General features: G+C 72.4%; 99 protein-coding genes, 4 pseudogenes and 1 riboswitch. Of the genes and pseudogenes, 44 read left to right on the forward strand and 59 right to left on the reverse strand.

The window, feature by feature from the left end:
• The 3 genes from AZE13_RS26705 to AZE13_RS26715 all read left to right on the forward strand — a co-directional run.
• On the forward strand, nt 1-436 hold a 436-nt coding region (locus tag AZE13_RS26705), incomplete at its 5' end, for an ABC transporter substrate-binding protein (RefSeq protein WP_147264731.1).
• Complete coding sequence (locus AZE13_RS26710; RefSeq protein WP_066937262.1) at nt 436-1,512, forward strand: FecCD family ABC transporter permease; 1,077 nt, start codon at nt 436-438, stop codon at nt 1,510-1,512. The genes AZE13_RS26705 and AZE13_RS26710, both read left to right, overlap by 1 nt.
• Nucleotides 1,509-2,300 (forward strand): ABC transporter ATP-binding protein, encoded by a 792-nt coding sequence (locus AZE13_RS26715; protein ID WP_066937265.1) that lies wholly within the window; start codon nt 1,509-1,511, stop codon nt 2,298-2,300. The genes AZE13_RS26710 and AZE13_RS26715 overlap by 4 nt, the downstream gene beginning before the upstream one ends.
• 42 nt (nt 2,301-2,342) lie before the next feature.
• Here the strand turns inward: AZE13_RS26715 and AZE13_RS26720 are convergent, their stop codons facing one another.
• Nucleotides 2,343-3,296, reverse strand: coding sequence for an isocyanide synthase family protein (locus tag AZE13_RS26720; protein WP_258528010.1), 954 nt, complete (start codon nt 3,294-3,296; stop codon nt 2,343-2,345).
• Nucleotides 3,290-4,573: a cytochrome P450 family protein gene (locus AZE13_RS26725; protein WP_066937268.1), complete on the reverse strand. Its 1,284-nt coding sequence runs from the start codon at nt 4,571-4,573 to the stop codon at nt 3,290-3,292. Before AZE13_RS26725 ends, AZE13_RS26720 begins: the two co-directional genes overlap by 7 nt.
• 335 nt (nt 4,574-4,908) lie before the next feature.
• Between AZE13_RS26725 and AZE13_RS35855 the strand changes: the two genes are divergently transcribed.
• From AZE13_RS35855 to AZE13_RS26740, 3 genes are all read left to right on the forward strand, one after another.
• Nucleotides 4,909-5,262 carry a hypothetical protein gene (locus AZE13_RS35855; protein WP_066937271.1) on the forward strand — a complete coding sequence of 118 codons (354 nt, stop codon included), beginning with the start codon at nt 4,909-4,911 and terminating at the stop codon, nt 5,260-5,262.
• Between the two features lie 83 nt (nt 5,263-5,345).
• Complete coding sequence (locus AZE13_RS26735) at nt 5,346-7,721, forward strand: heavy metal translocating P-type ATPase (RefSeq protein WP_258528017.1); 2,376 nt, start codon at nt 5,346-5,348, stop codon at nt 7,719-7,721.
• Entirely contained in the window at nt 7,718-8,188 is a 471-nt protein-coding gene (locus AZE13_RS26740) for a copper chaperone PCu(A)C (protein ID WP_066937274.1), read from the forward strand. The genes AZE13_RS26735 and AZE13_RS26740 overlap by 4 nt, the downstream gene beginning before the upstream one ends.
• 82 nt (nt 8,189-8,270) lie before the next feature.
• On the opposite strand, the gene AZE13_RS26745 is transcribed toward AZE13_RS26740, so the two are convergent.
• Nucleotides 8,271-8,852: a sigma-70 family RNA polymerase sigma factor gene (locus AZE13_RS26745; RefSeq protein WP_066937276.1), complete on the reverse strand. Its 582-nt coding sequence runs from the start codon at nt 8,850-8,852 to the stop codon at nt 8,271-8,273.
• Between the two features lie 49 nt (nt 8,853-8,901).
• On the opposite strand from AZE13_RS26745, the gene AZE13_RS26750 reads away from it, so the two are divergent.
• Nucleotides 8,902-9,213 carry a zf-HC2 domain-containing protein gene (locus AZE13_RS26750; RefSeq protein ID WP_066937279.1) on the forward strand — a complete coding sequence of 104 codons (312 nt, stop codon included), beginning with the start codon at nt 8,902-8,904 and terminating at the stop codon, nt 9,211-9,213.
• Nucleotides 9,214-9,443: 230 nt separating this feature from the next.
• Here the strand turns inward: AZE13_RS26750 and AZE13_RS26755 are convergent, their stop codons facing one another.
• Nucleotides 9,444-10,187: a PE-PGRS family protein gene (locus tag AZE13_RS26755; RefSeq protein WP_066937500.1), complete on the reverse strand. Its 744-nt coding sequence runs from the start codon at nt 10,185-10,187 to the stop codon at nt 9,444-9,446.
• A 203-nt stretch (nt 10,188-10,390) separates the two neighbouring features.
• On the opposite strand from AZE13_RS26755, the gene AZE13_RS26760 reads away from it, so the two are divergent.
• Both AZE13_RS26760 and AZE13_RS26765 read left to right on the forward strand, forming a co-directional pair.
• Complete coding sequence (locus tag AZE13_RS26760; RefSeq protein ID WP_066937281.1) at nt 10,391-12,529, forward strand: SpoIIE family protein phosphatase; 2,139 nt, start codon at nt 10,391-10,393, stop codon at nt 12,527-12,529.
• A 54-nt stretch (nt 12,530-12,583) separates the two neighbouring features.
• Nucleotides 12,584-13,882, forward strand: a complete 1,299-nt coding sequence (locus tag AZE13_RS26765) for a glycosyltransferase (protein WP_066937284.1) — start codon at nt 12,584-12,586, stop codon at nt 13,880-13,882.
• Here the strand turns inward: AZE13_RS26765 and AZE13_RS26770 are convergent.
• The gene (locus AZE13_RS26770; RefSeq protein ID WP_066937288.1) at nt 13,875-14,798 is read right to left on the reverse strand and encodes an LLM class flavin-dependent oxidoreductase; all 924 of its coding nucleotides are present in this window, start codon (nt 14,796-14,798) and stop codon (nt 13,875-13,877) included. The genes AZE13_RS26765 and AZE13_RS26770 overlap by 8 nt on opposite strands.
• Nucleotides 14,799-14,915: 117 nt before the next feature.
• Here AZE13_RS26770 and AZE13_RS26775 point away from each other — a divergent pair, with 117 nt between their 5' ends.
• Nucleotides 14,916-15,320, forward strand: coding sequence for a MerR family transcriptional regulator (locus AZE13_RS26775; RefSeq protein ID WP_066937291.1), 405 nt, complete (start codon nt 14,916-14,918; stop codon nt 15,318-15,320).
• On the opposite strand, the gene AZE13_RS26780 is transcribed toward AZE13_RS26775, so the two are convergent.
• Entirely contained in the window at nt 15,311-16,351 is a 1,041-nt protein-coding gene (locus tag AZE13_RS26780; protein ID WP_079124395.1) for a GlxA family transcriptional regulator, read from the reverse strand. The genes AZE13_RS26775 and AZE13_RS26780 overlap by 10 nt on opposite strands.
• Nucleotides 16,352-16,421: 70 nt before the next feature.
• Here AZE13_RS26780 and AZE13_RS26785 point away from each other — a divergent pair, with 70 nt between their 5' ends.
• Nucleotides 16,422-17,387, forward strand: a complete 966-nt coding sequence (locus tag AZE13_RS26785; RefSeq protein ID WP_066937294.1) for an NADP-dependent oxidoreductase — start codon at nt 16,422-16,424, stop codon at nt 17,385-17,387.
• A gap of 19 nt (nt 17,388-17,406) precedes the next feature.
• Here AZE13_RS26785 and xylB read toward each other — a convergent pair whose 3' ends face one another.
• From xylB to AZE13_RS26800, 3 genes are all read right to left on the reverse strand, one after another.
• Entirely contained in the window at nt 17,407-18,810 is a 1,404-nt protein-coding gene (gene xylB, locus AZE13_RS26790) for a xylulokinase (RefSeq protein ID WP_066937297.1), read from the reverse strand.
• Nucleotides 18,811-18,899: 89 nt separating this feature from the next.
• Complete coding sequence (locus AZE13_RS26795; RefSeq protein ID WP_066937302.1) at nt 18,900-19,898, reverse strand: zinc-dependent alcohol dehydrogenase family protein; 999 nt, start codon at nt 19,896-19,898, stop codon at nt 18,900-18,902.
• Nucleotides 19,899-19,985: 87 nt separating this feature from the next.
• The gene (locus AZE13_RS26800; RefSeq protein WP_066937303.1) at nt 19,986-20,792 is read right to left on the reverse strand and encodes a DeoR/GlpR family DNA-binding transcription regulator; all 807 of its coding nucleotides are present in this window, start codon (nt 20,790-20,792) and stop codon (nt 19,986-19,988) included.
• A 161-nt stretch (nt 20,793-20,953) separates the two neighbouring features.
• Between AZE13_RS26800 and AZE13_RS26805 the strand changes: the two genes are divergently transcribed.
• Together AZE13_RS26805 and AZE13_RS26810 are read left to right on the forward strand one after the other, a co-directional pair.
• Entirely contained in the window at nt 20,954-22,276 is a 1,323-nt protein-coding gene (locus AZE13_RS26805) for an MFS transporter (protein WP_066937306.1), read from the forward strand.
• A gap of 239 nt (nt 22,277-22,515) precedes the next feature.
• A complete protein-coding gene (locus AZE13_RS26810) occupies nt 22,516-22,944 on the forward strand; it encodes a MarR family winged helix-turn-helix transcriptional regulator (protein ID WP_066937309.1) in 429 nt (142 codons plus the stop codon).
• Between the two features lie 10 nt (nt 22,945-22,954).
• Here AZE13_RS26810 and AZE13_RS26815 read toward each other — a convergent pair whose 3' ends face one another.
• The 3 genes from AZE13_RS26815 to AZE13_RS26825 form a co-directional block, all read right to left on the reverse strand.
• Nucleotides 22,955-23,155, reverse strand: a complete 201-nt coding sequence (locus AZE13_RS26815) for a DUF1918 domain-containing protein (RefSeq protein WP_066937312.1) — start codon at nt 23,153-23,155, stop codon at nt 22,955-22,957.
• Nucleotides 23,156-23,340: 185 nt separating this feature from the next.
• On the reverse strand, nt 23,341-24,567 hold the full coding sequence (locus AZE13_RS26820) for an ABC transporter substrate-binding protein (protein ID WP_066937313.1): 1,227 nt from the start codon (nt 24,565-24,567) through the stop codon (nt 23,341-23,343).
• A gap of 224 nt (nt 24,568-24,791) precedes the next feature.
• Nucleotides 24,792-25,217 (reverse strand): ATP-binding protein, encoded by a 426-nt coding sequence (locus tag AZE13_RS26825; protein ID WP_066937315.1) that lies wholly within the window; start codon nt 25,215-25,217, stop codon nt 24,792-24,794.
• 295 nt (nt 25,218-25,512) lie between these two features.
• On the opposite strand from AZE13_RS26825, the gene AZE13_RS26830 reads away from it, so the two are divergent.
• A complete protein-coding gene (locus AZE13_RS26830) occupies nt 25,513-26,166 on the forward strand; it encodes a response regulator (protein WP_220127604.1) in 654 nt (217 codons plus the stop codon).
• Between the two features lie 100 nt (nt 26,167-26,266).
• On the opposite strand, the gene AZE13_RS26835 is transcribed toward AZE13_RS26830, so the two are convergent.
• The 4 genes from AZE13_RS26835 to AZE13_RS26850 form a co-directional block, all read right to left on the reverse strand.
• A complete protein-coding gene (locus AZE13_RS26835) occupies nt 26,267-27,466 on the reverse strand; it encodes a sensor histidine kinase (protein WP_147264728.1) in 1,200 nt (399 codons plus the stop codon).
• 100 nt (nt 27,467-27,566) lie between these two features.
• Entirely contained in the window at nt 27,567-27,971 is a 405-nt protein-coding gene (locus tag AZE13_RS26840) for a thiol-disulfide oxidoreductase DCC family protein (RefSeq protein ID WP_066937317.1), read from the reverse strand.
• A gap of 99 nt (nt 27,972-28,070) precedes the next feature.
• Nucleotides 28,071-28,289: a ferredoxin gene (locus AZE13_RS26845; RefSeq protein WP_066937320.1), complete on the reverse strand. Its 219-nt coding sequence runs from the start codon at nt 28,287-28,289 to the stop codon at nt 28,071-28,073.
• Between the two features lie 6 nt (nt 28,290-28,295).
• Nucleotides 28,296-29,486, reverse strand: a complete 1,191-nt coding sequence (locus AZE13_RS26850; RefSeq protein ID WP_066937323.1) for a cytochrome P450 — start codon at nt 29,484-29,486, stop codon at nt 28,296-28,298.
• Nucleotides 29,487-29,604: 118 nt separating this feature from the next.
• On the opposite strand from AZE13_RS26850, the gene AZE13_RS26855 reads away from it, so the two are divergent.
• The 3 genes from AZE13_RS26855 (at nt 29,605) to dacB (ending at nt 32,926) form a co-directional block, all read left to right on the forward strand.
• Nucleotides 29,605-30,279 (forward strand): TetR/AcrR family transcriptional regulator, encoded by a 675-nt coding sequence (locus AZE13_RS26855; protein WP_066937327.1) that lies wholly within the window; start codon nt 29,605-29,607, stop codon nt 30,277-30,279.
• A gap of 238 nt (nt 30,280-30,517) precedes the next feature.
• Entirely contained in the window at nt 30,518-30,958 is a 441-nt protein-coding gene (locus AZE13_RS26860) for a hypothetical protein (protein WP_066937331.1), read from the forward strand.
• 300 nt (nt 30,959-31,258) lie between these two features.
• Complete coding sequence (gene dacB, locus AZE13_RS26865) at nt 31,259-32,926, forward strand: D-alanyl-D-alanine carboxypeptidase/D-alanyl-D-alanine-endopeptidase (RefSeq protein ID WP_079124397.1); 1,668 nt, start codon at nt 31,259-31,261, stop codon at nt 32,924-32,926.
• 14 nt (nt 32,927-32,940) lie between these two features.
• Here dacB and AZE13_RS26870 read toward each other — a convergent pair whose 3' ends face one another.
• Nucleotides 32,941-33,357, reverse strand: coding sequence for a PPOX class F420-dependent oxidoreductase (locus AZE13_RS26870; protein ID WP_066937509.1), 417 nt, complete (start codon nt 33,355-33,357; stop codon nt 32,941-32,943).
• A 177-nt stretch (nt 33,358-33,534) separates the two neighbouring features.
• Between AZE13_RS26870 and AZE13_RS26875 the strand changes: the two genes are divergently transcribed.
• Nucleotides 33,535-34,407 (forward strand): SDR family oxidoreductase, encoded by an 873-nt coding sequence (locus tag AZE13_RS26875; protein WP_079124398.1) that lies wholly within the window; start codon nt 33,535-33,537, stop codon nt 34,405-34,407.
• 117 nt (nt 34,408-34,524) lie between these two features.
• Here the strand turns inward: AZE13_RS26875 and AZE13_RS26880 are convergent, their stop codons facing one another.
• Nucleotides 34,525-34,848, reverse strand: a complete 324-nt coding sequence (locus tag AZE13_RS26880; protein WP_066937336.1) for a hypothetical protein — start codon at nt 34,846-34,848, stop codon at nt 34,525-34,527.
• Nucleotides 34,849-35,002: 154 nt separating this feature from the next.
• On the opposite strand from AZE13_RS26880, the gene AZE13_RS37125 reads away from it, so the two are divergent.
• The 5 genes from AZE13_RS37125 (at nt 35,003) to AZE13_RS26905 (ending at nt 41,301) form a co-directional block, all read left to right on the forward strand.
• Nucleotides 35,003-36,262 (forward strand): hypothetical protein, encoded by a 1,260-nt coding sequence (locus tag AZE13_RS37125; RefSeq protein ID WP_181690454.1) that lies wholly within the window; start codon nt 35,003-35,005, stop codon nt 36,260-36,262.
• Nucleotides 36,263-36,286: 24 nt separating this feature from the next.
• Nucleotides 36,287-36,375, forward strand: a riboswitch (ZMP/ZTP riboswitch).
• Nucleotides 36,376-36,396: 21 nt separating this feature from the next.
• Complete coding sequence (locus tag AZE13_RS26890) at nt 36,397-37,251, forward strand: bifunctional 5,10-methylenetetrahydrofolate dehydrogenase/5,10-methenyltetrahydrofolate cyclohydrolase (RefSeq protein ID WP_066937513.1); 855 nt, start codon at nt 36,397-36,399, stop codon at nt 37,249-37,251.
• 90 nt (nt 37,252-37,341) lie between these two features.
• Nucleotides 37,342-38,187 (forward strand): SDR family NAD(P)-dependent oxidoreductase, encoded by an 846-nt coding sequence (locus tag AZE13_RS26895; protein ID WP_066937343.1) that lies wholly within the window; start codon nt 37,342-37,344, stop codon nt 38,185-38,187.
• 402 nt (nt 38,188-38,589) lie between these two features.
• Entirely contained in the window at nt 38,590-40,446 is a 1,857-nt protein-coding gene (locus AZE13_RS26900) for a thiol-activated cytolysin family protein (RefSeq protein WP_079124399.1), read from the forward strand.
• 84 nt (nt 40,447-40,530) lie between these two features.
• Complete coding sequence (locus AZE13_RS26905; RefSeq protein ID WP_147264729.1) at nt 40,531-41,301, forward strand: hypothetical protein; 771 nt, start codon at nt 40,531-40,533, stop codon at nt 41,299-41,301.
• A 58-nt stretch (nt 41,302-41,359) separates the two neighbouring features.
• Here the strand turns inward: AZE13_RS26905 and crcB are convergent, their stop codons facing one another.
• The 6 genes and pseudogenes from crcB to AZE13_RS26935 all read right to left on the reverse strand — a co-directional run bounded on the left by crcB (nt 41,360) and on the right by AZE13_RS26935 (nt 47,402).
• Complete coding sequence (gene crcB / locus AZE13_RS26910) at nt 41,360-41,737, reverse strand: fluoride efflux transporter CrcB (protein WP_066937350.1); 378 nt, start codon at nt 41,735-41,737, stop codon at nt 41,360-41,362.
• 104 nt (nt 41,738-41,841) lie between these two features.
• A pseudogene (locus tag AZE13_RS26915) lies at nt 41,842-42,180 on the reverse strand (DUF190 domain-containing protein); the annotation flags it as partial.
• Between the two features lie 164 nt (nt 42,181-42,344).
• Entirely contained in the window at nt 42,345-43,502 is a 1,158-nt protein-coding gene (locus tag AZE13_RS39100; protein ID WP_066937353.1) for a TerD family protein, read from the reverse strand.
• Between the two features lie 182 nt (nt 43,503-43,684).
• Entirely contained in the window at nt 43,685-46,396 is a 2,712-nt protein-coding gene (mgtA, locus tag AZE13_RS26925) for a magnesium-translocating P-type ATPase (RefSeq protein ID WP_079124401.1), read from the reverse strand.
• Nucleotides 46,397-46,448: 52 nt separating this feature from the next.
• Nucleotides 46,449-46,832, reverse strand: coding sequence for an ArsR/SmtB family transcription factor (locus AZE13_RS26930; RefSeq protein ID WP_079124402.1), 384 nt, complete (start codon nt 46,830-46,832; stop codon nt 46,449-46,451).
• A 72-nt stretch (nt 46,833-46,904) separates the two neighbouring features.
• Nucleotides 46,905-47,402 carry a VanZ family protein gene (locus tag AZE13_RS26935; protein WP_066937359.1) on the reverse strand — a complete coding sequence of 166 codons (498 nt, stop codon included), beginning with the start codon at nt 47,400-47,402 and terminating at the stop codon, nt 46,905-46,907.
• A gap of 186 nt (nt 47,403-47,588) precedes the next feature.
• Here AZE13_RS26935 and rpmB point away from each other — a divergent pair, with 186 nt between their 5' ends.
• The 3 genes from rpmB to AZE13_RS26950 all read left to right on the forward strand — a co-directional run bounded on the left by rpmB (nt 47,589) and on the right by AZE13_RS26950 (nt 48,557).
• Complete coding sequence (gene rpmB / locus AZE13_RS26940; RefSeq protein WP_066937362.1) at nt 47,589-47,825, forward strand: 50S ribosomal protein L28; 237 nt, start codon at nt 47,589-47,591, stop codon at nt 47,823-47,825.
• Nucleotides 47,825-48,130, forward strand: coding sequence for a 30S ribosomal protein S14 (gene rpsN / locus AZE13_RS26945; RefSeq protein ID WP_066937365.1), 306 nt, complete (start codon nt 47,825-47,827; stop codon nt 48,128-48,130). Before rpmB ends, rpsN begins: the two co-directional genes overlap by 1 nt.
• 238 nt (nt 48,131-48,368) lie before the next feature.
• On the forward strand, nt 48,369-48,557 hold the full coding sequence (locus tag AZE13_RS26950; RefSeq protein WP_066937368.1) for a hypothetical protein: 189 nt from the start codon (nt 48,369-48,371) through the stop codon (nt 48,555-48,557).
• 102 nt (nt 48,558-48,659) lie between these two features.
• Here AZE13_RS26950 and AZE13_RS26955 read toward each other — a convergent pair whose 3' ends face one another.
• The 3 genes from AZE13_RS26955 to AZE13_RS26965 form a co-directional block, all read right to left on the reverse strand.
• On the reverse strand, nt 48,660-49,829 hold the full coding sequence (locus AZE13_RS26955; RefSeq protein WP_066937371.1) for a GTP-binding protein: 1,170 nt from the start codon (nt 49,827-49,829) through the stop codon (nt 48,660-48,662).
• A 6-nt stretch (nt 49,830-49,835) separates the two neighbouring features.
• A complete protein-coding gene (gene rpmF, locus AZE13_RS26960) occupies nt 49,836-50,006 on the reverse strand; it encodes a 50S ribosomal protein L32 (RefSeq protein ID WP_066937374.1) in 171 nt (56 codons plus the stop codon).
• A 102-nt stretch (nt 50,007-50,108) separates the two neighbouring features.
• Nucleotides 50,109-50,429: a bifunctional 3-phenylpropionate/cinnamic acid dioxygenase ferredoxin subunit gene (locus AZE13_RS26965; RefSeq protein ID WP_066937376.1), complete on the reverse strand. Its 321-nt coding sequence runs from the start codon at nt 50,427-50,429 to the stop codon at nt 50,109-50,111.
• A 255-nt stretch (nt 50,430-50,684) separates the two neighbouring features.
• Between AZE13_RS26965 and AZE13_RS26970 the strand changes: the two genes are divergently transcribed.
• From AZE13_RS26970 to AZE13_RS26985, 4 genes are all read left to right on the forward strand, one after another.
• Nucleotides 50,685-51,428: an IclR family transcriptional regulator gene (locus AZE13_RS26970; RefSeq protein ID WP_066937518.1), complete on the forward strand. Its 744-nt coding sequence runs from the start codon at nt 50,685-50,687 to the stop codon at nt 51,426-51,428.
• Nucleotides 51,429-51,582: 154 nt separating this feature from the next.
• The gene (locus AZE13_RS26975) at nt 51,583-54,012 is read left to right on the forward strand and encodes an FAD-dependent oxidoreductase (protein WP_066937378.1); all 2,430 of its coding nucleotides are present in this window, start codon (nt 51,583-51,585) and stop codon (nt 54,010-54,012) included.
• 37 nt (nt 54,013-54,049) lie between these two features.
• Complete coding sequence (solA, locus tag AZE13_RS26980) at nt 54,050-55,204, forward strand: N-methyl-L-tryptophan oxidase (RefSeq protein ID WP_066937380.1); 1,155 nt, start codon at nt 54,050-54,052, stop codon at nt 55,202-55,204.
• Nucleotides 55,205-55,215: 11 nt separating this feature from the next.
• Nucleotides 55,216-56,400, forward strand: coding sequence for an aromatic ring-hydroxylating oxygenase subunit alpha (locus AZE13_RS26985; RefSeq protein WP_066937382.1), 1,185 nt, complete (start codon nt 55,216-55,218; stop codon nt 56,398-56,400).
• Nucleotides 56,401-56,440: 40 nt separating this feature from the next.
• On the opposite strand, the gene AZE13_RS26990 is transcribed toward AZE13_RS26985, so the two are convergent.
• The 6 genes from AZE13_RS26990 to AZE13_RS27015 all read right to left on the reverse strand — a co-directional run bounded on the left by AZE13_RS26990 (nt 56,441) and on the right by AZE13_RS27015 (nt 63,077).
• Nucleotides 56,441-57,235 carry a carbon-nitrogen hydrolase family protein gene (locus AZE13_RS26990; RefSeq protein WP_066937385.1) on the reverse strand — a complete coding sequence of 265 codons (795 nt, stop codon included), beginning with the start codon at nt 57,233-57,235 and terminating at the stop codon, nt 56,441-56,443.
• Between the two features lie 84 nt (nt 57,236-57,319).
• On the reverse strand, nt 57,320-58,741 hold the full coding sequence (gene aspA, locus AZE13_RS26995) for an aspartate ammonia-lyase (RefSeq protein ID WP_066937388.1): 1,422 nt from the start codon (nt 58,739-58,741) through the stop codon (nt 57,320-57,322).
• Nucleotides 58,742-58,803: 62 nt separating this feature from the next.
• Complete coding sequence (locus tag AZE13_RS27000; RefSeq protein ID WP_066937391.1) at nt 58,804-59,835, reverse strand: asparaginase; 1,032 nt, start codon at nt 59,833-59,835, stop codon at nt 58,804-58,806.
• Nucleotides 59,836-59,844: 9 nt separating this feature from the next.
• On the reverse strand, nt 59,845-60,579 hold the full coding sequence (locus AZE13_RS27005; RefSeq protein ID WP_066937394.1) for a FadR/GntR family transcriptional regulator: 735 nt from the start codon (nt 60,577-60,579) through the stop codon (nt 59,845-59,847).
• 83 nt (nt 60,580-60,662) lie between these two features.
• On the reverse strand, nt 60,663-61,355 hold the full coding sequence (locus AZE13_RS27010) for a response regulator (RefSeq protein WP_066937397.1): 693 nt from the start codon (nt 61,353-61,355) through the stop codon (nt 60,663-60,665).
• Between the two features lie 30 nt (nt 61,356-61,385).
• The gene (locus AZE13_RS27015) at nt 61,386-63,077 is read right to left on the reverse strand and encodes a sensor histidine kinase (RefSeq protein ID WP_079124403.1); all 1,692 of its coding nucleotides are present in this window, start codon (nt 63,075-63,077) and stop codon (nt 61,386-61,388) included.
• 231 nt (nt 63,078-63,308) lie between these two features.
• Between AZE13_RS27015 and AZE13_RS27020 the strand changes: the two genes are divergently transcribed.
• Genes AZE13_RS27020 through AZE13_RS27030 form a run of 3 tightly spaced genes read left to right on the forward strand, consistent with a single transcriptional unit; the run spans nt 63,309 to nt 66,100 of the window.
• The gene (locus tag AZE13_RS27020) at nt 63,309-64,124 is read left to right on the forward strand and encodes an ABC transporter ATP-binding protein (protein ID WP_066937400.1); all 816 of its coding nucleotides are present in this window, start codon (nt 63,309-63,311) and stop codon (nt 64,122-64,124) included.
• Nucleotides 64,114-64,992, forward strand: a complete 879-nt coding sequence (locus tag AZE13_RS27025) for an ABC transporter permease (RefSeq protein ID WP_066937521.1) — start codon at nt 64,114-64,116, stop codon at nt 64,990-64,992. The genes AZE13_RS27020 and AZE13_RS27025 overlap by 11 nt, the downstream gene beginning before the upstream one ends.
• Before the next feature lie 49 nt (nt 64,993-65,041).
• A complete protein-coding gene (locus AZE13_RS27030) occupies nt 65,042-66,100 on the forward strand; it encodes an ABC transporter substrate-binding protein (protein WP_066937403.1) in 1,059 nt (352 codons plus the stop codon).
• Between the two features lie 16 nt (nt 66,101-66,116).
• Here the strand turns inward: AZE13_RS27030 and AZE13_RS27035 are convergent, their stop codons facing one another.
• From AZE13_RS27035 to AZE13_RS27060, 6 genes are read right to left on the reverse strand one after another with little or no spacing between them, the layout of a single operon-like run.
• Nucleotides 66,117-67,184 (reverse strand): trypsin-like serine peptidase, encoded by a 1,068-nt coding sequence (locus AZE13_RS27035; RefSeq protein ID WP_066937405.1) that lies wholly within the window; start codon nt 67,182-67,184, stop codon nt 66,117-66,119.
• A 32-nt stretch (nt 67,185-67,216) separates the two neighbouring features.
• Nucleotides 67,217-68,353 (reverse strand): trypsin-like peptidase domain-containing protein, encoded by a 1,137-nt coding sequence (locus AZE13_RS27040; RefSeq protein ID WP_066937408.1) that lies wholly within the window; start codon nt 68,351-68,353, stop codon nt 67,217-67,219.
• The gene (locus tag AZE13_RS27045; RefSeq protein WP_066937411.1) at nt 68,350-71,331 is read right to left on the reverse strand and encodes an ATP-binding protein; all 2,982 of its coding nucleotides are present in this window, start codon (nt 71,329-71,331) and stop codon (nt 68,350-68,352) included. The genes AZE13_RS27040 and AZE13_RS27045 overlap by 4 nt, the downstream gene beginning before the upstream one ends.
• On the reverse strand, nt 71,312-72,433 hold the full coding sequence (locus tag AZE13_RS38410; protein WP_066937414.1) for a hypothetical protein: 1,122 nt from the start codon (nt 72,431-72,433) through the stop codon (nt 71,312-71,314). The genes AZE13_RS27045 and AZE13_RS38410 overlap by 20 nt, the downstream gene beginning before the upstream one ends.
• A 13-nt stretch (nt 72,434-72,446) precedes the next feature.
• Nucleotides 72,447-73,415, reverse strand: coding sequence for a thioesterase domain-containing protein (locus AZE13_RS27055; protein WP_066937416.1), 969 nt, complete (start codon nt 73,413-73,415; stop codon nt 72,447-72,449).
• A gap of 17 nt (nt 73,416-73,432) precedes the next feature.
• Nucleotides 73,433-74,326: a DNA/RNA non-specific endonuclease gene (locus AZE13_RS27060; protein WP_079124404.1), complete on the reverse strand. Its 894-nt coding sequence runs from the start codon at nt 74,324-74,326 to the stop codon at nt 73,433-73,435.
• A gap of 212 nt (nt 74,327-74,538) precedes the next feature.
• On the opposite strand from AZE13_RS27060, the gene AZE13_RS27065 reads away from it, so the two are divergent.
• A complete protein-coding gene (locus tag AZE13_RS27065; RefSeq protein ID WP_066937419.1) occupies nt 74,539-75,339 on the forward strand; it encodes a caspase family protein in 801 nt (266 codons plus the stop codon).
• A 79-nt stretch (nt 75,340-75,418) separates the two neighbouring features.
• Here the strand turns inward: AZE13_RS27065 and AZE13_RS27070 are convergent, their stop codons facing one another.
• The gene (locus AZE13_RS27070; RefSeq protein ID WP_066937421.1) at nt 75,419-75,610 is read right to left on the reverse strand and encodes a DUF6381 family protein; all 192 of its coding nucleotides are present in this window, start codon (nt 75,608-75,610) and stop codon (nt 75,419-75,421) included.
• Between the two features lie 524 nt (nt 75,611-76,134).
• On the opposite strand from AZE13_RS27070, the gene AZE13_RS27075 reads away from it, so the two are divergent.
• On the forward strand, nt 76,135-77,097 hold the full coding sequence (locus tag AZE13_RS27075) for a hypothetical protein (protein ID WP_258528013.1): 963 nt from the start codon (nt 76,135-76,137) through the stop codon (nt 77,095-77,097).
• A 113-nt stretch (nt 77,098-77,210) separates the two neighbouring features.
• Here AZE13_RS27075 and AZE13_RS27080 read toward each other — a convergent pair whose 3' ends face one another.
• The 6 genes from AZE13_RS27080 to AZE13_RS27105 all read right to left on the reverse strand — a co-directional run bounded on the left by AZE13_RS27080 (nt 77,211) and on the right by AZE13_RS27105 (nt 86,043).
• On the reverse strand, nt 77,211-77,714 hold the full coding sequence (locus AZE13_RS27080) for a DUF6328 family protein (RefSeq protein ID WP_066937427.1): 504 nt from the start codon (nt 77,712-77,714) through the stop codon (nt 77,211-77,213).
• Between the two features lie 112 nt (nt 77,715-77,826).
• Nucleotides 77,827-80,379: an ATP-dependent Clp protease ATP-binding subunit gene (locus AZE13_RS27085; RefSeq protein ID WP_066937430.1), complete on the reverse strand. Its 2,553-nt coding sequence runs from the start codon at nt 80,377-80,379 to the stop codon at nt 77,827-77,829.
• A 157-nt stretch (nt 80,380-80,536) separates the two neighbouring features.
• Complete coding sequence (locus tag AZE13_RS27090; RefSeq protein ID WP_147264730.1) at nt 80,537-82,894, reverse strand: FUSC family protein; 2,358 nt, start codon at nt 82,892-82,894, stop codon at nt 80,537-80,539.
• 7 nt (nt 82,895-82,901) lie between these two features.
• Entirely contained in the window at nt 82,902-83,924 is a 1,023-nt protein-coding gene (locus tag AZE13_RS27095) for an acyl-CoA dehydrogenase family protein (protein ID WP_066937436.1), read from the reverse strand.
• Nucleotides 83,924-85,093: an acyl-CoA dehydrogenase family protein gene (locus AZE13_RS27100; RefSeq protein WP_066937439.1), complete on the reverse strand. Its 1,170-nt coding sequence runs from the start codon at nt 85,091-85,093 to the stop codon at nt 83,924-83,926. Before AZE13_RS27100 ends, AZE13_RS27095 begins: the two co-directional genes overlap by 1 nt.
• Nucleotides 85,093-86,043, reverse strand: coding sequence for an enoyl-CoA hydratase (locus AZE13_RS27105; protein WP_066937442.1), 951 nt, complete (start codon nt 86,041-86,043; stop codon nt 85,093-85,095). Before AZE13_RS27105 ends, AZE13_RS27100 begins: the two co-directional genes overlap by 1 nt.
• Nucleotides 86,044-86,132: 89 nt before the next feature.
• Here AZE13_RS27105 and AZE13_RS27110 point away from each other — a divergent pair, with 89 nt between their 5' ends.
• Nucleotides 86,133-86,915, forward strand: coding sequence for an SDR family oxidoreductase (locus AZE13_RS27110; protein WP_066937445.1), 783 nt, complete (start codon nt 86,133-86,135; stop codon nt 86,913-86,915).
• Nucleotides 86,916-86,976: 61 nt separating this feature from the next.
• Entirely contained in the window at nt 86,977-88,134 is a 1,158-nt protein-coding gene (locus AZE13_RS27115) for an acetyl-CoA C-acetyltransferase (protein ID WP_066937448.1), read from the forward strand.
• A gap of 30 nt (nt 88,135-88,164) precedes the next feature.
• Here AZE13_RS27115 and AZE13_RS27120 read toward each other — a convergent pair whose 3' ends face one another.
• The 4 genes from AZE13_RS27120 to AZE13_RS27135 are packed head-to-tail and all read right to left on the reverse strand — an operon-like array spanning nt 88,165 to nt 91,545.
• The gene (locus AZE13_RS27120) at nt 88,165-89,208 is read right to left on the reverse strand and encodes an NAD(P)H-dependent flavin oxidoreductase (RefSeq protein WP_066937527.1); all 1,044 of its coding nucleotides are present in this window, start codon (nt 89,206-89,208) and stop codon (nt 88,165-88,167) included.
• A gap of 14 nt (nt 89,209-89,222) precedes the next feature.
• Complete coding sequence (locus tag AZE13_RS27125) at nt 89,223-89,951, reverse strand: CoA-transferase subunit beta (RefSeq protein ID WP_066937451.1); 729 nt, start codon at nt 89,949-89,951, stop codon at nt 89,223-89,225.
• Nucleotides 89,948-90,790, reverse strand: coding sequence for a CoA transferase subunit A (locus AZE13_RS27130; protein WP_066937454.1), 843 nt, complete (start codon nt 90,788-90,790; stop codon nt 89,948-89,950). Before AZE13_RS27130 ends, AZE13_RS27125 begins: the two co-directional genes overlap by 4 nt.
• The gene (locus tag AZE13_RS27135) at nt 90,787-91,545 is read right to left on the reverse strand and encodes an enoyl-CoA hydratase family protein (RefSeq protein ID WP_066937457.1); all 759 of its coding nucleotides are present in this window, start codon (nt 91,543-91,545) and stop codon (nt 90,787-90,789) included. The genes AZE13_RS27130 and AZE13_RS27135 overlap by 4 nt, the downstream gene beginning before the upstream one ends.
• 56 nt (nt 91,546-91,601) lie before the next feature.
• On the opposite strand from AZE13_RS27135, the gene AZE13_RS27140 reads away from it, so the two are divergent.
• Nucleotides 91,602-92,483, forward strand: a complete 882-nt coding sequence (locus AZE13_RS27140) for an SDR family oxidoreductase (protein WP_079124405.1) — start codon at nt 91,602-91,604, stop codon at nt 92,481-92,483.
• A gap of 11 nt (nt 92,484-92,494) precedes the next feature.
• The gene (locus tag AZE13_RS27145; RefSeq protein WP_066937459.1) at nt 92,495-93,409 is read left to right on the forward strand and encodes an SDR family oxidoreductase; all 915 of its coding nucleotides are present in this window, start codon (nt 92,495-92,497) and stop codon (nt 93,407-93,409) included.
• A gap of 30 nt (nt 93,410-93,439) precedes the next feature.
• On the opposite strand, the gene AZE13_RS27150 is transcribed toward AZE13_RS27145, so the two are convergent.
• The gene (locus AZE13_RS27150) at nt 93,440-94,243 is read right to left on the reverse strand and encodes a uracil-DNA glycosylase (protein ID WP_066937461.1); all 804 of its coding nucleotides are present in this window, start codon (nt 94,241-94,243) and stop codon (nt 93,440-93,442) included.
• 176 nt (nt 94,244-94,419) lie between these two features.
• Here AZE13_RS27150 and AZE13_RS27155 point away from each other — a divergent pair, with 176 nt between their 5' ends.
• Entirely contained in the window at nt 94,420-96,810 is a 2,391-nt protein-coding gene (locus AZE13_RS27155; protein ID WP_398780233.1) for a collagenase, read from the forward strand.
• Between the two features lie 27 nt (nt 96,811-96,837).
• Here AZE13_RS27155 and AZE13_RS27160 read toward each other — a convergent pair whose 3' ends face one another.
• Nucleotides 96,838-99,252 carry a glycoside hydrolase family 65 protein gene (locus tag AZE13_RS27160; protein ID WP_066937464.1) on the reverse strand — a complete coding sequence of 805 codons (2,415 nt, stop codon included), beginning with the start codon at nt 99,250-99,252 and terminating at the stop codon, nt 96,838-96,840.
• 189 nt (nt 99,253-99,441) lie between these two features.
• Here AZE13_RS27160 and AZE13_RS27165 point away from each other — a divergent pair, with 189 nt between their 5' ends.
• Nucleotides 99,442-100,305, forward strand: a complete 864-nt coding sequence (locus AZE13_RS27165; RefSeq protein ID WP_066937532.1) for a universal stress protein — start codon at nt 99,442-99,444, stop codon at nt 100,303-100,305.
• A gap of 73 nt (nt 100,306-100,378) precedes the next feature.
• On the opposite strand, the gene AZE13_RS27170 is transcribed toward AZE13_RS27165, so the two are convergent.
• The 5 genes from AZE13_RS27170 to AZE13_RS27190 all read right to left on the reverse strand — a co-directional run bounded on the left by AZE13_RS27170 (nt 100,379) and on the right by AZE13_RS27190 (nt 105,206).
• Nucleotides 100,379-101,725 (reverse strand): nicotinate phosphoribosyltransferase, encoded by a 1,347-nt coding sequence (locus AZE13_RS27170; RefSeq protein WP_066937467.1) that lies wholly within the window; start codon nt 101,723-101,725, stop codon nt 100,379-100,381.
• Nucleotides 101,726-101,774: 49 nt separating this feature from the next.
• Nucleotides 101,775-102,074: a dsRBD fold-containing protein gene (locus tag AZE13_RS27175; protein ID WP_066937470.1), complete on the reverse strand. Its 300-nt coding sequence runs from the start codon at nt 102,072-102,074 to the stop codon at nt 101,775-101,777.
• 128 nt (nt 102,075-102,202) lie between these two features.
• Complete coding sequence (locus AZE13_RS27180; RefSeq protein WP_066937473.1) at nt 102,203-103,063, reverse strand: universal stress protein; 861 nt, start codon at nt 103,061-103,063, stop codon at nt 102,203-102,205.
• Between the two features lie 107 nt (nt 103,064-103,170).
• On the reverse strand, nt 103,171-104,430 hold the full coding sequence (locus AZE13_RS27185; RefSeq protein WP_181690455.1) for a sugar ABC transporter permease: 1,260 nt from the start codon (nt 104,428-104,430) through the stop codon (nt 103,171-103,173).
• Complete coding sequence (locus AZE13_RS27190) at nt 104,427-105,206, reverse strand: ATP-binding cassette domain-containing protein (RefSeq protein WP_066937476.1); 780 nt, start codon at nt 105,204-105,206, stop codon at nt 104,427-104,429. Before AZE13_RS27190 ends, AZE13_RS27185 begins: the two co-directional genes overlap by 4 nt.
• Before the next feature lie 621 nt (nt 105,207-105,827).
• Here AZE13_RS27190 and AZE13_RS27200 point away from each other — a divergent pair.
• Complete coding sequence (locus AZE13_RS27200) at nt 105,828-106,337, forward strand: hypothetical protein (protein ID WP_258528015.1); 510 nt, start codon at nt 105,828-105,830, stop codon at nt 106,335-106,337.
• A gap of 268 nt (nt 106,338-106,605) precedes the next feature.
• Nucleotides 106,606-106,749 (forward strand): annotated as a pseudogene (locus AZE13_RS39320) (hypothetical protein); the annotation flags it as partial.
• 45 nt (nt 106,750-106,794) lie between these two features.
• On the opposite strand, the pseudogene AZE13_RS38415 reads toward AZE13_RS39320, so the two are convergent.
• Together AZE13_RS38415 and AZE13_RS35860 are read right to left on the reverse strand one after the other, a co-directional pair.
• A pseudogene (locus AZE13_RS38415) lies at nt 106,795-107,000 on the reverse strand (IS5/IS1182 family transposase); the annotation flags it as partial.
• Nucleotides 107,000-107,080 (reverse strand): annotated as a pseudogene (locus AZE13_RS35860) (IS5/IS1182 family transposase); the annotation flags it as partial. The pseudogenes AZE13_RS35860 and AZE13_RS38415, both read right to left, overlap by 1 nt.
• Before the next feature lie 108 nt (nt 107,081-107,188).
• Between AZE13_RS35860 and AZE13_RS27205 the strand changes: the two are divergent.
• A complete protein-coding gene (locus AZE13_RS27205; protein WP_066937481.1) occupies nt 107,189-107,602 on the forward strand; it encodes a hypothetical protein in 414 nt (137 codons plus the stop codon).
• Nucleotides 107,603-107,658 lie beyond the last annotated feature (56 nt).

Here is a 107,658-nt window from a genome sequence, read left to right on the forward strand (position 1 = left end):
CGGTGAGGTACCGGCGGACCGGCGGCCCGCCTACTTCTTCTTCGACTACGACGCCGGCACCAAGCAGCCCGTCGCCGTCTGCGGCAAGCAGGTCGCCAACGCCGTGATCGGCCAGGCCGGAGCCCGTAACGTCTTCGAGGGCTGCGACGGTGACTACAAGCAGGTCTCCTGGGAGGACGTGGTCGCCAAGAACCCGGACTGGATCCAGCTCGGGGTACGCAACCGCGGTGATGCGGCGGCCAACAAGGAGGCGTTCGACCAGGCCGAGGCGTTCCTGAAGAGCTTCCCGGCCACCAAGGGGCTCACCGCCGTGCGCGAGGGCCGCTTCCTGCGGATCGGCTCGGAGCGTACGACGATCGCGGGGGTGGGCAACGCCGACGCGGTCGAGGAGATCGCACGCACCATCCACCCCACCCGCTTCGAGGCGGACCGGTAGTGGCTCCGGTGCTTGACGACCCGCCCGGCCGTACGGCGGACCGCCCGGCGCGTACCCCGCGCGCCGGGCTGCTCGCACTGGGCCTGGGCGTTGCGCTGGTGGTGGCGTTGACCGGGGCGGTCTCGCTCGGCTCCACCGACATCGCGCCCGGCCATGTCTGGTCGGTGGTGTTCGACCGGCTGGGCGGGGCCGCGCCCCGGCCGGGCACCGACGACCTGATTGTGTGGCAGCTCCGGGTCCCGCGCGCCCTGTTGGCGGCGCTGGTGGGAGCCGGGCTCGGGCTGGTGGGGACCGCCGCCCAGGCGCTGGTGCGCAACCCGCTGGCGGACCCGTACCTGCTGGGCATCTCCAACGGCGCCTCGCTCGGCGCGGTCGCCGCGATCGTGCTGGGCGCGAGCGCCGGCGGGGTACTGGGGCTGGGGCTCTCCGCCGCCGCCTTCGCCGGTGCGCTCGGCGCGTTCGCCCTGGTGTGGTGCGTGGCGCGGCGCGGGGGCGGGTTCTCGCCGCTGCGGCTGGTGCTGGCCGGGGTGGGCATCGGACAGTTCCTGTCCGGCTTCACCAGCTACCTGGTGCTGCAGGCCGGGGACGAGCAGCAGACCCGCAGTGTGCTGTTCTGGCTGATGGGGAGCCTGAGCGGGGCCACATGGAGCGTGCTGTGGCTGCCGGCGCTGGCGGTCGGTGCCGGGCTGGTGGCTCTTCAGGCCCGCGCCCGGCTGATGAACGCGCTGCTGATGGGCGATGAGACCGCGGCCGGGGTGGGCGTGGACGTCACCCGGCTGCGCCGCGAACTGTTCGTGGTGACCAGCCTGCTGACCGGCGTTCTGGTCGCAGTCTCCGGAGCCATCGGATTCGTCGGCCTGATGGTGCCGCACCTGTGCCGGATGGTGATCGGCGGCGACCACCGCCGGCTGCTGCCGCTGTCCGCGCTCACCGGGGCGCTGCTGCTGGTCGTGGTGGACCTGGTGTGCCGAACGGCCATGGACACCCAGGAGCTGCCGGTGGGGGTGGTGACGGCGATGCTCGGCGCGCCCGTGCTGCTGGTCATCCTGGACCGGCGGACGGCGGTGGGCCGGTGAACGTCGAGATCGAGGATCTGCACGTCGGCTACGCGGGCCGGGATGTGGTCGCCGGTGTGCGCCTGCTGGCCGCCCAGGGCGAGATCGCCGGGCTGATCGGCCCGAACGGCAGCGGCAAATCCACCGTACTGCGCACCGTCTACCGTCATCTGCGGCCCACCGCCGGCCGGGTCCTGCTCGCCGGGACCGACCTGCGCACCCTCACCCCCGGGCAGACCGCCCGGCAGGTCGCCGCACTGCCGCAGGAGCGCGGCAGCGACTTCGAGCTGACCGTGCACGAGGTGGTGGCGATGGGCCGTACGCCCTACAAACGGGCCTTCGCGGGGGAGGACCGGGCCGACCGGCAGGCCGTGGCGGATGCCCTGACGGCCGTCGGGCTGGCCGGGCAGGGCGCCCGCCGGTTCTCCGCGCTCTCCGGCGGTGAGCGGCAACGCGCCCTGCTGGCCCGGGCGTTCGCCCAGGACCCGGACGTACTGGTGCTGGACGAGCCCACCAACCACCTCGACGTCCGGCACCAGGTCGAACTGCTCGCCCTGCTGCGCGACCGGCGCCGCACCACGCTGATCTCGCTGCACGACCTGAACGCCGCGGCCTCCCTGTGCGACCGGCTGCATGTGCTGCACGCCGGGCGGGTGGTGGCGTCCGGGCCGCCCCGCGAGGTGCTGACGCCGCGGCTGCTGGCCGAGGTGTTCGGGGTGCGCGCCGCGGTGACCGACCATCCGCTCACCGGCGATGTGCTGATCGCCTTCGACCACCGGGACACGCCGCCCGCCGCGGCGGGCGGGTAGCCACTGGCCCGGTCCGGTGCCGCGGGACCGGACCGGGGCCCCTCAGACCGAGGTGAAGTGGCTCGGCCGGCCCTCGCGCAGCACCAGCCGGCCGAGCCGCTCGGCGTCCGCCCGGTGCCTCAACTCCCGTCGGCCGTCGGCGTGTTCGACGACGCACGAGTGCCAGGGCGTCAGCCAGACATCGGGGGTGTCGAGCAGCCGGATGCCGAACTTGGCCGAGCCCAGCGGTTGCGGATGGATCGAGAGCCGGAACGCCCCCGGGTGGTGTACGGCCACCAGCTCACCCCAGGCGCTGCTGCGCCGCATCACGCCGTACGCGCGACGGCGGCAGTCGCGCTGGAGCGCCGAACGGGTACCGGTGAACGACGCGGTGTCCTCGAAGAGGAACCGGGTGATGCCCTGGTACAGCTTGCGGGTCGGCCCGTCGCTGCGGGTCAGGGACCGCAGGCTCGCCAGGTCCGGGGCGTACCGCGCGTCGACCAGCGCCCGCTTCTCGTCGTGCGAGAGCCCGTCGCCGTACACCTCGCGCAGGTCGAAGACGTCGAGCCGGGTCAGGCCCTCGGCGCGGATCAGGGCGCGCAGCGCGTCGGCGTAGGCGTCGATGTCGCGGTCCGGTACCCCGATGAGGTCGCTGAAGACGTGCCCGTCCGAGCAGATGACGACGCGTGCCCCCGGGGGATGGACCGCCGCGATCCGCGCGCACAGCGCGTCCAGGAAGCGCAGCGCGAGCCGTTCGCCCTCGTCGGGCAGGCGGCCGAGCACCTTGGCCGGGTTGGGTGACTTGCAGGGGAAGCCCGGCAGGGTGAACACGATCGGCTCACCGGCCGCCACCGGGGCGGCGAGCTGCCGGAGCTGGGCGGGGAAGGCGTCCGGGGTGTCCCCGTCCGCGGTGTCCAGCGCGCGCCGGTACGGCAGCAGGGTGGCGAGGACCGCTGCGCAGACGGCCCGGTGGCCGGCGGCCGGAGCGGGGGGCGGTGGGGTGGCGCGGGTCAGCACGCGGGGACCTGGGTTTCCGATGCCGGCCCGGGTGGCACCGGGCAGCCGCCGCCGGCCGGGCCGTAGCGGACCGGGAGCCGGTCGACCCCACGGGCCAGTACCGCCGGGATCCAGCGGAGCTCTTCTTCCGGGACGGCCGGCCGCAGGTCCGGCAGCCGCCGCAGCAACGCCCCCAGCGCGACCTGGAGTTCGATCCGGGCGAGCGCGGCCCCGGGGCAGAAGTGGACGCCGTGGCCGAAGGCCAGATGCGGATTGGGGGAGCGGTCGAAGTCGAGCACGTCCGGGTCGGCGAACCGCCGTCCGTCACGGTTGGCCGCGCACAGCGACACGATCACCGAGTCGCCCGCCGGGATCCGGGTCCCGTGCAGGTCGGCGTCCTCGGCGAAGAACCGCCACGTCGTCAGCTCGAAGGCGCTGTCGTACCGGAGGAGTTCCTCGACGGCCCGGGGCAGCAGTTCCGGGCGACCGGCCAGCTGTGCGAGGTGCTCCGGGTGGCGCAGCAGGGTGACCAGGGCGGTGGTGATCTGGTTGGTGACCGGCTCCTGTCCGGCGACCAGCAGCTGGAAGATCATCGAATCCAGCTCCTCCCGACTGATCCGCCCATCGTCACCCGCGGCCACCAGCCGGGCGAGCAGGTCGGCATCGTGCGTACGGCGCTTGTGGGCGACCAGATCGGCGATGTACCGCTGGAGTCCGCGCAGCCGCGCCTCGTACGCCGGACGGCCGGGATCTCCGGGCCCCACGGGCTGGACGACCTTGCCCCAGTCCCGGTCGAAGCGGTCCGCGAACTCCCGTGGCAGGCCGATGACCTCGGCCAGCACCTGGAAGGGGAAGCGGGCGGCGAAGGCCTCCACGAGATCGGCCGTCCCCTGCTCCGGAAGGGCGTCCAGCAGCGCTCCGGCCAGCTCCTCGAAGCGTTGCCGGAGCGCCTCGACCCGCTGCGGGGCGAAGGCATCGGTGATCAGCCGGCGGAGTGCGGTGTGCCGGGGCGGGTCCTGGTGGAGCAGATGCACCTGCAGCTGGGAGTGCTGAGGCTCGGGCATGATCGAGGCCCGGGCCCGCCAGGCGGCGTTGCCGCGGGAGTGGTGCTTGCCCAACCGGGCGTCGGTCAGCGCCTGATGCGCGGCCTCATAGCCGGTGACGAGCCAGGCGCACACCCCGCTGGGGAAGCGCACCCGGTGGACCGGGCCGCGCGCCCGCAGTTCGGCGTACAGGGGATAGGGGTCGCGTTTGTACTCCGCCCCGTACAGCTCTACGGGATCGGGCAGTGCGGGCATGGCGGTTCTCCTCAGCGGGCGCTGGTCGGCGACGGACCGCGCCCGAACGGCACGGCGTTGGAGAGGTCGGGCGGGGGAGGCGTCGAGTTCCCGCCACTCGCGGGAATGCGGGAATTCGGCCGGGCGGGAGCGAACCGGGAGGGCATGGGGAGGGCTTGGAGGGGGAACGGGGAGGGCGTAGGGAGGGAACGGGGGAGCCGCGGGGGTGGTGGGGCAAACCCAGTTAGTCGGGCCGTGGCGCCGCCGAGTTCCGGCGGTACGGCAGGACAAACCTCACGTGGCGATGAGCCCGTGATCGGCCCTTCGGCGCCGCCGTCACCTGCCACGATGGCGCGATGTCCAGCTCTCCGGCCGACCGACGTCGGTCTCCGATTCCGCCGCCGCCTCCGCTTCGGTCCGGCGTCCGTCCGCTGATCGCCCGGCCGGTCCTGGCCTTCGTCGCGCTGCTGGCGGTGCTCTTCGCGCTGTCGTACGGGGCGGGTGCCCTCGCCGGTCCGGTGGCCCCGGGGCTGCGCCCGGCCGGCGGGACCGGTACGGGACCCAACGCCCCTGCCGATGGCGGGGACATGAGCGACATGCGCGGTATGGATGGTATGCACGGCATGGGTGCGGTACGCGGTACGGACGTCGTGCGCGGCATGGGTGCCCCCGCGCCTCGCCCGGTCACCCCAGGGGCGGTTGCCCGATGACGCACCCCCAGCCCGCACCCTTGCGGCACGACGCCGCCGCGGTACCGTCCCCCGCCCGCACCACCACCCTCACCATCGGCGGGATGACCTGCGCCGCCTGCGTGGGCCGGGTGGAGAAGAAGCTCGGCCGGCTGGACGGCGTGGTGGCCACCGTGAACCTGGCGACCGGCCGGGCCGCCGTCCACCACCCCGCCGAGGTGTCCGTCACCGACCTCATCGCCACCGTCGAGGCGGCCGGATTCACCGCGCGGCTCCCGGAACCCGAACGCGAACCCGAACATGATCCCGGACGTGATCCCGGACCCGGACCCGAGGGGCGGCCCGCCCAGCCGCCGGACGCCCAGGACGACGAGGGCGCCCGCGCCGAACGCCACCGGCTGCTGATCACCGCCCTGCTCTCGCTCCCCGTCCTGGCCCTGTCGATGGTGCCCGGCTGGCAGTTCCGCAACTGGCAGTGGCTCTGCTTCGCGCTCGCCGCCCCCGTCGCCGTATGGGGTGCCGCGCCGTTCCACGCCCGGGCGCTGCGCGGACTGCGGCACGGCGCCGCCACCATGGACACCCTGGTCTCGCTCGGCGTGGTCGCGTCGTTCGGCTGGTCCGGCTATGCGCTGTTCCTCGGCGGGGCCGGAGCGCCCGGGATGACCATGCCGTTCAGCCTGCTGCCCACCGCCGGCGACGGCACCGCGCACCTCTACCTCGAAGCCGCCGTCGGCGTCCCGCTGTTCGTGCTGGCCGGGCGCCGGATGGAGGCCAGAGCCCGGCACGGCACCGGGTCCGCCCTCCGGGCGCTGGCCGAGCTCGCCGCCAAGGACGTCGCGGTACGCACGGCCGACGGCGAGCGGAGCATGCCGGCCGACCGGCTCCGGGTTGGCGACCGCTTCCTGGTACGCCCCGGCGAACGCGTCGCCACCGACGGCACCGTGATCGAGGGCGGCTCCACCCTGGACCTGTCCCTGATCACCGGGGAGAGCCGGCCGGTCGAAGTGGGCCCCAGCTCGGCGGTCGTCGGCGGCGCGGTCAACTCCGGTGGTCTGCTGGAGGTGCGTGCCGACGCGGTCGGCGCCGACACCCAACTCGCCCGGATCACCCGGCTCGTCGAGGACGCCCAGACCGGCAAGACCCGCGTCCAGCGGCTCGCCGACGCGGTCGCGGCCGTCTTCGTCCCCGCCGTGCTCACCGTCTCGGTCACCGTCCTGGGCTTCTGGCTCGGCGCCGGAGCCGCTCCGCAGGCCGCCGTCACCGCGGCGGTCGCGGTCCTCGTCGTCGCCTGCCCGTGTGCGCTGGGGCTGGCCACCCCGACCGCGCTGCTGGCCGCCACGGGGCGCGGCGCCCAGCTCGGGATCCTGGTCCGTGGACCGCGGGCGCTGGAGCGGCTGCGCCGGATCGACACCGTCGTCCTCGACAAGACCGGCACCCTCACCACCGGGCGGATGAGCGTCACCGCCCTCACCGTGCGCCCCGACGGCCTCGACCCGGCCGAGGCGCTGCGCCTGGCCGCCCTCGTCGAGCACGGATCCGAACACCCTCTGGCCCGCGCCATCGTCGCCCATGCCCGCGCACAAGACCCGGGAGCGGGTCAACTCGCTCCAGTTGTAAGGGACTTCTCCGCGACACCCGGATACGGTGTACGCGGCGGGACGGACGACGGGCGCGTGGTGGAGTGCACCCGGCCGGGCCGTCTCGCCGGGCTGCCGGCCCCCCTCGCGGACGCGGTGCGGGCGGCCGAGACCGCCGGCCACACCGCGGTCCAGCTCACCGTGGACGGCACCCCGGAAGCCGTCCTCGCCGTGGGCGACACGCTCCGCCCCGACAGCTACCGTGCCGTCGACCAGCTGCGCCGCCTGGGCCTGCGGCCGGTCCTGGCCACCGGCGACCGCGCTGTCACCGCACATACCGTGGCCGGGCACCTCGCCATCACCGAGGTCCACGCCGAGACCCGTCCGGAGGACAAGGCCGCCCTCGTCGCCACCCTGAAGGAGCAGGGCAGCCGGGTCGCCGTCGTCGGCGACGGTGTCAACGACGCCGCGGCCCTGGCCCTGGCCGATCTGGGCATCGCCATGGGCAGTGGCACCGACGCCGCGATCGGCGCCGCCGATGTCACCCTCGTACGCGAGGACCTCCAGGCCATCGCCGACGCGGTACGGCTGGCCCGGCGCACCCTGGGCACCATCCGCACCAACCTCGTCTGGGCCTTCGGCTACAACCTGGTCACCGTGCCGCTCGCCGCCGTCGGCCTGCTCAACCCGATGCTCGCGGCCGCCGCGATGTCCGTCAGCTCGCTGCTCGTCGTCGGCAACAGCCTCCGCCTGCGCGCCTGGCACCCGGGCGGCCGGGGACGGAAGGCATCGACGAGGAAGGCCGAATCCGGGACGGCCGAGTCCGGGACGGCTGCGTCCGGGGCAGCCATATGCGGGACGGCTGAATCCGGGACGGCCGTATTCAAGGGGGAGACCGTATGAACCGCCCGTCCGTGGCATCGCTCGCCGTGCCGCTGCTCACCTGTCTGGCCACCCTGGGCATGCTCACCGCCTGGACCGCCACCGGCAACGCCGGAACCCCCGCACAGCTGACCGTCACCGAGGGCCGGGTGCTGGTCCCCTCCGGCTCCGAGGCCACCGCCGCGTTCTTCACCGTCCGCAACACCGGTGGTGCGGACGACGTCCTCACCGGAGTCACCGGCCCGGCCGGGCACCGGGCGATGCTCGGCCGCACCGTCGACATCGGGCGGAACGCCCGCAGTATGGCCATGGTCCGGGCGGTCACCGTCCCGGCCGGCGGCACCCTGCGGATGACGCCGACCACCCTGGACATCATGATCAGCCCGCCGCCGGCGCTCGCACCGGGAGACCGGCTCACCGTCACCCTGCACTTCCGCGACAGTCCGCCGCAGACCGTGCGGGCCCGGGCGGTGCGCCCCGGCGGCTGACGCCGCGGGGTTCACGGCCGCGCACCGGCCCGGCGGTCCGTGAACCCCCCGCGGTCTGCGGTCCGTGAACCCCTGCGGTCCGTCAGGCCACCGCCCCGGCCAGCTCCCGCTCCGCCGGCTGCTCGGCCGCCGTCACCAGCGCGACCAGCGTCTCCCGGGCCCGTGCCACCCGGGACCGTACGGTCCCCACCGGGCAGCCCATCACCCCGGCGGCCGCCGCGTACGGCAGCCCCAGCAGCTGGGTGAGGACGAACGCCTCCCGCCGCTCCGGTACCAGCGCGGCGAGCAGTTCGGCCAGGGCGATGCCCTCGTCGAACCCGGGCACTCCGCGCGGCTGCACCCGCTCCGCCGCCGACTGCCAGTCGTCGGTCGCCGCCAGCCGGGGCCGTACCGCGCGGGATCGGATCCGGTCCGCGACCACCCGGCGGGCGATGGTCAGCAGCCAGGTCCGGGCCGACGACCGGCCCTCGAACCGCGGCAGACTGCGCAGCGCCCGTACATAGGTGTCCTGTACCAGGTCGTCGGTCGCCTGCGGGTCCCCGCTGAGGTGCGTCACATAGCGCCGCACATCGAGCTGGGTGGCCCGGACGAACTGCTCGACGGCCCGCTCGTCACCGCTGCGGGCGGCCAGCGCCCAGCCCGTCACCGCCTCGTCATCCCGCATACCGCGACCGCCCCTCGCCGTGCGCCGGGGCTTCCGGGAGGATGGCCCCATGCACTGCTCGCGGATCCGTACGGCCCTCTCCGCCCGCCTCGACGGGGAGGCACTGCCACCCGGCCTCACCGCCCGCGGGCTCGACGACCACCTCGCGCGGTGCCGGGACTGCCGCTGGTGGGACGGGCGGGCACGAGCCCTGACGGCGGGCCTCGGCCCCGCCATGGCGCGGACCGGGGACGCTCCGGCGGACGCGGACGATCCGGCATACGCCGATGCGCTGCTCGCCCGGCTGCGGGCGGCGTCCGCTCCTCCCGGCACCGGCCCGGGCACAGGCGCCGGTAGCGGCATCGGCGCACACGCCGGGTGATCCATGGGCGCCGTGCGGGCGCCCTCCCGCACTCGGAGAGGTGCCGGAGGCGGAGGTACACCCCGCCACCACAGGCATCCGGACAGGATTCATCATCTGGAGTCCTTCGTAGGAGCCGGTCCCCGCGCGGCGGCGACCGGTGACGTCGGAGCCGGGACCCTCGGCGCCCCGCGCATCCGCGCAGCTCTCAGCGCCCGTCCGTCCCTCGGCTCGGGAATTCGACCGTGCTGTCAGCCGACAGCCGGCTCATACGGCGGACCCCGCAACGACATCACATGGGCGAGCAGCAGGCTCCGCACCGCCCGCCGCGGCTCCTGCCGGGCCGAGCGCACGACCCGCCGCACCTCGGGCAGCACCACCCGCAGTACCAGTACCAGCGGCGCGAACAGCCAGGCCGACACGGTCCGGACGAGCCGGAACGCCGCCCGCTCACCGCCCCACAGCCACCATGCGCTGAGCAGCGCGACCAGCAGGTGGGCCGCGAGCATGCCGGTCGGGCTGCCGTGCATACCGGTCGGGCCGCCGTGCATCCCCGGCAGCTGATCCGCGTGGCCGAGGTGTTGCTGCTGTCGCTGCATCAGCTCCAGCATCCGCGCGGCCTCACCGTCGGAGAAGCGCATCCCCTGCGCGCCGCACATCCAGGCGTTCGCCCACTGCCGCGCCGCCGAGAAACCGTCGCCGGAAGCGCCGGAAGTGCCGGAGGCGCGGGCACCGGCCGCGATCGCCTGGCCGAACGAGAAGGCGCTGTGCAGGGCGGCCTGGGCGCCGACGGTCAGCAGCCCGACCAGCAGCGGACCGCGTTCCCGGCGCGCGCAGCACCAGGCACCGGCTGCGGTGCCGGCCCAGGCCGTGAGCAGCATCCAGGCGGGGACCGTGGCATCCGACATCGCCGCGTGTCCCAGGGCGGCGAGCAGCACACACACCGCGGCGAACACCGCGGCGCGCAGCCCTCTGAGAACCTGCCCCGCATCCATGACGGGGATCATCGTCGCACCCCGCCTCCGGGCCGGGACGGGAGGGGCACCCGAAAGCCGGACCTGCGCCCTCACCGGGTCCGGGATGAAAGCCGGACCTGCGCCCTCACCGGGTCCGGGACGGAAGCCGGACCTGCGCCCTCCCCCGGGTCCGGGGACGATGGAGGGACGGCGAGGCACCGAGGCCGGAGGGAGTGCCGGGGATGAGGACAGCCGACCCCTTCGGTTCCGCGGGCGACCCGTCCGCCTCCGGATCCGAGGCGCCGCCGCGCAGCGGGCTGCTGGACCTGCTCAGCGTCGCGGCGGTGCTCCTGGACGCCGAGGGGCGGATCGTGCTGTGGAGCCCGCAGGCCGAGAAGCTGTTCGGCTACTCCGCGCAGGAGGCACTGGGGGAGTACGCGGCGCGGCTGCTGGTCCACGAGAAGGACCTCGATCAGGTGCTGAACCTGTTCGCGGAGGTGATGGCGTCCGGCGAGGTCTGGGCCGGAGCCTTCCCCGTCCGGCACAAGGACGGCAGTACCCGGCTGGTGGAGTTCCGCAATATGCGGCTGCTGGACGACCAGGGTGACTTCTACGCCCTGGGCATCGCCACCGACGAGGCGGTGCTGCGCCAGGTGGAGCGGGATGTGGCCCTGTCGACGCGGCTGGTGTCCCAGTCCCCGATCGGCGTGGCGGTCCTCGACACCGATCTTCGGTATCTGGCCGTCAACCCCGCACTGGAGCGGATGAACGGCGTCTCCGCCGAGGAGCATCTCGGCCGGTCGGTCCACGAGGTGCTGCCGTTGCTGCAGACCGACAAGCTGGAGGCCGCGGCCCGTCAGGTCCTCGCGACCGGGGAGCCGCTGGTCGACCAGTACACCGTGGGCCGCACCCCCGCCGACCCCGACCGCGAACACGCCTGGTCGCTCTCCATCTACCGGCTGGACGACCCCGGAGGGCGGGTTCTGGGCGTGGCCGGCATGGTCGTGGACATCACCGACCGGCACCGGGCGGCCGCCGAGGCGGGCCGCGCGCGCCGCCGCCTCGCCATGATCGCGGACGGCTCCGCCCGTATCGGCACCACGCTGGAGGTGGAACGGACCGCCCGCGAACTGGCCGACGTCACGGTGCCCGACCTCGCCGACGTGGCCGCGGTGGACATCCTGGACTCCGTCCTGGAGGACCGCCGCCCGACGGAACCGGCCGCCGGGCACGCGCTCTTCCGGGCCCTCGCGGTGCGGGCCGCCTACCCCACCGAGGCGGTCCGCGCCTCCGATCCGCCCGGGCACCTCGCCAGTTATGGACCCGACCGGCTGGTCACCCGGTGCGTGCGCACCGGCAGCCCCATCCTGCTGTCCCATGTCGACGAGCGGGACCTGCCCGGCATCGCCCGGTCCGCCGAGGCCGCCGCCCTCCTGGCGGCCGCCGGCGTCCACTCGTACCTCATCACGCCGCTCATCGCCCGCGACGAAGTCCTCGGCGCGCTGGTCCTCACCCGTGCCCGTAACCCCGTGCCGTTCGACGAGGACGACCTCACCCTCGCCGGTGAGCTGGCCGACCGCGCCGCCGTGTGCATCGACAACGCCCGCCTGTACCAGCGGCTGCGCAACACCGCCGTCACCCTCCAGCGCAGCCTGCTGCCGGACCATCCGCCGCACCGGCCGGGTCTGGAGATCGCCACCCGCTACCAGCCCGCCGGGACCTCCAGCGAGGTCGGCGGCGACTGGTTCGATGTCATCCCGCTCACGGCGGACAAGACCGCGCTCGTCGTGGGCGATGTGATGGGCAGCGGCATCACCGCCGCGACCGCCATGGGGCGGCTGCGCACCGCCACCTCCACCCTGGCCGACCTCGACATCCCGCCGACCGGGGTACTGCGGCAGATCGACAAGATCACCGCTGATCTGCAGCAGTACGCCACCTGCGCCTACGCCGTCCACGACCCGCACCACGACACCTGCCGGATCGCCGTGGCCGGACATCTGCCACCGGTGCTGATGCGCCGGGGCGAGCCCCCCGAACTCCTCGACCTGCCCAGCGGCGTACCGCTGGGGGTCGGCGGCATCCCGTTCGAGGACACCACCTTCCCCCTGCACCCCGGCGATCAACTCGTCCTCTACACCGACGGCCTGGTCGAGACCCGCCACCACACCATCGACGAACGCCTGGACCTCCTCCTCCGCCTCCTGGACCGCCCCGACCGGTCCCTGGAACACACCTGCGACCGTCTCCTCGAAGCCCTCCGCGACCCGGACGACCCGGACGACGTCGCCCTCCTCATCGCCCGCGTCCGCCCCGGACCCCAGAAGTCCGCCCCGGACACCGCAGCGGGCCGGCTCGGGCGGCGCGGTGGAGAGGGATAGCCGTGTGTGTAAGGGTATTTGTGATGACGTCGATTGCATTCAAGAGGTGTCGCATTGAGGGCGTTGCTCGTCACACATGGCAGCCGGGGTGATGTCCAGCCATTCGTCGCTTTGGCGCGTGGACTGTCGGCGGCAGGACATGACGTTTCCATAATCGGCCCGCGGCGTACCTTCCAGATAGCGCGCTCAGCGGGAATTCCTTATGTCCCGGTCGCGGACGGTCCACTCGAGCTGCTCAACGACCCGGTCATCGTCAAGGTCAATCAGTCGAGTCGGCCGGGGCCCGTACTGGCCATGCGATGGTTCCTTCGCAATCGCCCGCGTTATGTGCAGGTTCTGGAAGAGTTGATAGCCGCGGTCAGGGCTCAGCCCAGGCCCGATGTCATCCTCTTCCAGCCTTGGGTGCCGGCGCATCACATAGCCGAGAGTCTCGACGTCCCGGCGGTACCGGTATGCCTGCAACCCGGTTGGGTGCCCACGCCTGATTTTCCCAACCCGCTCCTTGCCACACGAATACCTCGCGCGCTGAACAAGGCCTCCTACGCATCGTCCAAGCTGACCGTCCGTCTCCTCTACGGATCAACAATCGACCGCGTGCGCCGGCAGGAGCTCGGGCTGCTGTCCCGCCGCGGGCGGCACAACATGCTGCGGAGCCCCGACGGGAAACCGGTCACTGTCCTGCAGCCGTTCAGCCCTCATGTGCTTCCGGAAACTCGGCATTATCCGCCTACGACGCACACGACAGGGTTCTGGCGGCTTCCCACGCCACGGGGATGGAGCGCGCCACCGCGTCTTGCCAGGTTTCTCGAAGCCGGTCGTCCGCCTGTGTACATCGGATTCGGCAGCCTTACCGGAAGCAACCCTTTGCGTCTGCGTGAGGCGGTGATCGCGGCTGTTCGTCAGGCAGGGGTCCGCGCTGTCGTGGCCACCGGGTGGGGTGGTGTCGCCGGGCCGGGGCAGGAGGAGTCGTCGACTCCGGAGGAGATTTTCTTTCTGGACGAGGTGCCCCACGACCAGCTCTTCCCTCATATGGCCGCGGTCGTCCATCACGGTGGCGCCGGCACCACCGCTGCCGCGCTGGCCGCAGGGCGGCCACAGGTCGTCTGTCCTTTCGGATTCGACCAGCCTTTCTGGGCCCGCCGTATGCGGGCGTGCGGGGTGGCGCCGCCGCCGCTGCCCCAGCACCGTCTTACCGCCGAGCGCCTCGCCGTCGCTGTCGACCGCGCGGTCCGCGACACCGGCATGGCGCAGCGCGCCGAGCATCTGGGCGTGCTGACACGTGCCCAGGACGGCGTAGCGGAAGCCGTGGAAGTGCTGGAGAACATGGTGGCACGCGCCCGGGGAGTCAGCTGAGCAGGAGTTCGCGGGTACGGGCGAGCAGGTCGTACTGTCGGCGCAGGCCGCTGCCGGACAGGTTGATGACGAAGGTGCGGGCACCCGCTCGGACGTAGTGATCGAGGCGCTCGGCCAGCTTCTCGGGAGGCCCGCTGACCACCAGGCGGCTCGCCTGCTGCTCGGACAGCCCCTGTTCACCGGTCAGCGAGCGCAGATAGCGGACCAGGCGCTGGTGACCCTGGCGGTTCTCCTCGGGGTCGGTGCTCAGGGCGGCGAACACCGTGGTGCCGACCTCGGGTGTCCGCGTGCCTGCTTCGGCTGCCATCGCCGTCAATGTGGCGGCCTTCTCGCCCAGTTGTGCGGGTTCGAGCAGCGACGCGAGCCATCCGACGCCGTGGTCGAGGACGCGCCGCAACGCGCGGTCGGACATGCCGCCCACCCACACCGGCGGCGCGGGAACGGCGGGTTCGAGCGTCATCACCGGTTCACCCGGCGCGGTCAGCAACCGCGTCGGCCGGCCCGCGAACAGGTCGGGCAGCGCCCGCAGCATCGCGTCGGTCCGGCGGCCCCGCCCGGAGAACGGGACCCCGCCAAGCGGCCAGTCCTCCGGGTGTACGCCCGCACCCACCCCCAGGACCACACGGTGACGGGAGAGGTACTGCAACGACGACAGCTGCTTGACGGCCCAGGCCTGCTGCCGCAGCGCCAGCTGCATGACCCCGAAGCCGATCCGCACGCGCTCGGTGACCGCGGCGGCCGCGCTCAGCGCGACCACGCTCTCCAGGAACGGGGTGCGCGCGCACAGGCGGTCGCCCGCCCACACCATGTCCAGCCCGACCTGCTCGACGTGCCGGGCCAACGCGGGAATCTCGCCGAGGTTCCCGTCGCCGCGCTCGACGAAGGTCGGAAGACAGACACCAAGGTTCACCGGCATGTCGATCCTTTCCCGTGTGGGCGGCCGCACTGTCCAGCCCCTCGAGGGTGCGGCGGCCTGCGAAGTTCGTCGAGGCCGACCTTGCCCGCTCAACCGGGGTTGAGCTCAACTGATCCGATGAATCGTCTGACTTCGATCAGGCAGGTCGCCGACCACTTCGGCCTGCCCCTCTCGACGCTCCACTACTGGGAGCGCCGCGGACTGGTCACGCCGCACCGGCGCTTCGGCCAGCGCCACTACGACGCCGATCAGATCTACCGGATCGCGCTGATCCGTCTGTGGCGGACCACCGGACAGATGTCCCTCGACGAGATCGCCGCGGTCCTTTCCGGGCGCGCGGACACCCCCGGCTGGCGCGACACCGTCACCGCTCGGATCGCCGCACTCGAAGCCCAGATGGCTCAACTGGACATCGCCCGCGGCTACCTGCGCGGCCTGCTCGCATGCCCCCGTGGCGATGCGCCCGAGCACTGCGAGAACTTCCGCGCCCAGGTCAGTCTTCCTGCAAAGGGTCAACTGTGACGCGGCGTTCCGGCGGACGCCGCCCCGGCCCTCGCGCCGGCCCCTGCCCCGGCCCTCGCCCCGGCCCCGGCCTCTGCCCCCGCCCGGAACGTCCTGCGGTACGTCTGTGGCGACACCCCGATCGCCGCGTGCAGGTGCTGCCGTAGTGACGTCCCCGTGGCGAAGCCGACCTCCGCCGCGATCCGGTCGACCGACAGATCGCTGGACTCGAGCAGGTGCCGTGCCCGGTGGACCCGCTGCTGGATCAGCCACCGGCCGGGGCTCGTGCCCGTCTCCTCCTGGAAGCGCCGTGCGAACGTGCGCGGGCTCATCCGGGCGTGCGCCGCCAGCTCCCGCAGGGCGAGCGGCCGGTCGAGGTTCTCCAGCGCCCAGGCGCGGGTGGTGGCGGTGCCGCTGACCCCCTCCTCCGGCACGGGCTGCTCGATGTACTGGGCCTGCCCGCCCTCGCGCCACGGCGGTACGACACAGTGCCGGGCCACCCGGTTGGCGACCGCGCTGCCGTGGTCGGACCGCACCACATGCAGGCAGACGTCGACGCCGGAGGCCGCACCCGCCGACGTCAGCACATCGCCGTCGTCGATGAACAACACCTCGGGGTCCAGGGCGACATGGGGGAACATCCCGCGGAACAGATCCGTCAGCGCCCAGTGCGTCGTGGCGGGCCGTCCGTCGAGCAGGCCGGCCGCGGCGAGGGCGAACGCGCCGGTGCAGATGGAGACGATGCGGGTGCCCGGTCTGATCCGGGCGAAGGCGTTGCGCACCGGCTCCGGCAGTTCGCGCGTGAGGAGTCGCAGATCGTACGGCGGCAGGACCACCGTGTCGGCTGTCTCCAGCGCCTCCGGTCCATGCTCGACGGTGATCGTGAAGTCGGCGCTGGTCGCCACCGTGCGGTCGTCGGTGGCCGTGCACGTCACCACCTCGTACGCCCCGGGGACCAGCGGGAAGACCCGGTTGGGGATGCCCAGCTCGAAGGGGTAGACGCCGTCGAGGGCGAGAACGGCGACACGGTGCGGGCGGCGTACGGCAGGCATGGCACGATTCTATCGGTGAATGGCAATCTTGCCATTGTCCAGGTCAGATGCGGCGCGGCAGGCTGCGTACATGACTGAGAACACCACTACCGCCCCGACCATGAAGGCCGTCACCCAGCGCACTCTCGGCGACCCCGACGTCCTCGAGGTGGCCGGGACCGCGCGCCCCGAGCCCGGCATCGGCCAGATCCTCGTCGCCGTCCACGCGGCGGGGATCAACCCCACCGACTGGAAGCACCGCAAGCACCGCATCTTCCTGGGCGAGCCCCCCTTCACGCTCGGCTGGGACGTATCGGGAACCGTCGAGGCCGTCGGGATCGGCGTCTCCCTCTTCCAGCCCGGCGACGAGGTGTTCGGCATGCTGCCGTACCCGTACGGCGCGGGCTCGCACGCCGAGTACGTGACCGGCCCCGCTCGCGCCTTCGTGCCCAAGCCCGCCGCGCTGAGCCATGTCGAGGCCGGCGCACTGCCGCTGGCGGCCCTGACGGCCTGGCAGGCGCTGGTGGACAACGCTCAGGTGGAGCCGGGACAGCGGGTCCTGGTACATGCGGCGGCCGGGGGCGTGGGACACCTCGCGGTGCAGATCGCCAAGGCGCGGGGCGCGTACGTGATCGGCACGGCCAGCGCCGCCAAACACGACTTCGTGCGGGGGCTGGGCGCGGACGAGGTCGTCGACTACCGCACTGCCGACTTCGCGGAGGCGGTCCGCGACGTCGATGTGGTGCTCGACTCGCTGGGCGGCGAGAACTGCCTGCGCTCCCTGCGGGTGCTGCGGCCCGGCGGCATCCTGGTGTCGATCCTGCCCGAGAACTGGGACGACGTATCGGGCCGCGCACGGGAGCTGGGGGTGCGGGCCAGGTTCATGCTGGTCGAGCACGACCAGGCGGGTATGGCGGCGATCGCGGCGCTCGCCGAGTCCGGGCGGTTGCGTGCGCACGTCTCCGGCACGTACACGTTCGCCGAGGCCGCGAAGGCCCACGCGGAGGCCGAGACGGGCCGCGTCACGGGCAAGCTCGTGCTCACCGCCCGCCCGTGATCCGGACGCGCCGGGCCCGTCAGCCGTAGACCAGCGACCGGGCGTCGGCGTAGGCCGCGCGGACCCGGCGGCCGGCGGAGGCGTCGCCGGGAGCGGCGATCTCCCGGGCGGCGGCCAGCGGCCAGTGCGGCGGCTCGGGGGTGCCGGCCAGGGCCCAGGCGGCCTGCCGGGCCGCGCCCAGGGCGACGTACTCCTCCGGTTCGGGCACGGTGACCGGGGTACCGAAGATCTCCGCGGCGATCTCGCCGACCACGGGGGCCTTGGCCGCCCCGCCGATGATCAGAACCCGCCGGGTCCTGACGTCCTGGGCGCGCAGCCGGTCCAGGGCGTCGGCCATGTTGCAGAGCATGCCTTCGACGGCCGCCCGGGCGAGGTTCGGCGGGTGCATGTTCGCCTTCCGCATCCCCATCAGACTGCCCGCGGCCTCCGGGAGGTTGGGCGTGCGCTCGCCGCCCAGGTAGGGGAGCAGCACCAGGCCGCCGGCCCCGGACTCGGCCTCGCGGGCGAGGGGGCCGAGCTCGTCCAGCGGGATACCGAGCATGCGGGCGCTGGAGCTGAGCACCCGGGCGGCGTTGAGGGTGCACACCAGCGGCAGGAAGCGGCCGGTGGCGTCGGCGTACCCGGCGACCGCGCCGGACGGGTCGGCCGACGGCCGCTCGGCGAGGGCGAAGGCGGTGCCGCTGGTCCCCAGCGAGATCACCGCATCGCCCGGCTGGAGGCCCAGCCCCAGGGCCGCGCCCATGTTGTCGCCGGTGCCGGCCGCCACCAGGGCCCCGTGCGGGGTACGTCCGGCGGCCTCGTACGGGCCGAGCACACGCGGCAGTTCGGGGGTGCGGCCGCCGAAGGCGAGGGAAAGGAGGTCGTGGCGGTAGGCGCCGTCGGCCGGTGACCAGTAGCCCGTGCCGGAGGCGTCGCCCCGGTCGGTGACCGGTGCGGTGCGGCTGCCGGGGCCGCCGCACAGCTGCCAGGTCAGCCAGTCGTGCGGCAGCAGGACCCGGGCGGTACGGTCCGCGAGCCGTGGCTGGTGCTCGGCCAGCCAGCGCAGCTTGGCGACGGTGATGGCCGCGACCGGTACGGTGCCGACCGCCTGGGCCCACTTCTCCGGCCCGCCGAGTTCGCCGACCAGGTCCGCCGCGGCCTGTGCCGAGCGGGTGTCGTTCCACAGCAGCGCGTCGCGCACCGGCTGCCCGGCCGCGTCCAGGGCCACCAGGCCGTGCTGCTGCCCGGCCACGGCGATGGCGTCCACGTGTTCCAGGAGGCCGTCGCCCGCTTCCAGGAGCGCCTGCCACCACGCCCCGGGGGCGACTTCGGTCCCCTCGGGGTGGGCGGCGCGGCCCCGGTGGAGGACCTCCCCGGTGTCGGCGTCACAGACGACGATCTTGCAGGACTGGGTAGAGGAGTCCACCCCGGCAACTGTGGGCATGACGATGTCGCTTCCGTGCAACGAGACGAAGAAGGAGTGGCGGGAGGCAGGAGGGCAGGAGGGCAGGAGGGGCGAGTGGCCGGAGGGGGTCAGCCCTGGGGGCGGAGCTGGATCTTGCGGCCGGAGCCGTCACGGAACGCCTGCAGAGCGGCGCCGAACTCGTCCAGCGTGAAGCTGTGCGTGATCATCGTGTCGGCGTCGATGACGCCCTTCGCCATCAGGTCCACGGCGCGCCCGAAGCTGTGCAGCACGGCCATCGAACCGACGATGGTGATCTCGTCGTTGTACACACGGAACGGTGAGAAGGACGCCTTGGCGGCGGAGGGTGCGACGCCGAACTGCTGGAAGGTGCCGCCACGGCGCACCCGGCCGAGGCCGTCCTCGATGACGGGGATGACGCCGGTGCAGTCGATGACGGTCTCCCAGCCCTGCGCTCGGCCCAGATCGTCGGCGCGCACCGCGGTGGCGTCCGCGCCGAGCGCCTCGGCGACCTTCAGCCGGTCGGTGTTGATGTCGACGACTGAGAGGGATGCCGCGCCGGCCGCCTTGGCGAGCTGAAGCATCATCAGGCCCATCGTGCCCGCGCCGTAGATGAGGTAGTGGTCGCCGAGGCGGCGGGGCAGCACATCGAAGCCGCGTACCGCGCACGACAGCGGCTCGATCAGCGTGCCCTGGGTGACGTCGACGCTCTCCGGCAGCCGGTAGCAGTTGGCGGCCGGCACCTTGACGTACTCGGCCATCGCGCCGTCCACGGTGTCGCCGATCGCCCCCCAGTTCTCGCACAGGTTGCCGCGCCCGATCGCGCAGTAGTGGCAGGCACCGCAGAACAGCGACGGGTCGACCGCGACCTGCTCGCCGGTACGCAGACCGCTGACTCCCGGGCCCAGCGCGACGATCTCGCCGGTGAACTCGTGCCCGGGGATGATCGGATAGGGGGTGGGCGCGAACTCCCCCTGGACGATGTGCACATCGGTGCCGCAGATGCCCACCGCGGCGGGCGCCACGATGACCTCGCCGGGGCCCGGGGTGGGGTCGTCGACGGTGGTGACCTCGTATTCGCCGGGGGTGTGGATGACGACAGCGCGCATGGGTGGGGGCCTTTCCGGGGGAGGGGAAGAGAGGGGAGGAGAGAGCAGGAGGCGGGCGCTCGGGGAGATCAGAGGCGCTCGGGGGGATCAGCGGTGGGGGGCGTCCGAGGGCACCTCGACGGTGCGGACCTCGACGCCGAGATCGCGGACCGGTCGGAGTTCGCTCTCCGGGGTCCCGGCGTCGGTGACCAGCAGGTCGTAGCCGCTGACATCGCCGTAGGGATACGTGGCGGTGCGGCCGAACTTGCTGTGATCGACGGCCAGTACGGAACGGTCGGCGGCCTCCAGATATGCCCGCTTGCTCTCCGCGTACTCGCGCACCGGGTGGAAGAGCCGCCCCTCGCTGACCGAGGTGGCGGTGACGAAGGCGACAGTGGCGCGGATGTCCTGGAGCTGGCGGCGGGTCTGCGGACCGGCGCAGGACTCGAAGTCCTCGTAGTAGCGGTCGCCCAGCAGCGTCACTTCGGCCGGCGCGCCCGCCAGCAGATAGGTGACGCGCAGCGAGTTGGTGATCACGCGGATCCCGTCGACGGAGGCGAGCCGGCGGGCGAGCGGGAAGAGGGTGGAGCCGCAGTCGATCAGCACCGTGTCGCCCGGGGAGACCTCTTCCGCGAGCGCGTCCGCGAGGGCGTTCTTGACCGCGACATTGGCGTTCTCCCGAAAGCGCAGCGCGCTCTCCATGGCGACGTTGGAGAAGGCCGTGGCCACTCCGCGGCCCTTGCGCAGCAGCTGCCGGTCATGGAGGTTGTCCAGGTCCCGGTGCATGGTCATCACGCTGACGCGCATGCGCTGGGCGAGGTCGGCGATCCGGATCTCGCCCTCCTGCGCGACCTGGCGCAGAACCGCCTGGCGGCGCTCCTCCACCTCGGCCTCGGAGCCGCGGCTCGCTCTCATCGTGAGTACCTCTGTTCGTCTCCACGGCGGTGTCTCGCCGTATCCGCGCTCACCTTAGAACATCACACACTTTATGTGAAGCTCTTGAAATTCAGTGTGAGGTTGTCCAGTCTGTTGCACACCCGTGGCCGAAAATAAGCGGCCAGTCAGGAGGTCCAGCCGTGCTGTCCCCGTCCCCGGAGCGCGCTCTGCCGCAGCCCCGCCCCGCCATCCTCGGCATTCCCCGCGCTCTGATCTGGGGCTATGTCGGCGTCCTGCTCTTCATGATCGGCGACGGGGTGGAGACCAGCTATCTGCCGACGTACTTCAAGACCGACCTCGGCTTCGCGGAGGCGAGCGTCGGAGTGATCTTCACCGTCTACGGAGTCACCGCCGCGGTGGGCGCTTTCCTGGCGGGCGGGCTCTCCGACCAGTGGGGGCCGCGCCGGGTGATGATGGCCGGCGCGGTCTGCTGGGTGGTCTGCCATGCGCTGATGCTCGCGGTCGCCATCCCCGCCCACTCCTACGGGCTGATCCTGGCCGGCTACGGCCTGCGCGGCTTCGGCTATCCGCTGTTCGCCTACGGGTTCATGGTCTGGATCATGGCGGGCGCCCCGGAGCGCCAACTCGGTAAGGCGCTCGGCTGGTTCTGGTTCTGCTTCACCATGGGCTACCCCGTCCTCGGCTCCGCCCTGGTCTCGTTCCTCAAGCCCATGATCGGCTTCTACCACACCCTGTGGGTGTCCCTGGCGATGATCGTCGCCGGTGCCCTGGTCGTCCTCCTCCTGCTCCGTGAACGCACCGGATTCCAGGGCCTGTCCAGGGGGCCGGAGCGGGTCGGCCTGGCGCGTACCTTCCTGGGCTGCTTCACCGTCATGTTCGCCAAGCCGCGGGTCGGCATGGGCGCGGTGGTCCGGCTCATCAACACCACTTCGCAGTTCGGCATATGGGTCTTCACCCCGCTCTTCCTCGTCGACCGGATCGGCTTCAGCGCACAGGAGTGGGCCTCCCTGCTGATCGTGATGATGGTCAGCAACCTCGCCTGTGTGGTGCTCTTCGGTGCGCTCGGCGACCGGTGGAGCCGTCGGAAGACCGTGGCCTGGCTGGGCGGGGTGGTCTCGGCCCTCGCCTGCCTGGCGCTGTACTACGTACCGCAGACAGCCGGGCACGACTATCCGCTCGTCGCGATCGCGGCCGGCGCGCTGGGCGTCGGTATGGCGGGGTACGTCCCCCTGCCCCCTCTGATGACCGCACAGGCCCCGGAGCGCAAGGGGCAGATCATGTCGGCCTACACGCTGGGCGCCGGTGCCAGCATGGCCTTCGGTCCGCTCATCGGCACGGTGTTCATCGGGTCGATCGGCATCGGGGGCGTCATGGGGATCTACGCCGCCCTGCACCTCCTCAGCACCGTCCTCGTCCTGTGCATGAAGACCCCCGAGCCGCCCATGGATCACGCCCGTCCCGCCCCCGTGGCCGCCACCGCGATACGCGGGGCGGATGCGTAGCGCTCGGCAACGACACGTAACAGCGCTTTTGCAGGCACTTACATAAGCACTTCCATAAGTGCTGTTACGATTCTTTGATGACCGAACCCCGCCACCGGCCCGATTCCCCCGCCCCGACTGCACCGGCTTCGCCGGCTTCACCGACTGGGCCAGCTGCACCAGCTGCGCCGGACGCATCCCGTGCATCCGACCCGAGCGAGCAGAGCCTCTGGCGCCCCCTGCGGCTGCTCCAAGCGGAGATGGACGCCGACATCGCACGGGTCTACACGGAGGCCCGGATCGACGGGCTCAAGCCGAGTTTCGTCCTGGAGCTGCTCCGGCTGCACTCCCGCGGACCGATGACGATCACCGAGCTGGCCGAGTCGGTGGACCGCACCCACTCGGCGCTCAGTCAGAAGGTGTCCGCGATGCGCGCGGCCGGCCTGGTGCGGACCGTGGCCGGCCCGGACGCCCGGAGCAAGAGGGTGACGCTCACCCCCAAGGCCCGCCGTATGACCGGTCGGCTGGCGGCGGAGTGGCGGGCCACCGAGGCTGCCCTCGCCGAACTTGAGGCGGAGATCCCCTACCCCCTCAGCCGGGTCGTCACCGACCTGGAGCAGGCGCTGCACCGCAAGAGCTTCCATGACCGGATCACCGAGAAACTCGCCGCAGACCCGGAATGGGAATAGGCCGACCGCCTCAGCCTTCCGATGTGACCGTGAAGGGGCGTACGACCGTGTCCGGCCCAGGGCTCATGAGGGTCTCGTGGCCGTCCTCGAATCGGACGCGGTAGGGCGGTCCGCCGTTCTCTCCCAGTACTTCGATGACTTCTGCCGTCCGGTCCTGCTGACCCACGATCCGTCCGTGGACAAGGAGCCGGTCACCCACACTCGCCCGCATACCGCTCGTCCTCCTCCGCTTGGGCAGGCATCAACGCCTCAACGCCCCGTTGCTGAACACCGCGGAGGTACCCACGGCAAGCGGGGATATGCCCGCTGCCACTCGAATGGCGTGAGATGGCGCCGGGTGTGGCGAGAGACGGGTCCGAGGTCGGGACCGGGGGCGGGAGTTGGGGCGGGGGTGGGTCAGTTCAGCAGCTCCAGGTCGCCGTCCAGCCGGACGTCGGGGCAGCCGGAGTTGGTCACCACGGCCAGTTCATGGGGGTACCCGTCGCCCCTCTTCCACTGTCCGCCGGTCAGCCGCACGGTGGCGACATTGGCGACCGGCCCGGTGGTCCAGTCGAGTGGTCCGGCCATCGTTTCCAGCCGCGTCCGGGCGATCGCGGCCGCGACGGCCTGTCGGTCCGTGGGGTCGTCGGCTGTCGCCAGGGCGTGCACCGCGACCTCGAACAGGGCGTACGCCGGCCCCAGCGGCTGCAGCCATTGCGCTCCCGTCAACTCTTCGTAGCAATCGGCGAGTTCGTCGGCCCGCATGCCGTCCAGTGAGGACCGGTAGGGGTGTCGCGGCGTCCAGTAGACCAGCGACGCCACCTTCGCCTCGGCGGGATCGTCCGCGCCCGTGGCGCCCACCGGGTAGGCGAGCCAGCGCGAGCAGGTGATCAGCCGGGGCCGCAGATCGCGTTGTACGGCCTGCCGGTGGAAGAGCGCGAGGTCGGCGGCGGTCGCGGCGCTGGTGACGATCTCCACACCGTCGTGGAGGAACGCGGTGATATGACGGTCGAAGTCCGTTGCCGGCTCCCGGTACCCGGGCGGGTCGACGAGGGTATGGCCCCGGGCGGTCGCGACGGGCAGGAAGCCCTCTTCCTGGTGGCGTGTCCAGTTCCCCTGTGGCCCGTCGTTCCAGAGGCAGCCGACCGTGCGCCCCGGCCCCACTCTCTCCCACATGTCGGCGAAGACGCTCGCGATGTCGTCCAGCCCCCAGCAGAAGTGATACGTCCAGCGGAACGGCCGGTCCCGGGTCGCGCCCCGGCCGAAGTAGTACACCTGCCAGGGAAAGGTGCTGGTCACGCAGGGGGTGTGCAGCTCCTCGCAGGTATCGGCCACGGCCGGCAGCACCCGCGTACCGGCCAGGGTCACGATGACATCGGCCCGCTCGTGCCGGATCAGCTCCTCGGTTGCCCGACGCGCGGCTTCCGGCTCCGAGCGGCTGTCCCGGCTCACCAATCTCAGCTCATAACCGCGTCCTTGGTTCCGTACGTGGCGCAGCCGGGACCGCAGGAGCCCCATGGCGAACATCAGCGGATCGCCGAGTTTCGCCAGGCGTCCGCTGCGCGGTGCCACCACGCCGATGGTGAGCGGTGCGTCGCTGCGCCGGGCGGTGTGCGGGCTTGCGTCCGTGGGCTGCTGCTGCATCGGTGCGCCTGCCTTCTCTCTGCTGGGGGAGGGGACGATGGGCGTCGGGGGACACGAGGGGAGACGTGAGAACGGGTGCGTCTGCGATGTTTCCCCTGCCGGTGTTGATGAAGCCTCGGTGGCGCGGCATTCCCCGTTCGGGCGGTACCGCGGTGCTGCGGTACTGCGGGTGGCGACCGGCTGCGCCGTACCGCGGAGGGTGGCCGGCGGCTCTGGCGCTCAGGTCAGGTCTCGTCGACGGGCCGGCGGGGCAGGTTGAACCAGATCCACTTGCCGCGATCGCCGACCGTGGCCACTCCCCAGGACTCGGCCAGGGCGTCCAGCAGGTCGAGGCCGCGGCCCGTCTCCAGGTCGTCCGGCTGTCCGTCCGCGGAGCGGGTGCCGCGTCGCATCTCCGGGTTGCGGTCGAAGACCGCGACGACGATGACGTCCTTGACCTGATCGTGGGTGATCGCCACCTGCAGCTGGGTGCCGTGGGCATGGCGTACGGCGTTGGAGACCAGCTCCGACAGCAGCAGGGCGGCCGTGTCGATCAAGGCGTCGCCCTGGGAGATCACCGAGCTCAGGAACTGTCGGGCCTGGGAGGCGGCGCGCGGGTGGCGGGGGAGGACGGCGCTGGCGCCGTTGTCGGTGAAGGTGAGGGCGAGCACGAAGGGGGAGCTCCAGGGATCGCTGAGCGGGGGGGCGGGGGAGGGCGGGCAGGGTGGGCCGGGGGAGGGGGACTGGTGTTCGGCTGTCTGGCCGCCTGGTGTCTCCAGCGTGGCGTGAGGAATGCCCGTAAATGCGTGCCATAAGGGGTGAATGGGGCATAACTTTCGTCAGATGTGGAGGGATTCCGAGGCGGGACTTTACGCATGGTGATAGCCGTTGCACGGATAGTGGAGGGGAGGGGGGTCAAGGGACGTGAAGGGGAGTGGAGCGGAGGGAAGCGTGGGAGGTGACGGGGTGGTGATTCAGGTCCTGGTGGCGGACGACAGTGAGATCGTCCGGCGGGGGCTGAGCGAAGTGATCGAGGCCAGCGGCGATCTGCATGTGGTGGCGCAGGCGTGGGACGGGCGGAGCGCGGTGGAGGCGGCGCGGCGCCTCTCGCCCGACGTCGCGCTGGTGGACATCCGGATGCCGGGGATGGACGGCCTGGCCGCGACGCGGGAGCTGCGGGCGCTGCCGCGGCCGCCGCGGGTGGTGATCCTGACGACGTTCGGTGAGGACGAGTACGTCGACGAGGCGGTGCGGGCGGGGGCGAGCGGCTTTCTGCTGAAGGACACGCCTCCGGAGGAGCTGATGCGAGCGGTACGCCAGGTCGCGGAGGGGAAGGCGAGCCTGGATCCGGCCGTCACGGGGCGGGTATTGGATGCACTGGCCGAGCAGGCGCCCCGGCTCAGCGCCGAGGAGAAGACCGCCCTGGCGTCTTTGACGGACCGCGAGCTGGAGGTCGTACGGCTGGTGGCGCGCGGGTTGTCGAATACGGACATCGGGGCGGCACTGCACATCACCGAGGGGACGGTGAAGGGCCAGGTCAGCAGGCTGATGGCGAAGTTGGGCGCGGACAACCGGGTGCAGATCGCCCGGCTGGCCTACCGCGCCGGACTGGACCGCTGACGGATCGGAGTGAGTCGGGCGCTGTCGTCGGGGCGCGGGCCTGCGGGTGCGGTGAGGGCGTGGCCTGCGGGAGTGGTGAGGGCGTGGCCTCGGGGCGTGGTCAGGGGGCGGTAGCCGGGCCCAGGTGTCCGGGGCCGGTGCGGGGCGGGTGTGGAATATCGGCACGGACCTGGAATCCGTCCTGGTACGGGCCGTAGGTCAGGGTGCCGCCCAGGAGGGTGACGCGCTCGGTGAGGCCGATGAGGCCGTTTCCGCCGCTGGGCGGCAGCTCCGCGGGGAGGGGCCGGGTGGCGGGGCCGTTGGTGACGGCCATATGGATGCGGTCCAGGCGGCAGTCGACGGTGAGGGCGACCTCGGAGCCGGGTGCGTACTTGGCCGCGTTGGTGAGGGTCTCCTGGGCGATCCGGTACAGCGCGCGCTGGACCTGGGCAGGGAGGGCCTCGGGGTGGCCGTTGACGGTCAGCCGGGCATGCTGACCACGAGCGTTCGCGCCCTCCACCAGCTGGGCCAGCTGCAAGGCATCGGGCTGGGGTGCGCGCGGTGCACCCCGGGCGCCCCGGCCGCGGCCCGGGGTGAGGACGCCGAGGATCTCGCGGAGCTCTTCGAGGGCGTGGTGGCCTTCGGCGCGGATCCGTTCCGCGGCGTCGCCGACGGCCGGCTCCGCGTGTGCCAGCGGGCCGACCTGCAACGCGCTCGCGGTGAGCACGATGTTGCCGACCCGATGGGCCACCACATCGTGCATCTCGCGGGCGATACGGGCCCGCTCCTCGGCCTGCGCCCGCTCCACCAGCAGATGCCGCTCACGCTCCAGCCCCGCCACCTCGGCCCGGGCGGCCGCGACAAGATCGCGGCGCATGCCCACCGCGGCCCCGACGACCAGCGGCCCGAGGATCAATGCCAGCACATAGCCGGCCTCGCGCGGGTCGGTCGGGGAGTGATCCGCCGCCAGGGAGCCAAGGGCGACCGCGCAGCCGGCCAGCCCGTACAGGGCCAGTACGCGCGCGGCACGGTGGGCGGCATCACCGACCGTGTACAGCGCCACGGCCAGGGCGACCGGGGTGAATGCGGCCAGATAGCCGACCATCACGACGACGCAGACCGTGCGGGGCCGGTGGCGGCGCCACCACAGCACCGCGCCGACGGCTCCGGACACTGCCGCGACGACAGGGGTGGGTGCCCCGGTGAGCAGACCGTTGGACGGCTTGATCCACGTATCGACGACGCCGATCACCACGACAACCGCGGTCAGCGCGGCGTCGAGTCCACGTGCCGGCCAGCGGGCAGGACCATCTGCTGCCACCACTCCACCGTAAGTTCCCGCCCGCGTCCCCACACGCGAGGGGAGCGGGGAGAGGTCAAGGGCAGGGCCTTTGACGCGTCCTACGTCCTACGCGTCCGACCTACGTGTTCTGCGGACGCGCCCGGGCCCGGTGGTTTCCGGGCAGTGCGCAGGCCGCCGTACCGCCCGGCATCCGCTGACGGTTGTCGGCGACGAGGCGGTACACGCGGTGGGCGGCCCACCGCAGCGGCGGCAGTGTGAGCAGCGCGCCCAGCGGCGCCCACCCCCGCCCGGCGCTCAGCAGCAGTTTCGCCACTGCGTGGGCGCCGCCGTACACCGTCCCGGCCGGTGTCACCCACAACACTTCGTGCTCGGCCCGCTCCTGTGGGATGCCCAGGGCTCGCAGGTCCGCGAACTGCCAGGGAACGGAGCGGCATCGGGGCCGGACGCGCCGCTCGGCGAACGCCACCGACGTGGTGCAGAAGCCGCAGTCTCCGTCGAAGACGAGCACAGCCTGAGTCCGCATGTACCCATCATGCCGCACCGTCACGGCGGGCCGGGCCGGGCTGTCGTGGGGAGCATGACGCGCGCGGCACGCTCCCCACTCCCGGCACCCCTGCGGCCCCTACGGACGGGGGCCGATGACGCCGCCCTCGCCGTCGTGGACGGTGATGGCGAGGGCGGGGCACAGATCGGCGGCGTCCAGCGCGCGCTCGTCCTCCTCGATGTGTTCCTTCAGCGGACGGGCATGGGCGCCGTCGACCGTGAACAGGTCAGGCGCGATCGCGGCACAGGAGCCGGAGGCGATGCACTGGCGCGGGTCGATCTCCACCTTCCAGGCCATGGCCGCTCACCACCCCACCGGCATGACGCGCGGGCCACGGACCAGCATCTGGCTCTTCCACTCGATGTCGCCGGCCAGATGCAGCGTCGGGAACCGGGTGATCAGGGCGCCCAGTGCCTCCTGGAGCTCCAGGCGGGCGAGCGGGGCGCCCAGGCAGTGGTGGACGCCGTGCCCGAAGCCGAGGTGCTGGTTGCCCGTCCGGGAGATGTTCAGGATGCCGGGGGAGTCGAAGCGCAGCGCGTCGCGGTTGGCGGCGCCGACGGCCACCAGGACCGGTGTCCCGGCCCGTACGAGCGTGCCGCCGACCTCGACGTCCTCCGTGGCGTAGCGGGGCTGGGCCGCGCCGCTGCCCAGCGGGACGAACCGGAGTAACTCCTCCACCGCGCCGCCGACCAGCTCGGGCCGTTCGCGCAGCAGCGTGAGCTGATCCGGGTGATCCATCAGGGTGAGGACGAAGTTGGGGATCGCGGTGGCGGTGGTCTCATGGCCGGCGACCAGGATGCCGATGCACAGGTCGACGAGTTCCAGTTCGGAGAGGCGGTCGTCGACGTCCCTGGCGTCGATGAGCGCGGTCATCAGGTCGTCCTGCGGCGCGCGTCGGTGCTCCGCGATCAAGTTCCGCATATAGGCGCGGAGTTCGTCCCGGTTGGCGTCGAACTCCTCTGCGGTGAGGGAGCTCGTCGACAGGGCGGCATCGCTCCATACCCGGAAGCGCGGCCGGTCCTCGGCCGGTACGCCGAGCAGCCGGCAGATCACGGCGACGGGGATGGGCAGCGCGTAGCGGTCCACCAGGTCGACGGGCGGACCGGCCGCCGCGAGCTCGTCGAGGAGTCCGTGCGTCAGCTCCTTCACCTGCGGCCGGAGCTTCTCGACCTGACGGACCGTGAAGGCCTTGGCGACCAGGGAGCGCAGCCTCGTGTGGTCGGGCGGGTCCATGCTCAGGATGCCGCTGTCGCGCCGGCCTTCGGACGCCCGGGGCTCGTCGTGCCGGGTCGCCTCGGCGCGGCTGAAGCGAGGATCGCCGAGGACCATCCGGGCCTCGGCATAGCGGGTGGCGAGCCAGGCGGGCTCTCCGTACGGCATCTGTACTTTCAGCAGTCCCGGACGGTTCCGGGCCCGCTCGTACTCGTCGGAGAGCTCGATGCTCTCGGCGATATTGAAGGGGTAGGACAGGGGTGCTGTGTCGGCTGTGGTCACGGCGACCTCCCTCTTGTAAGCACCTGCTTACATAAGGTAGGCCGCTCCCCGTGGGATGGTCAACGGCGTATTACGGCCGTCATGGTGACGGCCCGAAGGAAGGGAGCGTGACAAGACGGTGGAGAAGACCCCGCAGCACGGCACGGCGCAGGCCCCTCGCCGGAACGCCCAGGGCACCCGCATGCGATTGCTCGACGCGGCCTCGGAGCTGTTCGCGGAGCGCGGCTACGAGCGGGCGACGGTACGGGACATCGCGTCCCGGGCCGGGGCGAATCAGGCCCTGCTGTTCCGTTACTTCGGTTCGAAGAAGGCGCTGTTCGGAGAGGTGATGGCGCGTGGTGCGCAGGAACAGCTGCGCACCACGCCCGCCGAGCGGCTGTTCGAGGTCGCGCTGCGCGGCATGCTGGCCGACGGTGAGGGCGCCGACCGGTCGCTGGAGGTGTGTCTGCGCTCCGTCGGCGGCAGTGACGAGATCGCGGAGGCGCTGCGGGGGCTGGGGGCGGAGTACGCGGACGTCCTCGCCACGCTCTCCCGGTCCGACGACGGCGGTCTCCGCGCCGACCTGGCGCTGTCCTGGCTGCTGGGCATCGGACTGATGCGGGTGGTCGTCGCCAAGGAGCCGCTGGCGAGCGCCGACCCGGACGCGGTCTGCGCACTCGTCGGCGGTGCTCTGGGGGGCCTGCTGGACAGCCTGCCGACGCATCATGACGGAGAGTCCGTCGGGCATCCTGACGGAGGGTCCGTCGGCGAGGGCGCGACAGCGGGTGGCGAGGGGAGCGGGCCGCGCGGGTGAACGGGGCAGGCCGGAGGGTGTGTCCGGAGCGTGGTTCGGCGCGGTCGGACGTGGATCGGAGGGCGGGCCGGACTGTGGCTCGGGCGCGGATCGGGGCGCGGTGGCGGCGTGGGCCGGGACGGTGCGTGCTGCGTTCCGGTGACTCCACGGCGGGTCTCAGCCTGCCTGCGAAAAGCCACTTTATCGTCGCCTTGGCAGAGAATATCCCTTTTCTGCAGAGTCGAGTGAAGGTGGAAACATGCTCCGTTCGATCCCTCACGGTCTCGCGGTGGCCGGCCTGACCGCGGCTGCCCTGGTGGTGCCGGCGGGCGCCGCCACTGCCGCGGCCGCGGCTCCCGGTACCGCGCAGTGCTTCTCGCAGTGCGACACCGGTCAGCACAGCAGCACCCCGCACAAGCACAGCAAGAGCCGTGATGTCCAGGACGGCTACGACGACGACGGCCGTGACAACAGCAAGGACAAGGACAAGGGGAAGGGCAAGGGCAAGGGGAAGGGCAAGGGCAAGGACAGCCACGCCAAGGGCAAGGACGGCCGCGACAACGAGGGCGGCCGGGACGGCGGTGGCAACGGCGGTGGCGGCCGTGACGGCGAAGGCGACATGCGCGCCCCCGGCGAGTCCGGCTACTACGGCCTGGGCAAGGAAGGCATCCTCGGCCTCGGGCTGCTCGGCCTCCTCTGACATCCATCAGACAGTCCCGCAGTGGGCCCGGGGGAACCGTCCCGGGCCCACTGCCGTGCGCGCACGGGGCCGGCAACGGCCGCGCGCCCGCAGGTGTCCCGTCAGGTGTCCCGTCAAGCGGCAGCCCAGCCCCCGGACGACGATCGGCCCACGGAGCCGACGCACCCGTCAACGAGGCGTCGCATCCGCCAACGGGGCCGTCGCACCCGTCGAACGGGGCCGCCGCACCCGCCCATGGGTCCGTCGCACCGGCCGACAGGGCCGTCGAGTGAGATCCGTCCGCCGTGGAGTCCAGTCCGTATGTCACCCACTTCCGCAGGCCACCGGACCGCGCCAGGCACCCTCCGCACCTTCCGGTCGGTGGCCGTTCTGCTCGCCGTCGGCGCCGTCGTCACCAGCCTCGTCCAGGCAGCACCTTCCTCGCCGACGGTGCACGACAACGGGGCGCCGCACCCGCACCCGCACCTCGACCCGGGCGTCGAGACGATCATGCGGAAGCCCGAGTACCGGCACGCCCAGTGGGGACTGTTCCAGCAGAACCCGCGGACGGGCGAGGTCACCCAGTCCCAGCACGCCGACCAGTTCTTCATCCCCGGATCGGCGGCCAAACTCTTCGGCGTCAGCGGCACCTGGCACACCCTCGGGGGCGACCACCGCTTCGTCACCCCGGTGCACGCCGTCGGCAAGATCCGGAACGGAACGCTCAGCGGCGATCTGGACCTGGTCGCACAGGGCGATCTCAGCCTCGGTGGCCGAACCCGCAAGGACGGCACCCTCGCCTTCACCGCCATCGACCACACCCACGCCAATGACATCCCCGGCGCCACCCTCACCCCGCAGAACCCGCTGGCCGGCCTCGACCAGCTCGCCCACCAGGTGCGCGCCGCGGGCATCCGGCGGGTCCACGGCGACGTGATCATCGACGCCCGGCTGTTCCGGCCCGACCCGGCACTCGATCCGGCGCCCACCCCGCTGGTCGTCAACGACAACGTCATCGACCTGCTGACCTCGCCCGGCAGCCGCGCGGGCGCCCCCGCCGCACTGAGTGTGCGTCCGAAAGTCGCGCCCTACCGGGTCACCTCGGCCGTACGCACCGTCGCGGCGGGCGAACGGACCGACATCCACGTCACCACCTCCGCGGACGGCACCCGGATCCGGCTCTCCGGCACCATCGCCGAAGGCTCGGCCCCCGTCCTGCGGGTGTCCCGCATCCGAGACCCCCAAGCCTTCGGCCGGACGGCGATGATCGAGGCGTTGAAACGGGCCGGGGTCGAGGTCCGGGCGGACGCGGTCGGCCCCAACCCGGCCGGCCGGCTGCCCGCCTCCTATCGGGGGGCACGCGTGGTCGCCCGCTACTCCTCACCGCCGTACGCCGAATACGCCAAGCTCATCCTCAAGGTGAGCCACAACCTCGGGGCGAACCTCGGGATCTGCCTGATGGCAACGCGGGTACGAAGCGCCGACTGCGAGGACGGCTTCCCCGTGCTCGCCGCATTCCTGAACGGTGCCAGGGTGGACGGCAGGGCCGTACAACTCGCCGACGGCCGGGGCGGCAACCCGGCCAACCGGGCCACACCCCGGGCCGTGGCGCAGATCCTGGCGTACTGGCAGCGCACCCCCGACGCACGGCGCTTCCGCGAGTCACTGCCGGTTCTGGGCGTCGACGGGACGCTGGCCGACTCCTGCCGCGACTGCCCGTCGCGCGGCAAGGTCTTCGCCAACACCGGCACCGTGGCGGGCGGTGACGCACTCAACGAACGGCTGGCGGTCGGCGCCGAGACGATGGCCGGCTATCTGGAGACGGACAAGGGGACGTTCGAGGTGTTCTTCGCCGGCGTGAACGGTGCCGCGACGTCCCACACCGATGCCCACGACGTCCTGCATATCGCGAATGACGTGGCCGGTGTCGCGGCTCTTCTCCAGCAGAGCCGTGAGCAGATCCGTGAGCAGCGCCGTACCGTCGGCTGACCTGCGCGTTCTCCTTACGCCTGCTCGTTGTCCTTCAGGGAACCCCAGCCGTGCCAGCGGTCGATATCGATCAAGGCGCTGACCCGCCGGCGGTGCCGACGGGGATACGGCTTCCCCAGGTAGTGCTGGGCCAGCCGGTCGATGTCGGCCAGCCCTTCGTCGTCCCGGAACTCCGTGACGCGCCCGATGATGCTGAGGTGCGTGTACCAGTTGCCGTCCTCCAGGACGGTGAGTGTGACCCGGGGGTCGTTGTGCAGGTGCTCCAGCCGCTTACGTCCCTCGTCCATGTTCACCAGCACGCGGCCGTCGTCCCAGAGGTACCAGGTGGCGGTGGACACCGGCTGGCCGTCCGCCCGCAGGGTGCTGATGACGGCGGGATTGGGCTTGCGCAGCATGGTGACGGCGGCTTCGGGGAGCGGTGGTTTCGACATCTCAGGCACCTCCGTGGTCATCGGTCATAGGTCATCGGCCATCGTGTCGCCGCACTCCCCGCATCATGACGCGACGGCCCCGGAATGTTCAGGAGGCAGGAGGTGTTGAGACTTCGTGATCAAGGTGATCGTAGTGAGCACGTTTCCGTACGTGAAGAGGAGCGCTGAGGACCGCTGATGCCGCACCCGCCCCCGGGAACCGAACCGCGTGGAGGACACCTGAAGGGAGATGAACTGAAGGAAGGTGAACCGAACAGAGACGGACTGAACAGAGGTGAACCGAACAGAGGTGAGCCGCACAGAGTTGGGCCGCACAGAGGTGGGCTGGACGGAAGTGGACTGCGCGGGCGGGTCGTCGTCCTGATCGGCGGCGGCTCGGGCATCGGGCTCCGGGTCGCCCATCAGGCGACCGCAGCCGGTGCCCGGGTCGTACTCGGCGGCCGTACGCCCGCCACACTGGAGGCCGCGGCGAAAGGCCTGGGAAGCGCTGCCAGTTGGCGGACCGTGGATGTGACGGACCCCGAGTCCGTGGCCGCCTTCTTCGGCGCGCTCGACCGCGTCGACCATGTCTTCACCTCGGCCGCTTCGTACCGGGTCGGCCCGATGCTGGAGTTGAGCGACGCGGACGCGGCCAGCCCCTTCACCTCCAAATTCTGGGGGCAGTACCAGGTCGCCAAGTACGCGGCGCCACTGCTGCCGGAGGACGGCTCGGTCGTGCTGATGTCCGGCGCCGCGGGGGCCCGGCCGCCGGCGCCCGCGCCCGCCTACGCCGCCTGCAACGCCGCCATCGAGGGACTCGGCCGGGGACTGGCCGTCGAACTCGCCCCTGTACGCGTCAACGTGGTCTCCCCGGGCACCGTGGACGGCAACCTCTGGGCCCAGCGGCCCGAGCGGGACCGCGAGGCCAGTTTCGCCCAGTACCGCAGGGACACTCTGCTGCACCGGCTCGGCACCGAGGACGAGATCGCCCATGCCGTGCTGTTCCTCTTCACCAACCGCTATATGACCGGCTCCACCCTCTACCCGGACGGCGGGTACGCGCTGCGCTGACCACGCTGATCACGCTGACGGTGCGTCCGGGAGCGGGACGCGCCGGGGAGGTACCGGCAGGGGCTTGGGAGTACCAGCAGGGGCCGGGAGTACGAGCAGGGGCCGGGAGGAGCCGGCTCAGGTGTCCAGGCGGGCCGAACGTGCGGCCGGGACCTGGACCTGCTTGCGGGACGGCAGTACGTCGGGCGCACGGTGCGGCCGGAGGGCGGCGAGTGCGGTCTCGGTCTCCTCCATCAGGCGGTGGTAGGAGACCAGCCGCTGCCACTCGGGGTCGGCGACCCCGGGAACCGTGGCGTCCCGCTCGGTCCAGCGCCGTACCAGCGCCGCGTACAACGGGGTCTGCCGGGCGACCTCGGAGGTGATCCACCGGGGGGTGACTCCGGGGCGGGGGAGGAAGGTCTGTCCATGACCTGCGACAGTGCCGGACGTGGGGGCGCTCATGGCCCTAGAAACGATAGTCCGGGCTCGGGGTCACTGCGTATAACTGCGTATATTTGCGGCTCCCCGTACATTCGTCCCGAAGGTGGGGACATAACTCCCGCGAATATCACCTCATGCAGTGATCTATGCTCGATAAGCGGTTCAATCCGGACGAATGAACGTTGACGCAGTCATGGAACCGAGGGAGTTGTGGGAGCGCCATGCGGTACTCGCACAGGCGTTTTGCAGCAGCGATGAAGAGGTCCGCCGGACGCAGGGACTCCTCGACGAGGCCGAGGCCCGCCGCTCGCGGACCCTGGCCGCCTTCGCCGTGACCGTGGGCAGCGACGCGGTCGTGGCGGACCTTCTCGGCCTGGACGAACGCGAAGTCCGCCTGGCCCGTCGTACGGTGGGCAAGGACGACGCGCGTGCGGTCGCCAAGAGCCTGCTCTCCCAGCCGCGTGAGCAGGCGGCCGCGCGTGAGCATCCGGCCGAGCAGGCCCCGGCGCGTGAGCCGGCCGCACCCCACATTCCGCAGCAGACCGCGGCTCCCTCCGCCGTGCCCCCCATGCCCCAGGCGGCCGCGCCCCCGGCGGCACCCCACCCGATGGCCCAGCCGGCCGCCGGTCAGGCCGGAGTCGGACAGGCCGGGGTCGGCCCTGGAGCCGGGCAGACCGGGGCCGGTCAGGCCGGAGTCGGACAGACCGCGGGGCAGGCCATGGCCGGCCCGCTCGCCGCCGGCACGGCCGGTGCGTCGCCCGTCGCCGACTCGGTCTGGGCGCCCGCACTGGACGCCGTCCTCATGAGCAGCTGGCACACCGGAGTCGACCTCACCGCCCTCGCCACCGAACTCGGCCTGGACGTCCGGCTCTTGGTGGCCCGCGCCCAGCAACTGTCCCAAGAGACCCGCACCACCCAGCCCGCGCCACCGGGAGGCATCGGCCGTCACCGCAGGATGGCCACGCTCCAGTCCTCTCCCCAGACCGACACCGGCTATCCGGCGTGGCGCGAGAGACCGGCGCAGCCGCAGCGGGAGCCGTACATGGCGCAGTCGCCACGCGAGCAGTACGACCACGAGTCCTGGCGACAGCAGCCGTATCAGAGCCAGGGCCAGGGCCATTACGGCTACCCGGACACTTCCGGTCCCGGCCAGCAGGGGCACCAGAACCACCAGAGCTATCAGAACCACCAGGGTCATCAGAGCTATCAGAACCACCAGAGTTACCAGGGTTATCAGAGCTACCCGGACTACCAGGCCTACGAAGGGCAGCAGCACACGTCCCCTGCCGTGACCGCTCCCGCCACGGCCACCGCCGCGTGGGACCCCAGCAGCATCACCGCGTCCCACGACTGGGACGGCATCCTCAGCCAGTGGGAGGCCACCACCCCCACCACTCCGCCGATCCCCGCCCCCGGCCACAGCGGCGGTGCTTGACGCGCCCGCCGTTCGATACAGTGGGCGGCGAGCCGTGACTGGCGCTTGGGTGGAGTACCACCGGGGAGCGGCTCGGCCACTCGAGGTCAGTGCCGCGCGCCTGGGCGATCCGCCGCGACGCCCAGGAGTCCACGATGTCCCCTACCGCCCGCCTCATGGACGGCACCGCACTCGCCCGCAGTATCGTCGAACGGGCCGCGGAACGCGCCGCCGCCCTCACCCGGCAGACCGGCCAGAGCCCTTGCCTGGCGACCGTACTGGTGGGTGACGACCCCGCCTCGGTGACGTACGTCCGTATGAAGCGCGCCCGCTGCGAGAAGGCCGGCATCCGCTCCCGGCACGTCGCTCTCCCCGCCGCCACCACGACCGCCGAGCTGGTCGACACCATCACCGGGCTCTCGAACGACCCCGATGTGCACGGCATCCTGCTCCAGCACCCGGTCGGCGCACACATCGACGAGCGCGCCGCTTTCGAGGCCATTGCCCCCGAGAAGGACGTCGACGGCGTCACGTACCACTCCTTCGCCACCATGAGCTTCGGCGTCGACGGCTTCGCCTCCTGCACGCCCGCGGGCATCCTCCGCCTCCTCGACCACTACGGCGTCGAGCTGGCCGGCAAGCACGCGGTGGTGGTCGGCCGCAGCGCGATCCTCGGCAAGCCCGTCGGGATGCTGCTGCTCGGGCGCAACGCGACCGTCACCTACTGCCATTCCCGCACCACCGACCTCGCGTCGGTCACCCGCCAGGCCGATGTCCTGGTCGCCGCCGTCGGCCGGCCCCGGTTCCTCACCGGCGAACACATCAAGCCCGGCGCCGTCGTCATCGACGCCGGCTACAACCCCGGCAATGTCGGCGATGTGGACTTCGACTCGGCGGGCACCCGCGCCTCCCTGATCACCCCGGTCCCCGGCGGCGTCGGCCCCATGACGATCGCGACCCTGCTCACCCAGACCGTCGATGCCGCGACCCGCCGGCTGCGGGCGGTCTGACACGTCCGTACGTCCGTACGATCACGAGGAGGCACGCACCGCACACGCGCACCACACAGGGCACACACGACCACCGGAGGCTGAACCGCCATGTCGGAGCAGCGAGTTGTCATCGTGACGGGCGGCGGTACGGGCATCGGCGCCGCCACCGCCCGGCTGCTGCGGACCGCCGGCCATCAGGTGGTGATCTCCGGCCGCCGCCCCGAGCCGCTGCACCGCCTCGCCGAGGAGACCGGCGCGCTCGCCCATCCCGCCGACGTCACCGACCCCGAGGCCGTGCAGGGCCTCGTCGACGCCACCGTGTCCGCGTACGGACGCCTGGACGGACTCGTCCTCAACGCCGGTATCGCCCGCAGCGGATCCGTCGGCGACCTGTCGCCGGCGGACTGGGAGGCCGTGATGGCCACCAACGTCACCGGACCCTTCCTCCTCCAGCGCGCCGCCCTCCCGCACCTCCTGGCGGCCCGCGGCGCGGTCGTCGCCGTGGCCTCGGTATCCGCACTGCGCAACGGCAACGCCAACGCGGCCTATGCGACCTCGAAAGCGGCCCTGCTCCAGCTCTGCCGCTCGCTCGCGGTCGACTACGGCCGGGACGGCCTGCGCGCCAACATCGTCTGCCCCAGCTGGGTGCGTACCGACATGGCCGACGGCCGGATGGCCCGTTTCGCCGAGGAGGCCGGGCTCGGGGACGGCGGCGTGGACGCCGCGTACGAGGAGGCCACGCGGCTCCTCCCCGTCGGCCGCCCCGGCGAGCCGCACGAGATCGCCGAGGCGATCAGCTGGCTGCTCTCGCCCGCCGCGTCCTTCGTCAACGGCGCGGTCCTCCCCCTCGACGGCGGCGCCACGGCCGTCGACGTCGGCGGCACCGCGTTCAGCTATCGCCTCACACCACGCGACGACAGCCGCGCGGAATCAGACAATCGAAGCTCTGGGTGACAAAGGCGAAAGAAGGCCGCTCACCCGCGGGTAACACGAGAGTCGCACGAGGGTTTGATTGCGAAAGGGGATGGAGTTGCGGGCTTGTCCAGCCAAGATCACTGGGCATTCCTGTGATGAATCGATCCTCCGGTATCTGAATTGTGCCCTTGACGCCGCGCCGAAGACCGGCCGCCGATGCTCCTGAACACATCATCCCCGGACGCCGACTTTACTGGTCCGGACTTATGAGCCTGGCGGGAACCCTACCGCGTACCGCCCATAGCCGGATGGGAAGGATGCGATCACGAAGCCCCTCCTATAGCGTCCGGCGTACCCCGAAACCCGAGTACTTCTGCAGCGGTTCGGCACTTCAGACTTCAGTACGCAACTGCCGAACGCAGGGAGAGGGAGGAGTATCTGATGGCAGATTCAGGGGACGCCGCGCGGGAAGAGGATGCCGTGAAAGGGGCTCCCGAAATCTCCGCATTCGGAACCTCCATCAGAAGCGGCGAAAGGCTGCTGCTGGAATGGCCGGAGGTGCCCGGCGCGGACCGCTACGAAGTGTGGCGGGTACGTCCTGATGGCTCTCCATGGGACGACGAAGTCTTCGCCACCGACAACACCGGACTGGACCTTCCCGTTCCGCAGGACGCGGAGAACAGTGCGCTGGCCGCGTTCCAACTCCAAGCGCTCAGCTGTTCCGCCCCCATCTGCACGTTCCCCATTGTCCCGAGCGAGGCAAGGAGTGATGCTCCACAGGGAGAGCGGCGGCTTGTGCAGCGAGCCCCTGAGGCGCCGGAGCCCTTTGATCTCGACAACTACTTCCTGGGGCTGGAGGACTGGGCGCGGCTGGCTCCGCAGTACAAGCGTGAAGTTCGCACGCCACTGGGCGATCCGGTGCGGAACACGGAGCAGGACGACAGCGGATCATACCTGGTCGTCACGCAGCGCTACAGTCTCAGTAAGACGCCCAAGTACCGGGTGGTGCACGATCCGGATGCGGAAGTGCTCTGGCCCGGCGCCTTCATTCAAGGGCAGCCGGCGTCATATGGGGCCCTGCCGGAACTCGTCATCGACCAGCGCACGCCCATCCAGGTCGCCATCAGCGCCGTCAACGTCAAGAAGACCTCCGAAGAGATAGCCGAACCCGGCCACGCAAACGTGATCTCGGCTATCAGCGGCATGATCAACGATGAGCCCGGTCGCGCGGAGGCGGTGGCCTACGACATGACCGAAGTGGCATCCCTGGAATCTGCTCTGCTGGAACTGGACATATCCGCCAGCTACTTGGGATTCAGTGGGGGAATCACCGGCAGCATCGAGACGAAGAAGGACGAGAAGAGCATCCTCGCCTTCTACTATCAGCGGGCCTTCACCGTCAGCTGCAATGGGAAGTCCGCTCCGTCCCGCTGGTTCACCGACGACATGACCGAGGGCGAGATTCGGCTCCAGGAGAAACTTGGCCGCCTTGGGAAACAGAACCCGCCGCTGTATGTGTCCTCGGTCACCTATGGGCGATTCCTGATATTCGCCTTCACCACCAAGGAAGACACGCTGACCGCCAAAATGGCGATCAGGGCGTCCTACGGGGGGTTCGTCGACGCGACGGTGCGGGGTAGGTACGAGAAGATACTTTCCGAAGCCCGGATCCAGATCATCGCGCAAGGCGGAAAGGACACCAACGTACCGGCGTTGATCAAAACGGGGCGCTTGGCCGAGTACTTCGAAGAGGCGCCTTCCCTGGCGGACTACACGCCCATCGGTTTCACGCTGAAGTCACTGGTGACCGGCTATGTGGCGAAGCTCGGCGAAACCGCGAACTTCACATCGGTGCGCCGCGAGAAGCTCCCCTCCAACGTGGTCCGGATATTTCCGGTCTCCCTGTGTGTGGAGATCGACATGGTCATCGGAAAGTGGCCGGTGGGTCCGGTGACCCTCAAGCCGAGGAATGTCTACGCCGGCGAGAGGCCGAGCGGCACCGAAAGCATCAGCGGAACACTGGAGGACCGGGGAACCCGCTATGCGGCACACAACGAGGGGTGGGAGTGGTCGGGCTCGCGCGGTCAGCCGCCACCGTACCCGCAAACCAGTAACCTGTTCTGCCTGACAGGTGATTTCAACGGCGGGTACATCAGCTTCGAACCGAGGATCGGCTACACGATGCTGCGCAGTCCGGGCGTTCAGCGCGTAGCGGTGCACCACGGCGACGCCTTCATCTCCGGCAAGCGGTATGACTGCACCATCACCTTCGAGTTCCGGGCCAGGGTGGGCGACTGACCCGTCCCTCAACCAGGCCGGGGTACCGGCGAACGCCGCAGGCCGCGGCGTGAACAGCAGGGAAATCCTGGAAAGGCTTCTGGAATGGACGTGGAAGAAACGGAAGAGCCCCAAGGCTCTCCAGGCGCAAAAGAAGAGACGGACTGGCTGTTCGAGGCCCAGCAGAGAGTGGCGGGACTCGGGCTGGCGCTGCCCGCCCTGGGCGGGCAGGAACCGAAGCCCACCATCGAGTACCGCATCAAGGACGAAACCCCGGGATCCCCACCCGCCAAGCCGAAGATCAAAAAGAAGGTCTCAGGCCGGAACACCGTAGCGGACCGCAGCTATCCGGTCCTGACCCAACAGGCCATCGCCACACGCACGAAGAAGGGCTCATTCGAGGGGACCGTCGACTGCAGCCTCAGCGGCACCGCCGTCAACGTCAGTGCCGTCTCCGGGTCTCAGCACAAGGTGACCGCGCAGAGCGTGAAGGCCATCGGCGTCGTGGTCGATCTTCGTGGCATCCGGAACAAACTGGCCGTCATCCACCTCGGCGCCGCACACATCACCGTCACCGCCATCTCCGGGAACAACAACGACGTTCGTGCGGAGCTGATCCAGGCGATCGGGGTCCGCGTCAAACTCGATCTCGGCAGCGGAACTCACGTCGTCCTCTCCGGCGGGAAACTGTCGGTCGCCGCGGTGGCGGGAACCGCCAATTACGTGGAATGCAATGAGCTTTCCGCCGTGGGTGTCCTGCTGGAGTACTACTCCCACGGCAAGCCGGTTCAGCGGACGCCCCTGGCCGGCGCACTGGCAGCCACCACGGCGGGCATGCCGGGCGTGGCCACTCCGGTAGCCATTCAGTTCACCTGAGCGACCCGTCAGCTGGTAGCAGCCGGCTCGCGCCCTCGTATCGCTGCCACGCTGCTGCTCACTGGGGCCAGAGGGCCTGTGCCAGTGTCGCGCCGGCGAACGCGGCGCCGAGGCCGGCCGCCAGGCTGGCGACGACGTTGGCCGCGGAGAAGAAGCGGGCGCCGTCCTCCGCCAGCCGCAGGGTCTCGTAGGAGAACGTCGAGTACGTCGTCAGGGCCCCGCAGAGGCCGGTGCCGACGAGCAACTGCACCTGGGGGGAGGCCACTCCGGCCGTGACCGCGCCGCTGACCAGGCCGAGGACCGTGGAGCCGATGACGTTGACGGTGAGCGTGCCCCAGGGGAAGACGGTGTCGTGCCTGGCCTGTACGGCGCGGTCGGTGAGAAAGCGCAGGGGCGCGCCGACCATGGCTCCGGCGATGACGAGCAGCCAGTTCACCGCTCTTCCGGCTCCTTCCGGCTCGCGGCCGCGGACTCGTCGGCGGGGGCCTCGTCGGCCGGGGCCTCGTCGGCGGGAGACCCGTCGGCCGGGGGCGGGTCGGCCGGGCGCGGCCCGGATCCGGGGCGGATGACCTCGCAGGCGTCGAGGACGACCAGCCCCTCGGGGACCAGCTCGTCCAACCGGGGGAGGAAGGCGCGGACCCGTTCCTCGGTGTCCACGATCACCACGGCCACCGGGAGCTCCTCGCTCAGGGAGAGCAACCGGGTGGTGTGGATCATGGAGGAGGCGCCGAAGCCCTCGATACCGCGGAAGACGGAGGCGCCGGCGAGGCCGGCCTGGTGGGCCCGGTGCACGATCTCGGTGAAGACGGGCCGGTGCTGCCAGGTGTCGTTCTCGCCGACGAAGACGGTGACGCGCAGTGCAGGGCCGGTGAGTCTCACTGCTGCCTCCACGTGACGATGCGGTACGTCCGCCGACGGGTCCGTTCACCAGGGGACGGGGAAGATCACCGCCGCGGACCAGCCTACCCCGCGCCCGCCTGTCGTACGGGTGCGGGCGACGCCCGGCCGGCCGAGGCAGGTCGCGGCCGGGCGCCGGGGGAGGGTCACTCCTCGTAGAAGTTGTTGACGACCACATCCGGCTCGTCATCGTCGAACGCCTCGTTGAGCAGTGCACCGCCGACCAGGCCGGCCGCCCCGGCGCCGACCAGCGCGCCGGTACCGAAGCGGCGGCCGCCCTGCTGCGGCTGGTGCGCCTGGTGCTGCTCCTGCGGGTAGCCCTGCTGCATCGGCTGCGGGTACCCGGCCTGGGGGGCCTGCTGCGGATATCCCGTCTGGGGGGCGGTGTAGTACGGCGGCGGCGTGGTCTGCACCCGCTGGGCGCAGCCGCCACAGGCCTGGATCTGACGGGGCACACCCCACTGCGGGGACCACATCACGGTCGTCGGGCCGGGGCCGTGCTGGGGGTCGAAGAAGCAGGTCATGGGGGAGCTCCCTGTCGGTTGTGGTGACGTCGGTTGCGTGGGGACCGCTTGGGCGGGGGCCGGTTGCGGTGCCACCAGCTGTGGCGCGCTCATGTCCGGTGCGACCGGCTGTGGTGCGCCGGTGGCCGGACCCGCCGGACCCGCCGGACCCGCCGGGCCTGTCCGGTCCGCCGGGCCTGCCGGACCCGCCGGATCCGTAGGACGCAGGACGTCGACGCCGAAGTCCTGCGCGATACCGGCCAGGCCGGACGCGTAGCCCTGGCCGATGGCGCGGAACTTCCAGTCCGCGCCATGGCGGTAGAGCTCGCCGAAGACCATGGCGGTCTCGGTGGCGGCGTCGCCTCTCAGGTCGTAGCGGGCGATCTCGGTGCCGTTGGCCTCGTCGACCACGCGGATGTGGGCGCTGCGGACCTGGCCGAAGTTCTGGCCGCGCCGCTCGGCCTCGTAGAGGGAGACCGGGAAGACGATCTTCGCGACCTCGGCGGGGACCCCGGTGAGATCGACCTGGATCTGTTCGTCGTCCCCGCCGCTGCCGCCGGCCGGGGCGTTGCCCGAGTGCCGGACCGAACCATCGGGGCTGCTCAGGTTGTTGAAGAAGACGAAGTGGCCGTCGGAGAGGACCTTGCCCGACTCGCCGCACAGCAGCGCACTGGCGTCGAGGTCGTAGCCGGCCCCGCCGGCGGCTCCCACCTGCCAGCCCAGCCCCACCCGCACGGCGGTCAGGCCGGGGGCGTGTTTGGTGAGCGACACATTGCCGCCCTTGGTCAGGGCCACACTCATCTGTTGCCTCCACAACTGTCCTGGTCCTGGCGTTCCGCGGTCCGGGGCCGGTGTTCGTCCGGGCCCGGGGGCCGGGTCCTTCGACTTCAACGCCGGGGGACCCCGGATAGTTTCCAGGTTGCGCAATATTCTAATTATGCGCGTGTGGGGTGCGGGTGAGTGAGGGAGGCGCTGACGTGCGGTCAGCCGGAGCCGCCCGCACGAGGCTTCCGGCTCGCGTAGCGCTTCCTGGCGACCGTGAGCGCGCACGCGTACAGGGTGAGGACCGCCGCGAGCAGCGCGTAATAGAGGGGCGGCGGGGCCGACATGTCCAGCAGCGGGCCCACCGGGGACAGCGGCAGCAGGACGCCGGTGACGGCGAGCGCGGTGACGGCGAGGTGGACGGGGCCCAGTGCCCGGTCTTCGGCGGTGCGGCGACCGGTCCGCAGGAGAAGCATCACCATCCCCTGGGTGAGGAGGTTCTCGGTGAACCACCCGGCGTGGAACATCGCCGGGTGGCCGTCGGCGTCCGCCGCCGTGGTGTGTACGGCGAGGGCGAGGACGCCGAAGGTGGCGAGGTCGGCGACAGCGTTGAGCAGGCCGAACACCGTGATGTAGCGGAGGAAGGGGCGCGCCCGGAGGACGGCCGGCCGGCGCGTCGTGGCGGGTGCGGGGCGGTCGGCGGCGAAGGCGAGCTGGGCCGCGTCGAAGCACAGGTTCTGCACCAGGACCTGGGCCGGGAGCATGGGGAGGAACGGCAGCAGCAGGCCGGCGGCGAGCATGGCGATGACATTGCCGAGGTTGGAGGAGAGCGTGATGTGCAGGTAGGCGGCGATATTGCCGCTGCTGTGGCGGCCGGCGGCGATCGCGCGGTCGAGGGCGGTGAGGTCCTTCGCGGCGAGGACGACATCGGCGCCCTCGCGTACCACCTCCACCGCTCCCCGGGGGCAGACGCCGACGTCGGCCGCGTGCAGGGCGGGCAGGTCGTTGACGCCGTCGCCGAGGAATCCGGTCACCCGCCCGCTCTCGCGCAGGGCCGTGACGATGCGGGCCTTGTCCTGCGCTGTGCAGCGGGCCACGACGGTGGCCCGGCCGACGGCCCGGGCGAGCGGCGGCCCGGTGAGCGCACCCAGATGACCGGCGGTGAGCACCTCGCCCGGCTCCAGGCCGAGGTCCCGGCAGGCGCGGGCGGCGGTGCCGGGGTGGTCGCCGGTGAGGACCTTCACCGCTACACCGCGCCGGGCGAGGTCGTTCAGGGCGTCGGCGGCGGTGGGCGCGAGCGCGTCACGGAGGGCGACGAAGCCGAGGAAGGTGAGTCCTCGTATGTCCGGTTCGCGGTACGCGCCGAGGCGGGCCGGGCGTTCGGCGCGTGCGACGGCCACCAGGCGCAGTCCGTCCGCCGCGTCCCGTGCGGCGAGGCCGAGGAGGCGAGCGCGCTCCTCGGCGTCGAGTCCGGCCTCCGCTCCGTCGACGGCGACCCGCCCGCACCGGTCGAGGACGTCCTCCACGGCGCCCTTGACGACGAGGGTGTGCCGGCCGTGCTGCCCGGGGCGGCGCACCACGGCGGCGGCGAAGCGGTGGACGGGGTCGAAGGGCAGCGCCGCGATGCCGTCGTACGCGAGGGGGTCCGCGTCGCCGTACAGCTCTCCGGCCGCGTCGAGAATCGCCTCGTCGAGGGTGTCCGGGGCGGGCAGTTCGGCGAGTTCCAGGGACCAGAAGCTGCTCACCGCCGCCCAGTGCAGCACGCCCGGATCGTCGTCCCCCCGGGCGTTCACCGAGCGTGCCACCGCCGGCCGGTCCTGGGTGAGGGTGCCGGTCTTGTCCAGGCACAGCACGTCGATCGCGCCGAGGTCGTGCAGGGCGGGCAGCCGTCTGACGATCACGCCGCTGGTACGGGCCAGCGCGGCGGCGCCCCGGGCCAGGGTGGCGGTGACGATCACCGGCAGCATCTCCGGGGTGAGTCCGACCGCCACGGCGACCGCGAACGGCAGCATCTCCAGCCCCCGCCCGCGCAGCGCCGCATGCGCCATCAGCACCAGCGGCGGGGTCAGCAGCATGAAGCGGATCAGTGTCCAGGCGATGCCGTGGACCGAGCGGTCGAAGGCGGTCTCCGTCCGCCGCCGTGCCGGACCGCCGTACGACGCCGCGAACCGGGTGTCCGTACCGGTGGCGACGACCAGTGCCGTAGCGCTCCCGGAGGCCACACTGCTGCCCTGGAAACACAGGTGCGGCGGCTCCGGCAGGTCGGACGGCTGCGGCGGCTCCGCCAGGTCCGACGGCTCCGGCAGCTCCGCACCGCCGCCGACGGGCACGTCGACCGGGTACTTCGGCACGGGCACGGACTCGCCGGTCAGCGCCGCCTGATGCACCGTCAGCCCGCTCGCGCGCAGCAACCGGACATCGGCCGGTACCAGATCGCCGGGGCCGAGCCGGATCACATCTCCGACCACGAGCTGATCGACCGGCGCTTCACGGACCACGGGCGTAGCGTCGTCGTCCGCCCGCCGCTGCACGGACGCCGTGGTGGCGACCAGTTCGCGCAGCGCGGCCATCGACCGGCCGGCCCGGTGCTCCCCGCCCGACCGCAGGAGGCAGCTCACCACGACGAGCACAGTGATCACGCAGGCGGTGCCCCAGGAGGCGACGGCCGCGGACACCAGCCCGAGACACAGCAGCACAGCGGTGAACGGATCGCGCAGACTGCCCAGAAACCGCCGCGGCCAGGAGACCGGCCGCCAGGCGGGGATCATGTTCTCCCCGTCGCGCAGCAGGCGCTCCTCGGCCTGCTGCTCGGTCAGCCCGCGCGGACCGCTCGCCAGCCGCCGCATCAGCTGCAGCGTCGTGCCACCCGCCGGCTGCCCGCTGCCGGGCGGCGCGCTCTTCCCGGGCGCGGAGCCGGGCAGGGAATCGGGCACCGCATCGGGCAGGGGAGCGGATACGGGACCGGATACCGAATCAGGCACCGAGTCAGGCACCGAAGTGACGGAGGTTCGCCGGTGACGTGTGCCCGGCACGGGCGGACAGCCGGCCGACCAGCAGCCGCACCACCGCGACCACGTCGGGATCGTCGACGAAGTACACGACCCGGCGGCCCTCCCGGCGCGACCGCACCAGACCGGCGAGCTTCAGCTTCGACAGATGCTGGCTCACCGCGGGCAGCGCACCGCCGACCCGCCCCGCGAGCCCGCTCACATCGCTCTCACCCTGCGCCAGCGCCCATACGAGATGCAGCCGCGGCGGGGAGGCGAGCAGCCCGAACACGGCGGCCGCCTGGCCCAGCACCTCGGCGGACGGGTCCACCGTGCCACCACCTTCGTCTGCCGCGCCCGCGCCTGTGACGCCCAACACCACTGATCGTCTCCGTCCCCCTGGGACGCGCCTTCGTGTCCCCGAACGGCCAGTCTAGGGTCCGTCGGAAGGGCCCTAGGCGGCATACCTCGCACGCCTCGCGCGTCTGCCGCGCCGGACCGGCAGGCCGAGGGCGTGGCGGACGGCCGCCGCGAGGGCGAAGCCGGCCAAGCAGCCGAGGGTGTTGGACAGCAGGTCGTTCACGTCCGAGGTGCGCCCGGAGTGGACGAGGTACTGCGTCGTCTCTATGGCGAGCGATCCGAGGGAGCCGAGGAGGCCCGCCGTGTACCAGCGGAGGCCGAGCGCGGCGAAGAGGATGCCGCCGGGGAGGAACAGGGCCGTGTTCAGGAGGAAATCGACGATGTCGGCGGGGTTGCCGACATCGAGGAGGGCGAAGTTGACGGCCTGGCCGCCACCGGAGCGCGTGCCGAAGGTGAGGCCGGCGACACCGGCGGCCCACAGCCACACCAGACCCAGCAGCACACGCCGCGAGGTGCGCAGGGACCTGGTGGCCGCGCCGGTTATCAGGCCCCCCGCGATGCCGATAGTCAGGGCAATGAGGAAGAAAGGCATGCGAAACCGTACCTGAGTGCTCAAAGGGTATGTATCGCTTGTGGCGCGTGCGGCAACACGGTGCAGTGACGGCGGCACCGGCGCCCACCAGGACCGCCGCACGCCCCGTGCGTGATGCGATGGACTACTATATGGAAACGGTTTCCATTTCCGATAGAGTTTCCCCGACGAGAGGCAGCCAGCACCATGTCCGCCCATTGCCAACTGACCGGCGCCAAGCCGGGCTTCGGCAAGACCGTCTCCCACTCGCACCGCCGGACCTCCCGTCGGTTCGATCCGAACATCCAGCGCAAGCGCTACTGGCTGGCGAGCGAGGGGCGGTACGTCCGGCTCGCCCTCAGCGCCAGGGCGATCAAGACGGTCGATGTCATCGGCGTCGAGGCCGCGGTGGCACGTATCCGCGCACGCGGGGTGAAGGTCTGATGGCGAAGCAGAGCAAGATCGCGAAGAACGAGCAGCGCAAGGTGATCGTCGAGCGGTACGCGGCCCGGCGTGCCGAGCTGAAGGGGATCATCCGGCGGCCGTCCTCGACCGACGCCGAACGGGTCGCGGCCCAGGCCGAGTTGCGACGCCAGCCGCGCGACGCCAGCGCGACCCGGGTGCGCAACCGGGACAGCGTGGACGGCCGGCCCCGTGGACACCTGCGGAAGTTCGGCATGTCCCGGGTGCGCGTACGGGAACAGGCGCACGCCGGATTCCTCCCCGGGGTCACCAAGTCGTCCTGGTGACATCGTCCTGGTGACATCGGGGGGTCTTCCCGCTGGACGGCGCCGTGGTCCGGATCCTCGTGGTCCGGGCCGCGGCGCCGTTCCGGCGGTACGGGTCCGGCGGCGAGGTGTCGCCGGCGGCCGTCGCAGACGAGGGCGTAGCCCAGTCGGCGGCGCTGGTCCCGCCGGGTGCGCGAACCGCGGCTACTTTTCGGTGGAGGGGGATCGGACTGATTCGCCGACCGGAGAGGACACGTCCATGCGCCTTCGTACTCTTGCCACGGCCGCCTGCACCATCGCTCTGCTCGCTGCTGCCGCGCCCGGGGCCGCCGCCCGGCCAGGCGACGGAGTCGACCTCAATGCGTGTGGCTCCGCGGTCAACGTCATTGCCATCCCGATCGAGGTGTTGTCCCCCGGCCAGTCGGACGACTGCGCCTCCGAGGGGTGACGAGGCCGTCGGTGCTGCCTCGTGGTGGCCCATCCGCCGTGCGGTGTGAGTGTTCCGGGTTGGGCAGTGCCGTGGCTGCGACCACTGCCCAACCCGGGGTATTCAGGCCTGCGGCACCGGTTCGTGGTGCTCGTGTGCGCAGGCGGCGTCGATACCGTACGTGTCCCACACCGGGAACGGGTCCTCGGAGGGGTGCTCGCCGTCGGCCAGGAGGCAGTCGGTCAGGGCCGCGTGCAGTGCCGTGGGGCGCAACTCGGTTCCGATGAAGACCAGTTCCTGGTCCGGGCCGTCGTCGGCGGTGCGGACGCCGGCCGGCTCGAAGCGGGCGACCGTGCCCGCCTGTGACCACAGTCCGGTGACGTTCGGCCGGCCGGCCAGCCGGAAGAAGCCCTTGGAGCGCAGGATCCGGCCGTAGGAGCCGCTGTCGAGCCCTTCGGTGACGAAGGTCCAGAGCCGGCCGGGGTGGAAGGGGGCGTCGGCGCGGAAGACCGTGCCGGCGATGCCGTACTCCTCGGTCTCCGGGACGTGGTCGCCGTTGAGTTCGCGCACCCAGCCGGGTGCCTGCCGGGCCCGTTCCAGGTCGAACAGTCCGGTGCCGAGGATGTCGGCGGGGTCCACCCGGCCGTGCCGGGCGGGCACGATCCGGGCGGCCGGGTTGAGGCGGGTGAGCGTGGCCCGAAGGCGGTCGGCGGCGTCCGCGTCGACCAGATCGGTCTTGTTGAGGACGATGACATCGGCGAACTCGACCTGGTCCATCAGCAGGTCGCTGACGGTGCGTTCGTCCTCCTCGTACTGGTCCAGTCCCCGCTCGGCCAGTCCGTCGCCGCTGTTGAGCTCGGGCAGGAAGTGGGCGGCGTCGACGACCGTGACCATCGTGTCGATCCGGGCGAGGTCACCGAGGGTGGCTTCGTCGTCGCGGGGGAAGGAGAAGGTGGCCGCGACGGGCATCGGTTCCGAAATGCCGCTGGACTCGATGAGGAGGTAGTCGAAGCGGCCCTCGCGGGCCAGCCGGCCGACCTCCTCGAGCAGGTCGTCGCGGAGGGTGCAGCAGATGCAGCCGTTGGTCAGTTCGACGAGGCGTTCCTCGGTGCGGGAGAGCGCGGACGTGCCGCCGCGCACCAGGGCCGCATCGATGTTGATCTCGCTCATGTCATTGACGATGACCGCGACGCGCAGGCCCTCCCGGTTGCTCAGCACGTGGTTGAGCAGCGTGGTCTTGCCCGCGCCGAGGAAGCCGGACAGGACCGTGACGGGCAGTCGGTGGTGCGTCATGCCGCCTCAGCGCTCCGGGTGCAGCAGCCCGCGTTCGTACGCCTTGGCCAGCCGCTGCGGCACCAGGTAGGTGGAGCCGTCGACGGTGACGGGCACGAGCCGGGGGGTGCGGGCCTTCCACTGGGCGCGGCGGTGGCGGGTGTTGCTGCGGGACATCTTGCGCTTGGGCACGGCCATGGCGACCTCCTGGGTGACCGGGGTACGGGGCGAGCCCCAGGCTAGCTGAAAATGGAAGCCATTTCCAAACGGCTGGGTGTTCCCGGTGCCGGCGGTCGGCGCTCATGCCGCGGTGCCCTCCTCGGCTGTGCGGCGGACGTAGATCATGCCGTCCTCGACCGTGACGGTGTGGGTGCGCACGGGCCGGCGCGCGGGCAGACAGGCGGGCTCGCCGGTGCGGAGATCGAATGAAGCGGCGTGGAGCGGGCATTCGACCAGACACCCCTCCAGCCAGCCGTCCGCGAGTGAGGCGTCCTGGTGGGTGCAGGTGTCGTCGATGGCGTACAGCTGCCCGTCGGCGTTGAAGACGGCGATCGGAGGTGTGGTGTCGATGCGTATGGACTCGCCCGCGGGCAGGTCGGCGAGGTGGCAGACCGGAATCACAGGACCAGGAAGCACGGGACCCCCCTGTTGGCGTTCGGCATCATTGCGTTTCGCTGTGCGCACGATGGAGCGCTGTGCGCAACAGAATCGAGGCGGGGGGCGTATGCGTCAAGCGTTCCCCGGAAATGCCGGCCGTTCGGAACCGGACCCGCGATCGGGTCCCCAGGTGGTGAGATCCAACGTATGACGGGCAACGTGCAGCGACAGGCGGAGGGGGCGGCGGAGGGCAGGCCGCCGAAGGGGCCCGCGAGCGCCGTGCAGTCGGTGGACCGGGCGGTGACCGTCCTGGAGATCCTGGCGCGGCTCGGCGAAGCCGGGGTGACCGAGGTCGCCGACGAGCTGGGAGTGCACAAGTCGACCGCGTTCCGGCTGCTCGGTGTGCTGGAGCACCGGGGGCTGGTCGGCCAGGAGCAGGAGCGCGGCAAGTACTACCTCGGTGCCGGGGTGCTGCGGCTCGCCGGTGCGGCGGCGGTGCGGCTGGACATCTCCCAGGAGGGCGCGGCGGTCTGCCGGCAGCTCGCCGACTCGCTGGGGGAGACGGTCAATATCGCGGTGCTGGAGAGCGATGCCGCGGTCAACATCATGCAGGCCCGCGGCCCGGCGTCGGTCACCGCGCAGAACTGGCTCGGCCGGCGGACGCCGCTGCACGCCACGTCCAGCGGCAAGGCGCTGCTCGCGTACCAGCCGGCGCCGGTCCGGGAAGCGGTCCTGGGGCGGAAGTTGCCGCGGCTGACCGAGCGGACCGTGACTTCGGCCGCCGAGCTGCGCCGGCAGCTCGAGGAGGTCGTCGAACGGGGTTTCGCGCTCGCGGTCGAGGAGCTGGAGCTCGGGCTGCGGGCGGTGGCGGCGCCGGTCCGGGCGCACGACGGCTCGGTGATCGGGGCGATCAGTGTCTCGGTGCCGGCCTACCGGCTGGATGCGGAGCGGCTGCCGGAGGTCGTCAAGGGCACGGTGGCCGCGGCCGAGGAGCTCTCCCGGCGTATGGGGTACGCCTGTTGAGCGGCTGACGGGCGGCGCGGGACCGGAGGGCGGGTCCGGCCCCGCGGCCTTTTCCGGCGGTTGGCGCCCACCTCTTGACGGTGCCGATACGCGTTCCCACTATGTCTCTCATCGCGCAACCAGTCGTGTACTGCGCAACAGCGAGGAGTGGGGTATGAACCGTTCCCGTGTGGTGGTCATCGGCGCCGGTATCGTCGGCTGCTCCCTCGCCGACGAGCTGACCGCCCGCGGCTGGACCGATGTCACCGTCCTCGAACAGGGGCCGCTGTCGGCCCCCGGCGGCTCCACCTCGCACGCGCCGGGCCTGGTCTTCCAGACCAACCCCTCCAGAACCATGACCGAGTTCGCCGCCTACACCGTCCGCAAACTGAGCTCCCTGGAGGACGGCGGACGGCCCTGCTACCAGCCCGTTGGCGGGCTGGAGGTCGCCACGACCGAGGCGCGCTGGGCCGATCTGCACCGCAAGGCCGGACTCGCCACGTCCTGGGGTGTGCGTGGCGCCCTGCTCACCCCGCGGCAGTGCGCACAGCTCTGGCCGATGCTGGACGAGACCCTGCTCCACGGCGGATTCCACACCCCCGACGACGGACTGGCCCGTGCCCTGCCCGCGTGCCGCGCCCAGACGGCCCGGGCCGTCTCCCGCGGCGCCCGCTTCCTCGACCGGCACACCGTCACCGGCATCGCGCGCGCGGACGGCCGGGTCACCGGCGTCGTCACCGACCGGGGCACCTTCCCCGCCGACCACGTCGTCTCCGCCGCCGGCTTCCGGGGACCGGAGATCGGTGCCATGGCCGGGGTGGACGTACCGCTGCTGCCGCTCGCCCACCAGTACGCCAGGACCGCACCGCTGCCCGGGCTCGCCCGCGGCAACGGCCCGGGGGAGGAGGCGACCCGGCCCATCCTGCGCTTCCAGGACCGCGACCTGTACTTCCGCGAACACCACGACCGCCTCGGCATCGGCTCCTACGCCCACCGCCCGATGCCCGTCGACCCTCCCCCGGCCGTCGGCCGGCCGGACCCCCACGCCATGCCGTCCACGCTGCCGTTCACCGAGGACGACTTCGCGCCGAGCTGGCAGGAGAGCGTGACCCTGCTGCCCGCGCTGGGCGCGTCCCGGGTCGCCGAAGGCTTCAACGGCATCCTCTCCTTCACCCCCGACGGCCTACCGCTCCTCGGCGAATCCCGTGAACTGCGCGGATTCTGGCTCGCCGAGGCGATCTGGGTCACCCACTCCGCGGGCGCCGCCAGGGCCGTCGCCGAGTGGATGACGGACGGCCGCCCCGCCCTCGACCTCCACGAGTGCGACCTCCACCGCTTCGAGGACGCCCAGCGTTCCCCCGCGTACGTCGCCGAGCGGGGCACCCGGAACTTCCTCGAGGTCTATGACGTCATCCACCCGCTGCAGCCCATGGACCAGCCGCGGCCGCTGCGCACCAGCCCCTTCTACCCGCGCCAGCAGCAGCTCGGCGGGTACTTCCTGGAGGGCGGCGGCTGGGAGCGCCCCCACTGGTACGAGGCCAACGCCCCGCTCGCCGAAGGCCTCCGGCTGCCCGAGCGGGACGCCTGGTCGGCGCGCTACTGGTCGCCGGCCGTCGCCGCCGAGGCCAGGGCCACCCGGGAGACGGTGGCCCTCTACGACATGACCCCGCTGCGCCGCCTGGAGGTCACCGGCCCCGGAGCCCTCGGCTTCCTGGACCGCATGACCACCAACAACGTCCGCAAGAAGCCCGGCGCGGTCACCTACACGCTGCTCCTCGACGAGACCGGAGGCATCCGCTCCGACCTCACCGTCGCCCGCCTGGGCCCCGACCGCTTCCAGGTCGGCGCCAACTCCCCGGCGGACCTGGACTGGTTGCTGCGGCACGCGCAGTCCGACGTCCGCATCAGGGACATCACCTCCGGCACCTGCGGCATCGGCGTGTGGGGGCCGCGCGCCCGCGACCTCGTCCAGCCGCTGACCCGCGACGACTTCTCCCACCAGGGCTTCGGCTACTTCCGGGCGAAGGAGACCTACCTCGGCCACGTCCCGGTCACCGCGCTGCGCCTGTCGTACGTCGGTGAGCTGGGCTGGGAGCTGTACACCACCGCAGACCTGGGGCTGCGGCTCTGGGACACGCTGTGGGAGGCCGGCCGGCGGCACGGGGTGATCGCCGCCGGGCGCTCGGCCTTCCACTCCCTCCGCCTGGAGAAGGGGTACCGCGCCTGGGGCGTCGACATGACCGACGAGCACCATCCGCACGAGGCGGGACTCGGCTTCGCGGTGCGCGGCGACAAGGACTTCGTGGGACGTGCCGCACTCGACCGCGCGGCGCCCGCCACCCGCAGACTCACCGCCCTTCTCCTCGACGACCCGGCCGCCCAGGTCCTCGGCAAGGAGCCGGTCCGTCTCGACGGCGCCCCGGCCGGCTACGTCACCAGTGCCGGGTACGGCTACACACTCGGCCGCTGTATCGCGTACGCCTGGCTGCCGGCCGCCCTCACCGCCGGCACCGGAGTGCACATCGAGTACTTCGGCGAGCAGCTCCCCGCGACCGTGGCCGACGAGCCGCTCTTCGATCCGGACATGACCCGCATCCGTTGCTGACAAACCGTTGCTGACAAACACCATCAGGAGTTCTGCTGTGTCACCCACTTACGACGTGATCGTCATCGGACTGGGCGGTATGGGCAGCGCCGCCGCCCACCACCTCTCCGCGCGCGGTGCCCGCGTCCTCGGCCTGGAGAAGTTCGGCCCGGTCCACCAGCGCGGCTCGAGCCACGGGGGTTCGCGGATGACCCGGCAGTCCTACTTCGAGGACCCCGCGTACGTGCCGCTGCTGCTGCGCGCGTACGAGCTGTACGACGAGCTGGAGCGGGCGACGGGCCGGGACATCGCCACCCTGTGCGGCGGTGTGATGGTCGGCCGCCCCGACGCGCGGACCGTCGCCGGTTCGCTGCGCTCGGCCCGGCAGTGGGACCTGCCCCACGAGATGCTGGACGCCAAGGAGATCCGCCGCCGCTTCCCGACGCTGCGGCCGAAGGACGACGAGGTGGCGCTCTACGAGCGGAAGGCGGGGTTCCTCCGTCCCGAGAACACCGTCGCCGCCCACCTCCAGCTCGCCACCCGGCAGGGCGCCGACCTCCACTTCGACGAGCCGATGACACGCTGGGAGCCGTGCCGGGGCGGCGTCCGCGTCCACACCGCCGAGAACGCCTACACCGCGGGTCAGCTGGTGCTCTGCCCGGGAGCCTGGGCGCCCGGACTGCTCACCGACCTGGGTGTGCCGTTCACCGTCGAACGGCACGTCACGTACTGGTTCCAGCCGACGGGCGGCGTCGGGCCCTTCCGGCCCGAGAGCCACCCCGTCTACATCTGGGAGGACCCGGCCGGGGTCCAGGCCTACGGGTTCCCGGCCATCGACGGACCGGAGCTCGGAGCCAAGGCGGCCTTCTTCCGCAAGGGCGTCGTCTGTACCGCGGAGACCGTCGACCGGACCGTACACGACGACGAGGTACGGGCCATGGCGGACCATATGTCCCACTGCGTACCCGACCTGCCCGGCACCTTCCTCAAGGCCGCCACCTGCCTGTACACCAACACCCCCGACGAGCACTTCGTGCTCGCCCGCCACCCCGCGCACCCCGAATCGACCACCGTGGCCTGCGGGTTCTCCGGGCACGGCTTCAAGTTCGTACCGGTGGTCGGCGAGATCGTCGCCGATCTGGCCCTGACCGGCAGCACCGCGTACCCGATCGGTCTCTTCGACCCCCGCCGGCTCGCCGCCGCGCCCGCCTGAGGAGGACGCACATGACGACGACTCCTGTCTCCCCGCCCCCGGCCGCCGCGCACGCGCCCTCGCCCAGCCTGATCGCCACCCTCGCCGGCCACTACTACACGGACCCGGGAATCTTCCGGCGGGAACAGGAGCAGATCTTCGAACGGCTGTGGTTCTGCGCCGTGCGCGGCTCCGATCTGACCGGGCCCGGTGCCTACCGCACGGTGCGGGTGGGCCGGGAGAGCGTCCTGATCACCCGCAACCGCGCCGGTGAGCTGCGCGCCTTCCTCAACATCTGCCGCCACCGCGGCGCACGGCTGTGCACCGAGGACTCCGGCCAGGTCCGCCGCACCCTCCAGTGCCCCTACCACGCCTGGACCTACGACCTCGACGGACGGCTGGTGGCCGCCCCCAACCTGCGGCGGATGCCGGACCTCGACCGTACCGGGCGCGGCCTGGTCACCGTCCCGCTCCGGGAGTGGCTCGGCTACGCCTGGGTGTGCCTGGCCGACCGGCCGCCGTCGTTCGAGGAGACCGTGACCGGCGCGGTCACCGAACGGCTGGGCGATCCGGCCGCCATCGACCGGTACCGCACCGAGGCGCTCGCGCTCGGCAGGCGGCTCACCTATGACGTGCGCGCCAACTGGAAGCTGATCGTCGAGAACTTCATGGAGTGCTACCACTGCGCCACCATCCACCCCGAACTCACCGGCGTCCTGCCGGAGTTCGCAGAGGGTTTCGCCGCCCAGTACTACGTCGGGCACGGTGCGGAGTTCGCCGAGGAGGCCGCCGGATTCACCGTCGACGGCAGCGCCGGATTCGGCCGGCTGCCGGACATCGGCGGCGACCGGGACCGCCGCTACTACGCGATCACCGTCCGGCCGCAGGTCTTCGTCAACCTCGTCCCCGACCACGTCATCGTCCACCGGATGTTCCCGGCGGCCGCCGACCGCACCCTCGTCGTGTGCGACTGGCTGTACGAGCCCGACGTCGTCGAGTCCGGTGCCGATGTCGGCAAGTCCGTCGAGCTCTTCCACCGGGTCAACACCCAGGACTTCGACGCCTGCGAGCGCACCCAGCCGGGCATGGCCTCCCGCGCCTACCGCGACGGCGGGGTGCTCGTACCCAGCGAACACCACATCGGCGCCTTCCACCGCTGGGTCACCGAGCGGCTGGCGGACGCCGGAGGGGGCGCCGCGCACCCTCCGGCGGACTGACCCGGCCCTGACCGGTCAGGCGGCGGCCGGGAGGCTTCCCCTACAGCCGGCGGTTGTCCAGTACGGCCACCGCACGCCGTACCCGTGCGGTCTCCTCGACGTCCACATCGGCGGCCAGCAGGCCGGGCTCGGCGCCCAGCCGGGCGCGCACCGTCCCGTCGGGGCCGATCAGCGCGCTGTGCCCGACGCCGGTGGGGGTCCCGGTGGGCGCCTCCGGATCGGCCGCCGGGTCCGGGGCGGCCTGGCCGACGGCGGCGAGCCAGACCGTCGCGTCCAGCGCGCGGGCCCGTACCAGCAGGTCCCACTGCGCGAGCTTGCCCGGGCCCGCGCCCCAGGAGGCGGGCAGTACGGACACCGTCGCCCCGGCGTCCGCGTGCGCCCGGAACAGCTCGGGGAAGCGCAGGTCGTAACAGGTCGCCAGGCCCACCCGGACTCCGCCGACATCGATGGTCACCACCCGCGAACCCGCGGCGACCGTGTCCGACTCCCGGAACCCGAAGGCGTCATAGAGGTGGATCTTGTCGTAGGACTCCTCGACCCCGGGCCCGGTGGCCAGCAGGGTGTTGGCGACCCGGCCGTCGGGTGCCGGGGTGAACATCCCCGCCACCACCGTCACGCCCGTCTCGCGGGAGACGGACCGCACGCCGTCGGCCCACGGCCCGTCCAGCGGCTCGGCCACCGGCCCGAGCGGCACCCCGAACCGCACCATCGACGCCTCGGGGAGAACCGCCAGCCGGGCCCCCTCGTCCGCGGCCCGGCGGACCTGGTCCTGGACCGCGGCGAGGTTGTCCTTCGGGTCGGTCGATGCCGTCAGCTGGCACAGCGCGATACGCATGCGGTCTCTCTTCCCTTGTGCCGGTGTCGTGCCTGATTCGTGCCCGTTCCGGTACCGATTCTCCCGCCGACCGCCTCCGTCGGCTCAGGCCGGGGTCAGGTCCTCGCCCGTGCCGGCGATCTCCTCCGGGCGGAGCAGGGCGGCGAGCCGGTCGGCCGGGAGCAGCCCCTGTTCCAGGACGAGTTCGGCGACACCGCGGCCGGTCGCCAGGGCCTCCTTGGCGATCGCGGTGGCGGCGGTGTAGCCGATGTGCGGGTTGAGGGCGGTGACCAGGCCGATGGAGTTCTCCACGCTCGCCCGGAGCGTCTCGGTGTTGGCGGTGATGTCCACCACGCAGCGCTCGGCGAGGGTGCGGCAGGCGGCGCCGAGGTGGGTGATGCTCTCCGAGAGCGAGTGCAGGATGACCGGCTCGAAGGCGTTGAGCTGGAGCTGGCCCGCTTCGGCGGCCATGGTGATGGTGACGTCGTTGCCGATGACCTCGAAGGCGACCTGGTTGACGACCTCCGGGATCACCGGATTCACCTTGCCGGGCATGATGCTCGAACCGGCCTGGACCGGCGGCAGGTTGATCTCCGCCAGGCCCGCGCGCGGGCCGGAGGAGAGCAGACGCAGGTCGTTGCAGCTCTTGGAGAGCTTGACGGCGATGCGCTTGAGGACGCCGGAGAGGTGGACGAAGGCCCCGCAGTCCTGGGTGGCCTCGACGAGGTTGGCCGCGGTCACCAGGGGCAGGCCGGTGAGCGCCACCAGGTGTTCGCGGGCCGCTTCGGCGTATCCCCGGGGGGCGTTGAGGCCGGTGCCGATGGCGGTGGCGCCGAGGTTGATCTCGTGGATGAGCAGGGCGGCCTCGGCCAGCCGGCTCTGGTCCTCCTCCAGCATCACCGCGTACGCCGAGAACTCCTGGCCCAGCGTCATCGGCACCGCGTCCTGGAGCTGGGTGCGGCCCATCTTGAGGACGTCGCGGAACTCCTCGGCCTTGGCGGCGAAGGCCTCGCGCAGCACGGTCATCGCCGCGAGCAGCTCCCGTACGGCGAAGATCGTGGCGACCTTGACGGCGGTCGGGTAGGCGTCGTTGGTCGACTGGCTGAGGTTGACGTGCTCGTTCGGGTGCAGCCGGCCGTAGTCGCCCTTGCGGTGGCCGAGGATCTCCAGCGCGCGGTTGGCGATCACTTCGTTGGCGTTCATGTTCGTCGACGTACCGGCACCGCCCTGGATGACGTCCACGATGAACTGGTGGTGCAGCCGGCCGTCCACCCGGATCTCCCGGCAGGCGGCGGCGATGGCGTCGGCCCGCTCGGGATCGAGCAGTCCGAGGTCCTGGTTGGCCCGGGCGGCGGCCTCCTTGACGGCGGCGAGGGCGTTGATCAGGTGCGGGTAGGCGGCGATCGACGTACCGGTGATGGGGAAGTTCTCCGCGGCGCGCAGGGTGTGCACGCCCCAGTAGGCGTCCGTGGGTATGTCGCGGTCGCCGAGCAGATCGTGGTCGCGGCGGTGGGCGGCGGCGGTCATGGTGCGGTGGTCCTTCGAGGGGGCGGCGGAGGGGAGGGGCGAGGTTCGGTGTGAGGGGGACGTCAGATTTCGGTGGGGCGCAGGGCGAGAGCGCCCGCGGCCCGGAGTTCGCCGACCGGGGCGCCGCCGCCGATCACCGGGGTGGCGGCGAAGGGGGCGAGTACCGCGGGGTCGACGCCGCAGCGGGCCAGTGCCGCCGCCGTCACCGGCATCCGGGCGCGGTCGGCGCCGTCGGCTATCTTCACGCCGACCGCCCGCCCGTCCGGCAGCGCCGCGATCTGTACGCCCTCGAAGCCGTCCTTGGCGAGCAGCCCCGGTACGGCGTGCACCAGCCGGGCGGTGTCCCGTCCGCTGCCGGAGACCATCTCCGGGTGGGTCCGCATGGCGTGCGCGACCTGGCCCTCGTGGGTGTCGGGGGCGGCCGTCGCGAGCCGGGCGGCGGCCCGCGTCAGGCCGTGCAGGGACACCGCGAACAGTGGCGCTCCGCAGCCGTCGACCGTGACCTGGGCGATGCTCTGGCCGGTGAGGTCCGCCACGGTCGTGGCGATCTCCTGCTGGAGCGGGTGGCCCGGGTCGAGGTAGGTGTCCAGCCGCCACCCCCGGGTCCGGGCCGTCAGCAGCATCGCGGAGTGCTTGCCCGAGCAGTTCTGGGCGAGCCGGTGGGGGGCGAGTCCGCGCCGGAGCCAGTCGTCCCGTTCGGCGGCCCCGTACGGCAGGTCGGGGACGTTGCGCAGGTCGTCCTCGGTCAGGCCGGCGGTGTCCAGGATGCGCCGGGCCACGGCCAGGTGCCGGTCCGTGCCGGAGTGGCTGGCCGCGACCAGCGCGAGCGCCTCGTCGTCCAGCGGCGGCAGGCCGGCCCGCAGCAGGCCGACCGCCTGGAGCGGCTTGAGCGCCGAGCGGGGGTAGAAGGCGGCCTCGATGTCGCCGGCCTGGAACTCCACGGTCCCGTCGGCGGCCAGCACCACGACCGAGCCGTGGTGAACGCCCTCGACGACGCCGCCGCGGATCACGTGGGCGACCGGGACGTGGGCCGGTTCGCGCACCTCGGGCGCTGTCTGGGGGGCGCGGTGCGGCAGGGTGGTGCGCTGGCTCATGATCGGTACTCAGTTCTCCGTGGTGTCCGTGGTGGGGGCCGTGTGATGCGGCGGCCGCACGATGGTGGTCAGCGTCGTCTCGACGCGCGAGAGGTGGTGTGCCATGGCTTCCGCGGCGTCCTGCTCGGAGCGGTCGACGAGCGCCTCGACGATCGCCCGGTGCTCGCGGTTCGACTGCTCGCGCCGTCCGCCGAGCTCGGTGAGGAACGCGGACTGGCGGGCCAGCGCGTCGCGGATCTCCTCGATGACCCGGCGGAAGACCGGGTTCCGGGCTGCTTGGGCGACGGCGAGGTGGAAGAGGGTGTCCATCGCGACCCAGGCGGTGGTGTCGGTCTCCCGCTCCATCCGCTCCAGCAGGTGCGTGAGGTGGTCGAGGTCCTCCGGCGAGCGGCGCAGCGCCGCGTACCCGGCCACCGGGATCTCCACATGGCGGCGCACCTCCAGGAGATCGCTCGCCGCGTAGTCGCCGAAGGTCGGGTCGGCGACCGCGCCGTTCGAGACGACGAAGGTGCCCTTGCCGGTGCGCGCGACCGTGAGCCCCATCGTCTGGAGCGCCCGCAGCGCCTCCCGGAGCACGGGTCTGCTCACCTCCAGGCGACGGCAGAGTTCCGCCTCCGAGGGGAGCTTGTCCCCGACCGCGTAGTCACCCCGCTCGATGGCGCCGCGCAGATGGTTCAGGACCGCTTCCATCGCGCTGACCCGCCGGGGCATGGCACCAGCTGTCTGGCTGTCTGACAGGTTCACCCGAGGATCCTCGGACCCGGCGGGGGGAGCTGTCAAGCGTGCGGCCTGTCTCTCCGGGAGGCCGGCGGGCGGTCAGTGGGCGGTCAGTGGGCGCCCGCGCTGTGGTAGCGGTGTTCGGGGCGGCCGGTGTCGCCGTACTTCAGCGTGAGGGTGAGGTGGCCACCGCGTTCCAGGTGCTTGAGGTAGCGCTGCGCCGTGGAGCGGCTGACGCCGGAGCGTTCGGCGACCTCGTGGGCGGAGAGCGGGTGGACGGCCTCGCCCAGTACCCGGCGGATGAGGTCGGCGGTGGCCGCGGAGTGGCCCTTGGGGAGCTCGGTGCGCGGGGCGTCGGCGGGCCGGAAGGCGCTGAAGATCCGGTCGACCTGTTCCTGGCCCGCCTCGCCGTGACCGCTCACGCCGGCGACGGTGCGGCGCAGCGCGGCGTAGCCGTCGAGCTTGGCCCGCAGCCCGGAGAAGCCGAACGGCTTGACGAGGTACTGCAGCGCGCCGGAGCGCATCGCGTCCTGGATGGTGGCCACATCGCGGGCCGCGGTGACCATGATCACGTCGGTGCGGTGGCCGAGCTGTCGAAGCCGCCGCACCAGGGCCAGCCCGGTTTCGTCCGGGAGGTAGTGGTCGAGCAGCACCAGATCGGCCGGTGTGCGCTCCAGGGCGGCCAGCGCCTGGGCGGCGGTGTGGGCGCGGCCGATGACACGGAAGCCGGGCACCTGGGCGACGTACGCGGCATTGACCTCGGCGACGTGGAAATCGTCGTCCACGACCAGGACATCGATCATCGAGAGGCTCCCCTCATCGCGGTTCTCCGATCACCATGGGTCTCCGATCGCCGTCGGCCCGCGCTCCTCGTGGCGGCGGCCGGCCGCGGGGGCCTCGTGCCCCTCCTGCCCCTGCCGCCGTACGTGGACGGCCTCCGGCAGGACGACCGTGAAGACCGCGCCCCCGCCCGCCCGCGCGGTCACCCGGGCCATCCCGCCGTAGCGCTCGGCGAGCCGGCGCACCAGCGCCAGGCCGATGCCCCGGCCGCGCGCGGGGGAGCGGCTCCCGGGGGCCGGTGGATCCTTGGTGGACCAGCCCTCGGTGAAGATCTGTTCGCGCAGGGCGGGCGGTACCCCCGGCCCGGTGTCCGAGACCCGGAGGACCGCCGTGGCGCCCTCGGCCCGCAGCTCCACCTCGACGAACGGGTCCTCGCGGCGGCGCCCGGCGGCGGCGTCCAGCGCGTTGTCGATGAGATTGCCCAGGACGGTCACCAGGTCGCGCGGATCGACCACCCGGTCGGGCAGCAGCGTCGAGGCCGACACCCGCAGTGAGACCCCGCGCTCGGCGGCGATCGCCGTCTTGCCGGCCAGCAGTGCGGAGAGCAGCGGGTCGTGCACCCGGCCGGCGATCTGCTCCGCCTGGGCCCGCTGGGCGCCGGTCACTTCGGTGATGAACTCCACGGCCATGGCGTACCGGCCCAGTTCGAGCAGTCCGCGCAGGGTGTGCAGCTGGTTGGCGTGTTCGTGGTCCTGGGCCCGTAGTGCGTCCAACAGGCCCTGGGTGGCGTCCAGTTCGCGGCCGAGCAGCTCCAGTTCGGTGCGGTCCCGGAGGGTCACCACCGCCCCGCCGCCCCGCGTCGGCACCCGGTTGGCGACCAGTACCCGGCCGCCGCTGACGGCCAGCAGATCCGTCCCGGCCACCCGCCCGGCCAGCACATCGGCGGTCCGGCCGGGCGGCAGGACGTCGTCCAGCGCCCGCCCCGCGGCGTCGGCCAGGGCGAGCAGCCGCCCGGCCTCGTCGTTGACCAGCCGGATCCTGCCCTTGCGGTCGTATGCCAGCACGCCCTCCCGGATGCTGTGCAGCATCGCCTCGCGCTCGTCGAGCAGGGCGGAGATATCGGCGAACGCCAGGCCGCGCGTACGGCGGCGGAGCCGGCGGGAGAGCACCACGGCGGCCAGCACACCGACGGCCAGCGCCGCGCCGGCGTAGCGCAACACGGCGGGGACGGTGCCCAGCAGGCGCTCCCGGACGCTGTCGTAGGCGATACCGACCGAGACCGCGCCGACGATGCGGCCGTGCGCGTCGCGCAGCGGCACCTTGGCGCGGGCCGAACGCCCCAGCGTCCCGGTGCCGATCTGCCGCACCTCCTGCCCGGCCAGGGCACGGCTGGGGTCGGTGGAGACGCGTCGGCCGATCTCGGCGGTGGTGGTGTGCGACCAGCGCACCCCGCGGGTGTCCAGCACCACGACGTACAGCGCCCCGGTCGCCCGGCGGATCCGTTCCGCGTCGGCCTGCACCGGCCCGCGGGCGTCCGGTCCGGTGGCGGCCAGTTCGCGGGCGAGGCGCGGGTCCGCGGCGGTGGTCTGGGCGATGGCCAGTGCCCGCCGCATCGCCTGGTCGTCGAACTGGGAGCCGAGCGGGGCGAGGAACAGGCCGGTGGCGAGCACCAGCACACCGGTGGTCAGGGCCACTTGCGCGGTGAGGACCTGGGCGAACGCGCGCCGGGGCCAGGGGATCCGCATGGCTCTCGGGTCTCCTCCGTCCTGGGCGCTCGACGGCGCGGGGAACCGTCGCCGGAGTTTCGTGGCGAGGGGGCCGCGCCGTAAGCCCTCCGTGAGCACCTGCTCACCTCCTGATGATCCGCTTGCTGTTCTAGCGTGAGCAGAACGCGCACAACAGGGTTTGTGAGCAGAAAGGCAGCTTGTGCTCACAAGGCTGCGCCGCGGTCCGGGCCGCTCCTAGCCTCCCGGGCCATGAACAGCCATACGGGCCCTGCCATCGAACTGCGCGGAACCAGCAAGACGTTCCCGACCCTGTCGGGGGCGTCGCACACCGCCGTCCGGGATCTGGATCTGGTCGTCGAGCGCGGCGAGTTCGTCGCCGTGGTCGGCCCTACCGGGTGCGGCAAGTCCACCACCCTGACCCTGATCAGCGGGCTGGAGGAGCCCACGCGGGGTGAGGTACTGGTCGCCGGTGAGCCGGTCCGCGGCATCGGCGACCGGGTCGGTTTCGTCTTCCAGCAGGACGCGGTCTTCCCCTGGCGTACCGTGCTGTCGAATGTGATGGCCGGGCCCCGCTTCCGCGGTGTCCCGAAGCCCGAGGCCCGGCGGCGGGCGCGGGAGTGGCTCGCCCGGGTCGGGCTGGCGTCCTTCGAGGACCGCTATCCGCATCAGCTCTCGGGCGGTCAGCGCAAACGGGTGGCGCTCGCCGCGACCTTCGTCAACGACCCCGCAATCCTGCTCATGGACGAGCCGTTCTCCGCGCTGGACGTGCAGACCCGGGCGCTGATGTCGGACGAACTCCTGGAACTGTGGTCCGGCACCGGGGCCTCGGTCGTCTTCGTCACCCATGACCTGGAGGAGGCGATCGCGCTCGCCGACAAGGTGGTGGTGATGACCGCCGGGCCGGCGACCGTCAAGGAGGTCTTCGCGATCGGTCTGCCGCGGCCCCGCCGGGTGGAGTCGGTACGGCTGGAGCCACGGTTCCTCGAGATCTACCGGGAGATCTGGTCCTCGCTCGGCGAAGAGGTCCGGATCACCCGCGAGAGGGGTGCCGCGGATGCCGCCTGAGAAGACCGTCCCCGCGGACGTCACGACGGCCGGATCCGGTACCGGTGACGGCCGTACCCGCGAGCGGGCGCGCGCCGCCCGCCGGCGCAGGCTGCTGGTGTACGGCACCCGGGTGCTGCTGCTGGTCGGGCTGACCGGACTGTGGGAGTGGCTCGCCCGGGCCGCCGTGATCGATCCCTTCAACTTCTCGATGCCGTCGAAGATCTGGGACCAGATGACCCAGTGGGCGCTGCACGGTACCCCGCAGGGCTCGCTGTGGGAGCAGATCTGGTACACGCTCTACGAGGCGCTGCTCGGCTGGATCATCGGCGTCATCGGCGGAGTGGTGCTGGGCATCTCGCTCGGCCGGATCCGCCTCCTGGCCGATGTGCTCGGCCCGTACATCAAGGTGCTCAACGCGCTGCCGCGGATCGTGCTCGCCCCCGTCTTCCTGATCTGGTTCGGCCTCGGACCGGCCTCCAAGGTGGCCTCCGCCGTCGTGCTGGTCTTCTTCCCGGTCTTCTTCAACGCCTTCCAGGGCGCCCGGGAGGTCGACCGGAACCTGGTCGCCCACTCCCGGATCCTGGGCGCCGGCGGCCGCCAGGTCACGCTGCAGGTCGTGATCCCGTCCGCCACTTCGTGGATCTTCACCAGTCTGCACGTCAGCTTCGGCTTCGCGCTGATCGGCGCGATCGTCGGCGAGTACATCGGCGCGACCAAGGGCCTCGGGCTGCTGGTTTCGGCGTCGCAGGGCACCTTCAACGCGGCCGGCGTCTACGCCGCCATGGTGATCCTCGCCGTTGTCGCGCTGCTCGCCGAAGGACTGCTGGCCTTCCTGGAGAAGCGGCTGTTCCGCTGGAAGCCGGCCGACGCCTCGGCCGGCCGCTGACGGAGTCCCGCCACCTGCACCTCTCGTCAACCCACCAAGGACGTATGCCATGCGCTCTCACCGCAAGCTGTCGGCCGCCGCTGCCGCCGCGCTGCTCGCCCTCACCAGCCTGACCGCGTGTGGCGGGGGAAGTTCCGCGGCCTCCGCCCCCGGCAGCAGGAACAACAAGCTCAAGATCATGGTGGGCGGCCTCGACAAGGTCATCTACCTGCCGGCCAGACTCACCCAGCAACTCGGCTACTTCGAGGACGAAGGCGTCCACGTCATCCTGCTCACCGAACCGGCCGGAGTGCAGGCCACCACCTCCCTGGTCTCCGGTGACGTCCAGGGCGTCGTCGGCTTCTACGACCACACCCTCGACCTCCAGGCCAAGGGCAAGCAGGTGGAGTCGGTGGTACAGCTCGCGCACGCCCCCGGCGAGGTCGAGGTGGTCTCCCGCAAGGCGGCCGGCGAGATCACCTCGCCCAGGGACTTCAAGGGCAAGAAGCTCGGTGTCACCGGCCTCGGCTCGTCCACCGACTTCCTGACCAAGTACCTCGCGGTGAAGAACGGGGTGCGTCCGGAGGAGTTCACGCCGGTGGCGGTCGGCGCCGGCCAGACCTTCCTCGCCGCCCTCCAACAGGGCTCCATCCAGGGCGGGATGACGACCGATCCGACGGTCGCGCGGATCGTGGACCAGAACCTCGGCAAGGTCCTCGTCGACATGCGCACCCCCGAGGGCTCGCAGCAGGCGCTCGGCGGCCCCTACCCGTCGTCCAGCCTCTACATGAACACCGACTGGGTGAACGACAACAAGGCCACCGTGCAGAAGCTGGCCAACGCCTTCGCGCGGACCCTGAAGTGGATGTCCACCCACACCGCCGAACAGATCGCCGCGAAGATGCCCGCCGACTACGCGCAGGGCGGCAAGGAGCTCTACGTCCAGGCGATCAAGGACACCCTGCCGATGTTCACCAAGGACGGGGTGATGCCGGCCAACGGCCCCGAGACCGTCGAGCGCGTCCTGAAGGCCTTCAACCCCAACCTGCGGAACGCGTCGATCGATCTGGGGAAGACCTACACCACCGAATTCGTCAAGAAGAGCCCGGCCGCCGCCGGGAAGGAGTGACCCGTGAGCCGGCGGCTCAGACGAAGTTGATCTCCGCCCGTGCCAGCAGGGGATCCTCCACCAGCTGCCACAGCGGTACGGCGAAGTTCCCGGAACCGTAGCGGCCGCCGAAGTGCAGGCCCAGCACCCGGTGGTCGGCGAGATCGATGACCGGGGAGCCGCTGTTGCCGCCCAGCGTGGAACAGTCGTGCCGGATGACGTTCTCGCCCGGCACCCACTCCGTGGTGGTGCCGGGCTGGAGCCGTTTGACGTTGTAGATGTCCATGAAGATCCGGCGCATCGACTCCGGCTCGTTGCGCCGGCCGTCGTACGCCGGATAGCCGACGCAGTACACCGGACGCCCCGGCAGGCCGGCCGGGGCGTCCGCGGCCACCGCCAGGGGAGCGGGCAGCGCCGCGCCGCCGGCCGGCGGCGCGACCCGCAACAGGGCCAGATCGACGTCCTCATGGATACCCAGCACCTCGACGACGTCGTAGGAGGGACCGCCGCCTGCCGGGAGGGCGCCGCCGTACTCCTCACCCATGTCGACGTTCACGCCGACGCCCTGCTGGAAGGACCAGCCGTCGCCGTCGCCGCGGGCGAACTCCGCCGCGACATGACGGTTCGTCAGCAGCGCCTCGGGGCCGACGAGGAACGCCGTACCGAGCCAGTCCAGGCTGGGGTGCCCGGTGAGCTCCACCCGGCCGACCCGGGCGAAGGACTCCCGGATCGCCGCCCGGTGTCCCTCCAGGACCGCCCAGTCCCCCTGCTGCGGTGCGAAGTCGTGGTCCCGCACCAGGATCGCGGGCCGGCCTTCGAGCAGCACGATGGCCTCCACGCCGAAGGACTCGTCGTCGCTGATCTCGTCCGCACGGCCCTCGGCGAGCTTCTCCAGACCGGTGACGCCCGCCGACAGCACCCGGGTCCGCTCCTGCTGCGCGAACTGCGCGATCTGCCCGGCCGGCAGCTCGTCCGCCGGGAGCTCCTCCAGGGATTCGGGGATCTCCCAGGACAGCCCGTCCCGGACCCGGGCCGCCACCTCCCGGAGATCCGAGAAGACCTGCTCGGGACCGGCCGGTACCGGTGATCTGTGACCTGTGTGCATCTCGCCCTCCTCGACGCGCCGTCGCCCTGCCGCTACGGCGTCGCTTGTGCCTGCTGGATCTCGGCATGGACACCGGGAATGGTGGCCTCCAGGTGGCGCAGCACACTGCGCATCTGGGTGCCGACGTTCACAAAGGCCGTGGTCCTGCCCTGGAACAGCACGTTCTCCACGCGCCGGGTGCCCCGGTGGAGGGCCACCACCTTCCAGTCGTCGGTGCAGACCGGTGAGCCGGACGACCCGCCACGGGTGTCGGTGAAGTAGCGCACGTCGTGCTCGTCCGCCTGGTAGACGAGGTTGTTGCGCAGCGCCACCCGCTTCGACCGGCCGCCCGGGTGCTGGATGATGTTGACGGCCACATAGGAGTCACCGGTCACGGTCAGCGGCCGCTCCGCCAGCTTCAGCGCCGGCCGGCCGGGCCGGTCGGCCAGCCGCAGCACCGCGTAGTCGAGGGCGGGGTCCGCCGCGACGAGTTCGGCGACCGCGGCCTCCACCGTCTCCGTGTCGTCGGCGTCGGCGTCGAAGTCGAACCGGGCGGTGCTGCGCCGGGCCTGGAGGCGCAGGTCCTCGGGGCCGGCCATCGGCCGCCCCGCGCCGGTCCCGGCCCTGGCGTTGACCACATGGTGATTGGTGATCAGCAGGTCCGGGGCGATCAGCCAGCCGGTCCCGGAGTGCGGGAAACCGTTCGGCTGCAGCGGGGCGCCGCCCTCGTAGGGCGGTACCTTGATCCGGGCCACCGCCGCGCCGGCCAGCGCACCGCCGCGCAGAAAGCCGATCGGGACGGTGTCGTCCCGGTGAATGATCTCCTCCTTGATCTCCCCGGGGAGGGGCAGCCCGCCCGGTACGTCCGGCTCGCCCCCCGCCGCCCGCGCCACCTCGTCCAGGGCCCGCTGGAGGACGGTGAGCGGTCCGGCCTCGGTGGTCTCGGCGACGGCGTTGCGCAGCCAGATCTCCAGCGGCACCGAGCCGTCCACCAGCCGCTCCACCCGGTTCATCTCGTTGAGGTCCGAGTGCACCTGGCGGCCGGGCGCCGGGTGCAGCGGCAGGGTGCCGCGGTAGCGGGGCATGATCCCGTCGAACAGCAGCGGCCGGACCGCGGGGTCGGCGAGCCCGGTCTCCACCGCGGCGTCCAGCACCCGGCGGACCTCGTCCGGTGAGAGGTAGCCCGTCATCGGTCACCAGGCCCCGCGGGGCCGCTCCCTTTCCCGGTCTCTCCGGAACCGAAGCCCATCGCCGCGGCCACCCCCGCGACGATCTCCCCGCTCTCGTCGGGAATGGTCAGCAGCCGGCGGGTGAGCGCGTCGAGGGTGCCGCGGTCGCGGGCCAGCCGCAGGATGCCCGTGATGCCGGTGGGCGCACCGCCGGCCTGCGGCCGGGCCGGTCCGGCGGCCTCGTTCAGGATCTCCATCACGGCGCCCAGCAGCGCCGGTTGCCGGCGGGTCGCCCGTCGCATCGCGGCGCCCAGCGTGTCCAGCGTCTCGTCGTCGGCCGGCAGCCCCACCACCTCCAGCGCGTGGTCGAGCGCCCCGGGGGCCCGGTCGTAGATCTGCGAGGCGACCGCCCGCACCAGCACCGGCCGGTCGGCGAGCACCGTATCGGGCAACCGCGCGAGCAACTCGGCCAGCCGGCGGTCCGCCTCGGCGGCCGAGCCCTCGCCCGCGGCCGTCAGCCGGGCCCGGGCCAGCAGCGCGCCCATCGCCTCCAGATCCTGTCCGAGGCCGACCGCGACCTGCTCCGCCGCCCGGAGCTCGCGGTCGGCGCCCGCCGGATCGCCGTCCTCCGCCGCGAGCCGGGCGGAGAGCAGCAGCAGTTCCAGACGGCGCTCCCCGCACCCCGCGCGCTCCGCAGGACCGAGGGCGTCCGCCACGTCCCGACGGGCCTCGGAGCGCCGCCCCAGGCGGTTCAGCGTCTCGGCGGACAGCGCGTGCAGCGGGCTGCACGGCGTCCAGGGCCGGCGCCGGCCGATCCGCTCCCACGCCGCCTCCGCGAAGCCCTGCGCCAGCAGGTCCTCGACCTCGCGGGCGGTGATCCGCTCCCAGTCCTCCTGGTCGGCGCCCGCCGCCACCCGGTCCGGGGTGCCCCCGCCGAGCCGGGCCGTCAGCAGCCCGGCGGCCCGGGGCGACAGGTCCTGCTGCGCCCCGGCCAGGAACCGTTCCACGCCCGGCAGCCAGCGCTCCTCCACCGACCGCGGGTCCTCGTCCAGCCGCAGCCGGTGGTAGATCTCCTCGGCGCGCGCCTCCAGCCCCTCGCACCGGGCGTAGTGCTCCACCGCCCGCCGCTCCACGGCGCGCCTTACCTGCGTACGGTCGCCACCCGGCAGCCGCAGCATGATGGCGCGGACATCGCCGCGGTAGCGCACCGCGTCCGGACCGGCCGGCTCGACCATGTCGAGGCGGCTCAGCTCGGCGAAGAGCGCCCGGGCCCGGTCCGGGCCCGGCACGTCCAGCCCGCACGGCCCGGCGAGGACGTCCTGGACGAGCTCCGGGGTGATGACCCGCAGCGCCAGGCCCGGCCGGGCCAGCCGGCGGACCTCCGGATCGGCGATATGCCTGAGGATCTGGTCGTAGAGGATGCCCTGCACCAGCAGCTGGTCGACGCGGCGGGACACCTCGCGGCGCCGTTCGGGCAGGCTGCGGATCAGCTCGCCGGCCGTCCCGGCCGACGTCTCCGCCAGCGTGGCGGCCCGGGCGGCCAGCTTCAGGCTCAGCGGATGGCCGCCGACCCGGTCGGCCAGCGCCCGGGCCACCTCCCGGTCCTCGACCCCGCTCGACAGCAGGACGCCCACGGCCGCCTCGGTGTCGAGTTCGCCGAGCTCGATGTCGAGCGGGGACATGGTCTTCGCCGGGTGGTCGACCGGTGCCCGCCCGGTGGCGATCCACCGCGTCCGCGGGTAGACGCTCTGCAGCGACAGGAAGATCGCCCAGCCCCGGCCCAGCGCCGATGAACCGCGGTACTGCGCCGCTTCCACCGAGTCCATGACCATCACGAACGGCGGGTCCGGCTGATCCGGGCCGGCCTTGCCGTCCGCGACCGCCCGTACCAGGACATCGGCGACCCGCCGGATCAGTTCGGTCTCCCGCCCGGTGGCCAGCGACTGGAACTGCCGCGAGGAGTGGCGCCCCAGCACGGCCCGGGTGGCGGCGAGTTCCTGGAGCTCGGACACCCGCTCCTGGCCTTCGCGCTGGCTGCGGGCCTCCTGCTGGCACTCCTCGGCCAGCGCGTCCAGCTCGGCGCGGTGGGCGGGGTACTGGATGCCGAGCTGCCGGGCGGCCTCGGCGATCAGCGTCACCGGCTCCTGGACGGAGAGGGTGGGCCGTCCGAAGTCGATGTACGCGAACGGGAACCCGCCGCCGGGCGTGCGCACACCGTCGAGCAGGAACTCGGCGAGCAGGGTGCTCTTGCCCATCCCGTCGGGACCGTGCACGACCAGCGGCGGCATCGGCGCCGGGGGCACCTCCGGCCACCGCTCGGACGGTGCCGAGCCGCCCGGCAGCCCGACGTAGCGCCGCAGTTCCTCCAGTTCACGGGTGCGCCCCTGGAACGGCTGCCGGACCAGCCGCTCCAACGGCTCCAGCAGCCGGGCCCGTTCCAGGTCGCGCTGCACCTCGGCGGCGTCCGGCAGCCCGGCCACCCCCGGCACCTGGGACAGCCACAGCACCGCCTGCAGGGTGTCGGCCAGTTCGCCGGCGGTCATCCGGGCCGTCGTCGGCGGGTGCCCGGACAGCTGGGCCAGCGCGAAGTACTCCGGTCCGGACCCGGGGGAGAGCGGGCCGGCGTTGTCGGCGAGGCCGCGCCGGGCGGCCTCCGGCCCCGCCAGGCCGCGCAGCGTCCGCTCCCGGACATCGGCCTTCAGCGCCCACTCGGGCCGGTCCTGCCCGCCCAGGGTCGTACAGTCGTCGACCAGCTCCAGCAGCGCGCGCCCGCTGGGGTGCCGCTCCCCGGGCAGCCTCAGCTGCCGGGGATCGAACCGCGCCAGCAGACAGGCCGCCTCCCGGTAGGCGCGGCGTAGGTCCGAGACGCCCGGGGACCGGCCCGCGCCGGTGTGCAGCGCCTCGCGCAGCCGCGCGGTGAACACCTCCCGTACGTTCTCCCGTGGTGCGGAGGGTTCCCCGGCGGGCCGGTCGGGGGGATCAGAGGGACTGGTAGACACGAATGGCCTCCTCCGCCGCGCTGCAGACCCTCCGCATATAGCTCCCGCCCTCCTCACCACCCCTGCCGGCGGCGCACAACACCTCCTCGACGGCCACGTCCACCAGCTCCGCGATGGTGCTCTCGGGGAGCCCGGCGGCGGCCGGGGATGCGGGGGCCGACTCGTGGAAGGCCCGGTCGAAGAAGGCCCGCAGATCCTCCGGTTCGGCGACCCGGGCGGTGTCCCAGCAGATGCTTCCCCGCAGGTCGTAGGGGAGCTGCCGCATCGAGCGGCCGTAGCCGAGCAGCACCAGCCGGGGGGCCTGCTCGCCCCGGGCGGCGGTGTGTTCGTAGAGGGCCAGGGCCAGCTGCCCGATGAAGTCCCACACATCGGAGCTGGGGTCGAGCTTGTCGCACTCGTCGAGGACCAGCCACAGGCGCTCGTCGGCGGCGGTCGCCCGGGCGGCCACCCAGTGCGCCGCCTCGTCGACCGACGGCAGCGGGTCGCCCCGGCCGGTCCGGTCGAACGGGGCGGGCCCCGCCCCCGGACCGGCCACGAAGTCGGCCAGCCGCCGGACGACCCTGGCGGCCGTGGACGTGCGCGACAGCGTGACCCGCACCGGACGGAAGCCGCTGTGCTGCCCGACGTGGCGCAGGAAGGTGTAGGTGTACGACCGCCCGCTGTCCGGTTCGCCGTCGACCAGCAGGATGAACGTGTCCGGGTCGGCGATGAACCGGCGCAGCGTCTCCCGCAGGTCCTCGCGGTCGATGAACGCCTCGGTCCCGTTCTGCAGGACACAGCTGCGGAACGTGTCCTGCGCGGTATGGGCCCGGACGTCGTCGCGCAGCCGGGCCAGGAACTCCCGGGCCTTCACGACGTCCGGGAGCACGGCCAGCCGGTCGGCCCGGGTGAGCGTCTCGACGAGCCGCAGCTGCCGGTGCAGGTCCGTCCGCGAAGCCCGTACCAGGGCACGGGCGTTGTCCGCGCTGACGTGGGTCAGCGGCAGTGCGCCGACGAACTGCTGGGGGAAGCCGTACTGCACGAGCTGGGCGTGCGGATCGGTGGTGTCGAGCAGATAGCTCTGCGCCCACGTGGTGACCAGGTCCCACTCGGTTTCGGTCAACGGCACACCGCACCTACCCGGGACCGTGCGCGACATGGCCGAACAACTGGTGCACCGGCTCCCGGACCTGGGGCTGGGACAGGTACTCGCGGATGCCGTGGTGATTGCCGCTGTCGTTGGTGACCAGCAGATCGGTGACCCGCTCCGGCGGTCCGTACTCGGGCCGGAGGGTGTGGTCGAGGGCGACCAGGTCCCGCAGGTCCGAGGCGTTGCGCCAGGCCGCCACGCCCGCCGGGACGGCCGGCGGGCGGGCCAGCTGGTCCTGAACCTCGGTGACCGCCAGCGGTGAGCCGACGGTGATCAGCAGCTCCACCTCCCGCCCCAGCTCCCTGAGCACCTCGTACGCGAGGACCGAGCCCAGGCTGTGCCCGATCACCACGAGCGGACCGTCGGCCGGCCCGTCCAGCGCCTCGCTCACCACCTCGCGCATCGCCGGGCCCGCCCCACCGAAGAAGTACGCGTGGACGTCCTTGAAGGTGTGCCGGACCAGCCGCCGGAACACCGCCGTACGGCCGGCCCGGGGCAGCGGCAGCGCCTCCAGCGGCAGCTCGGCGGACGGCTCCGCGCGCTCCCCGGCGTGCGCCAGGGTGTCCCCGAGGTACGTCATGTCCCGCAGCCAGCCCGCCAGCGCGCTTCCGTCCCGGCCCGCCCGGACCTCCGGCCCGGTGTCCGCCGCCTCCCGCCGCGCCTCGTCGAGGGTGCGCGCCACGAACTCCTCGGGCGCCTCGGGAGCGGCCCGGTCCGCGGGGGGAGCCCCGGGCGCGGGGGAGGCCGCCCGCTCCTCGACCGGCTCCGGCCCGCCGTCCAGCGGATCCGACCGGAAGTCGGGGAGCGGCTCGGGGTACCGCAGCGGTGCCCAGTACGCCATCCGGGTCGCCCCGGCCATGTCCCTGCCGAACAGCGCGGTGTCCCACTGGGACTTGAGCAGCTCGCGGCGGACCTTGTTGCCGTTGCCGTGGACGTAGACGACCGCAGGGGGCATGGCGCTGCCTTCCGCGCTCAGCCGCGCCGCAGCACGATGTCGTCGGCCGACTGGAGCCGCTTCCAGCGCTCCTTGGGGGCGCGGGTGACCGGCATCAGATCGACGTCCGGCAGCAGCCCCAGGTCGAGCGAGGTGAGCTCGACGACGTCCGACACCGGCACCTGGAACGTCCGGAAGGCGCCGAGCGGAGGCGGCGCCCCCGGTGTGGCGCCGGCCAGTGCCCGGTCGGCGTCCCGTGTCAGGTCCGGGCTCTGGTCGAGGACGTACGCCGTCGCCGCCGGCGCGCCCTCCTGGAGGAACGCCGCCACCTTCCAGAACCGCAGCGGCACCTGGATGCCGCGGTAGGGCGGGTCCGAGTCGTGCAGGACGGGGCCGGTGAGGACGACCAGCTTGCGGTCGAACGCGCCGGCGTGGTCGAGGAGGTAGTTCTCCAGCCCCTGCCAGAGCTGTTTGCCCTGATTGAACACGTCCGCCTGCGGGGCGGCGTTGGTGTAGTGGAAGGTGTCCGCGTCGGCCTGCTTCGCCTCCACGGCGTCTCCCCATACGGGATCGAGCCGCCGCACCAGGTGCCCTCTGTCGAGGGAGTTGTCGCGGTAGATCTCGTTGCCGGCCTGCCGGCTCTCGGGCACCCGTGGATCGAACCGCCAGCCGTCCTCCCGCCGGAGGTCCACCAGTTGGCGGCCGTCGATGCAGACGGCGGTGGCCGCGGCCATCCGCCGGTCCGGGCGGAGCACGACGCTGAAGTGGGTGTAGGGCAGGACCACCGTCTCCACGCCGGGGATGCTGGGCTTCGGGAGCGGCACCTGGACGCCGAGGAAGTGTTCGTCATAGCCCGCGCGGCCGGCCAGGGAATCCCGGGACCCGGCCCCGGACGTCGCCCCACCTGCCCCCGGGGAATCTGATGGGATCATGTGAGGAGCGCTTCCCGGTGGCATGTGCCGCTGATCGGTGCGCACCGCGAAGCCACTCGAACAGCCGGGCGCGTCGGGACCGGGGCGACAGGCCCGGGGCGCCGCGGGCGGCGGGCCCGTTCAGGCGGTTGGGCGGGGCACCGGGTTCGCGGGCCGACGGGTCATGGAACGCATCCAGGCACCTCCCGTTGTCCCGCCGCCCAGGAGCCCGTATGCCCACTGGCCTCTCCCTCCACATCGGACTCAACCAGGTCGACCCCGACAGGTACGGCGGCTGGGACGGCCGGCTCGTCGCCTGTGAGAACGACGCGCGCGACATGGCGCGGCTGGCGGGCGCGGCCGGGTTCGAGCCGACGACCCTGTTCACCGCCGACGGCACCGTCGCCCGCGTCACCGCCGCACTGCGGGATGCCGCCGGGACCCTCGAAAGCGGCGACATTCTGCTGTTCACCTACTCCGGCCACGGCGGTCAGGTCCCGAATACCGTCGGCACCGACGACGAGCCGGACCGGCTCGACGAAACCCTGGTGCTCTACGACCGCGAATTCCTCGACGACGAGCTGTACCGGGAATTCGGCCGCTTCGCCCGGGGCGTCCGCATCCTGGCCTTCCTCGACTCCTGCCACAGCGGCACCGCCATCGAACTGCCCGAGCAGAGCGGGCAGACCGCCCGGCTCATGCCGGTCTACAAACAGGACGAGATCTACCAGCGCGACAAGGAGTTCTACCAGGAACTCCAGCGCGACCTCGCGGCACACAAGAGCCGGGAGCGGTCCGCCGACGCCCTGCTCATCTCGGGCTGCCAGGACAATCAGCTGTCCTCCGACGGTGACGTCAACGGGAAATTCACCGGGACCCTGCTGGAGGTCTGGCGCGACGGCGCGTTCCGCGGCGACTATCGCCGCTTTCACCGCGACATTGTGCGGCGGATGCCGTCCTTCCAGAGCCCCAACTTCTATGTGACCGGACAGCCCGGCGAGGAATTCCTGGCGCAGCGGCCGTTCACGGTCTGACGGTGCCGGGGACCGGGCACCCGGCACACGGGGACGGGGCGCGACCACCGGCCGCGCCCCGTCCGCCCCGACCGGTCACTCACTCCGCGGGGTAGATGTCCCCGCCCCGCATCATGCTTTCCTGGTCACTCTGGGACTGCAGCCTGCGGGCCTTTTCCCGGAGCCGCTTCCGCTCCTCCGGATCGTTGGTCCGTTCCGCCGCTGCCTGCAATTCCTGGGCCTTGTCGCGCATCTGCTGGATGCGTGCGCGTACTTCGCCGGATGCACTCATATCCGAACCTCGTGATCTGTCCTGGTGAGCTGTCCTCGTGAGCTGTCCTCGTGAGCTGTCCTCGCACGGTGGCTGGGGAGCCGTTTCATAGAGCTGCCTCTACCAGCGAATCAGGCCCGGCCGTCTTCGGCACGTCGAAGAACCGTTCCGCGTGGTGGGAAGGGGCCGGGCCGGTTCGGCACGAAGCCCGGTCGTCGACGGGCGCCGAACGCGGCACGCCCGGGCGTACCGGCGTGTCTCCACCGGATGGCCTTCCTGAATGGCGAGGGCGGCGGAAAGGGACGTTGGCTGAAGCAAGCAGATCACGTCCGCTGAGTGTCAGAGCCTCTGGCGTTTGACGCTCCCCTCGTTCAGTGGAGTCCTCCATGACATCCGAACCAGCACTTTGTGGGGGCGACGCCGAACTGTCATCGACAGCACACGGCGAGCGTATTCCGCCCCCTTTCCCATCCGAGAAGAATTCGTCCCGCACCCTTCTCTGGGAGGCCATCACTCATCGGCCCTTGGAGGAAGTCGCCGCACTTGTGGAACTGCTCAAGCGCAGCGACGACATTCCCAATCCGGGTGACGAAGCCCTCCGCCTGGCGGTGCTCGCGCGTCCGGTGAGCGAGGTCGCGGTGCTGTTCGACCTGCTCCGGGCCGATCCGAACGCGGTGGAGTCCAGCCGTGACGCGTTGCGTGCCGCGGCCGTGGACCGGTCCGTCGAGGAGGTCGCGCAGCTCATCGCGCTGTTCGACCGGCCGCAGGAGGGCGGCGGCCACGGCTTCGGCCCTGCCGACCCGTTCGACATGTCCGACCACTTCCCTCCCGGCCCTCCCGGCCCCGGGAACCCCGGCGGCGGCCCTCCGGAGCCGGAGCCCACCGCGGCCATGCACGTCCTCGACCCCGACGTACGCCCCCTGGGCAACACCGCCGGCCACCCGGGCCCTGCCGGGCACCCCGAGGCGGCACACCGCGAGGCCGCGATGCCGCAGCCGCCCGGCCGGCCGCCCTGGGCCGGCCGCCCCGCCGGACCGCAGCACGGCCGGGGCGCCCCGCCGTGGCCCGGCGCGCACGAGGAGCCGCGGCAGCCCGGCTACGCCGTCCCCGGCGTCCTGCGGTCCGTACTGCGCTGGCCCGCCGCCGGGGCCCTGGCGCTGTGCGGGGTGAGCCACCTTCCGGTGAACACCTCGCCCGCGCACGGTGCCCAGGCGGCCGTCGCGCTCTCCATGGCCATCGCCGTGGTCTACCTGCTGCTGTCGGGCTGGCTGGCGATGCGCGACACCGCCCTGGTCTGGACGGTGAGTGCCGCCGCGGCCATGGTCATCGTCGCTGTGCACGCGCTGTCCCGGGCCGGCGTCCTCACGCCCCTGGGCAGCGGCCTGGGCGACACCGGTATGTGGCCCGAGATGGTGGCGGTGGCACTGGCGATCGTCACGGCCGGACTCGCCGGTGCGGCGCTGCTCAGCCGCACGCGCCGGGTGGGTCCCGCACCCGCGGGACTGTGAGCCGCCGGCGCGGAACCGTCGGCCGAGGGCGCGGGCCGGGACCCTGAACGGGGGGCCCGGCCCGCGCCCTTCCGGCATCGGCCCACGGAGACCGGGCAGACGGCGACCGGGAGTCAGCCCTGATCCCCGGACGAGTACCGGTGCAGCACCCAGGCCGGCAGCGCGAACCAGCAGACCATGAACCAGGCGACCACCCCCGCGACGAGCCAGGGGACGGCCCGACTGTCCAACGCGATCCGCAGGATCAGCAGCAGCGCCGAGGTCACGGTCAGCAGCAGCAGGACGATCCCGGTCAGGGCCAGCCGCGAGGCCCAGGTCACCGTCTCCGGCTTCAGCCGGTGGCCGGCGACCAGCCGGTGGAAGGTCACCGTGCCGATCAGCGCCCCGGTGGTCGCCGCGCCCAGCAGCACCGTCACCACGTAGATGGTCCGGTCGGTCGCCCCCAGCGTCGCGAAGCGTGGGGTGAAGACCACGGTGAGCAGGAACCCGAAGAGGATCTGCACCCCGATCTGGATGACCCGTACCTCCTGCAGAAGCTCGACCCACCGCCGGTCGGCGCGCTCCTCCGGCGTCTCGTGGCGGCCGCGCGACGTCCGGCGCGCATCCGGCGACTCCATCCGGCCTCTCCCGTCTGCCCGGCCCAGGTTCCGGCGCCCAGGCCCCGGCCCAGGTTCCGGCCCAGGCCCCGGACCGCCCGGCACCGCCCGGCGCTGCCCCCGGGCTACCGCTTCACCGCTTCACGCTGGTGCGGAACGCCAGCTCGTCGTCCTTCACCTCCACCCGCACCTCGTCCCCGGACGACAGCGCCCCGTCGAGCAGCAGCCGCGAGAGCGCGTTGTCCACCTCGCGCTGAATGGTGCGCCGCAGCGGCCGCGCCCCGTACTCGGGCTGGTGGCCACGGTGGGTGAGCCAGTCCACGGCCTCCGGTGTGAACTCCACCGAGATGTCCTGGGCGTGCAGCCGGCGGCGGGTCCCCTCCAGCAGCAGACCGGTGATCCGGCGCAGCTGCTGGTCGGTGAGCCGGCGGAAGACGATGATCTCGTCGAGCCGGTTGAGGAACTCCGGGCGGAAGTGCTCGCGCAGGCTCGCCAGCGCCCGCTCCCGCGCCCCGTCGCCGCCCTCCGCCCCCGTGATGTCCGGGCCGAAGCCCAGCACCCCGCGACCGCCGCTGAGCGCCTCGGAGCCCAGGTTGCTGGTCATCACGATGACGGTGTTCTTGAAGTCGACGGTCCGGCCCTGGGAGTCGGTCAGATGCCCGTCGTCGAGCACCTGGAGCAGCATGTTGAACACGTCCGGGTGGGCCTTCTCCACCTCGTCGAGCAGCAGCAGCGAGTACGGGTGGCGCCGCACCGCCTCGGTCAGCTGCCCGGCGTCCTCGTGGCCGATGTATCCCGGAGGCGCGCCCACCAGCCGGCTGACGGTGTGCCGCTCCTGGAACTCGCTCATGTCCAGCCGCACCATGCGGTCCTCGCTGCCGAACAGCGCCTCGGCGAGCGCCCGGGCCAGCTCCGTCTTGCCCACGCCGGTAGGGCCGAGGAAGAGGAAGCTGCCGATCGGGCGCTCGGGGTCGGACAGGCCGGCCCGCGAGCGCAGGATCGCCTCGGAGACCGCCGTGACCGCGTCGTCCTGCCCGATCACCCGGTCGTGCAGCCGGTCCGCCAGTCCCAGCAGCCGCTCCTTCTCCTCCTGGGTCAGGCTGCTGACCGGCACCCCCGTCTGCCGCGACACGATCTCCGCGACGTCCTCCGCGGTGACCTCCACGATCGTGCCGTCGCCGCGCGCCCGGGAGCCCTGGGCCGCGTCGATCCGCGCGGTCAGCTCGGTGATCCGGTCCCGCAGCTCGGTGGCCCGTTCGTACTGCTCCGACGCGACCGCCTGGTCCTTGTCCACGGCCAGCTGCGCCACCTCGCGCTCCAGCGCCCGTACGTCGGTGGTCTTGGCGCCCGAACGGAGCCGGACCCGGGCGCCCGCCTGGTCGATCAGGTCGATGGCCTTGTCGGGCAGGAAGCGGTGGGCGATATAGCGGTCCGACAGCTCGACGGCGGCCAGCAGCGCCTCGGGGGTGTAGCGGACCTGGTGGTGCGCCTCGTAGCGGTCCTGGAGGCCGCGCAGGATCTCCACCGTGTCGGCGACGGTCGGCTCGGGCACCAGGATGGGCTGGAAGCGGCGGGCGAGGGCGGCGTCCTTCTCGATGTACCGCCGGTACTCCTCCAGCGTCGTGGCACCGATGACGTGCAGCTCCCCGCGGGCCAGGGCGGGCTTGAGCATATTGCTCGTGTCCAGGGCGCCGCCCTCCCCGGTGCCGCCACCGGCCCCGACGACCGTGTGCAGCTCGTCGATGAAGATGATCAGCGAGTCGGGGTGGGCGCGGACCTCCTCCATGATCCCGTTCATCCGCTCCTCGAAGTCCCCGCGGTAGCGGGTGCCCGCGAGAACCGCCGTCAGGTCCAGGGCGACCACCCGGCGCCCCGCCAGGGTCTCCGGGACCTCCCCGTCGGCGAGCCGCTGCGCCAGCCCCTCCACGATCGCGGTCTTCCCGACGCCCGCGTCACCGACCAGCACCGGGTTGTTCTTCCCCCGGCGGGAGAGCACCTCGATGGTCTGCTCGATCTGCTCGTCGCGGCCGATCACCGGGTCGATCCGGCCCGCCCGGGCCAGGTCGGTCAGATCGCGGCTGAACTTGTCGAGGGTGGGGGTGTCGTGCTTGGGCGGGGCGCCGTGCTCGCCGGGGCCGTGCTGCGGCCCGTGGCCGCCCTGCGGGGTGGCGTGCGGCTCGAAGTGCGCGAGGGTCAGCATCCGTCCCGCCGCCGAGTCCGGGTTGGCCGCCAGCGCGTCGAGCACATGCTCCGGGCCGATGTACGAGGCCCCGTTGTCCAGCGCCAGCTCGTGCGCGCCCAGCAGGGCCCGTTTGACCGCCGGGGTCACCGCGACGCTGGACTGCTTGGGGCCGCTGCCCGCGCCGCGGTCGATCTCCGCCGCCAGCGCGTCGGGGTCCGCCCCGGCCTGCCGGAGCAGGGTCCGGGTCGGCTCCGCGCTCAGCGCGGCCCGCAGCAGGTGCTCGGTACCCAGCTCGGGGCTGCCGTGCTCGGCGGCGTAGGCGGCCGCGGAGGTCACCAGATCCCGGGCGGGCCCGCTCATCAGGCGTGCGATGTCCGCGTGCCGGGGCAGCGACTGCCCGGCCTCGCCGCTCCCGGACGGCACCGCGCCGCCGAAGAAGCGCGCGAGGAATTCACTGAACGGGTCCGGGCCGTAACCCTCCGGACCCACGAATCCATTGCTCATGTGTGTCCGTTCCGCTGCCACGGCGGTACCGCGACATGCTGCCTTGTCGGGGCCTGGGCCCTGTCGTCACACTCCCGCCCGCCCCGGCGGGGGCCCGGAGGACGAGTCCTCATACCTCGCTCGCCACTCCACTGCTTCAGGATCGGTTCCAGCGGAGTCATCCGCACCCGGGCGGGGCGGCGGCCGACAGCTCGCGGTGGATCCGGGCGAGGTCGGAGGTGAGCGCGTCGAGCCAGATGACCGAGTCGACCAGGAGCGCGGCGGAGACCGCGCGGGCGTCCTGGTCGGGGACGTCCTGCGGGACGTGCGGGACGACGGCCAGCAGGGCGCGGGTGTCCAGCGCCGGGGGAGCGCCGGGCGGTGCGGGGCCACCGTGGTCGCTGCGGAGGTAGCGGGACAGGTCCCGGTAGGCGGCGGCCGTGGCGCCGGAGGCCTGCCGCAGCCAGGCGCCGACCTCCCGCCGGTCGATCCGGCCCGGCCGGCCGGGCAGCGTCCGTTCGCCGCGCCGGGCGTCCGCCCCGGCGACCACCACCGCCAGCCAGTCCGGCTGCCGGTCCGGCTCCGTCCTCGGTTCGCTCTCGAACTGGGACAGGCTCTCCTGCGCGAGGATCAGCGCGCGGTTGATCGCGGCGATGCCGTCGGCGCCTGGGCCGGCCCCGGCCCCGGCCCAGGCCGCCGGGACGTCGCCCGTCGTGCGGTCGACGACCCGCGCGGTGGTCCGCCCGATGGCGTCGGCGACGGCTGTGCACAGCTCCGCCATGCTCCTGCGGACCTCGCTCCCGGCGCCGCGCGGCCAGGCCACCAGGCCGCAGATCAGTCCGATGACGCTGCCGACCAGCACATCCTCCACCCGGACCGGCGCGAGCAGCCAGGTGACCGGCGAGACCTGCGCGAAGAGCAGGGCGACGATCAGGGTGAAGCCGCCCTGTGCCCAGGCGAGCCCGCGCAGCGGCCCGACGAGGAAGACGGTCAGCATCAGCGGCGGCAGCACCACCGCGTACACCACCGGACGGTCATGGACCGCCGCCAGCAGCCCGCCGGCCAGCCCCGCGCCGACCAGCGTGCCGATGAGCGCCTGGCGGACCGCGGACCGGGTCTCCAGGCTCGTCGTACGGATCAGGGTGAGCGTCGCCAGCAGCACCCAGAAGCCGTGCTGCAGATTGAGTACTCCGGCGACGGCCCGGGCCGCGGCCAGCCCGAGCGCGAACCGGCAGGCGTTCTGGAAGATCACCGAGCGGGGGGTGAGATGGGTGGTCAGCCGCTGCCACCACAGCTCGGGGGCGCGGGCCCGCGCGTACAGGAAGGAGTGCCCGCCCGGGTTCCGGTCGACGCTGCGGTCGCCGAGCAGCAGCCGGGTGGACAGCACCAGGGTCTCGGCGGCGTCGGCGGCCTGCACCACCAGCGACCGGCGGCGCAGCCGGTCCAGCTGTTCGTCGGTGCTCAGGTGCTCCAGGGCGTCCAGGGCCCGGCGGGTGCGGGCCGCGGCCAGCGCGTCCTGGAGGGCCGTCGCGGACGGCCGCCCCGTGCCGGGCCGCAGCCGCTCCCGGCGCGGCGGCAGCGCGGCCACGCGGGCCCGCCGCCGTTCGTTCTCCCGTAGCGCCATGGCCGTCTCGCGTACGGCGGCGCCGATGGTCCGCAGCAGTGCGGCCGTCTGCGGGCGGAACGCGCGGTACGCCCCGGGCGTGGTGTGCACGGCGGCCAGCCTGGCCAGCAGGGTGCGGACGGCCTCGGCGGTGTGGATCAGCGCCTTGTTGGCGAGCGTGGGGGCGGCGGGCATATCGGCCGCGGGGACGCGGTCCGGCCGCAGCGCCTCCGCGGCCGCATCGGCCCGGGCGAGGGCGGGGCCCGGTGCGGGGCCGCCGCGGTGCTCGGCGAGGTCCGCCGCCGCGTCGGCGGCCTCGGCCAGCAGCCGGCGGAACGGCGGGGTGGCCGGTTCCGGCAGGATGAAGCGCTGGGCCAGCACGAGCAGGGCGGTGCCCAGCAGATAGCCGGACAGCCGCTGCGCCAGGGTGTCAGGGGCGTAGGGCGGGAAGCACGGGAGGATGTAGAGCAGCTGCATTCCCGGTGCCGCGGCGGCGACCCGCGGCCCGGTGGTGCCGGCGTAGGCGACCAGGAAGCCGATGACCAGCATGCCGAGGACGGCCGCCCAGGTCCGGATCGCCAGCACGGTGCCCAGGCCGACGAGCGCCAGGCCGGCCGGGACCGCGGTGAGGAGGGTCTCGGCGCGCTGGCGCCCGGAGCCGGGGATCCGGGCGAGCGCGCCCAGCGCGACCACGGTGAAGGTGGCGTACAGGGACGTCACGGTCTGGCCGAGCCCGTAGCGGCAGACGTAGAAGGCGGTACAGGCGGCGACCGTCACCCGGACCGCGGTGCCGACCACCGGCCGTCGGGTGTGCAGGGTGTGCCGGCCGTGCTCCAGCAGATAGCGCAGTCGGCGCAGTACGGCCCGGAGGGGCACCGACCCGACGGGCCCGTCGGCCGTCCGCTGCGGGGGAGCTCCCTGCTGCGACCTCACCCCTCCACTATTGGCCAGCGGACCCCGGTCCGCACCGCGCCCAGGAGGGACCCGCCGCGAGCACCCGCGTACGGCACTCGGCCGGTGTGCCCCAGGTGTCCCGCAGGGGGCGGGCCTTGCGGATCCACAGGGAGAGGTCCGGTTCCGCCGTGTAGCCGAGGGCGCCGTGCAGTTGCAGCGCCGTACGGGCCGCGGCGTGGCCCGCTTCGCCCGCCGCGACCTTCGCCGCCGCCACCTCGCCCGTGGCCGACGGGGCGTCCGCCGCCACCGCCAGGGCCGCCGCGTACACCAGCGGCTGGGCGAACTCCAGCGCGCTGAAAGTGTCCGCCAGCCGGTGCTTGACCGCCTGGAACGACCCGATCGGCACGCCGAACTGGGTGCGCTGCCGGACGTACGAGACGGTCGCCGCCAGGAGGGCGCGGCCGAGGCCGAGGCACTGCGCCGCGGTGGCCAGCCGCGCGACGTCGACGGCGTGGGCGGCGGCCGCGGCCACCTCCGGGCCCCGGGCCAGGACCGTGCCGCCGAGCGGACGGGACAGCCGCCGCGCCGGATCGAGGCAGGGCTGCACCGGGCCGTGTGTGACCGTACGGCGTACGGTGTCGCCCCGGACGACCAGGACGGTGTCGGCGGCATCCGCGTCCAGGGCGAACGGCACCCCGACGCACAGCCCGACCATGGCATCACCGGACGCGATCCGCGGCAGCCACGCGCCGGCCGCGTCACGGTCCCCGAGCCGGTCCAGGAACGCGGCCGCGGCCACCGTCTCCACCAGTGGCCCCGGCGCCGCGTGACGTCCCAACGCGCCGAAGGCGACGGCCAGTTCGACCGGGAGCGGTCCCGCGCCGGTATGCCGTTCCGGCACGGCGAGCCCGAACACCCCCGCCGCCGCGAGCCGCGCCCACAGCTCCCGGCCGGGCCGGTGCTCCCCGGCGGCCCAGGCGCGTACCGCCGCCGGCGTGCCGGACGACGCCAGCATGCCGTCGAGCATCCGGCCGAACTCCCGCTGCTCGGCGGTGAGGAGAAAGCGCATCACCCACGCCCTTTCGGCAGCCCCAGCAACCGCTCCGCAATGATGTTCCGCTGGATCTCATTGGTGCCGGCGTAGACCGGCCCGGCGAGGGAGAAGGTGTAGCCCTCGGCCCATCTGCCGTGTGCCGGGGCCTCGTCGGCGCCGTCGGCGAGCATGCCGTACGGGCCGAGCAGATCCAGTGCGGTCTCGTGCAGGGCGATGTCCAGCTCGGACCAGAACACCTTGGTCAGGCTCGACTCGGCGCCGGGCGGTCCGGCCTCGGCCGGCCGGGAGGCCTGCGCGTAGCCGAAGAGCTGATAGGCGCGGGCGCCGATCAGGGCGTCGGCCACCCGGCCGCCGAGCGCCGGGTCGGCCGCTCCGGGAGCCGCCCGCCACAGCGCGGCCAGCCGCTCGGCGGCGGCCATGAAGCGCCCCGGACTGCGCAGCGTCAGGCCGCGTTCCCGGCCGGCCGTGCTCATCGCCACCCGCCAGCCCTGCCCCGGCTCACCGATGACATCCGCGTCGGGCACGAACACGCCGTCCAGGAACAGCTCGGCGAAGGCCGGTTTGCCGTCCAGCCGGCCGATGGGCCGCACCGTCACACCCGGTGCGCGCAGCGGGAACATCAGATACGTCAGCCCCTGGTGCGGCCGCCCGGTACCCGGCTCGCTGCGGAACAGGCCGAACGCGCGGTCGGCGAAGGCGGCCCGGGACGACCAGGTCTTCTGCCCGCTGACACGCCAGCCGCCGTCGGTGCGTACGGCCGTGGAGCGCAGCGACGCCAGATCCGAGCCGGCCTCCGGCTCCGACCACGCCTGCGCCCAGATCACCTCGCCCCGTGCCATGGGGCCGAGGAGGCGGGCGCGCTGTTCACCGGTGCCGTACTCGAAGAGGGTGGGGGCGAGGAGGCTGATGCCGTTCTGGGCGACCCGGCCGGGAGCGCCCGCGGCGTGGTACTCCTCCTCGAAGACCAGCCACTCCAGCAGCGAGGCGCCGCGGCCGCCGTACTCCTCGGGCCAGGAGACCACCGACCAGCGGTCCGCGGCGAGCCGGTGCTCCCACTCCCGGTGGGCGGCGAATCCCTCCGCGGTCTCCAGGGACGGCAGCGGGGCGGCGGGGACGTTCGCGGTGAGCCAGGCCCGGGCCTCGGCCCGGAAGTCCTCCTCCGCGGCGGTGAAGTCGAGGTCCATCAGGCCTCCGCCGCGCGGGGGTTCGCCGGCTCCGTCCCGCCGGGCCGCCGGGCCGCCGCTCCGGAGCGCTGCCGCATCGCGTCGACGTCCATACCGCCCAGCGGGTCGGCGGCGGTCTCGGCGTTGTGCGCGTGCGCGAGGTGGTGCAGGGCGAACGCCGCGTCCAGGCCGGGGTGCAGGCCCTGAAGGTCCTCGGCCTGGTTGACGGCGCGCTTGGCCAGTGCCAGTCCGAGCCGCGGCAGCTCCGCGATCCGCAAAGCCAACTCACCGGCCCGGTCGGCCAGTTCGTGCCGCGGTACGACCCGGTTGACCATCCCCAGCTCGTACGCCCGCCGGGCGGACATCCGGTCGCCGGTGTAGAGGAACTCCTTGGCGACGCGCGGTGGCATCACCCACGGGTGGGCGAAGTACTCCACACCCGGGATGCCCATCCGTACGACCGGGTCGGCGAAGAAGGCGTCCTCGGTGGCGACGATCAGATCGCAGACCCAGGCGAGCATCAGGCCGCCCGCCACACACGCCCCCTGGACCGCGGCGATCACCGGCTTGGGGAGCTCCCGCCAGCGGCGGCACATGCCCAGGTAGACCTCCGACTCGCGGGCGAAGCGCTGCTCGGCGCCCGCCTTGTCCGAGTGGTCCCACCACAGCCCCGCGGCGCGGTCGAAGGGGAGGTGGGCATCGCGCCCGGGGGAGCCGATGTCATGGCCCGCGGAGAAGTGCCGGCCCGCGCCGGCCAGCACCACCACCTTGACCTCGTCGTCGGCCGCGGCGCGGTAAAAAGCGCGGTCGAGAGCGTAGGTCATCGCGGAATTCTGGGCGTTGCGGTACTCCGGGCGGTTCATGGTGACGGTCGCGACCGGGCCCTGGAGGCTGTAGCGCACGGGCGCCTCGGTGGCGCCGGGACTGTGGTCGCCGTAGCGCACCGGCTCGTCGTCGTGGGCAGTGGCCATCTCCCGCCTCTCCTTCGGTGGACGGGCAACTTCCCTAACAAGCGTTTGGCAGGCTAGCGTACGGCCATGTGCAGCGTCGAGGCCCGCCCATGACCCCGCCTCCCTACGTGCCCGGCCATGGACTGCTCGCCGGGCGGACCGCCGTGGTCACCGCCGCCGCCGGAGCCGGCATCGGCGGCGCCACTGCCCGCCGCTTCCTGGAGGAGGGCGCCCGGATCGTCATCGGCGATGCGCACGCCCGGCGGCTGACGGCGACCGCGGCGGCGCTGGCCGAGGAGTTCGGCGCGGACCGCGTCGCCGGGCTGCCCTGCGACGTCACCGACGAGGATCAGGTGGGCGCGCTCCTCGACCTGGCCGAGCAGCGCCACGGCCGGCTCGACATCCTCGTCAACAACGCCGGGCTCGGCGGCACCGCCGACGTCGTCGAGATGACCGACGCGCAGTGGAGCGCGGTTCTCGACGTCACCTTGACCGGCACCTTCCGCTGCACCCGCGCCGCGCTGCGCCGGATGAAGGCCGCAGGCCACGGCGGCGTCCTCGTCAACAACGCCTCCGTCGTCGGCTGGCGCGCCCAGCGCGGCCAGGCGCACTACGCCGCCGCCAAGGCCGGGGTGATGGCGCTGACCCGCTGCACCGCCATGGAGGCCGCCGCCTACGGCGTACGGATCAACGCGGTCGCGCCCAGCCTCGCCATGCACCCGCACCTGGCGAAGGTCACCACCCCCGGGCTGCTGGCCGAACTCACCGAGCGGGAGGCCTTCGGCCGCCCGGCCGAACCCTGGGAGGTCGCCAACGTCATCGTCTTCCTGGCCGGCGACTACGCCTCGTACCTGACCGGGGAGACCGTCTCCGTCAGCTCCCAGCACCCATGAGGCGCGACGCTTGCGGAATCGCCGGGCCCGTTCGCACACTCGTCAAGAGGAGAGCATCACCATGGCCGAGGTCTATATCGTCGGTGCGCTGCGTACCCCTGTCGGCAGGAAGGGCGGGGGCCTGGCCGCCGTACACCCCGCCGACCTCGGCGCCCATGTGCTCCGGGCGCTGATGGAGCGAACGGGCGCCGACCCGGCCGCCGTCGAGGATGTCGTCCTCGGCTGCCTGGACACGGTCGGCCCGCAGGCCGGCGACATCGCCCGTACCTGCTGGCTGGCCGCCGGGCTGCCCGAAGAGGTCCCCGGCGTCACCGTCGACCGCCAGTGCGGCTCCTCCCAGCAGGCCGTGCACTTCGCCGCCCAGGGCGTGCTCTCCGGCACCCAGGACCTGGTCGTCGCGGGCGGTGTGCAGAACATGTCGCAGATCCCCATCGCGTACGCCGCCCGCCGGGCCGCCGAACCGCTCGGCCTGGACCGGGGGCCGTTCGCGGGCTCCGAGGGCTGGCGGGCCCGCTACGGCGATGCCCCCGTCAGCCAGTTCCACGGCGCCGAGCTGATCGCCGCCCAGTGGGGCATCTCCCGCCGGGACATGGAGGAGTTCGCGCTGCGCTCCCACCGGCGTGCCGTGCGCGCCCTCGACGAGGGCCGCTTCGACCGGGAGACCGTCCCGTACGGGGAGGTCACCACCGATGAGGGGCCGCGCCGGGACACCTCGCCGGCGAAGATGGCCGCGCTGCCGCCGCTGGCCGAGGGCGGCCGCCTGACCGCCGCGCTCTCCTCGCAGGTCTCCGACGGTGCGGCGGCCCTGCTGCTCGCCTCCGAGCGGGCGGCGGCCGCGCACGGCCTGACCCCGCGCGCCCGCATCCACCACCTGTCGGTGCGCGGCGAGGACCCGATCCGGATGCTCACCGCACCGATCCCCGCGACGGCGTACGCGCTCAAGAAGGCGGGCCTGACGATGGACGACATCGATCTGGTCGAGATCAACGAGGCGTTCGCGCCCGTGGTGCTGGCCTGGCTGAAGGAGACCGGTGCCGACCCGGAGAAGGTCAATGTCAACGGCGGCGCCCTCGCCCTGGGCCACCCGCTCGGAGCGACCGGGGCCCGGCTGATGACGACCCTGCTGCACGAACTGGAGCGCACCGGCGGCCGGTTCGGCCTCCAGACCATGTGCGAGGGCGGCGGGCAGGCCAACGTCACCATCATCGAACGCCTTTGAGGCCCGCGCCGCGCGCCGCCGGGGCGCCGTTCAGCGCGGCAGGGCGGTGAGCGTCCGGTGGGCCTCGGCCATGATCCGGTCGACGAGCTCCGAACAGGACGGGAGATCGTCGATCAGACCGGCCACCTGGCCGGCGGCCATCACGCCGAGGTCGGTACGGCCGTCCACCATCGAGGCCTTCAGCAGCATCGGGGTGTTGGCCGCCAGCAGGACCTGACTCCATGTCAGCTCCTTGCCCCGCTTCAGCGCCAGGCCGTCGCGGACCAGCCGGGGCCAGCTCAGCCCGGACAGTTTCCGGAACGACGCGGTGTGGCGTACGGCCCGCAGCAGGGCGCCGGCGCCTCCGGACCGCTCCAGGGATGTCACCAGGGCGCTGCGCAGCATCCGGTGCGGCAGCCCGTCCACCGCGGTGGTGACGGTGACATCGTGGACGGCCGCGGCCAGATAGCGGGCCTGGACCGCCCGGGGCACGGTGCTGTCCGACGTCAGCAGGAAGCGGGTGCCCATGGCGATCCCGGCCGCGCCGTACGCGAGGGCGGCGACCAGCCCCCGGCCGTCGAAGAAGCCGCCCGCGGCGATCACCGGGATGCCGACGGCGTCGACGACCTGGGGGAGCAGCACGCTCGTGGCGACGTTCCCGGTGTGGCCGCCGCCCTCGCCGCCCTGGACGATGACCGCGTCGGCGCCCCAGGCCGCGACCTTCTCGGCGTGCCGGCGGGCGCCGACGGACGGGATGACGACGACGCCGGCGTCCTTCAGCCGGGTGATCAGCTCGCGGGACGGGGCGAGGGCGAAGGAGGCGACCTGTACGCCCTCGTCCACGATGATCCGCACCCGCTCGGCCGCGTCGCCCGCGTCCGCCCGCAGGTTGACGCCGAACGGCGCGTCCGTACGGGAGGCGACCTCGCGGACCGCCGCGCGCAGCCCGCCGGTGGTCATGGTGGCCGAGGCGAGGATCCCCAGCGCGCCCGCGTTCGCGGCGGCCGAGACCAGCCGGGGCCCGGCCACCCACCCCATTCCGGTCTGTACGAGCGGATACCGCACCCCGGTGAGCCGGGTGAGGGCCGTCTCCATCGGCGCCGACTCCATCAGCCCTCGACCTCGCGAGCGCGGAGTCCCTCCGGGTCGAGGACCTCGCGGATCAGGTGCAGTTCGGCGGGGAGCGGCTCGCGGGTGTACGGCACGTCGTCGGGTACGGCGAGGTCGAACCCGGTCGCCTCCCGCACCTGCTCGACCGTGACGCCCGGGTGCAGGGATGCCAGCCGCATCGACCGGTCCGGCGTCGCGAAGTCGAAGACGCCGAGGTTCGACACGACGCGCGGGATGCGGTGGAAGCGGGTCGCCGAAGGACCGGCGGCGGCCGCGCTGTCGTACCCGACCCCGCTGACCATGTCGACCTTCTCGACGAAGACCCGGGCCGAGTGCTTCGGCACCCAGTAACTGGTCGGGTTGTTGAGGGTGTTGACGGGCGCGCCGCGCACCCCGAGCAGCTGGCGCGCGGGGCGCTCCCAGTCGCCGATGCAGGAGATGTTCTGGTTGCCGAACCGGTCGATCTGGCTCGCGCCCATCATCACGTGCCGTCGGCCCCCGGTGACCATCGCCAGGTGCCGGCGGTACGGCAGCCAGCCCTCCGTGCTCCCGTCCGGCCCGACGAGCATCGCCTCGCCGTCGGTCAGCAGCAGGTCCGGCGCGAAGGTCCGCTTGGCGAGCCGGGCGCCCACCGACGGGATCAGGCCCATGGGGCTGGCGAGCACCTCGCCGTTGTCCCGCCAGGCCTCGGCGCAGGCGATCACGCAGTACTCGGCGCGGCTGGTCATCGGGCCGCCTCGCGCCAGGCCTGGACGGCGGACTGGTAGGACTTCTCGTCGGCGCCGGACAGGAAGCGCTGCGCGAACTGTGGCCATGGCGTTGTCGCGTAGAGCTTCTGGAACGGCTCGTCGCGGTCGTAGTCGGGCACGCACGAGGTGAAGTGCGCGCCGTTCGGGGACTCGACGACACCGGTCACCGAGTGCCGCTTCACGAGGAGGGACTGCGGGACGGCGGTCCCGAATCCCTCCACGATCCGTTCGCATGAGACATACGCCGCGTCGGCCGCCTCGCAGAACAGGTCGTCGAAGTACGGGTCGGGTCCCAGGTACTGGCCGTTGCCCAGCCGGTCCGCGCGGTTCACGTGCACCAGCGCGGCGTCCATACGCAGCGCGGGCATCGCCACGAACTCCTCCGCGTCCTCGTACGGAGAAGTGACCGTCCGCAGTGACGGATTGACCCGCATCACGTCTGAGCCGATCCCGGCGCGGACGGGCAGGAAGGGGAGCCGGTTCGCGGCGGCGTGCAGCCCCCACATGAACATCGCCTCGTCGATCTCCGTCAGCGCGAAGGAGCCCGCCTGGCGGGCCGCGCGGAAATGGGGCTCCAGCGGGATCGAGTCGAGCGTCACGAACGCCGCGATCAACTTGCGGATCTTGCCTGCGGCGGCGAGGAGCCCCACGTCCGGCCCGCCGTACGAGACCACGGTCAGATCGGTGACGCCGGACCGCAGCAGCGCCCGTACCAGTGCCATCGGTTTGCGCCGGGAGCCCCAGCCGCCGATGCCGAGGGTCATCCCGCTGCGGAGGCGGGAGACCACCTCCTCCGGTGTCATGGTCTTGTCCGTCACCGGGGGCCCTCCTCGGGGGAGGCACCGAAGGTGGCACGGACCCGGCCGGCCACCCCGCTCAGGTTCGCCTCGAAGGTGAAGCCCTGCTCGAAGCGGTAGCTGCGGCGGACGTCGACCGGGTCGATGCCGTTGATCGCGGCCTTGGCCAGCCGGAGCAGCAGACCGTCCTTGGCGGCGATCTCGCGCGCCAGCCCCAGGGCGCAGGGCATGAGTTCGGTGCGCGGTACGACCCGCCACACCGCACCGTGCGCCGCCAGCTCGGCGGCCGTGGCGGTGCGTGAGGTGTAGTACAGCGTCCGCATCAGATGCTGGGGCACCAGCCGGGCGAGGTGGGTGGCCGCGCCGAGCGCGCCCCGGTCCAGCTCCGGCAGGCCGAAGGTGGCGTCCTCGGCGGCGACGATCGCATCGGCGTTGCCGACCAGGCCGATACCGCCGCCCAGGCAGTGGCCGCCGACCGCCGCCACGACCGGTACCTCGCAGTCGTAGACGGCGGCGAACGCCTCGGCGCAGCCGCGGTTGGCGCCGAGCAGCGCCTGGTGCCCGCTGTCCCGCCGCAGCTCCTTGATGTCGACACCGGCGTTGAAGCCCTGCCCGGCGGCGGTCAGCACCACACAGCGGGTCTCCGGGTCGCGGCCCGCGCGCCGCACGGCGTCGGCGAGGTCGTACCAGCCCTGTACCGGCAGCGCGTTGACCGGAGGGAAGTCGACGGTGAGGACGGCGATGCCCTTCTCGGGGCGCGTGGTGGAGACACCCATCAGTGGATCAGCTACCTTTCCACCAAACGTTTGTTAGGCCGGGAAGGTAGCATCGAATGGAACTCGACGGGAGGGTCGCGGTCGTCACGGGCGGAACCCGGGGCGTCGGCGCGGGCATCGCCCGCTCGTTCCTGGCGGCGGGCTGCGCCCAGGTCGTCGTCTGCGCCCGCAGGCCACCGGACGGGCCCCTCGAAGCCGACGGCAGAAAGGCCGAGTTCAGCCCGCTGGACCTCCGTGACCCGGCCGCCGTACGGGACTTCTTCACCGGCCTCGCCGAGCGGTACGGGCGGCTCGACGTCCTGGTCAACAACGCCGGCGGTACGCCCTACCGCCTCCTCGGCGAGGCGCCGGCCGAACGGCACAGCCGGGTCATCGACCTCAATCTCACCGCGCCGCTCACCGCAACCCTCGCCGCGTACCCGCACCTCCGCGCCGCCCACGGCTCGGTGGTGATGATCGGCAGCGTCAGCGGCACCCGCCCGTCACCCGGCACGGCCGCCTACGGCGCGGCGAAGGCGGGGCTGGCGCAGCTGGCGCGCTCCATGGCGGTGGAGTGGGCGCCCGAAGTACGGGTGAACACGCTGGTGGCCGGCGCGGTCCGCACCGAGCGGTCGGCCCTGCACTACGGGGATGAGGAGGGCGTCGCCGCCGTCGCCCGCACCGTACCGCTGGGCCGGCTGGCCGAGCCCGCCGACATCGGCGAGGCGGCCGTCTTCCTCGCCTCGGACCGCGCCGGATACATCACCGGGGCGAGCCTCCAGGTGCACGGCGGCGGCGAGCGGCCCGCGTTCCTCGACGCCGCTACCGTCAACCAGGGCACCTCGCCCAATCAGGGCACCTCGCCCCACCAGGTCAGCTCGCCCCACCAGGGCACCTCGCCCGCCGCCGCGGCCGACGGAATCCCGCGAGCGACCGGAACCAACCCGCCTACCACGTAAGGAACTCAACGATGCCGAAGGGAATCTGTGCGGGCCGGGTCGCCGCCGTCACCGGAGCCGGCCGTGGTCTCGGCCGCGCCCACGCCCTGGCTCTCGCCGCCGAAGGCGCCCGGGTCGTGGTCAACGACCTGGGTGTCACCGCGGCCGGCGGCGGCGCCTCGTCCGGCCCCGCCCAGCGGGTCGTCGACGAGATCCGCGCCCGCGGCGGCCGGGCCGTCCCGCACACCGCGGACATCACCACCCCCGACGGCGCCGCCTCGCTCGTCACCACCGCCCTGGACGCCTACGGCCGCCTCGACACCCTCGTCAACAACGCCGGGTTCCTGCGCGACCGGATGCTGGTCAACCTCGACGAGGACGACTGGGACGCGGTCATCGGCGTCCACCTCAAGGGCCACTTCCTGCCGCTCAAGTACGCCGCCGCGCACTGGCGGGCCGAGGCCGGAGCCGGCCGGACGCCGCACGCCCGGGTCGTCCACACCAGTTCGGGCGCCGGCCTGCACGGCAGTGTGGGCCAGGGCAACTACTCCGCCGCCAAGGCCGGCATCCTCGCCCTCACCTTCGTCGCCGCCGCCGAACTCGCCCGCTACGGCGTGCAGATCAACGCCATCGCCCCCGCCGCCCGTACCCGGATGACCGAGCGGGTCTTCGCCGGGACGATGGCGGCGCCCGCCGACGGCGGGTTCGACGCGATGGCCCCGGAGAACGTCTCCCCGTTGGTCGTCTGGCTCTCCTCCGCCGCCAGCGACGGCGTCACCGGCCGGGTCTTCGCGGCCGAAGCGGGCCGTATCACCGTGATGGAGGGCTGGCGCCCCGGACCCACCGTGGACAAGGGCGGCCGCTGGACCCCGGCCGAAGCGGGGGAGACGGTACGTACGTTGCTCGCGTCGGCGCAGCCGCCCCTGCCGGTGTACGGGGCACGATGAGCGCGTCGTCCGGGCGCACTGATCAGCCTGTCAGCCTGCGTCGCGTCCGCACGTCTTCAGCCCCGCGAGGACGGCGGCGCGGGTGAGCAGGTCCTCGAACATCGCCGGGGTGAGCAGGCCGGTGAAGGTGTTGCGCTGGCTGGGGTGATAACTCCCCAGGACGTACAGCTCCTGGCGCCCGCCCGCGGCGGGGAGGGGCAGTTCCACTCCGTGGCCGAACGCCGGGCGGGGGCGGGGGAGCGGCCAGCCGGCCTCTCCGAGGACGGGCAGCAGCGCGTGCCAGGCGAAGGCGCCCAGCGCCACGACCGCCCGCAGCCCGGGGCCGAGCAGCGCCACCTCCGCCGCCAGCCAGGGCCGGCAGGTCCGCCGTTCGGCGGGCGTCGGCTTGTTCTCCGGCGGGGCGCAGTGCACCGGCGCGGTGACCCGCACCCCGTACAGCTCCAGCCCGTCACCACGGTGTGTCGCGGTGGGCTGGGAGGCCAGACCCACCGCATGGAGCGCGGCGAACAGGAAGTCGCCGGAGGCGTCCCCGGTGAACATCCGGCCCGTCCGGTTGCCGCCGTGCGCGGCCGGCGCCAGCCCGACGACGGCCAGCGCCGCGTCCGGCGGTCCGAACCCCGGGACCGGCCGCGCCCAGTACTCCCAGCCGCGGAACGCCGCGCGCGGGTGGGCGCCGATGTGCTCGCGCCAGGCCACCAGCCGGGGGCAGGCCCGGCACCGGGCCACCTGCGCGTCCAGCTCGGCGAGCCCGCCGCAGCGGGGTGCGGTGCGGGCCGGGAAGTCGCTGTCCTCGGCCCTGCCCGGCGGCCGACCGCTCGCGCCCGATGCTTCCATCCCTCCACGCTAGGGCCTGGCCTCTCGCCGGGCCTGTGGAGCGGGGGCTCGCTGAACCGCTGTCAGAAGTCTTGCCAGTACAATATCACATTACTATTTTACGGGTCACACCTCACAGGGCTGCAGGCGGCTTCCGCTCTGCGCCCTCAACCCCCCACACTCCTCCGGAGGTTCAGGTGTTGCCCTCGCGCACCGCGCGTCCCCGCACGTCACGTCCCCGTCTACCGCGTTCCCGCATACCGCGCAGACCCCTGCTCGCCGCGGCCCTCGCCCTCGGCCTCGCCCTACCGGCCGCGCAGGCGACCCAGGCCGCCCCGCCCGTCCCCGACGCGCCGGCCCACCGGTCCGCCGCGTCCGCGCACTCCAACCCCTCCGACCACGCCCAACGCCTCGGCCGGAAGCCGCAGCTGGACCCGCGCACCGTGTCGGTGCCCCGCGGTGTCCCCACGTCCGGCCGCATACCGGGCCCGCGGACCAAGGCCGTCACCACCGGGCACCGCGCGCGTCCCGCCGTCGCGCCCTGCACGCTCGACGGGATCACCGGGCTGAGCCCCGAGCAGTTCGCGGACTTCCTCGCCGATCCCGCCGTCACCGCCGAGGACTGCCTCCGCGGCCTCATCTGGACCTGGGACAGCCGGCTCGTCCCGGTGATGTCGGACGAGCACGTCCAGGCCGTGGCCCGCCGCATCACCTCGCTGGCCGACGGCCACGACGGCCAGAACTCCACCCACCTGTACGAGATGTTCACGTACCTGCACGCGGTGGCGTACCACGACTTCTCGCACGACGAGATCGACACCACCGACGAGGCGACGGTCAACGCCGTACGAGGCGCGGTCGACGCCTTCGCCGCCGCCGCGCGCACCTTCGAACCCACCAGGGAGAACGCCGACACCCTGCGCGAAGCGCTGTACGGCGTCGGCCCGGGCGGCCGTCAGCACCAACTCGGCCTGGTCCAGAAGGTGCTGGCCACCATGGACCCCGAGCACACCGCCACTCACAAGGACCCGGCCTGGGCCGGGGCCGCCCTCGCCGGGCTCAGCCTGAACTACCTCGGCGTCTACCCCGGCAACCAGGACACCGCCTTCCAGGAGGCGGTCACCGCCGACCCCGGCTACCGCGCCGTCTTCAAGGGCTTCGCGGACTACACCCACCTCAAGGACACCGACAACGCCTGGGTGGTGCGCGACGCCATCGGTGAGTACGGACGGTTCGGCCAGGTCGAGGCCCTGAAGGGCGAGATCGTGCCCGCCCTCGGCCCCCTGCTGGAGCTCGTCACGCGCAACTTCGGGGACGGCAGCGAGCCCTGGGGGAAGGTCGTCACCTGGCTGATCGAGTTCGACGCCTGCCAGCCGTACAAGGTGTGCAAGGAGGACATCGAGCGCCGCCTCTTCACGGAGAAGTACACCTACGACAAGGGCGGGATCGAGGTCCGCACCGCCCTCGACCGCAAGACCGTCGACCAGCTCTACTACGCGAGCAAGCAGGTCAGGGCGCAGTTCCACCGGGTGCTCGGCACGGACAAACCGCTGGACGGCGACACCAACGCCACCCTCCACATCGTGCTGTACGCGTCCAAGTCCGACTACCAGATCTACCAGCCGATCCTCACCGGCCTGAGCACCGACAACGGCGGGATGTACATCGAGCAGGGCGCGACCTTCTACACCTTCCAGCGCCGGGTCCCCCAGGACTCCACCCTCACGCTGGAGGAGCTCTTCCGCCACGAGTACACGCACTACCTCAACGGCCGCTGGGCGGTACCCGGCTTCTTCGGCGAGGGCCCGTGGTACGAGGGCGACCGGACCACCGCGATGGACGAGGGAACGGCCGAGTTCTTCGACGGCGGCACCCGGCACGACGGCATCAAGGTCCGCAAGTCCCTGGTCCAGGGCATCATCGACGACACCTCGGGCGGCGGTCCGCGGATGACCGTCGACCAGCTGCTGCACGCCACGTACACCGGGGACGGCTTCCGCTTCTACGACTACGCCGGAACGTTCTTCGAGTTCCTGTGGACCGAACACCCCACGCTGCTGCGGGAGATGTACGCGTACGAGCGCGCCGACGACCCCGCGGGCTTCGACGCGTGGCGGGACCGGCTGGGCAAGGACACCGCCCTGCAGAGCGCGTACGACGCCTTCCTCGACGAGCAGATCGCCCACGTCGACGACCTCTTCGTCCCGGACACCGCGTTCACCCCCGTCGGCGAACTGAAGCTCGCCGACGCCGCGGAGGTCCAGAGCGCGTTCGCCGCCGCCACCTCCCAAACCCCCCAGTGCAAGGACAACAAGCGCGACAAGGGCACCGAGGGCGACGGGGACGAGGTGTACGGCCGCTTCGTCTGCACCGGCAAGATCAGCGCCGACCTCACCGACCCCACCAACGCCGACCAGGTCTTCAAGGACATGTCGAAGGCCGTCGACACCACGCTCCTGGAGCGCTCCGCACCCGCCGCGAACAACTTCGCCGATATGAACTGCTCCTTCGGCGCGGTCGACACCCGGCACTCGCGAGCCGGCTCCGCCACCGCGGACTACACCTGTGAGGGGCCGCTCCGGCAGTGACGCACGGCGCCGGCACCGTGACGAGGATCAGCCCTCCGGCAGATCGAGCCGCCGGGCCGTCCCCGGCGCGACGCTGAACGACCGCTCCCGCAGCCGCACCCGCACCGCCGCCTGCTGGGACCCCGGTACCGCGATCCGCACCTGTTCCCCGTGGATCCGCAGATCGATGTCCCAGTGGTGGCGGTAGCGGATGCGGACGTCGAACGTGGAGAGCTGGGGGAGCGGTGCCGGGTCCAGCCAGAGGGCCCCCTCGCGGGTCTCCAGACCGGTCAGACCCCGCTGCACCAGATCCAGGGTGCCGGCCATCGCCCCGAGGTGGATGCCCTCCGCGGTACTGCCGCCGTGCAGGTCGGCGACATCGCCGGTGAGCGCCTCCTCGCAGTACGTCCAGGCGTCCGGGCGGTGCACCCGGGCCAGCACCCAGGCGTGCACCACGGCGCTGAGCGTGGAGCCGTGGCTGGTGCGGTGGAGGTAGTAGTCGACGGTGGCGCGCCAGGTGTCGTCGTCGAGGGGGTAGCCGAGCCGGCGGAGGACCGAGGCGAGCTCCGCGGGGGAGAAGAGGTAACCGAGCATCAGGACATCGGCCTGCTTGGAGGCCTGATAGCGGTTGACGGTGTCGCCCTCCGCCTCCAGGATCCGGTCCAGCCGCCGGATGTCCCCGTAGCGCCGGCGGTAGCCCGCCCAGTCGAATTCGGCCAGGTCGGCATAGCCGGCGAACTGGCTGATCACGCCCTGGTGGAAGGGCACATGGAGCAGCCGGGCGATATCGTCCCAGCGCTCCGGCTCGTCCGGGGTGAGCTGGATCTGCTCGAAGAGCTGCCGCCGGTGGGCCTCGGGGAGGCTCCGGCAGAGCTCGAGCGCGCGCGTCAGCACCCAGGCCGCGGTGACATTGGTGTACGCGTTGTCGTCGACGCCGGGCTCGGCGGCCCCCGGATAGCCGTCGTGGTACTCGTCGGGGCCGACCACACCGCGGATCCGGTACCGGCCCAGCCCCGGGTCCCACGCGGCGACGGAGGCCCAGAACCGTGCGATCTGGAGCAGCATTTCGGCCCCCTTGCCGTGCAGGAACTCCGTATCGCCGCTGGCCTGGCCGTACTGCCAGATGTTGTAGGCGATCGCCGACCCCACGTGGTGCTGACGGCGCGAGTGGTCGGGCAGCCAGTGGCCGGACCGGGGGTTGAGATGGAGCTGCTGGGTCTCCTCACGGCCGTCACCGGCGCTCTGCCACGGGTACATCGCCCCCGCCCGGCCCGCCTCCCGCGCCGCGTGGCAGGCGGCGGGCAGCCGCCGGTGGCGGTAGTCGAGCAGCGCCCGGGACACCTCGGGCAGGCGCAGGTTCAAGAACGGCAGCACGAACAGCTCGTCCCAGAAGACGTGCCCGCGGTACGCCTCACCGTGCAGGCCCCGCGCCGGCACCCCGACATCCAGCTCCGCGGTGTGCGGCGAGAGGGTCTGCAGCACATGGAAGAGGTGCAGCCGCAGGATCCGGCCCGCCTCCCCGGGCACCTCCAGCCGGGCCTGCCGCCACAGGCCGTCCCAGGCACGCCGGTGCGAGGCCAGCAGCTGCCGGAAGTGCGGGGCCTGGAGCACACAGGTCACCGCGGCGTGCCGGGGACTCTCGATCGCCGGGTCGTGGGAGGTGTACAGCGCCACCGTCTTGTCGACGGCCACGGTGGCGCCCGCGGTGACCGGCAGCAGCACCGTGTGGCAGGCCCGGAGCACGGTCAGCCGGGGCCGCGGCGCCACGCCCCGCACGGGCGTGGCCCGGAGCCGCTCGGCCAGCGCGATGCGGATGTCCGAGTCGACGGTGCGGCAGCTCAGCCACACCGTGTCCGGTCCCTCGGCGCCCGTCTCCCAGCCCCGTAGATGCTGGTCGGCCAGACCTCGGTAGCGCTCCACGCCGGTATTGCGGACCGCGCCGTCGATCCCCGCCTCCACCTCCACCGAGCCCGCCCAGCCCTCCGCCGTGAACGCGGTGCGCAGCGCGGCCAGATGGGGTTCGCCCATGTGCACCAGGCGGCGCTGCTCGACCCCCAGCCGCCGCCCGGACCCGTCCTCGTACACCGACCAGCGGGTCAGGGTGCCGTGCCGCAGGTCCAGGTCCTGCCGGTGCTCCGTCAGCTGCGGGTGGTCGGGGGAGAGCCAGGGCCCGGGGGGCGCGTCGGCCGGGCGGATGCGGTAGCGCAGCGGCAGCCAGTTGGGCAGGTTGACCAGGTCCTCGTTGTCCACCGGGCGGTCCGCCACGGTGGACGTCAGGCGGTTGTAGCAGCCGGCCGCGTAGGTGCCCGGATAGTGCGCGGGCCCCACCAGCACCTCGGACGCCGCGCCCCGGGTGCAGAAGTAGCCGTTGCCCAGCGCGCAGAGCGCCTCCCGCAGCCGTTCCGAACCCGCGTCATACCCCTCGTACGACCAGGTCCAGGAGCGGCCGCCGGCGGTCGGCATCGGTCTCGGTTCCCTTCGTCGGTGTCCTTCCATGTCACCACGGCCGCCGGCCGGGGGCGCGGTGCGCGGGGCCGGGCCCTGGCGTGCCCCGGGGCGTGGGGTGACGATGGAGACACACCGGCCGGACCGGCGACCGGGCGACTGGGCTACGGAGACGACCGGGCTACCGAGCGGAAGGCGGTGGCGGCGATGGAACGGCCCCTGGTCGTGGGCGTCGACGGATCGGACTCCGCCCTCCGGGCCCTCGACTGGGCGGTGGACGAGGCGGCGCTCCTCGGGCTTCCGCTGCGCGTGCTGTACGCCTCCGCCTGGGAGCACTTCGAAGGCGAGGTCCCCGGGCAGGCCCGGGAACGCCCCCGTGAGCAGGCGCTCGTGGAGGCCGTCGTGGCCTCCGCCGCCGAACGGGCCCGCGGCCGGGATACCGCTGTCGACGTCACCACCGACGTGGCACCCGAGGACGCGGTCACCGCCCTGCTACGCGCGGGACACACCGCGTCGCGGCTGGTCCTGGGCTCGCGGGGGCGCGGGGAGATCACCGGGCTGCTGCTGGGGTCGGTCGGGCTGGCGGTCGTGGCGCGGGCCCGCTGCCCAGTGGTCGTGGTACGCGGCGACCCGGCCGGGCTGACCGGTACGCACCAGTCCGTCCTCCTCGGCGTCGGCGACCCGGACAAGGGCGTGGACGCGGTCCGGTTCGCCTTCCGGGAGGCCGAGGCCCGCGGCTGCCTGCTGAAGGCCGTGCGCGCCTGGCGCTGCCCGGCGCACGAGCGGACCGCCACGGGACACCCCGGGAGCCGGCACGAACGGCAGGCCTCGGAGCTGATCGACAAGGCGCTGGCCGCGGCGGCCGGCGACCATCCGGAGGTCAGGGTGCGGCGGACCACCGTCGAGGGTCCGGCGCACAAGGTGCTGGTGCACCGTGCGGCCGCGGCGGATCTGCTGGTCATCGGGGCCGGGCGCCGCCAGGGCCACTTCGGGCTCCCGCTGGGGCGGGTGGTGCACGGCGCGCTGTGTCATGCGGCCTGCCCGGTGGCGGTCGTACCGCAGCGCGACTGAGCGGGACCGGCGCGTTCCTACGGCGGCCCGCCGCTGATCAGCCCTCCATGCCGGCTCAGCCGTCCATGCCGGCTCAGCCGTCCGCGCCGAACGGCGCCAGGATCTCCCGCTCGGTCCGCCGCTGTACCCGCTCGCTCAGTACGGACAGCTGGTGCGACACCGTCGCCCGCACCGGCTCCGGCGACCGGATGCGCCGCGCCGTGCCGGGCAGCTCCGCGACGTCCGCCAGCAGCCGCCGGTGGGCGTCCGCGCGCCGGTCCCGGGGCGTACCGCGCCGGCCCGCCCGCATCATCGTCTCCAGCAGCGGTACCCCGTCCGTGGGCGGCGGCTCGTCGGCCAGCCCGATCACATCGTGACAACCGGGCCGGCGGAAGACCTGCTTGCGGCCCGGAGCGGTCGCCTTCGCCGACGACAGCTTCATCACCGGCCGGCCGTCGTACGCCACCAGCTTGTACGCCGAATCCAGCGCGGGTGCGTCGGCGCTCACCCCGACCCGGGTGCCCACCGCGTACACATCGATCGGTGCACCCGAGGCCACCAGATCGTGTACGGCGTACTCGTCCAGCCCGCCGCTGGCGACGATCCGCACCTGGGGCAGGCCCGCGTTGTCGAGCATCGCGCGGGCGCGGCGGGAGAGCCGGCCCAGGTCACCGCTGTCCAGCCGGATCGCCGAGCCGTCACCGCGGCCCAGCGCGGTCAGCACCCGGGCCGCCGCCGCGACCCCGGACGCGGTGTCATAGGTGTCCACCAGGAACGTCACCGGACCGGGGTGGCACAGCGCGAACGCGGTGAAGGCGGCCTCCTCGTCCTCGAACGCCTCCACGTAGGAGTGCGCCATCGTGCCGATGGCCGGCAGGTCCTCGGCGTGTGCCGCCGCGACGTTGCTGGTCCCGGCGAAACCGGCCATCGCCCCCAGCCGGGCCACGGTGTGCGCGACCTCGGTGCCATGGGTGCGCCGCAGCGAGAAGTCCACCACGGGGCGGCCCTGCGCGGCGAGTACACAGCGGACGGCCTTGGATGCCAGCGCGGTCTGATGGCTGAGCTGGTTGAGAACGTACGTCTCCACCAGCTGCGCCTCGGGGAGCGGCGCGGTGATCTCCAGCAGCGGCTCATTGGCCAGCACCACGCGCCCCTCCGGTACCGCCCGGACCTCCCCGGTGAAGCGCAGGTCCGCCAGCGGGGCCAGCTCCCGCGCGGGCCGTTGCAGCGCCTGGGCGAACACCTCGATGTCGTCGTGCCGCACCCGGAAGCCGGCGAGGTGGTCGAGGACCGATTCGACGCCCGCGGCGATCAGGAAGCCCCGCTCCGGCGGCAGCCGCCGGACGAAGCAGCTGAAGGTCGCCGGCCGCACCATGTCCTCGCGCAGGTACGACAGGGCCATGGTCACTTCGTACAGATCGGTGACCGTCGCATCCGCCATGGCCGACTCCTTCCCGGCCGGGCCGCCGGCCCGGCGCGCCGCGCCCGGCTCAGGCCAGCGCGTTCGTCCAGCCGTAGGCCATCCGGTTCTCCCGCCGGGGCGGCGCCGCACCGACCTCCTGGAGGTCGTCGTCCGCCACCCGCAGCAGCTGCCCCGCGAGGTCCTTCAGCGCGCGCCCGGCCGCGATCTCGTCCCCGATCTCCGGTACGTCCGGATCCCCGGGGCTGCAGCGGGCCGTGCCGTGCCCGGTGAGGGTGGTGGTTCCGGTCTCCAGGACCGCCCGCGCCGTGGTCGTGCCGTCCTCTTCGACGAGGGAGACCCGGACCGGCCAGTCGACTGTGTTCGCCATGGCTCACTCCCGTTGCGCCGTGCCTGCCGCACTCCAGGCGCAGCCAACGCGCCCGGTGCGCTGTGTCCGCCACGCTCCGGGCGCAACCCACGCGCCCGTGCGCACCCCTACCGTCATCATCCGCCTTCTCACTCGTGGGGCACCACCGCCACCGGGCACGGAGCGTGATGGACCACGGCCTGCACGATATGGCCGATCCGCGGCCCCGGCAGCAGGTGGCGGTGCCGGCGTCCCACGGCGAGCAGCGCCGCGCCCGCGGTGTCGTGCAGCAGCGCGGGCGCCGGGCTCTCCATCTCGGCCCGCGCGTCCACCGGCACATCCGGGTACTTCTCCCGCCAGGGCCGCAGCGCCTGCTCGAGCTCGTACCGGGCCAGCTTGGCCGCTTCTTCGGCGGCGCACGGCTCCACCCCGCCGCCCCGGTTGTACGCGTACGCGGGCAGATGCCGGCCGTGCACGGCACGCAGGGTGACCCCGCGGCGCGCGGCACTGGCGAAGGCGAAGGCGAACAGCGCCTCGCACGGCTCGTGGAGGCTGACCCCGAGCACCACGTCCCCGTCCCGCCCGTCCGGCGTGGGCTCCTGATCGGCGCGTACGATCACGGCCGGGGTGCTGGTGTGTGTGACCAGCTGCAGACCGAGTTCACCGAGGACGTAGCGCGACACCGGGCCGAGGTTCCGCGAGCCGAGGACCAGCAGGTCGGATGCGGCGGCCGCCTCCTTGAGGGCCTCCATCGGGTCCTTGGCCACCAGGTCCGCGTCCACCGGGAGGTCCGGGTGGCGGGCGCGGACGGCCGCTACGGCCTCGTCCATCATCCGGTGCGCCCAGTAGTTCTGGCCGCTGGCCTGGGGCCCGGTCTCGGACGCGAGCAGCACCCAGGCGTGCAGCAGCCGCAGCCGCGCGCGCCGCAGCCGTGCCTCCCGCGCCGCCCACAGGACGGCGGCCCGGGACTCCGGCGTACCGTCCACACCGGCGGTGACGATGTCCTTCATGGCCTGGCTCCTCTCTCCGGCGGCCGTCTCCGGCCCGCGGTGTCCGTCGCACACCTCCAGCCTCCGCCCGGGCCCGCCCTGCCCGCACGGCGACCGCGCGCCCGGGGCTAGACCCGGCCGTGGGACCGCTGGGCGCGCCGGGACAGTGAGTCGATCACCACCGCGAGCAGCAGCACCCCGCCCGTGATCATGTACTGGACGGCGGTCTCGATGCCCATCAGGGCCACCCCCGACGCGATGGACTGGATGACCAGCACCCCGAGCAGCGCCGACCAGGTCCGGCCCCGGCCGCCGAACATGCTGGTACCGCCGATGACGGCGGCGGCGATGGCGGCCATCAGCAGATTGCCCGACCCCGACGTCTGGGAGACCGAGGTGACCCGGGAGGCCAGGAACACCCCGCCGATCGCGGCCATCGTGCCCGACACCATGAACACCGAGATCCGCACCAGGTCCACGTTCAGCCCGGTGCGCCGGGCCGCCTCCACGCTGCCGCCCAGCGCGAAGATCATCCGTCCGTAACGGGTACGGCACAGCACCTGGTCGAGTCCGACGAGAAGGACCAGGAAGATCAGCAGGGCCAGCGGCAGGCCCTGGAACTGGTTCAGCACATACGCCGCGACCACCGAGATCACCGCCAGCACGGCGGTGCGCAGCACCAGTTCGCCCACCGGCCGGGCCGGCACCCCGGCGGCCCGGCGACGCCGTACGTCGTGGTACGAGGCGAGGAAGTAGCCGGCGGTGCCGAGCACCGCGAGGCCGTAGGCGTAGGCGTCATGGGTGAAGTAGAAGCCGGTCAGCTGGGCGACCAGGCCCCGGTCGTCGAGGTTGAGGGTGCCGCTGGAGCCCAGGAGGGAGACCATCAGGCCGTTCCAGCCCAGCAGCCCCGCCAGCGTGACCACGAAAGCGGGCACCCCCACCTTCGCGAAGAAGAACCCCTGCACGGCGCCGATCGCCGTACCGCTGAGCACGGCGAGGAGCAGCGCCGGTCCCTCCGGCATGCCGTGGTCCACGTTCAGCACCGCGAAGGCGGCCGCCGCCAGGCCGCTCACCGAGCCGACCGACAGGTCGATCTCCCCGAGCAGCAGCACGAAGACGACACCGGTCGAGATCATCCCGATGCCGACGATGTCCACGCTCAGCACGGAGAGGTTGCGCGGGGAGAGGAAGTTGCCGTTGAGGCTCTGGAAGATGATCCACACCACGAGCAGACCGAGGACGACCGGGACCGAGCCCAGCTCACCGGCGTGGAACCGGCGCCGGAGGATCCGCAGCGGGTTCTGCCCGCCGCGCCCGTCCGGGGCCCGGCCGCCGCCCGTACCGCCCGGCCGCTTCCCGCGGAGCGCCGCCGTCCACGGCCGGCTCACCGCTCCGCCTCCCAGCCCCCGGCCTGACGTCGCGTCACCGCGTTGTCGGTGGCTCCGGTGATGGAGGAGATGATCTGCTCGTGGGAGGTCGTACCGACGTCGAAGAAGCCGTTGTTACGGCCCAGCCGCAGGACCGCGATCCAGTCCGCGACGGCCTTGACGTCCCCCAGGTTGTGGCTGATCAGCAGGACACCGAGCCCCCGCTCGCGGAGCTGGTCGACCAGGCGGAGGACCTGCGCGGTCTGTTCGATGCCCAGGGACGCGGTGGGCTCGTCGAGCAGGACCAGTCGCGGCTCGCCGAGCATCGAGCGGGAGATCGCGATGGTCTGCCGCTGGCCCCCGGACAGCGAGGCGACCGGGATGCGCACGTGGGGCATCCGGATGGCGAGCCCGTCGAGCAGCTCCCGGGTGCGGCGCTCCATCTCCACCTCGTCGAGGAGCCCGGTCCGCCGGAGCTCCCGGCCGAGGAAGACATTGCCGACCACATCGAGGTTGTCGCACAGCGCGAGGTCCTGGTAGACGGTGGCGATGCCCAGCTCCTGGGCCTCGTGGGGACGGGTGATCCGGACCGGGCGGCCCTGCCACTCGACGGTGCCCGCATCGGCCGGATCGACCCCGGCGATCACCTTGATCAGCGTGGACTTGCCCGCCCCGTTGTCCCCGACCAGCGCCACCACCTGTCCGGCCCGTACCTCCAGTTCGACATCCGCGAGCGCCTGGACCGCGCCGTACCGTTTGAACACTCCACGCAGCCGCAGCAGCGGCGGTGCTGTCATGAGGCACCTGCCTTACCTGGTGAACCCGTCCTTGGCACACCGCCAAGCCACACCCCTCACCGCGCATTCGGACGTGGGTGCAGCGATCCGGGCACCCCTCCATGTCACCAATTCGAATGCAAGTTCGCATTCCGCCTGTCGCGGGCTCGGCGCATGACCGCAAACCCGATCATTCCGGGCCCTCTCCCAAGGAGTACCACCCCGTGCGCCACCATGCCTTGATTCGAACTGCCCAGAACGGCGACACCGAGGCCACGGCCCAGCTACTGGCGAACTTGGAGGGGATGGTCTACCGCCTGGCGGAGAAGTGCATCGTCGGGCATCACCGTGGCCACCTCCCGCCAGACGCTGAAGCGGGCCCTGGACCCGGCCGCGTGAGCCGGCGCCGTACGACCACGTGGGGGCCCTGACGCCTGGAGGGCACCGACGAATGATCACGCCCGGTAGATGGCCGACGGAACAGCTGGCTCCGGGCCGTCCCCGGAGCCTCCGAGTCAAACCGGCGTTGACGGGTGATGACGTCTTTGGCGTGGGTGGGCGTCAGAGCCGGCCAGAGGACCGCACGTAGACGAGAGACCACGTGCGAGACTTAGCTCATTATGTGCCGAAAAACTGGAACAGATGGTGAGAGAACTGGACGGCATAACTGATCCCTCTGGCGCGCAGCAGGTTGCCCCCTTGGTGAAACGGCGGCCTCTGCTGGCTGTAGGTGTGGTGTTGTGTGTCGGGCTGCTGTTGGCCGTGCTGTCGCTGCTGATGCTGACGCCGGCTCAGCATCTGCGCTCCCTTCGGGACGGCGTGCAGGCGTCAGCGACGCTGCACGAGGCCGGCTCGTGCATATTGGGTGATTGCCGGGTCAAGTTCGAGGCCAACGAGCAGACCGTGGTAGCGAACCTCCCGGTGGGCAGCAGCGGGGGCAAGAGAAGCGTCGGCGACCAGATGACCGTCCGACACCAGGCGGACGACCCGCAGGTGGTCGCCCGTGAAGACGACCTCTATGGCGGTGGGGCGGCGGTGTTGGCGATGACGTTGGGCGTGACGTCCCTGCTCTGTCTGCTGTTGTCGGTTATGGCAGCGGTCCATGCAATGCGGCAGCGGCATTCTCGGACCACATCTGACCGGACCGCCTAAGCCCAACTTGGCGGATTTCCCTTACCGCGGCGGTGACAGTTGCTGTATGGGGCGCTGTCCCCATCCCTGGCTACTCTCGGGAGACGGCGCGCCTGTGATCGCGAACGTTTCCTGATGTGGCACTGGTAACGATCCCTGGAGGTGCCACAGATGGCTGAAGAGTTCGAGTGTGACTAGGGGTTGTGTCCGATGGTTTGGGGTGCCCTCGGGCCGTCGGCGATGTGTCACCCGTAGGTGTTGCTGTTGGTGACAGCGCGACCGCGATACACACCGCTCCAAGGGCTATGGCTTCGTCACCATGGGGTCCCAGGAGCAAGCGGACACGGCAGTGAGCGGACTCCACGAGCAGGAGCTCGACGGGCGTCGCATCAGGGTCAACGTAGCCGTGAAGCATCCCGGGGCCGGCGGCTGAGTAGCCGAACTTCGCCTGCCCCGTTGGGACTTCCGGCCCCGACTGACGGAGCCACAGTCGGAGCGCGGCGACGGCGACCGTTCCGTGAAAGACGTACGCTCTCTTGTCAATTCGCGTTGCTACCGCCCGGAAGCCCTTGAGCGCGTTGATGGTCCGCTCGACTTCGTTCCTGCGGGCAGATGCGCCCAGTCGAATCCGGCGGGGCGACCGCCCCGGCTGCCGCGCCGTAGGCGGTTGGCCCGCTGGTCGCGACGGTCACCAGCTTCCCGAAGGCACGCGGGCTCAGCCCGGTGAATGGGGCTATCCAGGACGGCTCCGACGCCGTGATCACACCAGCTACGGCGAGATCGTCTCATCTTGATCACGCTGCGGGGCCCGCCCGTCTCTGGCTGGGCACATCTCAGTCGCCCGGACGGTTCGGCATGAGAACCTGACACCCGTGGCTACGGAAACCAAGGTCGGAGAGCTGTTGCACCAGCGCGGCTGGCGGACGGCGTTCACGGTCGCTGAAATGGTGAACGCGTGGGCCGTCCTGGTGAGCGCCGTCGAGCGCGGCTACGGCGACTACATCCACGAGTACACCAACGACCTCTACTGCCGAAACTGGCTGCACGAGGCCTGGCTCCTGCTGGACGACCACATCGTCCGGCTCTGGACCCCGCGGATCAAAGCTCTGGACGACCGGTACAAGGCCGCGACCATCGACGACGACGGCATAGCACTCGACCAGTTTCACAGGATCCCCGGCCCTGACCTGTGGTGGTGGCGGCGATACCCCCGCACCCTCACCGGAGACCTCGGGCGTTCGCTTCGCTCGGCCGGCGCCATCGACGCAGACCCGGACACAGCCTGACCCTCAGCCTCATGGCATTACGGGACAACTCTTAGTCATGCGACTCATCGGACAGG

The organism is Streptomyces sp. NBRC 110611 (assembly GCF_001590865.1).
Lineage (GTDB): Bacteria > Actinomycetota > Actinomycetes > Streptomycetales > Streptomycetaceae > Streptomyces.

What these genes read in the sequence shown, in the direction of transcription:
- AZE13_RS26725 (WP_066937268.1), bottom strand. Translation starts at nt 4,573, where the DNA reads ATGCCCGCACTGCCCGATCCCGTAGAGCTGTACGGGGCGGAGTACAAA.
- AZE13_RS26895 (WP_066937343.1), top strand. Translation starts at nt 37,342, where the DNA reads ATGTCGGAGCAGCGAGTTGTCATCGTGACGGGCGGCGGTACGGGCATC.
- AZE13_RS27040 (WP_066937408.1), bottom strand. Translation starts at nt 68,353, where the DNA reads ATGACGGGCTACCTCTCACCGGACGAGGTCCGCCGGGTGCTGGACGCC.
- AZE13_RS27095 (WP_066937436.1), bottom strand. Translation starts at nt 83,924, where the DNA reads ATGCGCTTTCTCCTCACCGCCGAGCAGCGGGAGTTCGGCCGGATGCTC.
- AZE13_RS27055 (WP_066937416.1), bottom strand. Translation starts at nt 73,415, where the DNA reads ATGCCCCCTGCGGTCGTCTACGTCCACGGCAACGGCAACAAGGTCCGC.
- AZE13_RS27150 (WP_066937461.1), bottom strand. Translation starts at nt 94,243, where the DNA reads ATGGAAGCATCGGGCGCGAGCGGTCGGCCGCCGGGCAGGGCCGAGGAC.
- AZE13_RS27105 (WP_066937442.1), bottom strand. Translation starts at nt 86,043, where the DNA reads ATGGCCACTGCCCACGACGACGAGCCGGTGCGCTACGGCGACCACAGT.
- AZE13_RS27180 (WP_066937473.1), bottom strand. Translation starts at nt 103,063, where the DNA reads ATGAAGGACATCGTCACCGCCGGTGTGGACGGTACGCCGGAGTCCCGG.
- AZE13_RS26985 (WP_066937382.1), top strand. Translation starts at nt 55,216, where the DNA reads ATGACGACGACTCCTGTCTCCCCGCCCCCGGCCGCCGCGCACGCGCCC.
- aspA (WP_066937388.1), bottom strand. Translation starts at nt 58,741, where the DNA reads ATGACCGCCGCCGCCCACCGCCGCGACCACGATCTGCTCGGCGACCGC.
- AZE13_RS27065 (WP_066937419.1), top strand. Translation starts at nt 74,539, where the DNA reads ATGCCCACTGGCCTCTCCCTCCACATCGGACTCAACCAGGTCGACCCC.
- AZE13_RS27200 (WP_258528015.1), top strand. Translation starts at nt 105,828, where the DNA reads ATGGTGAGAGAACTGGACGGCATAACTGATCCCTCTGGCGCGCAGCAG.
- AZE13_RS26785 (WP_066937294.1), top strand. Translation starts at nt 16,422, where the DNA reads ATGACTGAGAACACCACTACCGCCCCGACCATGAAGGCCGTCACCCAG.
- AZE13_RS26755 (WP_066937500.1), bottom strand. Translation starts at nt 10,187, where the DNA reads ATGGATGCGGGGCAGGTTCTCAGAGGGCTGCGCGCCGCGGTGTTCGCC.
- rpmB (WP_066937362.1), top strand. Translation starts at nt 47,589, where the DNA reads ATGTCCGCCCATTGCCAACTGACCGGCGCCAAGCCGGGCTTCGGCAAG.
- AZE13_RS26780 (WP_079124395.1), bottom strand. Translation starts at nt 16,351, where the DNA reads ATGCCTGCCGTACGCCGCCCGCACCGTGTCGCCGTTCTCGCCCTCGAC.
- AZE13_RS27010 (WP_066937397.1), bottom strand. Translation starts at nt 61,355, where the DNA reads ATGATCGATGTCCTGGTCGTGGACGACGATTTCCACGTCGCCGAGGTC.
- xylB (WP_066937297.1), bottom strand. Translation starts at nt 18,810, where the DNA reads ATGCCCACAGTTGCCGGGGTGGACTCCTCTACCCAGTCCTGCAAGATC.
- AZE13_RS26870 (WP_066937509.1), bottom strand. Translation starts at nt 33,357, where the DNA reads ATGTCGAAACCACCGCTCCCCGAAGCCGCCGTCACCATGCTGCGCAAG.
- AZE13_RS26860 (WP_066937331.1), top strand. Translation starts at nt 30,518, where the DNA reads ATGCTCCGTTCGATCCCTCACGGTCTCGCGGTGGCCGGCCTGACCGCG.
- AZE13_RS27115 (WP_066937448.1), top strand. Translation starts at nt 86,977, where the DNA reads ATGGCCGAGGTCTATATCGTCGGTGCGCTGCGTACCCCTGTCGGCAGG.
- rpsN (WP_066937365.1), top strand. Translation starts at nt 47,825, where the DNA reads ATGGCGAAGCAGAGCAAGATCGCGAAGAACGAGCAGCGCAAGGTGATC.
- AZE13_RS26810 (WP_066937309.1), top strand. Translation starts at nt 22,516, where the DNA reads ATGGACGCCGACATCGCACGGGTCTACACGGAGGCCCGGATCGACGGG.
- AZE13_RS26800 (WP_066937303.1), bottom strand. Translation starts at nt 20,792, where the DNA reads ATGAGAGCGAGCCGCGGCTCCGAGGCCGAGGTGGAGGAGCGCCGCCAG.
- AZE13_RS27175 (WP_066937470.1), bottom strand. Translation starts at nt 102,074, where the DNA reads ATGGCGAACACAGTCGACTGGCCGGTCCGGGTCTCCCTCGTCGAAGAG.
- AZE13_RS27030 (WP_066937403.1), top strand. Translation starts at nt 65,042, where the DNA reads ATGCGCTCTCACCGCAAGCTGTCGGCCGCCGCTGCCGCCGCGCTGCTC.
- AZE13_RS26900 (WP_079124399.1), top strand. Translation starts at nt 38,590, where the DNA reads ATGGCAGATTCAGGGGACGCCGCGCGGGAAGAGGATGCCGTGAAAGGG.
- AZE13_RS27165 (WP_066937532.1), top strand. Translation starts at nt 99,442, where the DNA reads ATGGAACGGCCCCTGGTCGTGGGCGTCGACGGATCGGACTCCGCCCTC.
- AZE13_RS27060 (WP_079124404.1), bottom strand. Translation starts at nt 74,326, where the DNA reads ATGATCCCATCAGATTCCCCGGGGGCAGGTGGGGCGACGTCCGGGGCC.
- AZE13_RS26740 (WP_066937274.1), top strand. Translation starts at nt 7,718, where the DNA reads ATGAACCGCCCGTCCGTGGCATCGCTCGCCGTGCCGCTGCTCACCTGT.
- AZE13_RS27015 (WP_079124403.1), bottom strand. Translation starts at nt 63,077, where the DNA reads ATGCGGATCCCCTGGCCCCGGCGCGCGTTCGCCCAGGTCCTCACCGCG.
- AZE13_RS37125 (WP_181690454.1), top strand. Translation starts at nt 35,003, where the DNA reads ATGAACGTTGACGCAGTCATGGAACCGAGGGAGTTGTGGGAGCGCCAT.
- AZE13_RS26775 (WP_066937291.1), top strand. Translation starts at nt 14,916, where the DNA reads ATGAATCGTCTGACTTCGATCAGGCAGGTCGCCGACCACTTCGGCCTG.
- AZE13_RS27110 (WP_066937445.1), top strand. Translation starts at nt 86,133, where the DNA reads ATGACCCCGCCTCCCTACGTGCCCGGCCATGGACTGCTCGCCGGGCGG.
- rpmF (WP_066937374.1), bottom strand. Translation starts at nt 50,006, where the DNA reads ATGGCCGTGCCCAAGCGCAAGATGTCCCGCAGCAACACCCGCCACCGC.
- dacB (WP_079124397.1), top strand. Translation starts at nt 31,259, where the DNA reads ATGTCACCCACTTCCGCAGGCCACCGGACCGCGCCAGGCACCCTCCGC.
- AZE13_RS27140 (WP_079124405.1), top strand. Translation starts at nt 91,602, where the DNA reads ATGGAACTCGACGGGAGGGTCGCGGTCGTCACGGGCGGAACCCGGGGC.
- AZE13_RS26880 (WP_066937336.1), bottom strand. Translation starts at nt 34,848, where the DNA reads ATGAGCGCCCCCACGTCCGGCACTGTCGCAGGTCATGGACAGACCTTC.
- AZE13_RS27070 (WP_066937421.1), bottom strand. Translation starts at nt 75,610, where the DNA reads ATGAGTGCATCCGGCGAAGTACGCGCACGCATCCAGCAGATGCGCGAC.
- AZE13_RS27135 (WP_066937457.1), bottom strand. Translation starts at nt 91,545, where the DNA reads ATGGGTGTCTCCACCACGCGCCCCGAGAAGGGCATCGCCGTCCTCACC.
- AZE13_RS26795 (WP_066937302.1), bottom strand. Translation starts at nt 19,898, where the DNA reads ATGCGCGCTGTCGTCATCCACACCCCCGGCGAATACGAGGTCACCACC.
- AZE13_RS26760 (WP_066937281.1), top strand. Translation starts at nt 10,391, where the DNA reads ATGAGGACAGCCGACCCCTTCGGTTCCGCGGGCGACCCGTCCGCCTCC.
- AZE13_RS26950 (WP_066937368.1), top strand. Translation starts at nt 48,369, where the DNA reads ATGCGCCTTCGTACTCTTGCCACGGCCGCCTGCACCATCGCTCTGCTC.
- AZE13_RS26750 (WP_066937279.1), top strand. Translation starts at nt 8,902, where the DNA reads ATGCACTGCTCGCGGATCCGTACGGCCCTCTCCGCCCGCCTCGACGGG.
- AZE13_RS26975 (WP_066937378.1), top strand. Translation starts at nt 51,583, where the DNA reads ATGAACCGTTCCCGTGTGGTGGTCATCGGCGCCGGTATCGTCGGCTGC.
- AZE13_RS27100 (WP_066937439.1), bottom strand. Translation starts at nt 85,093, where the DNA reads ATGGACCTCGACTTCACCGCCGCGGAGGAGGACTTCCGGGCCGAGGCC.
- AZE13_RS26990 (WP_066937385.1), bottom strand. Translation starts at nt 57,235, where the DNA reads ATGCGTATCGCGCTGTGCCAGCTGACGGCATCGACCGACCCGAAGGAC.
- AZE13_RS27170 (WP_066937467.1), bottom strand. Translation starts at nt 101,725, where the DNA reads ATGGCGGATGCGACGGTCACCGATCTGTACGAAGTGACCATGGCCCTG.
- AZE13_RS26905 (WP_147264729.1), top strand. Translation starts at nt 40,531, where the DNA reads ATGGACGTGGAAGAAACGGAAGAGCCCCAAGGCTCTCCAGGCGCAAAA.
- AZE13_RS35855 (WP_066937271.1), top strand. Translation starts at nt 4,909, where the DNA reads ATGTCCAGCTCTCCGGCCGACCGACGTCGGTCTCCGATTCCGCCGCCG.
- AZE13_RS26890 (WP_066937513.1), top strand. Translation starts at nt 36,397, where the DNA reads ATGTCCCCTACCGCCCGCCTCATGGACGGCACCGCACTCGCCCGCAGT.
- AZE13_RS26815 (WP_066937312.1), bottom strand. Translation starts at nt 23,155, where the DNA reads ATGCGGGCGAGTGTGGGTGACCGGCTCCTTGTCCACGGACGGATCGTG.
- AZE13_RS27190 (WP_066937476.1), bottom strand. Translation starts at nt 105,206, where the DNA reads ATGACAGCACCGCCGCTGCTGCGGCTGCGTGGAGTGTTCAAACGGTAC.
- AZE13_RS26840 (WP_066937317.1), bottom strand. Translation starts at nt 27,971, where the DNA reads ATGCGGACTCAGGCTGTGCTCGTCTTCGACGGAGACTGCGGCTTCTGC.
- AZE13_RS27020 (WP_066937400.1), top strand. Translation starts at nt 63,309, where the DNA reads ATGAACAGCCATACGGGCCCTGCCATCGAACTGCGCGGAACCAGCAAG.
- AZE13_RS27035 (WP_066937405.1), bottom strand. Translation starts at nt 67,184, where the DNA reads ATGCACACAGGTCACAGATCACCGGTACCGGCCGGTCCCGAGCAGGTC.
- AZE13_RS26875 (WP_079124398.1), top strand. Translation starts at nt 33,535, where the DNA reads ATGCCGCACCCGCCCCCGGGAACCGAACCGCGTGGAGGACACCTGAAG.
- AZE13_RS26820 (WP_066937313.1), bottom strand. Translation starts at nt 24,567, where the DNA reads ATGCAGCAGCAGCCCACGGACGCAAGCCCGCACACCGCCCGGCGCAGC.
- AZE13_RS39100 (WP_066937353.1), bottom strand. Translation starts at nt 43,502, where the DNA reads ATGAGTGTGGCCCTGACCAAGGGCGGCAATGTGTCGCTCACCAAACAC.
- AZE13_RS26935 (WP_066937359.1), bottom strand. Translation starts at nt 47,402, where the DNA reads ATGCCTTTCTTCCTCATTGCCCTGACTATCGGCATCGCGGGGGGCCTG.
- AZE13_RS27160 (WP_066937464.1), bottom strand. Translation starts at nt 99,252, where the DNA reads ATGCCGACCGCCGGCGGCCGCTCCTGGACCTGGTCGTACGAGGGGTAT.
- AZE13_RS26845 (WP_066937320.1), bottom strand. Translation starts at nt 28,289, where the DNA reads ATGGCCTGGAAGGTGGAGATCGACCCGCGCCAGTGCATCGCCTCCGGC.
- AZE13_RS27120 (WP_066937527.1), bottom strand. Translation starts at nt 89,208, where the DNA reads ATGGAGACGGCCCTCACCCGGCTCACCGGGGTGCGGTATCCGCTCGTA.
- AZE13_RS27000 (WP_066937391.1), bottom strand. Translation starts at nt 59,835, where the DNA reads ATGAGCCAGCGCACCACCCTGCCGCACCGCGCCCCCCAGACAGCGCCC.
- AZE13_RS26770 (WP_066937288.1), bottom strand. Translation starts at nt 14,798, where the DNA reads ATGCCGGTGAACCTTGGTGTCTGTCTTCCGACCTTCGTCGAGCGCGGC.
- AZE13_RS27125 (WP_066937451.1), bottom strand. Translation starts at nt 89,951, where the DNA reads ATGACCAGCCGCGCCGAGTACTGCGTGATCGCCTGCGCCGAGGCCTGG.
- AZE13_RS26735 (WP_258528017.1), top strand. Translation starts at nt 5,346, where the DNA reads ATGACCTGCGCCGCCTGCGTGGGCCGGGTGGAGAAGAAGCTCGGCCGG.
- AZE13_RS26955 (WP_066937371.1), bottom strand. Translation starts at nt 49,829, where the DNA reads ATGACGCACCACCGACTGCCCGTCACGGTCCTGTCCGGCTTCCTCGGC.
- AZE13_RS27085 (WP_066937430.1), bottom strand. Translation starts at nt 80,379, where the DNA reads ATGAGCAATGGATTCGTGGGTCCGGAGGGTTACGGCCCGGACCCGTTC.
- AZE13_RS26745 (WP_066937276.1), bottom strand. Translation starts at nt 8,852, where the DNA reads ATGCGGGATGACGAGGCGGTGACGGGCTGGGCGCTGGCCGCCCGCAGC.
- AZE13_RS27025 (WP_066937521.1), top strand. Translation starts at nt 64,114, where the DNA reads ATGCCGCCTGAGAAGACCGTCCCCGCGGACGTCACGACGGCCGGATCC.
- AZE13_RS27080 (WP_066937427.1), bottom strand. Translation starts at nt 77,714, where the DNA reads ATGGAGTCGCCGGATGCGCGCCGGACGTCGCGCGGCCGCCACGAGACG.
- AZE13_RS27145 (WP_066937459.1), top strand. Translation starts at nt 92,495, where the DNA reads ATGCCGAAGGGAATCTGTGCGGGCCGGGTCGCCGCCGTCACCGGAGCC.